General features: G+C 59.6%; 57 protein-coding genes, 1 tRNA gene, 2 rRNA genes and 1 pseudogene. 20 read left to right on the top strand and 41 right to left on the bottom strand.

Features of this window, described 5'->3' with window-relative positions:
* From GIW02_RS09670 to dibA, 4 genes are all read right to left on the bottom strand, one after another.
* Positions 1-80 (bottom strand): hypothetical protein (locus GIW02_RS09670; protein ID WP_236421839.1); only part of this gene is annotated, 80 nt, incomplete at its 3' end.
* Positions 81-172: 92 nt separating this feature from the next.
* Positions 173-1,183, bottom strand: a complete 1,011-nt coding sequence (locus GIW02_RS09665) for a sulfate ABC transporter substrate-binding protein (RefSeq protein ID WP_131697009.1) — start codon at positions 1,181-1,183, stop codon at positions 173-175.
* A 75-nt stretch (positions 1,184-1,258) separates the two neighbouring features.
* Entirely contained in the window at positions 1,259-1,441 is a 183-nt protein-coding gene (gene oscA / locus GIW02_RS09660) for a sulfur starvation response protein OscA (protein ID WP_003170956.1), read from the bottom strand.
* Between the two features lie 301 nt (positions 1,442-1,742).
* Complete coding sequence (gene dibA / locus GIW02_RS09655; protein WP_236410862.1) at positions 1,743-3,656, bottom strand: phosphodiesterase DibA; 1,914 nt, start codon at positions 3,654-3,656, stop codon at positions 1,743-1,745.
* A 166-nt stretch (positions 3,657-3,822) separates the two neighbouring features.
* On the opposite strand from dibA, the gene desA reads away from it, so the two are divergent.
* Positions 3,823-5,007 (top strand): delta-9 fatty acid desaturase DesA, encoded by a 1,185-nt coding sequence (desA, locus tag GIW02_RS09650; RefSeq protein ID WP_236410863.1) that lies wholly within the window; start codon positions 3,823-3,825, stop codon positions 5,005-5,007.
* A gap of 188 nt (positions 5,008-5,195) precedes the next feature.
* Positions 5,196-6,197, top strand: coding sequence for a sensor domain-containing diguanylate cyclase (locus GIW02_RS09645; protein ID WP_236410864.1), 1,002 nt, complete (start codon positions 5,196-5,198; stop codon positions 6,195-6,197).
* Between the two features lie 155 nt (positions 6,198-6,352).
* Here GIW02_RS09645 and GIW02_RS09640 read toward each other — a convergent pair whose 3' ends face one another.
* The 3 genes from GIW02_RS09640 to gabD form a co-directional block, all read right to left on the bottom strand.
* The gene (locus GIW02_RS09640; RefSeq protein WP_236410865.1) at positions 6,353-7,561 is read right to left on the bottom strand and encodes an HDOD domain-containing protein; all 1,209 of its coding nucleotides are present in this window, start codon (positions 7,559-7,561) and stop codon (positions 6,353-6,355) included.
* A gap of 140 nt (positions 7,562-7,701) precedes the next feature.
* A complete protein-coding gene (gene gabT, locus GIW02_RS09635; protein ID WP_236410866.1) occupies positions 7,702-8,979 on the bottom strand; it encodes a 4-aminobutyrate--2-oxoglutarate transaminase in 1,278 nt (425 codons plus the stop codon).
* A gap of 181 nt (positions 8,980-9,160) precedes the next feature.
* Positions 9,161-10,603 carry an NADP-dependent succinate-semialdehyde dehydrogenase gene (gene gabD / locus GIW02_RS09630; RefSeq protein ID WP_236410867.1) on the bottom strand — a complete coding sequence of 481 codons (1,443 nt, stop codon included), beginning with the start codon at positions 10,601-10,603 and terminating at the stop codon, positions 9,161-9,163.
* A gap of 371 nt (positions 10,604-10,974) precedes the next feature.
* Here gabD and GIW02_RS09625 point away from each other — a divergent pair.
* The 9 genes from GIW02_RS09625 to GIW02_RS09585 all read left to right on the top strand — a co-directional run bounded on the left by GIW02_RS09625 (position 10,975) and on the right by GIW02_RS09585 (position 19,176).
* Positions 10,975-11,051, top strand: a tRNA-Arg gene (locus GIW02_RS09625).
* A 167-nt stretch (positions 11,052-11,218) separates the two neighbouring features.
* Positions 11,219-12,454 (top strand): tyrosine-type recombinase/integrase, encoded by a 1,236-nt coding sequence (locus GIW02_RS09620; protein ID WP_236410868.1) that lies wholly within the window; start codon positions 11,219-11,221, stop codon positions 12,452-12,454.
* Positions 12,455-12,736: 282 nt separating this feature from the next.
* Positions 12,737-13,576, top strand: coding sequence for a hypothetical protein (locus GIW02_RS09615; RefSeq protein ID WP_236410869.1), 840 nt, complete (start codon positions 12,737-12,739; stop codon positions 13,574-13,576).
* A 100-nt stretch (positions 13,577-13,676) separates the two neighbouring features.
* Positions 13,677-13,958, top strand: coding sequence for a helix-turn-helix transcriptional regulator (locus GIW02_RS09610; RefSeq protein WP_200624230.1), 282 nt, complete (start codon positions 13,677-13,679; stop codon positions 13,956-13,958).
* On the top strand, positions 13,955-14,260 hold the full coding sequence (locus GIW02_RS09605; protein ID WP_236410870.1) for a hypothetical protein: 306 nt from the start codon (positions 13,955-13,957) through the stop codon (positions 14,258-14,260). The genes GIW02_RS09610 and GIW02_RS09605 overlap by 4 nt, the downstream gene beginning before the upstream one ends.
* Before the next feature lie 529 nt (positions 14,261-14,789).
* Entirely contained in the window at positions 14,790-15,074 is a 285-nt protein-coding gene (locus tag GIW02_RS09600) for a hypothetical protein (protein WP_236410871.1), read from the top strand.
* Positions 15,071-15,343: a DUF3077 domain-containing protein gene (locus GIW02_RS09595; RefSeq protein WP_236410872.1), complete on the top strand. Its 273-nt coding sequence runs from the start codon at positions 15,071-15,073 to the stop codon at positions 15,341-15,343. The genes GIW02_RS09600 and GIW02_RS09595 overlap by 4 nt, the downstream gene beginning before the upstream one ends.
* Positions 15,340-18,228 carry a DUF927 domain-containing protein gene (locus tag GIW02_RS09590; protein ID WP_236421838.1) on the top strand — a complete coding sequence of 963 codons (2,889 nt, stop codon included), beginning with the start codon at positions 15,340-15,342 and terminating at the stop codon, positions 18,226-18,228. Before GIW02_RS09595 ends, GIW02_RS09590 begins: the two co-directional genes overlap by 4 nt.
* A gap of 90 nt (positions 18,229-18,318) precedes the next feature.
* On the top strand, positions 18,319-19,176 hold the full coding sequence (locus GIW02_RS09585; protein WP_200624225.1) for a hypothetical protein: 858 nt from the start codon (positions 18,319-18,321) through the stop codon (positions 19,174-19,176).
* 194 nt (positions 19,177-19,370) lie between these two features.
* On the opposite strand, the gene GIW02_RS09580 is transcribed toward GIW02_RS09585, so the two are convergent.
* From GIW02_RS09580 to GIW02_RS09570, 3 genes are all read right to left on the bottom strand, one after another.
* Complete coding sequence (locus GIW02_RS09580; RefSeq protein ID WP_236410874.1) at positions 19,371-22,808, bottom strand: NACHT domain-containing protein; 3,438 nt, start codon at positions 22,806-22,808, stop codon at positions 19,371-19,373.
* Positions 22,809-23,033: 225 nt separating this feature from the next.
* Positions 23,034-25,679, bottom strand: a complete 2,646-nt coding sequence (locus GIW02_RS09575) for an AAA family ATPase (RefSeq protein ID WP_236410875.1) — start codon at positions 25,677-25,679, stop codon at positions 23,034-23,036.
* A gap of 1,018 nt (positions 25,680-26,697) precedes the next feature.
* Positions 26,698-27,564 carry a hypothetical protein gene (locus GIW02_RS09570; protein ID WP_236410876.1) on the bottom strand — a complete coding sequence of 289 codons (867 nt, stop codon included), beginning with the start codon at positions 27,562-27,564 and terminating at the stop codon, positions 26,698-26,700.
* A gap of 458 nt (positions 27,565-28,022) precedes the next feature.
* Here GIW02_RS09570 and GIW02_RS09565 point away from each other — a divergent pair, with 458 nt between their 5' ends.
* Positions 28,023-28,244 carry a hypothetical protein gene (locus GIW02_RS09565; protein WP_236410877.1) on the top strand — a complete coding sequence of 74 codons (222 nt, stop codon included), beginning with the start codon at positions 28,023-28,025 and terminating at the stop codon, positions 28,242-28,244.
* A 233-nt stretch (positions 28,245-28,477) separates the two neighbouring features.
* On the opposite strand, the gene GIW02_RS09560 is transcribed toward GIW02_RS09565, so the two are convergent.
* The 3 genes from GIW02_RS09560 to GIW02_RS09550 all read right to left on the bottom strand — a co-directional run bounded on the left by GIW02_RS09560 (position 28,478) and on the right by GIW02_RS09550 (position 31,422).
* Positions 28,478-29,071 carry a hypothetical protein gene (locus GIW02_RS09560; protein ID WP_236410878.1) on the bottom strand — a complete coding sequence of 198 codons (594 nt, stop codon included), beginning with the start codon at positions 29,069-29,071 and terminating at the stop codon, positions 28,478-28,480.
* On the bottom strand, positions 29,068-29,640 hold the full coding sequence (locus GIW02_RS09555) for an RNA polymerase sigma factor (protein WP_236410879.1): 573 nt from the start codon (positions 29,638-29,640) through the stop codon (positions 29,068-29,070). Before GIW02_RS09555 ends, GIW02_RS09560 begins: the two co-directional genes overlap by 4 nt.
* 147 nt (positions 29,641-29,787) lie before the next feature.
* Entirely contained in the window at positions 29,788-31,422 is a 1,635-nt protein-coding gene (locus GIW02_RS09550; RefSeq protein WP_236410880.1) for a VWA domain-containing protein, read from the bottom strand.
* Between the two features lie 421 nt (positions 31,423-31,843).
* Here GIW02_RS09550 and GIW02_RS27035 point away from each other — a divergent pair, with 421 nt between their 5' ends.
* Positions 31,844-33,250 carry a M10 family metallopeptidase C-terminal domain-containing protein gene (locus GIW02_RS27035; RefSeq protein ID WP_268935336.1) on the top strand — a complete coding sequence of 469 codons (1,407 nt, stop codon included), beginning with the start codon at positions 31,844-31,846 and terminating at the stop codon, positions 33,248-33,250.
* 363 nt (positions 33,251-33,613) lie between these two features.
* Here GIW02_RS27035 and GIW02_RS09535 read toward each other — a convergent pair whose 3' ends face one another.
* The 17 genes from GIW02_RS09535 to GIW02_RS09455 all read right to left on the bottom strand — a co-directional run bounded on the left by GIW02_RS09535 (position 33,614) and on the right by GIW02_RS09455 (position 61,345).
* A complete protein-coding gene (locus tag GIW02_RS09535) occupies positions 33,614-41,749 on the bottom strand; it encodes a two-partner secretion domain-containing protein (protein WP_236410881.1) in 8,136 nt (2,711 codons plus the stop codon).
* 30 nt (positions 41,750-41,779) lie between these two features.
* Positions 41,780-43,501 (bottom strand): ShlB/FhaC/HecB family hemolysin secretion/activation protein, encoded by a 1,722-nt coding sequence (locus GIW02_RS09530; RefSeq protein ID WP_236410882.1) that lies wholly within the window; start codon positions 43,499-43,501, stop codon positions 41,780-41,782.
* Positions 43,502-44,023: 522 nt separating this feature from the next.
* A complete protein-coding gene (gene pgaD / locus GIW02_RS09525) occupies positions 44,024-44,506 on the bottom strand; it encodes a poly-beta-1,6-N-acetyl-D-glucosamine biosynthesis protein PgaD (RefSeq protein WP_236411918.1) in 483 nt (160 codons plus the stop codon).
* A gap of 2 nt (positions 44,507-44,508) precedes the next feature.
* A complete protein-coding gene (gene pgaC, locus GIW02_RS09520) occupies positions 44,509-45,849 on the bottom strand; it encodes a poly-beta-1,6-N-acetyl-D-glucosamine synthase (protein WP_236411917.1) in 1,341 nt (446 codons plus the stop codon).
* A gap of 2 nt (positions 45,850-45,851) precedes the next feature.
* Positions 45,852-47,849 (bottom strand): poly-beta-1,6-N-acetyl-D-glucosamine N-deacetylase PgaB, encoded by a 1,998-nt coding sequence (gene pgaB, locus GIW02_RS09515; protein ID WP_236411916.1) that lies wholly within the window; start codon positions 47,847-47,849, stop codon positions 45,852-45,854.
* Positions 47,850-47,861: 12 nt separating this feature from the next.
* The gene (pgaA, locus tag GIW02_RS09510) at positions 47,862-50,342 is read right to left on the bottom strand and encodes a poly-beta-1,6 N-acetyl-D-glucosamine export porin PgaA (protein ID WP_236411914.1); all 2,481 of its coding nucleotides are present in this window, start codon (positions 50,340-50,342) and stop codon (positions 47,862-47,864) included.
* Positions 50,343-50,637: 295 nt separating this feature from the next.
* Complete coding sequence (locus GIW02_RS09505; protein ID WP_236411911.1) at positions 50,638-52,134, bottom strand: YdgA family protein; 1,497 nt, start codon at positions 52,132-52,134, stop codon at positions 50,638-50,640.
* 147 nt (positions 52,135-52,281) lie between these two features.
* Positions 52,282-52,914 carry an NADH:ubiquinone oxidoreductase subunit N gene (locus tag GIW02_RS09500; protein ID WP_236411909.1) on the bottom strand — a complete coding sequence of 211 codons (633 nt, stop codon included), beginning with the start codon at positions 52,912-52,914 and terminating at the stop codon, positions 52,282-52,284.
* 81 nt (positions 52,915-52,995) lie between these two features.
* The gene (locus GIW02_RS09495; protein WP_236411908.1) at positions 52,996-54,438 is read right to left on the bottom strand and encodes an efflux transporter outer membrane subunit; all 1,443 of its coding nucleotides are present in this window, start codon (positions 54,436-54,438) and stop codon (positions 52,996-52,998) included.
* Positions 54,435-55,325 carry an efflux RND transporter periplasmic adaptor subunit gene (locus GIW02_RS09490; protein ID WP_236411906.1) on the bottom strand — a complete coding sequence of 297 codons (891 nt, stop codon included), beginning with the start codon at positions 55,323-55,325 and terminating at the stop codon, positions 54,435-54,437. Before GIW02_RS09490 ends, GIW02_RS09495 begins: the two co-directional genes overlap by 4 nt.
* The gene (locus GIW02_RS09485) at positions 55,322-55,531 is read right to left on the bottom strand and encodes a DUF1656 domain-containing protein (protein WP_010214247.1); all 210 of its coding nucleotides are present in this window, start codon (positions 55,529-55,531) and stop codon (positions 55,322-55,324) included. Before GIW02_RS09485 ends, GIW02_RS09490 begins: the two co-directional genes overlap by 4 nt.
* On the bottom strand, positions 55,528-57,606 hold the full coding sequence (locus tag GIW02_RS09480) for an FUSC family protein (RefSeq protein ID WP_236411904.1): 2,079 nt from the start codon (positions 57,604-57,606) through the stop codon (positions 55,528-55,530). Before GIW02_RS09480 ends, GIW02_RS09485 begins: the two co-directional genes overlap by 4 nt.
* Positions 57,603-58,013, bottom strand: coding sequence for a MarR family transcriptional regulator (locus tag GIW02_RS09475; RefSeq protein WP_236411902.1), 411 nt, complete (start codon positions 58,011-58,013; stop codon positions 57,603-57,605). The genes GIW02_RS09480 and GIW02_RS09475 overlap by 4 nt, the downstream gene beginning before the upstream one ends.
* Positions 58,014-58,233: 220 nt before the next feature.
* Positions 58,234-58,671 carry a hypothetical protein gene (locus GIW02_RS09470; RefSeq protein ID WP_236411900.1) on the bottom strand — a complete coding sequence of 146 codons (438 nt, stop codon included), beginning with the start codon at positions 58,669-58,671 and terminating at the stop codon, positions 58,234-58,236.
* Positions 58,668-59,321: a hypothetical protein gene (locus tag GIW02_RS09465; protein WP_236411898.1), complete on the bottom strand. Its 654-nt coding sequence runs from the start codon at positions 59,319-59,321 to the stop codon at positions 58,668-58,670. Before GIW02_RS09465 ends, GIW02_RS09470 begins: the two co-directional genes overlap by 4 nt.
* A gap of 143 nt (positions 59,322-59,464) precedes the next feature.
* Complete coding sequence (locus tag GIW02_RS09460; protein WP_236411897.1) at positions 59,465-59,710, bottom strand: DUF2789 domain-containing protein; 246 nt, start codon at positions 59,708-59,710, stop codon at positions 59,465-59,467.
* A 33-nt stretch (positions 59,711-59,743) separates the two neighbouring features.
* A complete protein-coding gene (locus GIW02_RS09455) occupies positions 59,744-61,345 on the bottom strand; it encodes a glycosyltransferase family 39 protein (protein ID WP_236411896.1) in 1,602 nt (533 codons plus the stop codon).
* Between the two features lie 179 nt (positions 61,346-61,524).
* Between GIW02_RS09455 and GIW02_RS09450 the strand changes: the two genes are divergently transcribed.
* Entirely contained in the window at positions 61,525-63,684 is a 2,160-nt protein-coding gene (locus GIW02_RS09450) for a tol-pal system YbgF family protein (protein WP_236411894.1), read from the top strand.
* Entirely contained in the window at positions 63,681-64,385 is a 705-nt protein-coding gene (locus GIW02_RS09445; RefSeq protein ID WP_236411892.1) for a DUF3142 domain-containing protein, read from the top strand. The genes GIW02_RS09450 and GIW02_RS09445 overlap by 4 nt, the downstream gene beginning before the upstream one ends.
* A 114-nt stretch (positions 64,386-64,499) precedes the next feature.
* On the opposite strand, the gene GIW02_RS09440 is transcribed toward GIW02_RS09445, so the two are convergent.
* The 8 genes from GIW02_RS09440 to GIW02_RS09405 all read right to left on the bottom strand — a co-directional run bounded on the left by GIW02_RS09440 (position 64,500) and on the right by GIW02_RS09405 (position 73,420).
* The gene (locus GIW02_RS09440) at positions 64,500-65,951 is read right to left on the bottom strand and encodes an efflux transporter outer membrane subunit (protein WP_236411890.1); all 1,452 of its coding nucleotides are present in this window, start codon (positions 65,949-65,951) and stop codon (positions 64,500-64,502) included.
* On the bottom strand, positions 65,948-67,006 hold the full coding sequence (locus GIW02_RS09435) for an HlyD family secretion protein (protein ID WP_236411888.1): 1,059 nt from the start codon (positions 67,004-67,006) through the stop codon (positions 65,948-65,950). The genes GIW02_RS09440 and GIW02_RS09435 overlap by 4 nt, the downstream gene beginning before the upstream one ends.
* A gap of 15 nt (positions 67,007-67,021) precedes the next feature.
* Positions 67,022-68,557, bottom strand: coding sequence for an MFS transporter (locus GIW02_RS09430; protein WP_236411886.1), 1,536 nt, complete (start codon positions 68,555-68,557; stop codon positions 67,022-67,024).
* Positions 68,558-68,792: 235 nt separating this feature from the next.
* Positions 68,793-69,713, bottom strand: coding sequence for a LysR family transcriptional regulator (locus GIW02_RS09425; protein WP_236411884.1), 921 nt, complete (start codon positions 69,711-69,713; stop codon positions 68,793-68,795).
* A 60-nt stretch (positions 69,714-69,773) separates the two neighbouring features.
* A complete protein-coding gene (locus GIW02_RS09420) occupies positions 69,774-70,622 on the bottom strand; it encodes an ABC transporter permease (protein WP_101265258.1) in 849 nt (282 codons plus the stop codon).
* Between the two features lie 11 nt (positions 70,623-70,633).
* Positions 70,634-71,485 (bottom strand): ABC transporter ATP-binding protein, encoded by an 852-nt coding sequence (locus tag GIW02_RS09415; RefSeq protein WP_236411882.1) that lies wholly within the window; start codon positions 71,483-71,485, stop codon positions 70,634-70,636.
* A 1-nt stretch (position 71,486) separates the two neighbouring features.
* Complete coding sequence (locus GIW02_RS09410; protein WP_236411880.1) at positions 71,487-72,512, bottom strand: ABC transporter substrate-binding protein; 1,026 nt, start codon at positions 72,510-72,512, stop codon at positions 71,487-71,489.
* 14 nt (positions 72,513-72,526) lie between these two features.
* Positions 72,527-73,420 carry a TauD/TfdA dioxygenase family protein gene (locus GIW02_RS09405; protein ID WP_236411878.1) on the bottom strand — a complete coding sequence of 298 codons (894 nt, stop codon included), beginning with the start codon at positions 73,418-73,420 and terminating at the stop codon, positions 72,527-72,529.
* Between the two features lie 255 nt (positions 73,421-73,675).
* Here GIW02_RS09405 and GIW02_RS09400 point away from each other — a divergent pair, with 255 nt between their 5' ends.
* The 5 genes and pseudogenes from GIW02_RS09400 to GIW02_RS09380 all read left to right on the top strand — a co-directional run bounded on the left by GIW02_RS09400 (position 73,676) and on the right by GIW02_RS09380 (position 80,266).
* Positions 73,676-74,374, top strand: coding sequence for a GntR family transcriptional regulator (locus tag GIW02_RS09400; RefSeq protein WP_236411876.1), 699 nt, complete (start codon positions 73,676-73,678; stop codon positions 74,372-74,374).
* 340 nt (positions 74,375-74,714) lie between these two features.
* A complete protein-coding gene (locus tag GIW02_RS09395; protein ID WP_236411874.1) occupies positions 74,715-75,473 on the top strand; it encodes a DUF3050 domain-containing protein in 759 nt (252 codons plus the stop codon).
* Positions 75,470-76,417, top strand: a complete 948-nt coding sequence (locus GIW02_RS09390; RefSeq protein ID WP_236411873.1) for a diiron oxygenase — start codon at positions 75,470-75,472, stop codon at positions 76,415-76,417. Before GIW02_RS09395 ends, GIW02_RS09390 begins: the two co-directional genes overlap by 4 nt.
* Entirely contained in the window at positions 76,414-79,788 is a 3,375-nt protein-coding gene (locus tag GIW02_RS09385) for an amino acid adenylation domain-containing protein (RefSeq protein ID WP_236411872.1), read from the top strand. The genes GIW02_RS09390 and GIW02_RS09385 overlap by 4 nt, the downstream gene beginning before the upstream one ends.
* A 20-nt stretch (positions 79,789-79,808) precedes the next feature.
* Positions 79,809-80,266, top strand: a pseudogene (locus GIW02_RS09380) (SRPBCC family protein).
* Positions 80,267-80,311: 45 nt separating this feature from the next.
* Here the strand turns inward: GIW02_RS09380 and GIW02_RS09375 are convergent.
* The 3 genes from GIW02_RS09375 to rrf (GIW02_RS27225) form a co-directional block, all read right to left on the bottom strand.
* Positions 80,312-82,192 carry a methyl-accepting chemotaxis protein gene (locus GIW02_RS09375; RefSeq protein ID WP_236411871.1) on the bottom strand — a complete coding sequence of 627 codons (1,881 nt, stop codon included), beginning with the start codon at positions 82,190-82,192 and terminating at the stop codon, positions 80,312-80,314.
* A 504-nt stretch (positions 82,193-82,696) separates the two neighbouring features.
* A 5S ribosomal RNA gene (rrf, locus tag GIW02_RS09370) occupies positions 82,697-82,812 on the bottom strand.
* Between the two features lie 109 nt (positions 82,813-82,921).
* Positions 82,922-83,001, bottom strand: a 5S ribosomal RNA gene (gene rrf, locus GIW02_RS27225); the annotation flags it as partial.

The raw sequence follows: 83,001 nt of genomic DNA, 5'->3' as shown, positions 1-83,001 counted from the left end.
ACGATCAGGCTGAGGTACACCACGGTGTAGCCCAGCGTCAGCCCGAAGCCGGGTATGACGGGGGAAATACGACGCGACATAAGAGTCCTTGGTTAAAAGGTAGAAACCACTGCAGGAGCACGCCACAGTAGGAGCCTTTCCACAGAAAGCGGGCTCCTACAGGTACTTTGGCTTACTGCGCCGTGTAGATCTGGTCGAACACGCCACCGTCGTTAAAGAATTTCGGTTGGGCAGTTTTCCAGCCGCCGAAGTCTTTGTCGATAGTCACCAGGTCCAGTTTCGGGAACTGTTGGGCGTATTTGGCAGCGACTTTCTCATCGCGTGGGCGGTAGAAGTTCTTCGCCGCAATCTCCTGGCCAGCCGGGCTGTACAGGTGCTTCAGGTACTCAGTAGCGATTTCGGTGTTGCCCTTTTTCTCGGCGTTCTTGTCGACCACGGCCACCGGCGGCTCCGCGAGGATCGACAGCGACGGTACGACGATGTCGAACTTGTCGGCGCCGCCGTCTTCTTTGAGGGCCAGGAACGCTTCGTTTTCCCAGGCCAGCAACACGTCACCCTGACCGTTGTTGACGAAGGTGATGGTCGAACCGCGCGCGCCTGTGTCGAGGATCGGCACGTGCTTGAACAGCTCTTTCACGTATTCCTGGGCCTTGGCTTCGCTGCCACCGGATTTGAGGCCATAGGCCCAGGCGGCGAGGAAGTTCCAGCGGGCACCGCCGGAGGTTTTCGGGTTCGGCGTGATCACGGACACGTCTTTCTTGATCAGGTCGCCCCAGTCCTTGATGCCTTTAGGGTTGCCCTTGCGCACCAGGAACACGATGGTCGAGGTGTACGGGGTGCTGGCGTCCGGCAGGCGGGTCTGCCAGTTCTCCGGCAGGGTCTTGCCGAGCTTGGCGATTTCGTCGATGTCACCGGCCAGGGCCAGGGTGACGACGTCGGCGCGCAGCCCGTCGATCACCGCCCGGCCTTGCTTGCCCGAACCACCGTGGGATTGCTGGATTTTTACGTTATCGCCAGGGTGGGACTGTTTCCAGAAGTTGGTGAACTCAGCGTTGTAGTCCTGGTACAGCTCACGGGTAGGGTCGTACGAGACGTTGAGCAACTCGTAGTCCTTGGCAACGGCGGAACCGGCAAACACGGCACTGGCCAGGGCGGCCAGGGCATAACGGCGAATCGACGACATAGAAAGCTCCTGAAATTCTTGGGTGTTGGCTTTTTCTTATAGTTGCGGGTCTAGCGTGCGAATCACCGTGACGGCTTAGCTCGGTTTGTTACCCGGGTTCTGCAGACGGAATTTTTCCTTGCGTTCAATCTGTACCACTTGGGCGTTATGCACAGTGATTTCCACCGCGCCAAACCGCAGATCGCGCAATGCGCTCTGGATCTCACGCAAAATGGCTGCTTCGTCCTGGCCGTCGACGCTACGTAGAGATGCGCTCATGGTCTCGCTCCTGAAATGAATAGTGCCTCGCAGTGGCGGCACTGCTTGCGGCGTGAGGGCGATAGTAGATAAGCGCGGATATTCTTAAAAATACTATTTAAGAATGTTTATATAACCAGAAAGAATTTTCTGATGGGGCGTGGGGTTGCGGCGAGTTTTGCGGGCTCGCCCTCGGAAATAAGCCGAGCCAAGATCTGAATGTGGGAGCGGGCTTGCTCGCGAATGCGGTGGTTCAGTTGTAACACCTGTCACTGACAGACCGCTTTCGCGAGCAAGCCCGCTCCCACATTTTGACTGTATTTCAAGTTCTGATAGAGGGCGCGCGGTCCCAATCCAATTCATTTGCCGGCACCGGCCGCCCGAACCAATACCCCTGCCCCAAATCGCACTGCTGCTCCAGCAGGAACCGCGCCTGCTCCACTTGCTCGATGCCCTCGGCGTGCACCTGCATGCCCATGCTCTTGGCCAGAGCGATCACCACACGCACAATCGCCGCATCATCTTCGTCCCATGGCAAGCCGGCGACAAACCCCTGGTCGATCTTGAGCTTCTGCACCGGCAACCGCTTGAGGCGCAGCAACGAGGAATAGCCGGTACCGAAATCATCGATGGCCAGGCGCAAACCCAGCTCGCGCAGGCGGTGCAGTTGCTCCAGGGCGACTTCCGGGTCGTCCATCACCGCGCTTTCGGTGACTTCCAGCTCAAGGAAAGCGGGGTCCAGGCCAGTGTCGTGCAGCACCTGGGCCACTTGCTCGTACAGCTCGCGCCGGGCAAACAGGCGGCTGGACACGTTGATCGCGATAAAGCTCAGCGGCATGCCGTCGGCCAGCCATTGGCACATCTGGCGGCAAGCCTGGTCCATCACCCAGGCGTCGATATCGGCAATCAGCCCGGTGCGCTCGGCGATGGGGATGAACTCGCCCGGCGGCACCAACCCGCGTTCCGGATGTTGCCAGCGCACCAACGCTTCGACGCCGATCAAGCGGCTGCCCCGCAGGTCGTGCACCGGCTGGTAAAAGACGCGTAATTCCTGCTGATGGAGGGCGCGGCGCAGTTCGCTGGCGATTTCCACCCGGTTCTGCGCGTGGGCGGTGAGTTCTTCGGTGTACAGGGCATAACCTTCGCGGCCCGTGCTCTTGGCCTTGAACAGCGCGGAATCGGCATTGCGCAGCAGCTGCTCGGCGCTCAGGGCGTCGTTGGGGAACAGGCTGATGCCGATGCTGGCGCTGATAAACAGCTGATGGCCATCAAACACGAACGGCTGTTTCATCGCGTCGAGCATGCGCTGCGCCATCGCCGCCGCCTGCATCACCTGTGGACAACTTTCCGCCAGCACTGCGAATTCATCCCCGCCCAGGCGCGCCAGGGTCACGCCGGGGTCGAACAAGCCTTTGAGCCGTTCGCCCACCAGCTTGAGCAACTGGTCGCCGACGTTATGGCCGAGGCTGTCGTTGATGATCTTGAAGTGGTCCAGATCCAGCAGCAACAGGGCGCAGCCGCGCTTGTGGTACTGCGCCGAGGCCAGCGCCTGCTCGGCCCGGTCGGTGAACAGCAGGCGGTTGGGCAGGTCGGTCAAAGGGTCGTGATGGGTCAGGTGGGCCAGTTCGTGCTCAGAATCCTTGATCGCGGTGATATCGGAAAACACTGCGACGTAGTGGCTGATGTGGCCCTGGTCATCGTGGATCACCCGGATGGTCTGCCACTGCGGGTAGATCTCGCCGCTTTTGCGCCGGTTCCAGATCTCACCGCTCCATTCGCCGTTACGCTCCAGGCTCTGGAACATCTGCTGATAAAAATTCGACGAATGGCGACCGGACTTGAACAAGCTGGGCTGCTGGCCCATGACGTCTTCACGCTGATAACCGGTGATCGCCATAAAGGCCCGGTTCACATGCACGATCAGGCCCTGTGCGTCGGTGACCAGCACGCCTTCGCGGGTGCAATCGAACACTGCGGCGGCCTGGCGCAGGCGTTCGCGGTTTGCCTCGTGCGGTTGTTGCAACGCGTGGGCCCGGGCAAAACGGCTGCCCATCAGGTAGATAGCTAACGCGCTGACGGCCACCCACACGTAGCCGCGCACCTGCAACCAGTGCCCCAACTCTCGCGGGTCATCGAGAAAGTTGATCAATAAATGCTGGCTGAGCTGGAGCCACACAATCGAAATCAGCAGGTATACCAGCCCCGCACGCAGGGCACCTCGGTATGAAAACAGCATATGTTCAGTAATCCTTACCCGAAAAACAGAATCGCCCCACAAAGGCTGCGGATTATAGAATAAGAAACATCCCGTCACTCCTATCTGAAAGGGCGGCTGGTTTTCTGTGTAGGCTTAGTGATAATGCGTGAGCTGTTCTTTTCTTTATCTGAGGGCCATACAGCCTATGTGGTACAACGGTTTTCTTGACTTGTCAGCCTGGCAACTGGTTGCAGTCACTCTGTTGATGACCCACGTGACCATTGTCGGGGTCACGGTTTATCTGCATCGCTATTCAGCCCATCGCTCCCTGGAGCTCAATGCCGGCCTGAAACACTTCTTCCGCTTCTGGCTGTGGCTGACCACGGCGCAGAACACCCGCGAGTGGACGGCCATCCACCGCAAGCACCACGCCAAATGCGAAACCGTCGATGACCCGCACAGCCCGGTCATCAAGGGCCTGTCCACAGTGCTGCGCAAAGGCGCCGAGCTGTACCGCGCCGAGGCGGAAAACCCCGAGACGCTGCGCATCTACGGCAAGAACTGCCCGGACGACTGGATCGAACGCAAGCTCTACACCCCCTACCCGCTGCTGGGCGTGGCGATCATGGGCGTGATCGACCTGATGCTGTTCGGCACCATCGGCATTACCATCTGGGCGATCCAGATGATGTGGATTCCGTTCTGGGCCGCCGGCGTGATCAACGGCCTGGGGCACGCCGTGGGCTATCGCAACTTCGAATGCCGTGACGCCGCCACCAACCTGGTGCCGTGGGGCATCATCGTTGGCGGCGAAGAACTCCATAACAACCATCACACCTACCCCAACTCCGCCAAGCTGTCGGTGAAGAAGTGGGAGTTCGACCTGGGCTGGGCGTGGATCAAGGTGTTCAGCTTCCTGCGCCTGGCCAAGGTGCAACGCGTTGCGCCAATCGCCCACCGCGTGGAGGGCAAGGGCCACCTGGACATGGACACCGCCATGGCGATCCTCAACAACCGCTTCCAGATCATGGCCCAGTACCGCAAGTTGGTGATCGGCCCGCTGGTCAAGCAGGAGCTGGAAAAAGTCGATCACTCGGTGCGTCACCAGTTCCACCGCGCCAAGCGTTTGCTGTCACGTGAGACCAGCCTGCTGGATGACCGCCACCACGTGCGCATCCAGAGCCTGCTGGAACACAGCCAGGCACTGAAAGTGATCTACGAAAAGCGCCTGGCACTGCAGCAGATCTGGCTCAAGACCAGCTCGAACGGCCACGATATGCTGGCGGCCATCAAGGAATGGGTGCATGAGGCCGAGGCCAGCGGCATCCAGTCCCTGCGGGATTTTGCCCACCAATTGAAGACCTATTCGCTGCGTCCTGCGGCGGCCTGACCGTGCCGTGGGAGGGCTCGCCCTCCCACTCAGCGGCTTTTTGACGTCATTTACCGGGCACCGCTAATCGGTACCGTTGACGGAACTTCACTGCAATTCGCCTCTCTCAATCAACACTTCGCCATCATGGTGGCCCCTTGTTGTGACCGCTGCTCCACCCTGCGGCGCGCCCAGAGAGAGTTGTGCCGATGGTTCACGAAAAACCCTACTTGCCCGATCCTCCCGTCGCTGACAGCCCGCGTCCGGCTGCCGCTGCGACCCTGCTTGCGCTGATGCATGCCCAAGGAGAAGTCGAGCGGTTGAGCGAACGCGAGCAGCTCCTGAGTTCGTTGCTGGTCAGCGTGAACGCCGTGCTGTGGGCCATCGACTGGGAGACGCGTCGCGTGCTGTACGTGAGCCCGGCTTACGAGCGGGTATTCGGCCGCTCTGCCGGCTTGTTGCTTGCCGACCACCGGGAATGGCGCAACAGCATCCACCCCGAAGACCTCGACTACGCAGAACACAGCCTGGCCCGCGTGCTCGAACAGGGCGCCGTGGAAGACCGCGAGTACCGCATCATCACCGCTGACGGGCAGATACGCTGGCTTAGCGACAAGTGCTACATCAACCAGCAGGTGGAGCCGGGCGAGCCACTGATCGTGGTGGGCATGGCCGAGGACATCACCGAAAAGAAACAGCTGGAACTGGAACTGCACCGCCTCGCCACCACCGACGTGTTGACCCAGAGCAGCAACCGTCGGCACTTCTTCGAATGCGCCAACCAGGCGTTCGACACTGCCTGCGTCCAAGGCGCCCCGCTGGCCTTCCTGCTGCTGGACATCGATGACTTCAAGGACGTCAACGACACCTACGGCCACCTGGAGGGCGACCAAGTGCTGCGGCGTATCGCCGAGAGCGGTCGAGGCGTATTGCGCCGTGGCGACCTGTTCGGGCGCATTGGCGGCGAAGAGTTCGCCGCCGTACTGCCGGGGTGTGCACCCGAGATGGCGTTGCAAGTGGCCGAACGCCTGGGCAAGGAGATTCAAGAGCTGAGTTTCAGCTTCGAAGGCCAGGCGTTCAGCGTAACGATCAGCCAGGGCCTGGCCAACCTGCGCGAAGCCGACTCGACCCTCGACAGCCTGTTCGCCCGGGCCGATGCAGCCATGTATGAGGCCAAGCGCCTGGGCAAGAATCGGGTCGTCGCGGGCTGAAGGATATACACCGGACAAATGTGGGAGGGGCGGCGCGACGATTCGACTTGCCCCCGATAGCGGTGTGTCAGGCACTTATTGGTTGACTGACACTCCCTCATCGGGGGCAAGTCGAATCGTCGCACCGCCCCTCCCACTTTTGAACTCATTGAAGATTAGGCCTTGCGCACCCGCTCCAGCTCGGCCAACCCAACCTTGAGCAACCGCGCGGTCTTGCCCGCCGCCAACGCTTCCAGCCCTTGGTGCTCGGTCAACCGCGCCATTTGCGCCGCCAGGTTCACCACCAGCGCATCACGGGCGTACACCCCGCCCTCGAGTGAATAGGTCGCAGCGATCAACTGGCGCAGCTCCAACGGCAGGCGCCAGCGGGCGCGCAGCGCCGAACCATAGGCCGCGCCAAAGGTGTAGAGCGCCTCGCCAATCGCCTCATCATCCAGCGCGCCACCGCCCTGGCGCCAGTCTTCCAGGCAACGCAACAAGGCCAAATCGCCGAGCCGATGCAAGATGCCGGCGCAGTAGCAGCGCTCGTGGTCCAGCTCCAGCATGCGCGCCAGGCCGCGGGCGTAGTCGGCGGTATCGAGCGACAATTGCCAGTAACGCTCGGCATATGCCAGCAGCGCCGGGTCGCCCAGCACCACGTTGTGCTTGAGGGCCAGGCCAAGGATCAGGTTCATGCTTTGCCCGGCCGCCAGCTTGTGCAGTGCCGCGGGCAGGGTCTGCACCGGAGTGCCGTGATGACCGGCGCTGTTGGCGGCGGCGATCAGGACGGCGGTGATTTGCGGGTCCATGCGCACCTGGTCTGCCAGCAGCTTGAGGTCCAGGCCGTCAGGCCCGAGGCTGTGTTGCACGGCAGCTTTCACGTCGACCCGCAGCGGCGCACCGTCGGAGGCTTCGCGACGGCGCTCCAGAAACACCGGCAAGGTGATGCCCGGCGCCAGCGGCGCAATCTCGCAATACACACTCTCACCTTCGTTCAGCAGCAGATCTTGCAGGCGCTGCGTCAGGCCTTCCATATTCAGGGGTTTGGTCAGGTAGGCGGTGGGCGCCAGTGGCAGGGCTTCGCGCACGCTGGCGCTGTCATTGCGACTGCTCAGCAAAATGAACGGCAGCAACGGCGAGCGTCGCGCCTGACGCACGTTGCGCAGCAGACTCAAGCCATCGACGCCCGGCAACTCCCAATCCGCCAGGATCAAGTCGTAGGCCTTCTCACGCAGCAACGTTGCGGCCTGCTGCCCATCGGCACACACATCCAGCCGCGCGTCGCAGCGCACATTCAATAACACTTGCTTGAGCAGATCCCGCGACCAGGGGTCCGCTTCGGCAATCAACACTCGGGGTACAGCGGGCAAATCAACGGCACTCATCCTGCACGCTCCATCGGCAATGCTTGCACCTTAGTCAATGCAGCTGCCTACGTACAATGAACAACACCTGAATGTGCAGCAACGGGCATAAAAAAACCCGCCTGAGCGGGTTTTTTTAGGTCGATCAAATCAGCTTTCGATTACAACTCGGAGAAGCACTCTTCAATGATCGCCAGACCTTTGTCCAGTTGCTCGTCCGGCGAGGTCAGCGGCACCAGTACACGCAACACGTTGCCGTAGGTGCCGCAGGACAGCAGGATCAGGCCCTTGTCACGCGCCTTGGCCACCACGGAGGCCACGGCTGCAGCGTTGGGCTTGTGGCTGTCGCCATCTTCGAACAGCTCGACCGCGATCATCGCGCCCAAGGCACGCACTTCACCGATCACCGGGTACTTGGCTTGAATGGCCTTGAGGCCAGTCACCAGGCGCTCGCCGACAGCCTTGCAGCGGTCCAGCAGGTGCTCTTCTTCGAACACTTCCATTACCGCCAGGGCGGCGGCGCAGGCGATCGGGCTACCGGCGTAGGTGCCGCCCAGGCCGCCTGGAGCGATGGCGTCCATGTATTCAGCCTTGCCGCACACACCGGCCAGCGGGAAGCCGCCGGCGATGGATTTGGCGAAGGTGGTCAGGTCGGCGGCAACACCCATCTGCTCCATGGCGAAGAACGTACCGGTACGGCCGGCACCGGTTTGCACTTCGTCGGCGATCAGCAGGATGCCGTGCTTGTCGCACAGTTCGCGCAGGCGCTTCATGAAGGATTTAGGCGCGACGTAGAAACCGCCTTCACCCTGTACCGGCTCGATGATGATGGCAGCGATATCACGCGGCTCGGCATCGTTCTTGAAGATGCGTTCGATGCTGGCGATGGAGTCGTCATCGCTCACACCGTGCAGCTCGTTCGGGAACAGCGCGCGGAACACACCGCCCGGCATCAGGCCCATGCCCGCCGAGTACGGCACGACTTTGCCGGTGAGGCCCAGGGTCATCATGGTGCGGCCGTGGTAAGCACCGGTGAAGGCGATCACGCCGGCACGGCCAGTGGCGGCGCGAGCGATTTTCACAGCGTTCTCAACCGCTTCGGAACCGGTGGTGACCAGCAGGGTTTTCTTGGCGAAATCACCAGGGACCTTGGTGTTGATTTTTTCGCACAGTTCCACGTAAGGCTCGTAGGCCAGAACCTGGAAGCAGGTGTGGGTCAGCTTGTTCAGTTGTTCGGTCACGGCGGCGATGATTTTCGGGTGCACGTGGCCGGTGTTCAGCACGGCGATACCGCCGGCGAAGTCGATGAACTCGCGACCTTCAACGTCGGTCACGGTGGCGTTCTTCGCGGATTCGGCGAAGATCGGGTGAATCTGGCCAACACCGCGCGGTACAGCGGCTTCGCGGCGTTTCATCAGGGATGCGTTGGTCTTGCTCATAAAGTCCTCATTCGCCACTCATCGGGTGGCGCGGTCCAAGGAATACGTGGCGGGAGGCAACTGCGGCAGCATGCGATGATCGACTGCCACAGCGTTCCCGGCCACTCTTAATAACGTCTTGAAACACACAAAGGGTCAGCGCTCTCGTGCCCTTTGTGTTTGCTGCGATCTCTCGCCGAGCTTAGATGCCCAGGCAGAGGTATTTGATTTCCAGGTAATCCTCGATCCCGTACTTGGAGCCTTCACGGCCCAGGCCGGAGGCCTTGATGCCGCCGAACGGCGCCACTTCGTTGGAGATCAAGCCGGTGTTGACACCGACCATGCCGTATTCCAGGGCTTCAGCCACGCGGAACACACGGCCCAGGTCGCGGGCGTAGAAGTAGGACGCCAAGCCGAACTCAGTGTCGTTGGCCATCGCGATCACGTCGGCTTCGTCTTTGAAGCGGAACAGCGGCGCGAGTGGGCCGAAGGTTTCTTCCTTGGCGACAGCGGCGTTTTTCGGCACGTCGACCAGGATAGTCGGCTCAAAGAAATTGCCTTCCATCACCTTGCCGCCAGCCAGCAGCTTGGCGCCTTTGCTCAGGGCATCTGCAATGTGTTCCTGAACCTTGGCCACGGCCTTTTCATCGATCAGCGGGCCGGTGGTGGTGCCGTCTTCCAGACCGTTGCCGATCTTGAGCTTGGCCACGGCCACCTTGAGTTTCTCGGCGAACGCGTCGTACACCGAATCCTGGATGTACAGGCGGTTGGCGCAGACGCAGGTCTGGCCGTTGTTGCGGTACTTGGAGATGATCGCGCCTTCGACGGCCTTATCCAGGTCGGCGTCGTCGAACACGATAAACGGCGCGTTGCCGCCCAGCTCCAGGGAGACTTTCTTGATGTCCTTGGCGCACTCGGCCATCAGCTGGCGACCGATTTCGGTCGAGCCGGTGAAGGACAATTTACGCACGATCGGGTTGCTGGTCAGCTCACCGCCGATGTCGCCGGCGCTGCCGGTGACCACGCTCAGCACGCCTTTGGGGATACCGGCGCGGTGCGCCAGCTCGACCAGCGCCAGGGCCGAGAACGGGGTTTGCGAGGCGGGCTTGATCACCATGGTGCAACCGGCGGCCAGGGCCGGGCCGGCTTTACGGGTGATCATCGCCGCCGGGAAGTTCCACGGGGTGATCGCAGCGGTCACGCCGATCGGCTGCTTGATCACGATCAGGCGCTTGTCGGGCTGGTGGCCGGGGATCACATCACCGTAGATACGCTTGGCTTCTTCGGCGAACCACTCGATAAAGGACGCGGCGTAGACGATTTCGCCCTTGGCTTCGGCCAGCGGCTTGCCCTGCTCCAGGGTCATCAGGCGACCGAGGTCTTCCTGGTTTTCGATCAGCAGCTCGAACCAACGGCGCAGCTTATTGGCGCGCTCCTTGGCGGTCAGTGCACGCCAGGCCGGCAGGGCCTTGTCGGCCGCTTCGATGGCGCGACGGGTTTCGGCGGCGCCCATCTTGGGCACGGTGCCGAGAATCTCGCCCGTGGCAGGGTTGTTGACCTTGATGGTTTGACCGTTGTCCGCATCGACCCAAGCGCCATCGATAAAGGCCTGCTGGCGGAACAACTGGGTATCTTTGAGCTGCATGTCGGGTTTCCTTAACAGCACCGCGCGCACGCGGAGCGAATTAGAGTTGTTGAAAGGCGCCTTGTGGGCTGCCGTCAGGGAAATCAGCCCCAGCACGCAAGCTTGAATGAACGGCGCACGGGAGACAGAGCGTTTGAAATCTCAAACGAATCCTAGGATCAATGGGGGTACAGGGCAATAGTCTGTTCGAAAAAAAGAACGAAAACGGCGCATTTGCCGAAACTTTCTGATCAGCGTGTTTCAGCCAGGTTCCAGCACATCGATCATCGGCACCCGGACCAGGGCCTCTGCCGGGCTAATTCCTACGTATAAACGGCCAAAGACCAGCATGGACGCCCAAGGGCGACATGGGTATGATGTCGCCCGCACAAGCATCCGTAGCTCAGCTGGATAGAGTACTGCCCTCCGAAGGCAGGGGTCGTGGGTTCGAATCCCGCCGGGTGCACCATATAGCAGTCTCGGGCTGTCTCAAACAGTCTACGAAACACCCCAAGAAGCCCGCCCTGTGCGGGCTTTCTTGTTTCTGGCTATCCGTCCCTGTCTACCCCTATAACTTCCCGCCGTGTATGCCCACGTGTATGCTTTGAGATTCCTATAACTGGAGGCATACAGGAAGTGAAGCGCTCTGAAATCAAACGCCGCCCCTTAGCAGACACCACGCTTGCAGGCCTGGAGCCTGAGCACGCTACGTATAGGGAGCAGGACGGGAATGGTCTGTACTTCCGGGTAAAACCTAACGGGCAAAAATCGTGGGAGCTGCGCTATAAAAAGCCAGACGGTAAATGGTCTTGGTTAGGCCTCGGCGGATACCCGGAAATCAGTGGTTCTTTGGCGAGACAGAAAGCAGCCCAACTGCGGGAAGATGCATCGACCGGCAAAAATCCATTGGTGAGCAAACAAGCTCGGAAGGTTGCAGACCAGGTCGCTGCTAACAACACTTTTGAAGCGTTAGGCCGTGAGTGGTTTGAGGCCAGACGCAAAAGCTGGGAGTCAGGTACGTCTCGACGAGTGCTTGGCGCACTGGAGCTTCACGTGTTCCCCGTGTTCGGCAAACGCGTATACACAGAAATACTGCCCCTGGAGTGGATGGAGTTTCTACGCGGCATGGAGCAGAAGGGGATCATTGAGCAAATGGGCCGAGTTCGCGCCTTTTGCAAAGAGATCTATGACCTGGCCCGCGTAACAGGACGAGCCGTCCACAACCCCCTTGAAGGTCTCAGCAAATTCCTGCAATCACGTAGCGCTGAAAACTATGCACACGTTTCGATTGAAGAACTGCCTGCGCTACTTCGAGCGATCAACTCCTACCCTCACGCAAAGGACGTTCGTATAGGGCTTCGCTTGCTTTCCTTATTAGCATCGCGTCCGAGCGAGATTCGAGAAGCACGCTGGTCAGAAATCGATCTCTCCAAAAAGTTATGGACGATCCCTGCCGAACGAATGAAGCGTCGACGCGAACATGTAGTGCCTCTCTCTCGACAGGCAGTCGAAGCACTCACGGAGTTACGGACACTGACAGGTGGGTACCCTCTACTATTTCCCGGCAGGAAAGACAGGACAATCCCCCGTAGCAACACCGTCTTTCTGATGGCACTCCGCAGACTGGGGTATGCCGGTCGGCAAACAGGCCACGGCTTTCGTCACATCGCGAGCACAATACTCAATGAGCAAGGTTTCGATGAGAATCACATTGAGGCCCAGCTCTCTCATGCAAAGGAGGGGATTGCCGGGGTCTATAACAAAGCGGTGTACCTGCCTCAGCGCAGAGTGATGATGCAGTGGTACTCCGATCACCTTGATGCCCTAGTGAGTGGAAATGTCGTGCAGGGGCAATTTGGAAAGACAGTATGAGAGCACATACCCAACCCCGCTCTAAAACCGGTGTAACGGGTGTTACTCTTGTAACGCCCATCGCCAAGTGCCCGAATTCATTGGCTTTCACGCCCGTTACACAGTTCAGCAGCTTAACGTACATGCGATGTAACACTGCCCTTGCGTGTAACGCCAAAGTCTTTACACGCCTGCTGTGGGCAAGCGGTCTAAACCTGCGCCTACAAAACGGCTTTCGCTGGCTACTCGCTTTGAATGCAGGGCGCGGGACTCCCCGTTACACGGTGCCTGAGACAGTTGGCAATGAATGATCACCAACTCATTTTGCATTTGGCGTTAAGCCGAGGCTTGTTCAGTTATCTCTCTACGCAACCGCTCTATGACCTCTGCCGTGAGCAGGTCGCTGACGCCTGCCGTTTGATCGACCAATGCTTTCTGCGCATTCATGGTGACGATATCAACAAAGATCTTGCCAGCATGTGCATTCAGACGACGATCCATGAGGAGACAATTTTTCAGTATGCCTCCACCGACACTAGTGCACGCCTCGCGCATTGGGTCCGCCTGTACAGCAATTGCTACTCGGCATCAGAGCGTGATGCTCATTCTGCATACATCATGGCTTGTGCCGTAAAAGCGCTGGAAACGTTAGCCAACTGGATGCAGACAGCTGATCAAGAGGCTTGGTCTCATGCCTCTGAAGCTCCCACCGACTGGCCGAGGGCTCTCTACTGCGAGTTCGTCGAGATGCAGATCGATCCGGATGAGCGCATTCAAACACTTGATGATTACGCCCTCTATCTCAAACCGATCACATCCCTACACTGCCTGGCCGACGATGAACTAATACCCATCGCCGAACGAGCGATCAGAAATGCCATCCGCAAAAAAGGCGGCCTCATTAGCGGGATGGAGCGTAACGATGAGATTAGCGTTCGAGACGCCGCGCTAGTTAAACAGGGACATCACTACCGCGCAGCGGGGATGCCCAAACGTAACGTCGCAACGAAGGTACATGCCTGGCTACAGCGTGAGGTCGCAAACCCTCCAAAACAACGGCCTGAGTGGATTGCACTTGAGACCGAAAAATCCTTATCTCGCAAAAGAGTTGAGGCTATTCTCAAACGCTATTTCGTACTGTAAGCCAGAAATTTCAATCGGATTTCAATTGGAAGTGAACTGCTCACCTCCGACCTCGACCTAGATCATTGCTCTCAGTCCTAACCAGTCGAGAGCAAGACCTATGAAAGCCTCTACCACCGAACTCCCTGGCTTTAGCCCAACCATTCAAAACCCCATCTTTGACGCATCTTCGACATTGATCCGTATGCCCGAGGTCGAGCGGATCGTGGGCATGAAGCGTTCCACCATCTACAAACTCATGCAGCGCACAGATAGCGGCTTTCCCCTGCCTGTCAAACTGAGCAACAGCAACGCTCGCGGTGCACCCGTAGCTTGGGTTTTATCTGAAATCCAAACATGGGCACGAAGTCGCATAGAGGCTCGCGACCAGGTGGCAGCATGAAAAATCGAGTCGCCAATAAGGCCATTTTGCAGCCCTTTTCTGTACTCAGAACAGTCGGATTCACGCCTCGGTGGATGCAGCGCTTCGAACGCTACCGCACTGAGCAAAAACGCCTGAATCGGGACGTGATGGTGATGCGATGGGCAGACGGCATCTGGTGCACATTGTCAGTTCCCTGCCAAGCCCCCCGGGCAATCATCGTAGACGAAGGCCAACAAATAGACGCCTACGAAGATGCACGCGCTTGCCTCGATAGCGAGTTCTTGCCCTTTGTTTCCCTGAGCTGGGAAATCCATGCCTGAAATGAAAACGCCCCCGGCGGCAACCGGAGGCGTTGAGGTAAATCTACATGCCTAATCAATTTATGCCGCATCAAAAAATTCCGCAAGCTATCAGCACAGTTGCACTTTCAAAAAACGAACGTTACTCTTCGCTTGTCGCTGCAAATTCAGCGACCGGGCGTAGGAACCCGATAACTAGTAGGCGCATCAGCGCCCAGATCACAACTGCCGGCGTTTTTTTTCGTCCGCAGTTACGTGTTATGGCGGCTGTGTGCGGGCAGGCTTCGGCCTGGCCGGGTGCCTACTATCCCGGTATTCCTACCCCGTGCACAGCTGCCACCCAATCCCGTAGGAAGGACGGTGGCGGCTCCAGTCTGAAAGTAGGAGCTCACCACATGCACGCCCTCAATCCCTCCAAAATTCGCGCCGCCGCTCATCGAGCAATGGCTCTCGCCGCTTTACACGCAAACTCCAGCCTCGCTACACGCCTCTCCCGTTACAACGCCCATATGTCCAAGGCTCGCGCGCTGGAAGCCGCAGGGGGTGCCCAATGAACATGCTCCCAGGCTTTGCACTGCCCGAGGATCTCCTCTGCGTCAGCCAGGACGCCGAAGCAGGTCTGCCTATCGACGCCATCACCTGTGCGCTCGAACGTGCCGACTCCGTTCTAATGCTGCTGGAGGACCACTTAGACGGGGATAAACCCCTGCTCTCCAACCGCGTGCTCTCGTCTGTTATTTGGGACGTGCGCGGCACTTTGGGTTTGATCAAAACACTCACCATGTACGGTGATGCCTCTTCTGTGCCGATGAGCCAGAAAGGCGGTGCGCTATGACCCACTCCAGCACTCGTGGACGCCCCGAGTTTTCTCCTGCCAACGGTAACGGCCAAAACCTGTTTCGGGTGAATGCCGGTATCCCACTGGAGGACGCACTTGAAGCCGTCTCCCAAATTCTGCACCACGCCAATCAACTGATCCTTGACGCCGCCATCAGCGATGCGGGCGAGCGCTTTAGTTGGCCTGCGTTCTACCTCGGCGAGATGGCTAAGGCGCTAATCGACGACGTGAACGAGGCGTTGCTTGAGTCGAGGGCCGCCCTATGACTCAACGCACCGGCAACACCTCAAAACGCCCCAGCTTTGCCGACGTAAAAAGCGTTGCCCTGAAGCACATCGACCGTGTGCTTGCGCACTGGCTGCCGAACGGCAAACGCGTCGATGGTGGCAAGGAATACACCGCACCAAACCCGACGCGCACGGACAAACGTGCAGGCTCACTCAAGGTCAATTTGAGCAAAGGCACCTGGGCGGATTTTGCCACCGGCGATAAGGGCGGAGACCTGATCGATTTGGTGCGCTACATCGACGGCGGCACGGACGTTGAAGCCTGCAAAAAACTGGCGGATCTGCTCAACGTCTCCGCTGGTTCCGCGACCACCAAAAGCGCACCGGCCAAAAGCGCAACGCCGGAGTGGATCGCGATTCAACCGATCCCGGCCGAGGCCATGAACAAGTGTCCAACCAAACACCGACAACACGGTGTTCCGTCCAAAGTGTGGATCTATCGCGATGCTCAGGGCCAGCCGGTCATGGCGCTGTATCGCTTTGATCTGGGCCCCAATGAAGACGGCAAACCGAGGAAGGTCTTTGCACCGCTGACCTGGTGCAAGCGCTCCGATGGGCAAACCACACAATGGCGCTGGCAAGGATTGCCTGAGCCTCGGCCATTGCTGCGCCTGGATGAGCTGGCACAGCGTATCGATGCGCCTGTGGTGCTGTGTGAGGGTGAAAAAGCATCTGATGCCGCTGCCGAGCTGATGCCCGAACACGTGGCCACCTGCTGGCCGAACGGTTCCAACTCTTGGCACAAGGCCGATCTGACGCCACTCAAAGGGCGAAGCGTTGTGCTGTGGCCGGATAACGATGCCAGCGGCAAGACCTGCATGGACGCCATCGAGCTCAAGTTGATTGAGCTGGGCGCCGCTTCGGTGCAACGAATCTCCCTCGATCTGTTCAAGCTCAAGCCCAGCAGCAAAGGCGGCAAGCCGACACTCGTCAAAGGTGGAAAATGGGCAGACGGCGACGATGCAGCAGACGCATTAGCCAAAGGCTGGACCGCTGGCCACGTAGCCGAGTTGGTGCGCAGCGGTGAGTTTTTCGGCGGTGCCGCTGAGCCAACCGAATTTCAACAACTGAAGGCCACGGCGCCCACCAAACGCCCCGCGAAATCGAGAAATGATCTGTTGCCGGGCGGATTTCGCCTGACCGCTGAAGGGGTGTTTTATTCCGGCGACGATGGTGAGGCACGCCCCGTGTGTTCGCCTCTCGAAATCATCGCTCGCACTCGCGACGACAAGGGCCACAACTGGGGCTTGTTGGTTGAGTTCGATGACCCGGACGGCACTAAAAAACGTTGGAACATTCCAGCCCGGACCATGACCGGCGACTTCGGCAAGGACGTACTCGGGCCACTGGTAGATATGGGTTTGCGCCTTGCAGGAAGTCGATCTGGGCGTAACGCACGCAATGATCTGCAGAGCTATCTCGGCGGCTTCGATAGCGCCCAGCGCGCACGCTTGGTAACGCGCTTGGGTTGGCACGACAAGGCGTTTCTATTGCCCGAACAACAGATTGGCTCGCATGCCGAACACCTGCATTTTTATGAGGCAGGTGCCCAGCTGCCACCGATCAGCGAGGCGGGCTCTCTGGAGCAGTGGCAGCAGCAAATCGGCGTACTGTGCGTTGGCAACCATCGCTTGGCGTTTGTCGTCTCTGTGGCCTTTGCTGGTCCTCTGTTGAACCTGCTGGGGCATGAGTCGGGCGGCTTCCACCTCTACGGCGACAGCTCCGGGGGCAAGACCACTCACCTACAAGTTGCCGCCTCGGTTTATGGCGGGCCGCGCCTAGTGCGTTCATGGCGCTCGACAGATAACGCCCTGGAGTCCATCGCAGCCGCCCATTCAGACGGGCTCCTGGTACTGGATGAAATCGGCATGTGTGACCCGCGCATTATTGGCGAGACGGTGTACATGCTCGGCAATGGCACTGGTAAAGCCCGGGCGAATGATCGAGGACAAGCGGGCCGACAGGTGCAGGAGTGGCGCTTGCTGTTTCTCTCGACCGGCGAGAAGACGTTGGCGCAGCACATGGCGGATGCCAACAAGGAGCTGAAAGCCGGTATGGAGGTGCGCATGCTTGCCGTCCCTGCCGATGCGAGCAAAGGTCTCGGCATGTTCGATGTGCTGAACGGATTTGAAGACGCAGCCGCCCTCTCCGATGCGCTCAAGGCCCGTGTAGCCAAATACTACGGCACACCCCTCAGCGCCTTCCTGCACGCACTGTGCGCGCCAGGAGAAATGCTCAGGTGGTCGGTGATCATTCGCCGCACGGTGGAGCAGTTCATCACCCAAAACCTGCCGGCGTCGGCCAGTGGTCAGGCGCAACGTGCCGCCCTCCGCTTTGGGCTCGCAGCAGCGGCCGGAGAGTTGGCTACCGCCTTCGGCGTCACCGGCTGGCCGGATGGCACGGCCACGACCGCTGCACGGGTTTGCCTGCATGCGTGGCTAGCCGAGCGTGGCGGCGCCGGAAATTTCGAGGGTGATGCGATCTTGACTCGACTGCGCCAGGTCATCGAGCGCTTTGGAGAAAGCCGCTTTACCCGCTGGGAATCTGCCGCCGCCAAGATCGACGAACACGGCCCACGCACGATTGACCGGTTGGGCTTTCGCAAGACGATGGAATACGGCATGGGCGATGCCCTGCACACCACCAACACCTACTACGTGCTGCCGGAAGCATGGCGCTCCGAAATCTTCCGAGGCATGAACCTGAGTGCGGTTAACAAAGAGCTCCTGCGACGAGGCGTTTTAGAGCCGGGAAAGGATGGCAAAGCTTCGACCGCAGTGCGACTACCTGGGCTGGGCTTGCAGCGTTGCTATGTGGTTATCGCAGTGCCAGAACAAGGTGATCACGGCGCCCAGGCGGCCTAAAACGGCAGCGCCATGAGGAATGCAGGCTCACTTTGGCCTGGCCCGCCAACGAAAAAAAACCAATCAACCTCTCGCCTTTAGGAACGCAACATGAACCAGCTAAAACAGCAACAAGCCGCTTTGATTCAAGAACTGGAAACACTGGAAGAAAGCCTGCCGAAACTGGAGGCCGAATGGCGCAACGCACCCAGCGGATTCAGTGCGAATGGCAACGTAATTGGGAGCCCGGAGGGTCGCGAGGCTATGGAGAAAGTTTCAAGCGTCGAAGCCCGGATACATGTGATTCCAGGCGAGCTCGCATCAATTAATCGGAAAATTAAGCACCTGGAGCAGCTTGAAAAAATTGATCAGATCAAAACTGATGCGATTCAAGCGATGACCGATGCAACAGCTGAAGTCGAAGCGCTGGAACGGAAAAAAACGCACTTGAGTGAGCGGTTTCAGACAATTCAATCAGAAGCCAATCAATCCCTGGAAAAGGCGCAACAAGCCGAGCGCGACGCTGCAACGTACTACGCCAAAAGCCTGGCAAGCGGTGACGCCGAAGGGGAAAAATCAGCAAGCGGCGAAATGCAAAAGGCGGCTAAGCAATTGGCAACAACGGACGAGCAGGTCAGAAGGCAAGACCTTATCCTCAGTGCTCTCCAAGTCGAGCTTGATACTCTTGAGGCTCAAATCACGAATGCCCGCCAACGTGCAGATGAAGCCAAGACCGCAGTATTGAACGCGGTCGGGTTTGCCTTTAACGAGGAATGGAACGCTGCGACCGAGCAACTTCTCGCTGTAGGCGCCCGAATAATTGCCCTCAGCTACCTAAAAGGAGGAATGGGCGATGCCTTGTCTGGACTAGAGGTGCCTCGCTTCGGCCCTTTCCATTCAAGACTTAATCGTTCCGATTTGGCAGCTGCGGCCCGTAATATTTCCCTTGACGACCTAATCGCCGCGTAACCCCGAAATCAGCCCGCTCTCGCGGGCTGTTTACTCCACCCATCAGCACGACTGGACAGATGCGCAACTGCAGCGACCATGCCGTTATTCTGAATCTGTTCTGAACTGGTAGCCGTCTACACTCCAACCAGCTACACGTTAAGCCGCAGGATACAAAAAACCAAGCCAACATCACTTGTCAGCTTGGCTCAATACTAAATTTCGACGACATCGTCCTCGACATTGTTCGCATGTAAAGAATTACGCCTACTGGCCTTCACTTTTGTAATTAAAGCCGCACTCGGCCACCCAATCGTTTCTAAAACCTCCATGACTCTTTCGTCAGAAGCCAGCAAACTTGACAACCCCCCGACAGACTCTGTGCTATTAAAAAAAGAGCTGCGAAGGACAATTGATAACTTTATTTTCGGCTCATCTAATCCTGAAACAATGGAAATTAACTCTGCAATTGGAGACATACTCTCCTCATCATAGCCTTTACGAAGGTAGACCCAAACATCATACAATATTAACCACGCCGCAAAGTTCACATCATCAACGCTATATTTACCATCTTTAATCCTGACCGCCAAATCTAGCCATTCATCAGGATCAAAGTACTTATTAAAACTTAACGGCAACAACTTCAGCGAACCTCTAAAAGCTTCGCCCCAATAAAAATCAAAGCTCTCCTCAAAAGCGACCTCTAACGACGGAACTAAGTAATTCGAGAAAACATCCGTTTTCCTGATCCCCTCCCAGTAAGAGTCATCGTACGATCCATTGGTACCTACTAGACTTCTTCTCAACGAAGATATTGGAAAAGCCTGACTTCGACCGCGACGCATCAACCTCCTCTCATCTTCAAATTTTATCCCTGACTCTTCGAATTTCTGACGCTCATCCAGGGCATCATAAAACCTTTCCACACCCGTTGGTCGTGATAGGTTCTCACTAAGCCAAACTTTGATTGCAGGCGCCAAAAATGACCTAACTTGCTTCTTATTAGTATGGCTAGAACCGCGAAGTGCATTACCTAATGCTTTGATCATCGTAGGATGCATGGTAGTCGATGCGCAGGCGATTGCCGCGAGGTGCAAGCCATGATCATGATGTGGACCAAAATTTCTAGAGAACATTAGAAACAGTTCTCGATCGAATAATTTTTCCGCTTGATTAGATGGATCAAGAAGCATCAAAACACCAAGACCAACAGTTGATGCCGCATTTGCCTCAGAGTTCTTAGTAGCCCATTCATTATAGACATACCTCAACTTACCCAATGGACCGCCACCAACAACAAAGTCAGACCTTGATAAAACCAGCGCATTAAACACAGCACAAGTTTCTTCGGACATACTTATATCAAGACCGGAGCAACCTCCATCTAAACCCGGATAACCCAAAGAATAGCTTATTAATGCCAGCCTTAGCCTATTGGAAGCTGAGGCTCTTTGAAACTGCGAATTAAATGCTGACAATGCATGAGAGAGATTAATAGCATCTTTTGTCACAAGCCCTTCGACAGACTGTTTCAAGTCAACAAAGTCTTCTATCTCCTGACATAAAGCGAGTGCATTATGCGTGACGGAAAATATATCCTCAGCACGAAGCTCCGCAGCTTCAATAGAATCTCTGAGAAGCCCCAAAAGTAGCAGTGCCGTATCTCTCGTACTAGCGGAACTAGGTTCATCCAAAAGCTTATCAATAAAAAATGCCTTGCCGGAAGAAGACTTTAGGCTTGCAACTAACAGACGAACTACTTCTCTCCATCGTGGATTTTGTAACGCACCATGTAACTCATCCCAAATTGACTGGGCTCCTCTAGTCTCGCCGAAAGCCAGGAGGTAAGTCGCACAAAGGTATTCTTGAAAGGTAAGGTGAATAAAGCTATATAATCCGTCACCGGCTTCAACAAGTAACCCAGCAGAGTTTTTTATGAAAGAAAGGAAAGCCTCAGCCTGATCTTCGGCATGATCATCAGCCTCCTTAATAGACTCATACTTTTTTATATGGTCAGTTAAAAACTCCAATAGCTCTTTATGCTCCGCAACTGAACGCCCTTGCGCGCGAACGCTCCTGGTATGCATCCAATAAGCAATTGATTCGACTCTAACTCGATTACGCTGCTCAATTCGCCCCTTTACTACTTCTTCATCGTTACGCTTTGCCTTATACCATGTATTCAGCAGTGTCTCTGTGCACTTCTGATAGAGCACTACTCGTTGATCAGGCAATACCGCATCAATTCTATGCACTAGAGCAACGATAGTGAGCAACAATGGATTTCTAGCTAAAGCCCTGATTGAGTCACTTTCAGGAGACACAATCACCCTGATTAGATCATTCGCGTTTCTATCCCTCTCGTTGACGTCCTCAACTCTTAAAGAATACCAATCGATAATAAAATTCTTCACTTCCTCAATTTTTAGCTTGGCAACTCGAAAGTGGTTATAAGATTCGTCGAATCGCGCCTCGGCCTCATATCCAACTATTCTAGAGGACAAAATAATTGTATTACCCGGAAAATTAGATGTAAACGATTCAACTCGATGCCTTACAATGTTCTTGAATTGGTATCCCGGCAACTCATCCAGCCCATCAAAAAGCACAACTGCCTGCCCAGTTTCTAGATAATACTCATAGAAAGCGGGGCTTAAACCACTCAAGTTAAAGTCAGCTTCCGCAACTTTTCTAACGTATTCAAGAATGGATAAATTCTTGTCAATCTTAAGCTCATCTGCATAGCGCCGCAAAGTCACAACTATAGTTAACCTGCCATCTGCAAAGTAACCGCATCGAGACTGCAGTCGCTCGCTTATCCCTGCCAATGCTAAAAAGGCTAACAATGTAGACTTGCCAGACCCCGGATCACCCAATATCACAGATCGAGATCCTGGTTCTAAAAGGCTAAGCGCTTCTATTCTCGGAGTTTGATCAGTCTCTTCACTAGCTCGTTCAGAAACCAAAGACAATGGAATGTAGATATCCTCAAGAGGAATTCGTCTAGAAGTTTCCTCTTTGTATACAGACATACCAACAAATTCAATCCGTCCATATCTGCGACGCATATTTTCATCATACTGAGCTCTTAGCTCATGGATAGTTTTTCGCCTTTCAACCCCTAAATTTACGTGCCCCGGATAATAATATAAACACAAGTGATGCGTCTGAAGAAACAGATCTTGAAGTTTTGAATGGCCAATATGATCTAACTCAAGCTTGTCTTTATATTTCACCTTCAACTTTTCAAACCATCCAACGTCGCCTCCTCCCTTACGCTGCGCTGGATTTTTGAAATCATCCGGAGTAACTAGAACCCACCTTACCAAATTCAGAGTTTCATTGCGTTCTAAAGCATTATCCAATGACTTAATAATTTCCTGGCGATGATCATTACTTAAAGGGGAAGAAAAAAATTTATATTGATATCCTATAGCACTGCTAGATTGTTTTGTTCGTGAAAAACCGTCCAGACCTTCAAAGTCTCCAGAAGCATCATCAAACAGGTTGAATTCTTCCCCCCTTCGTTTTGCATCATTAAATAGTAATAAGCCAACTATCCTCCCAAACTCTTTGCCCCCCTCAGTACCAGAGGCAAGAATTTTGCTTAATGCTGGAACCGCATTCACCCGCTGTCCTACTGCTGTCATTTCTTTATCTTCCTGATATTAATACGCACAATTACAAGCTCAAACACCTACGACACCATTACTATTACTTTTTTGATTTCTGAAAAACGCCACTTCTAAATCGAAAGTGAGGTTTGGCCAGTTAAAGTTGGTGACATATTGGCTGGGCAGTGTATAGGATGTTACTGGCAGCATTCATGAAGGGCCTGTCCGCTACATCATGGAGGCTATTTTCAGAATGTACTTTTAACGGTTACGTAGCCTCAAAGCATTCATCCCTTCCATTAAACCAACCAGTTGCTCAACCACCCCCTCATCAAAGTCTTCCCGGTCCTGCTCCTCGTGAGTTCCTTTGTTCAAGTACTGCCATAACAACGTCTGCTCAGGTATTCCGAGAATCTGCCCCAATCCATCCAGCAAAGGCTGCTTGTCGATATGTTCGAATGTGCCCGCGGCATTCAGTCTTGCGCGGAGACCATCGCACAAATTTCGCAATGAGGGCTGATCTCCCACACCAGCCAACTTGACACTGATTAAGCCTAAGTCGCATTGCCCCAACCATCGCCATATCTTGTTAGCGAGCATTTCTAACGCCTGTCTGCACGGCTGAAGAGCCCCACGATGGTCTCCTCGGTCAACAGCAGCCCTAGCGTTTATAAGATAGGCTTGTGGCGGTAGATCTCGCAGAACGCGCGGATGATGATCGCCGGTGTGATGACGAAACGTGTAAGACAACCACTGAGCTCTATCAACATGGTTCTGGATGTCCTTGATGAATTCATTGCTGTGGCAGGTCACGATGATCTGCGTATTGGCAAAGCGTCTACTCTGGAACAGGGCCTCCCTAATTCCCTGACGATGCTCATGGTCGATAGCATTGATCGCGTCATCGAAGATCACCGTAGGCGCCTGGATGTTGGAAGCCTTTGCCAACAAGATGGCCAATCCCAAACAGCGGACGTGCCCCTCACTCAGTACCTGCAGAGCATCAACACGCGCTTGCGGGGAGCCTTGAAAACTCAATTCGATACGACCGTCCCCAGCAATGGGTAGGTGAAGTGCTGCCAGTTTGTCTTCCGGTGCATCACGGACGTTGAACTCGTTGTACAATTCCATGGCCAAATTGTTCAGACCTGCCAACAACGTTCCCGGTAGCTCCGATCGGTAATGCCTTAGCAGGCCCAAAAATTCATTGTAGGCGACTTGAATTCTTACCTCTGCTACAACTTGTGTCTCTTCCTCCGCAGCAGCAGCGATCAGTCCGGCGTTCTGCGCATCAAAGGCATCGATACGCTGACGGGCCCCCGCAATGGCTGCGATAGTTTGTTGGCGTCGGGTTGCCTGTTCAACTACTACGATGCGGGCAACGGAAAGTCGATCCCGCTCTGCAATCACTCGTGCACGCTGCTCCAAGTTTTGCTGAGTAACGGCATCCGCTTCCTCCAACAGCCGCGCGTAGTTAACTGCTTGTTGTGACAGCGAAACACCCCCGGCTACGGGGTTGTACCCTGGCCTCCACCATGCCGTATCGGGTCGAACACCTGGATTTGCCAAATAGCGAATAACTTCATGCTCACTGTCGACCGTAGCGCCGACGCGATGGGCAAAATTAGCGAAGTATGCGCTTAATGCATCTGAGGCAAGCCGCCGCTCATCAACAGCTGCTTGGAACCTCTGCTTGAGCTGAGTCAGCTCTCGCAGATGCTCAAGACCCTGTGCAGCCTTTAAAAAAGGATCAACGTGGACATGCTGCTCCCCAACAATTGCAGTCTCGCATGCTGGGCAACGATCAGGAGAAAGCGCTTGTAGCTCAAGAACTGCAGTGTAGAGGTCTTGATAGGTAGCGCCATCCTGCTGCAAGGCCAGTTGACCAGCAAGCTCCTCAACAAGTTCGTGAGACTCATCTGCTGCGCGAAATACTGTAAGAAGATCCTGCTGCCGAATACCCAGAAGGGCCGGCGCAGGTTGGTTCAGTATCTCTATCAACGCCTGCAGTCTACCGGGGACGTCGTTAGAACCCACCGCCTGTTGCAACTGGGCATACGTCAACCCGGCTTGAAAAGCCTCCGCGTACTCCCGCTCAGCCAGATCAAGTGCAGAAATACTCTCAGCCTCACCAGCAAGTAGTTCGATGTCATGAGCGATCGCTTGACGTCTCCGTGTCAGCTCCTGACCTTGCACAGGCAGAAGCGACAACTGCCCATCAATTGACTCATTAAACTGACCTACGAACTCGTTGAAGTGGTCCATACCAAACAGCGCGGCTATTAGCTCTGTCTTTTGACCGGCAGGTTTCGCAGCGATCCTCGAGAAGGAATCAATACGGTTTTTCTCAATGAAGCAGAACCGATAAGCATCGGTATCCGCCTGAACGGCAACTCGCTGGCCTTGTGGGTCCAACGCCGTCAACTGAGGGGGTACAAACCGACCTTCATGGACATTACGTAGATACTGAGCAGCATCAATTCGCTTTTGCGCCCCCTCATCTACAGCTCCGAGCAGGGCAAACTCGAGCGCCTCGCAAAGGCTGGTCTTGCCGCTACCATTGGGACCATAAAACAAAACGATGCGCCGTGTGAGGTCAAACGCCTCAGCATTCCGAAAACCTCGGAACGGCCCAAGGGAGAGATGACATAACTTCTCCCAATGCCATCCTGCACCTGCTGCTATTTGTTCCAGCATAGGTTGGCCCGGATCACTAGCAAGGAACCGCTCGCGCGCCAGATCGACTAGATGTACCGACCGCTGGCTCCGATGACGTGTAGTTGCACTGACACTTTCAAAGTTGTCCAGGACCAGCCGTCCAAAACGACGCACGTCTTCTGGTACCTCTCCGTCAGGTCGATGAAGCCATTGAATGAAGTGCTGATAGTCGTGTTCTGCAGACGCCATCCCTACCTCCGCTGTAGTCGCATGACTGTGATCAGGCACAGCCCTTCTTCGCCTAGCATTACGTGTTCGTTGCTAATCGCCCCATCTTCAAGCGCCTCATCCGTGACTGGAAGTATTCAGCTCGAGACACAGTCTCTAGATGTAACACCTATATAGCTTATAACACCACCTTTTGATCGTTGCGCACAGAGGTGTGACCATCTAAATATCTATAAAAAATATATAGATAAATAAATTTGCGATACCCGTAACACCTGTAACATCAGATTTTAGAACCCCTGGCCCCCGTGATGGATACACCTCCAGCGACATAGGGTCATGATCATGACTGAACCATCCATTGAAAGGGGCCCTTGGGCGTTTGACTAAATGCAGGGTTGGAAACCAGCGTGACCGTGTTGGTGTAAAGATGCACAGCTTGTTGAACAGTTGGACCAGGTGAACCTGGTTAACTCCAGTTCACCTGTGCATATGCCCTACTCTTTCAGCCATCTGCGAGTACCGTTACCAATACGGCAACGATGCCCTTTTTTCTTCAAACTCCTTTCAATTTCAACATTGAAATTTCAGTAAGCTGGTGTGGTTGCCGCTACCTCGATCCCGCGGGTTTCATGCCCCGTGTGAAGCTAAAGCTCTCAGGGTCCCCAGCCTGATTTCCTCTCATCAAAAGGTGGGGCCAGCGAAATTCCCTTGGTAGGCTCTGGCGCAAAGCGCCTGCCCACAACACCCGGATGCTGACTTTAGCGTTACACGCAGGGGCAGCGTTACATCGGGGGTACGCTCTGTCGCTCAACTGTGTAACAGGCATGAAAGCCAAAGAAACCGGGCGTTTGGTGAAGGTCGTTACACTCGTAACACCGGTTACACCAGTTTTGGAGGAGGGCCGGATATGTGCTCGGATGCTGCCTTTCCAAATTGTGTCATTCGCGAAAAATAGCAATCGACCAGAAGCGGGCTTACAGAACATGACCGATTGTTGATGGTTGCCATGGCCTGGGCCCGCCTGGAGATTCACTACCTATTCAATGTCAGCATCAATGCACGCGCTTGTGATATCGGCAACATCCAGAAGCGATAGGCCAAGCGCCTTGTTGTGTGGTTCGACCATTGCCCAGGCCTCTGCAACATTCATGTGCCGAATATGTTCGACTACACCTAGCTCGTGGCCTCTTTCATCGCACTTGGCGATTGCGTATGCAAAGCCGTCCTGTCGGCTGTTTACCAGGCAGAAGGCTTGGCGCAGTTCGGGTGTGCGGCCAGTTATGGATTCAATGAAGGTGTTGTATAGCGGCATCGATACCGCGCCGGTGAAGTTCGTCGCCTGTCGGGAGGCTGGGTGTAGGGTAATTGACCAGACAGTGACCGTGAATGCGTCTTGGCCGTGAGCGTTGGCGAAAGTCATCACGGTAGGAGTGTGATTGCCGTTGCCGTAGTCGGGCTCGTGAGGAGCAAATGCCACTCTCTGCTCCAGGAGACGGCCGGGGGACGGAGCGCACATGTAAGCCCAGTGTAGTGGTTTCACATCTCCTGCCGGATCAGGCCTTGAGTAGTGTGAGGCGGTGAGGCTTGTTGGATTGAAAGATTGGTTTATCAGGTAATCGCGAATCTTCTCGGGTAAGCGCCATAGCGCGTCGGTGCCAACGCTCAAGAACGGCTTTGGTGCTAGGGACGGTATCTCAAGTAAGGCAATAGCAACATGCGTAGTCTCGTGTAGGTGCGCAGGCAGCATTGCGCATGCCCCATTCCAATCATGGAAACCGAGAAGCTGGCTGAGCATTTCTCGCTGAGAGGCGAGCTTGCTGACGCAGCCAAGAGATTTGGATGTGGAGTGAAGAATCTGCGATAGCAGTTTTACATCGTGCGAGGAGAGCGCGGGTATCGACATACGAGGCACCAGATTAGCGATCTATGTGCATCTGGTTCCCCCGGTTACAGACACTAGATCGGGCTGATTTAGGGCCATGCATGAGTTTGTCGCGCCTCCGCAAGCGGAGGAGGAGAAAGCATTTACCGTGCACGTATGTGCGATAGGGGAGGCAGGAGCTTTCAAAACCGTCGTTAGGATATGGCCTATTCGAACTCGCTGCAATGACTTCAAAAAAAGGGAGCGCGTTTATGTTCTCAGGCCTGAAGGTCAGCTACTGGCCGTTTCTTGCCGATCACGGGACACCCAGTGTGCTGGTCAAATCCGATGCAAACGACTGGTCAAGTCCATGCAACTACGCATCTAGGGAATCAAGATGACCAGCGCGATTTCCGATCACCAGGTGGTGAGGACAGCTGATATGCAATGCGACTGGCTCGAGGTAGATTGACTACCTGACAACACGGCGGGAGAACATCATGGAAGACACCCCTTTGCTTGCGTCATTGCTCAAGCGCATGAATGAAAACCAACTGGCCCTGGGGGCAGCTATCGAGGAGCTGTCAAACTGGGTTGAGCGAAGAGGATCTACAGAAGTGGCACAGAACATTCGAGGGGCACTGGATACCCTGGATGGAAATGCAGGATTTATCACCCTTGCGCTTGCCTCACTTGCGGCAGAAGGTCGAACGAGGAAGTAACTACTCAGTTGGATGGCAACGCATCAGCAACCATTTAGTGTTTCTTTACCTACCTCGAAAAAGTGGCCAGAAAGAAGCGCCGTGTATGCCCACGTGTATGCCTAACCGAAAAACCACCAAACGCACCCAATGAATACGGGCATTTTACCTTCCAGTTCAAACGACGCCGGGGCACCAGATACAAATGAAAAAGCCCCAGGTCGAAAGACCTGGGGCTTTTTTTGGGTGTCGAGTTAACGCTGCTGCAAGCCCTCCAACCGCGCTGGCAAGTCTGCTTCGGGAAAGCGTTTATGCAGCGCCAGCAGCTTTTCATCCGCTGCTCGGGTTTCTCCCGCACGGCGCAGGTTCACAATCTCTTGCAGCCCCTCCTCCAGGGAAGGCAAGGCCACCGGCGCGCGCTGACTGAGTTTGGCGGTCGATTCCTGCGCCATCGAGTCCATGACCTGCGCACGTTCAGCCTTGGGCGCCACAGCCATTCGGGCCACCGGTGCAGGAGCGGACATCGGCGGTGGCGCAGTAGGCGCAGCGTCCTCATGAAGCGCGGAGAAGGTTGCGGTGGAGATGTCGGATTGCGGCACAGGCTCGCGCATCACCACGCCGATCATCAGCGCCAAACCCGCCACGGTGGCAAACGCCATTTGCCAGCGTGGGCGTTGGCATGCGAGTAGCCAGCGCTGCCACAGGCTCGGCTGGGGCGTTGGGGCTTCACGGCGGGCGACGTTGAGGATGAAGGCGTCGAGGGACGCGGGCGGCTCGCCGCTGCTGTGTTGACGAAAGTGCTGGAGCAACGCGTCGTCGGGGTCCGGGGTCTGTCGGGAATCGGTCATACGGCTATCTCCTCGGCCAGCAGGCGGCGCAGTTTCTGCTGGGCGTAACGCAGGCGGCTTTTTACGGTTTCCAGCGGGGCGCCGGTGAGTGCGGCGATTTGCGGCACGTCGAGGTCGCCGTGCAGGCGCAGCAGAAAGACTTCGCGCTGGTCCTCGGGCAAGGCTTGCAACGCGGCGTCAAGGCGCGCCTGGTCGCGGCTCAGGCTCAGTTGCTGCTCGGGCCCGGCACTGTCGTCGGCCTGGGCGTGCAGTTGCTCGTCGTAGCTGTCATGCAACGGGTTGTGGATGCCGTGTTTGCGCCAGTAATCGATCAGGCGGTTGCGGGCAATCTGGAACAACCACGTACGAAAACTCGCCCGGCCCTGTGGCTGGGTGTTGCTGCGGATCAGGCTGAGCCAGGCTTCCTGATAAATCTCCTCGGCCAGCTCGGCCTTGTTGCTCAGGGACACCAGGAACCGGTACAGGCCTTGGCGATGCCGCGCATACAAGGCCTCGAACGCAGCGGCGTCACCGGTTCGGTAGCGGGCCAGCAGCGATTCGTCGCTGGGTGAGTCATCTGGAACGGCCATGTAGTGGGAGAACTCCTTCGGTCAGCCCAAGCAGGATGTGGGATGGGATAGCTCCCGATGGCAGGGTATCAGGCAGCTTATCTGTAGCTGATCCAATGTCATCGGGAGCAAGCCCCTTCCCACAGTTGTTCAATGTCGTGTTCGGAATCAGTGTTTGAGGCTTTGGGTCAGCTCAACCAGTTGCACGAATTCGTTGCGCAAGCCGAAGGGATCGTCGCCCCGCGCCGAACGGGCCAGTGCGGCGGTGTCCTGCAAGCTCATACTGCCAGTGTAGCGGCCATCCCCCTTGAGCTGTTGGGCGAAGGCTGCCACCGCCGCCGAAAAACGCAGGTCATCGCTGGCCTTGACGGGCTGATCGCCAATAGGCCGTTCGATCAGTTGGCTGTCAGCGCCCGCCAGCGGTTTGTAGCGCACGCGCAGCATCGCCAGTTCCTCGGATGCGCTTTCAGCCGAGCTTGATGCCGCGTAACGCAGAGGCTCCAGCCAGCCTTTCTGGCCCTTAGGCACAATTTCATACAGCGCTGTTACGGTATGCCCTGCGCCAATTTCACCGGCATCGACGTTGTCGTTGTTGAAATCCTCACGCTTCAAGGCGCGGTTTTCATAGCCGAGCAGTCGGTATTCGCTGACGCGGGCCGGGTTGAATTCCACCTGCAGTTTCACATCGCGGGCCACCACCGCCAGGGTCGAGCTGAGTTGCTCCACCAACACTTTGCGCGCTTCGCGCAGGTTGTCGATGTAGGCGTAGTTGCCATCGCCCGCGTCGGCCAGTTGTTCCATCAAGTGCTCATTGTAGTTATCCACGCCAAAGCCGAGGGTGGTCAGCGACACACCACTTTTACGTTGCTCTACGGCCATCTGCTTGAGGCTGTCGAAGTCGCTGATGCCTACGTTGAAGTCACCGTCTGTGGCCAGCAGGATGCGGTTGATGCCCTTGTCGATAAAACCTTCGCGGGCCATCTGGTAGGCCAGTTCGATGCCGGAGGCGCCGGCCGTTGAGCCGCCGGCGGTGAGTTGATCGATGGCATTGCGGATCGTGGCTTTTTCGCGCCCGGACGTGGGTTTGAGTACCACACGGGATTCGCCGGCGTAGACCACCAACGCCACACGGTCCTGGTCACGCAGTTGGTCAACGAGCAATTTCAGGGTGCTCTTTACCAGAGGCAAACCTTCACGGCGGTCCATGGAGCCGGACACATCGACCAAGAACACCAGGTTGGCGGGCGCCAGGTCTGCCACGGCGCGATCCGCCGCCTTGATGCCGATGCGCAGTAACCGGGTGTTCGGGTTCCACGGCGTGGCGGCAAGCTCGGTAGTGACACCAAAGGGTGAGCCGTCGGTGGGCAGTGCGTAATCGTAGGGGAAGTAATTGAGCATTTCCTCCAGTCTCACAGCACCTTGGGGCGGCAGGCGGCCTTGGTTGAGGAAACGCCTTACGTTGGCGTAACTGCCGGTATCGACATCAACGCTGAAGGTGGAGACCGGCGTTTCGGCCACCCGATGCACCGGGTTTTCCGGCAGGCTTTCGTATTGCTCGCGTGGCGCGCTGCGGTACTCCTGCGCCGCCGAATCCCGCATGAGGTGCCGTGCAGGCATGGGCGCCGCAAGGGACATGCGTTTGGCCAACGCGCTCTGGACAGGTTCGCTGTTCAGTTCAGCAACGGGCGCAGCCTGCTCTGGCTGAGCGACATCATGGGAGGAAGACAACCCACAACCCGCCAGCGCGACAAGCAAAGTGACGGCAAAACCCTGGGCAGCAGGGCGAAGGTGAGGACGGGACATTGGCTTAACCTCATGAATGAATAATGCGCTCACAAGGTCAGACGTGAAGCTCCTGCGGTTCGGGTTAATACCCGGCAGCCGACGCGGGTAAAGTCGCCCAGCAGTTGGCCGCCAGCAATGCCGGGGGCAAACCCTTTAAATCAAACATTTTGTTAATGAAAACAACAGTTTGGCTACATCAAAAACATCGCTTCAAAGACGTGACCAGATACATATCAGCCTTTGGGATTTTGTTCTGAGACTGGCAGGTTTGCACCTCGCACCATGGAGTCTGCGAGCCCAGTCAAGGAAGAACAAACGCAACTACCCAGTAGGACTTATTACATTGAGAATAGATTCTATAACGCCGTTTTATCTCCAACTGCCGCACGTCAGCCAACCCCCACAGGCTTCATCTCGCCCGCATCCTGTGGGGCTGGTCTTGCGCGCGTTGACTCAACCTCTGATGCCACACCGCTTTGTGCGCATGGCGCCACAGCAAAAGAAGCCGGCCTACCGTCACTCCCATCCATCTATCCCACAAAAGCTGACGAGTAATCCCCTCTGGGGCACCGTGGCTACCCGCACACCTCCCGCCCTTGGGAACAACTATGACGTTACCCAGCGCCCAGACGATCCGCATATAACCAGAAACAACAAGCCGTCCTATACCAAACAGGGCGCCATTGGGCAGCTCACACAAGGAACGGGCATCTGGGGGGACTCGAACCGCAATAGCCAGACCGAGATTGGCTACCACTTCAAGAACAACTGGGGCTACGCATTCAGCGAACAACAGAAGCAGGAAGCCCGGCGCTCGATCCAGTCCTGGGGCGATGTGGCCAACCTGGCGTTCATTGAAAACGGCCGCAACACAGAAGGCCAATTGTCCTTCCAGATATCCAACTACGAAACAACCGCCCAAGGGTTCTATCCAAGCAATTTTCCTGGCGGCGGCGACACCCTTTACAACCCGGGTTTCGTATCACGCCCGGTGATGACCCACGAAATCGGGCATAGCCTTGGCCTGACTCACCCGGGCAATTACAACGGCACCTCGAATGAGTCACAGCGTGTTTACGCACAGGACTCCAAAGCCCATACCGTCATGAGCTACTTCGATGCACGAGACAGTGGCAAAAATATAGGCAACAGTCCCATGGCGCCGATGATGGATGACATCAGTGCCATTCAGCAAAAGTACGGCGTCAACCATCGCACCCGCCGGGAAAACAACACCTACGGCTTCAACTCGAATGCCGGCAGGGATTATTACTCTTTGAGAAGCGATTGGGATGCCGCGAATTTTTGCATATGGGACGGCGCGGGCAACGATACGCTGGACGTGTCGGGCTACCGCCAGAACCAGGTGATCAACCTGAGGGCCGGTTCGTTTTCCGATGTAGGAGGCTATCTGGGCAACGTCTCGATTGCCCGGGACTGCGTCATCGAAAATGCCGTGGGGGGCGCAGGCCACGATGCGCTGATCGGAAACGATGCCAATAACCGGCTAACCGGCGGGGCTGGCGCCGACCATTTGCGCGGTGGCCGCGGCGCGGACAGTTACGTCTATAACCACGCCAGCGACTCCACCCCTGAAAACCCGGACTTGATCCTGGATTTCACCACGGGCACCGACCAGATCGATCTTCGTGCAGTGGAAAAAAAAGCCAATACGCGCCTGACCCTCGTCAGCGCCTTTACCGGGCGCATCGGCGAAACGATGGTGAGCTACAACCCGCAGAGCCAACGCTACTTCATCGCCATCGACTTGACCGGCAACCGCGCAGCGGACTTCCTGCTGAAAAGTACGCAATTGATCAAGCCGACAGACATTCTGGTGAACTGACAGCCAGATGCTAAAAAGCCTTTGCCGACCTCATGGGCCAGCAAAGGCTTTTACACGGTTGAAGCCACCGGGCTGATGCCAGCCGGAGATCCCCGTCGGCACACCGGTCCGCTCCCTGGAGAACCCCAGGGTGGCTACATCCCCTCGTCGCCGGATATAAACGACTTCACGTACGTCCATCGTGTGCAGATCCAATACGCGGCGAATACAAACGTCAGGGGAAAGCCGATCCAGTTGTACACCCACGGTGAGTCCGTGCGCAGGGCAAGCGAAATCACCGCCGCGATGATCATCGCGAATAGCAGGCTAACCGCCAGGATCATGGAAAACAGAGAGATCGATAAGAAGAACCCTCCTATCCATTTATTTCTTCTCACGCGAAGCCTCCTCGTAGAACACGTACCCTTTACCCGCAACACCATTCAGATACGACCCCAGTGCCGCCCCGTAAGGCAGTTTTTTGCCAAGCGTGAACTTGTTGTTATCGAAGCCGTGCACGGTAACTCCGAACATCGAATCCTTCCTGTTGAGGCCGTCTTTCAAGCCCAATCTAAGCGGGACCTTAACGAAGCCCGCGCCCAGTGACAATGCGAAATCCGCACCGCTATAGATAAGCGGTCCGTAACCACCGGGAATCTCGTTGAATACTTCCTTGACGGGGTTGTAACCGCCCTTTTCATTGTTGAAGTGGTTATAAACGCTCGTTCCGCCTTCCGTAATGTTGCCGAGCCCGAACGCCCCCATCGGAATGCCGAAGCCACAGCCGATGACAGACGCACATAAGGTATAACCCGCCGCCACGCTGACCGCCCCGCTCCCGATGGCACCGACGTCCCTGCCCACAGGTACGGCATCGCGTGTGCCGAAGTCCAATACGGAATCGACTACCGAGTATGTGAACAACCCGCGGTCCCTTTGCGCATCCGCCCACTCAAGCTCATTGCTCAACCCGACCATATCGGCCTCGGTCAGATACGCCTCCTGGTACTCCTTCGAGCCTCTGTCCAGATGCGCCCAGCACTTGATGGAGAAGCACACAGCTTTTTTCAGGTTCTCTTCGGTGAAGTCACCCTTCTGCGCCTCAGCTTTGATGGCCGCCAGCTCGTCCTCGTGCGCAGCACGGTTGTAGACATCCACCGAGATCGCGTTGCCGCCCGCAACAGCTGCGCCGGCGGTGCCGCTGCCGGAACCGACCACGGCGCCGACGCCTGCAGCGATCAACGCGGCCATCGCGTCTTGATCCACACCCTTGATGTCATTTTTAGACAACGCTTCGGCAATAGTCGGCATCAGCGCCGCTGACGCACCTGCGCCCAACGCGCCGCTTTGCACATTGCCACTGGACAAGCCGATTGCCGCGCCAGCCAGGGCGTGCAGCATCACACGTGCCGCGCCACCTTCGGCCCAGGCAGCCCGGGTGGCGGCGTCCGCTTCAGGGTCGATCGCGCGCGATTGAGCGTAGTCACCAATCTTGCTGAAGATATCGGCGGAGGCGGTGTTGGCCACAATGCCAACGGTGGTTCCCGCCGGGGCGCCGCCCAGGCCGGCAGCAATCAGCCCGGTGGCGATATCCGCCATCAAGCGCTTGTCGCCACCCACCTGCCAGCGTTGTGCTTCAGCGTACGCGGCATTGGCAGCGAGCACCGTCGCGCCGGCATCGGGCGAGCCGGCTTGGCTCTGGGTTTTAGCCTGGTCGGCGAGGGCCTTGGCCTCATCCGCCTTCGCCTTGCCAATCGTGCTGATGATGCCGCTGGCCAATTGCGCAGAGCCTTGGATCAGGTCAATGCGCTCCTGCATGGCCTTTTGATCGGGCCGGTCGAGTTTGTCATTGGCATGCGCGGTGTCCCGGTTGAGCCCCACCAGGTCATTGGCACCCTCGGGGTTGCGCACCTCAATCGAGCCTTCGCTGACTGCGCTACGGGTGTAGCTGCGGTCATTATCCTTGAGGGCAACCGGGATGCTGCCGCCCGGCGTGGTACCGCCGCTGCTGCTGAAAGACACGGAAAGACCGGCCGATTGGCTCTCGATCTCGCTGACGTTCTTGATATCGCTGACCACCAGGCGATCCGTGCTGAGGCGGTTCTTGTCGGCAGCCGCTTCGCTGGCAATCACTGCGCCCTTGAGTGTGGTGGTCTTGCCGACATTGATGTCGTACCCACCGGCACCTGCGAACAGCCCGCTCTGATCGGTCACGCCCTTGTAGTCGCTGTTCATCTTGGCCGCCGCCAGGCTCGCCGAGCCCGCGACGGTCGAGCCGTAGCAGAACGGCGGAATACAGATGCTCGCACCGAAACCGGCGCTGCTCTGTTTGCTGCGCGACGACTCGGAGTCTTGCAGCGAGATGATATTCAGGTCGCCGCCAATGTCGGCCTTGATGCTGTCAGCGCGAACCTGGGCGCCTTTGAGCGTGGTGTTGCCACCGGTTTGCAACAGCAGGGAGCCGGTGTCCAGCGTCGTATTCACCTGGGTCACGGAATGGCCGTTGCCGTTGTTTTTGGCGCCCTGTGCACCCAGGTCCAGGGTGAAGCCATTTTGCTCGCCGATATTGAAGCTGGCGCCGATTGCGGTCTTGTTGCTCGACCCTTGGTTCTTGCGGTCGACGGTGTTTTGCGCGCTTTGCATCAGCAGGTTGTTTTCAGCCAGCAGCGCGGTGTTGGCCGCCTTCAGGCTGCTGCCGGTGATCTGGATATCACCCTGCGTGCCCTGCGCCGCGCCGGTGGCAATCACCGACAGCTCTTGCCCGGCATTGAGCGTGCTCTGGCGCACGGTGAGGCTGTTGAATTCGCTGCTGTTCTTGCTGCGCGTGTTGGCCAGCTCAGTGCCGATCTTGATCAGCGAACCGTTGCCCGGCGTACCACCCTGTTTGTCCTTGAAGCCGGTGCTCTGGCCATTGGCATCAGCGGCCTGGCCGCCCAAGTTGTAGGCAGCCAGCGCGGCCTGGGCGATTTTCACCGCCTTGAGGCGCGGGTCATCCGCGTTCTTCGCCGCCTCAGTTGCATCACGAATGCTGCGTGCCGTGTCGACCACCGCGCCGCCGATCACCCGACCCACCGCCAAGCTCTTGGAGCTGTCTTGAGTGGTTTGCCGAGCGGTTTCGGCGCCCGCGAGAATGTTCACGTTGGACCCGACGAGCTGCATGTCCTTGGTGCTGACCAAGTCACTGGCAATCACTGCCAACTCACGCCCCGCCGTCAGCGACACATTGCCTGCGCTGGAGCCAATGGTGCTGCCGCTGAGGGTCGTTTCATTGGCCGTGCCGTTGTGTTTCGAGCTGTTGATGTAGAGTTTCTGGTTGCCGGTGATGTCATCCAGGCCGAGCGAGTTGCCGGTGAGCACACCGGTGAGGTCGCGATTTTTTTCCTTGTGCATGTCGGTGCGGGCGAACGTGTTTTGCGCCGCGTCGATGGTCAGGTCACGGCCGGCCTGCATGACGAGGTCGCCACTGCTGACCAGGGAAGAACCGGTGACGGTGGCATCGCGATCGGCCAAGACGGTGACGGTTTCGCCGGAGACCATGCTGCCCATGGCGGTGGTGCGTTTTTCGTCGACCTTGTCCTGGACCTTGCTCGACTTGAGCCCGCCCCAGCTGCTTTTGCTCTCTTTGCGTTCGTGACGGGCGCTGTCGGCGTTATTGACCGAGAGGATGCTCACATCTTGCCCGGCGACCAATTGCGCGGCGCCTTTTTCGGCCGTGACCACACTGCCAGCCAGCAGCAGGTCTTCACCGGCCATGAGTGTGCTGTTGGTTCCGGCGCTGACGAGGCTGCCGACGTTGTTCACCGCGCCGGTTTCATCGAGGCGGAATTTCTTGCCCTGGGAGGTTTTCTTGGTCTTGCTGTAGAAGCTGTAGTCCTGGTTTTCGGCCGCTTTAAGGTTAAGGTTGCGACCAGACACCAGATAGGCCTCGGTACCGGCATTCACCTGGCTGGCCACCAGTTGCAGGTCTTGACCGGCGCTCAGGTTGGCCTTGCCTCCAGCCTTGATCACGCTGGACACCTGCTGGACGTGGTCCTCGATGCTCTTGACCTTTTTCGAGTTGGACGTCGAATGCTGCTCGTTGGCCGCCGCGACAGCGTTGAAGTCGCGGGTGGCAATCAGGTTGATGTCGCGCTTGGCCTCCACCTCACTGGCCACGGCGTTGATATCACGCGCGGCGAGCATAGACAGGTCGCGACCGACCTCCACCACGGAGCCTTGCTGGGCAATGGTGTTGAAGCTTGAACGGCTGCCGACGGCGCCGCTGTTGATGCTTTTCGAGGCCGTGATGTTGATGTCACCGCCCGCTGTTGCCGCGGTATCGGCGCCGCTCTTGAGCACACTGCCGACGTTGTTGATGTTGCCCGCTGCGCGCAGGGCCAAGGTGTTGGCCGACTCGATACGCGCGGCGCTGTCGACAAAGTCGCTGCGCTCGGTGCGGTAGGCGCTGGCGCTTTCGTGGGTGGTGACGGTGCGCTCGTTGAGCAGGTCGGCACCGGCGGTGAGGTTGACGTCGCCGCCGGCAATCACACCGCCTGCGCGGTTAGTGAGGTTGCTGCCGCTGAGCAGATCGAGACGGCCGCCAGCTTGCATCAGGCCGCTGTTGGTGAGGTTGCCGCCGACGTTCGCCAACAGGCTGCCGGTGGCGCGCAACGTACCGGCGTTATTGAGGTTACTGCCAGTGATCAGGTTGACGTCGCTGCCGGTGATCAGTGCGCCGTTGGGCGCCAGACGGTTATTCGCCTGAGCCAGGTACAGCACCGGCACCAGCACTTTTTGCCCGGCGACGGTGGCGTCTTCCAGCCACACGATATCGTGGGTCAGGGCCGCGACCTGCTCGGCAGTGAGGCTCACACCCACCGACAGGCTGAGGGCATCCTTGCTGCTGATGGCGTTGTCCATCAGGTGCTTGAACAGGTCGGCGTCGCTGGTCTGGCCATCGATAAACCGTTGGCCGGTACGCGTGAGTACGGCTTGCTGGATCAGGCGCTGTTCGTAGAAACCGTCACCGAGGCGGCGTTGGGCGGTGTCAGGGTCGTAGCCGAGCTTGCTCAGCATGTAATCCGAGCTCATGAACTGACGCATGTTGGTGAGCAGCGGGTTGGTTTCAATCAGGTATTTGTGCGGGTTGGCCGCGAACTGGCTGTTGGGCAGGTCGCTCACGCCTTTGCCATCGTTGAGATGGAACAGGCCGTTCTGCCCGGTGGGCAGGTCGAAGCCGGGCAGGCCCAACGGGTTGACCTGTTGCTGGGCGACGTCCGGCGGCAATTGCGGGTTGAGGCTGACCTCGGTCGAGTAGCCCGGTGCGTGCGTGTTGGCACCGCTGCCAACGTAGCTATAGCCACGCTGCACCACACGGTTATCGATACCGTCCTGCGCCTTCACGCCAACGGCGCCACCGGCCTGGATCACGCCGGCATAGCTCTGATCGGACGGCGCCAGCTCGGTGGTGGTGCGCAGTTCAATGCGCTCCGATTCCATGGTGCCGATGAATTCGGCCAGGCCGGCTTCGAGGCCAACGAGGTTGTTGGCGTCGTATTGGGTGCCGCCCACGGAATACCGATCGGTGAAGTTCGCCGCGTAGCGGTTCCAGCCTCCCGGCTTGCGTTCGCGAGCGGAGGTGAAAATGCGCGTGTACAAGGTGTCGTGGGTGGCCACACCAACGTTGGTCAGTTGGTTGACGAGAATGGTCATGGCGCCACCGGAGGCGATGCTACTGCTGCTGTTGAGCAGCTCGCCACCGGTCAGCAGCATATCGCCGCCCGAAGTGATGCTGGAGGCTGGCGTCGCATCACTGACGATAAAGTGATCGCGCTCGGTGATCTGGAACGGCCGGTTCTGCTTGCCGCCACTGCAGTCGCCGCCGGTCACGCCTTCGATACAAGCGGTGGGCGTGATGGAAGCGCTGTAGAGGCCGGATTGGGTGGTCAGCACGGTGCGGATATTGTCGAGGGTGCTGGCGGCCAGGATCAGGTTGCGCTCGCTTTCGATGGTCCCCGAGCTGTTGATGATGCTGGTGGCCAGCCCGCCCTGGCCGTCACGGTCGATGCGCAGGTTGCCCATGGCGTAGATGCTGGCGCCGAGGTTCTTCAGGCGGTCGACCCGCAGGTTCATGTCGCCACCGCTGAAGATCAAGCCGTGGTCATTGAGCACGTTACCCACCGACAGGTCGAGGCTGCCCTGGCTGGCGAGGGTGCCGCCGACGGTCCAGTCCTGGCCTTTGCCGACCAGGCTGCGGGTGCCAAGCAATTTGCCGGTGGCGGTCTGTTGCAGGTTGTCGACGTTGACCGTCAGGCGCCCGGCCTCAATGGCGGTGCTGTTGGTCCAGTGGGTTTTGTCCAGGGTCAGGTCGCCGAGGGTCACGAGGCTGCCGCCGACGTCATCGAGGCTGATGCCCGTGAGGTCGAGCACACCGGTGCCCACGTGCAACACCTTGCCACCGGTGTTCTGGAAGGCGGTGGCGGCGAGGCTCAGTTGGTCGTTGGCGGTTTCCAGACTGCCGCTGTTATTGAGCAGGCCGCCGATGGCGTAGCGGGTTTTGCCGGCCGTGCCGAGGGCGCGCATCTGCCCACTGTTGTTGAGGCTGGCGGTGTCGACATCCAGGGTCGTGGCGCTTTCGATCAAGCCACGGTTGGTCAGCGCGCCGGTGAGGCGCAGATCAACCTGGTCGGCGGCGATCTCGCCGCCGTTATCCACATTCACACCCGAGAGGCCCACGCGATTACGGGCGAATACCGCACCGCTGCCGTTGTTGAAGTCGGTGGCGTCGATCACCGTATTCCCGGCTTTGGCCGCAATGCGTCCGCCGTCGTTATTGAGGGTGCCGGCAGTGATCGTGACGCCGGCTTTTTCGCTGTGGATCAGGCCATTCGCACCGTTTTGCACCAGGCCGCCGGCGGTGATGCTCAGGCCTTCATTGGCGGCCATCGTGCCGTTGTTCTGGTTGTCGATGCTGTTGGCGAACAGGGTCAGCAGGCCCTGGCTGGCAAGTTTGCCGCCCTGGTTGTCGATGTGTGCAGCGCGCTGGACCAGCAACGGCCCGGCACTCGCCAGCTTGCCGTTACGGTTGATCAAGTCACCGAGCAGGTCGAGGGTAACCGTGCTGGCACCGGTGACGTTACCGTCACTGTTGTTCAGGCTATTGCCGTGCAGGGTGAACGCGCCGGTGCTGTCGATGATGCCGCCCTGGCTGTTATCGAGCAGGCCGGCAACATTGAGGGTTTGTACGCCATCGCTGAGCAATTTGCCTAGGTTGCGGTTGTCGAGGCTACCGGCAGTGATGTTCAGCGTCTGCTTGGCGCTCAGGCTGGCACCCTGGTTGTCCAGGTGTTGTGTGACGGTGGCGGTGAGGTCGCGATTGGCGATCACCGTGCCGGTGTTGGTGAGGTTCTGCGCGTCGAGGGTGACGTCGCCACCGGCATTGCGGGTGTTGTCGACGTTGACCCCGGCTTCGATGATGCCGTTGTTGGTCAGTTGGCCGTTGCTGGCCAGGGTGATGCTGTCACGGGCAGCCAGGCTTTTGCGGTTTTTCAGCTCGCCCTTGGTTTGCGCCTTGAGGCGGGTACCGGCGTAGACCGGACCATTGGCGTCCAGGCTCGCGGCCTTGATGTCCACCGCGCCACTGGCCGACGCCTGCGCCATGCTCAGATGGCCGTTGGCGTCGAGCTGGATATCGCCGCCACTGGCCGCCAGCGTGCCGTCGAGTTTCACGCCCACACCGGCCTCGGTGCCCACCAGTTTGATCGCGCCAGCGTACATGCCGCCCAGGGCCGAAGAGTCGATGGCCAGTTCCGGCTTGGCGCTGCCGTCATCGGCGCGCGCGGTGGTTTTCAGGCTTTGTGCATCGACGTCATTGCGCCCCGCAATCACGGTGAGTTGGCGCGCATTGATCTGTGCGTTGATCTTGGCCGAGCGGGTGATGATCTCGAAGCGGTCGACGTTACTCGCGTTCAAGCCCTGGCCGTCGATGGTCACCGCACCGCCGTCCACTTCGTAGCGGTCCAGACGGCCTGTCTTGTCGATGATCGGCTTACCGGTGGTCAAGGTGACATTGGGCGTGTTGATAAAGCCGCACCCACTGCAGGTGATGCCGTAGGGGTTGGCCACGATCACTTTGGCCGATTTGCCCGCCACTTCGGTGTAACCACGCAACTGGCTGGGGCTGCCGCCGTTTACTTCGTTGAGGATGATTTTCGCAGCGCGGCCCTTGAGGTTCTGGTTGCCGACGATGATCCCGCCCAACTGGGTGTTTTGCACCACGCCGGTGGCGTTGTTGAGGATCACGCCGTTGGGGCCGACGTTGTAGTCCTTGAACTGGTTGTGGGACAGGCCGCTGCCGTTGGGGCGGGCGATGTTCACCACGGGCACGCCGTTGCCTGCCTGGCCAAGCGTGGTGCCCGGGCCGCTGACCACGATACCGTCGGCTTGGGCCAGCAGCGGCTGCCAGAACAGCGCGTTGGCCAGGATCAACGCCAAGCCACGCTGGCTCAGGGTTTTCAGGGCAGAAACAGGGCGAACATCCATATTCAAAATCTCAAGGCAGCGGGCGTTGAATTACAGGAAGAAATCCAGGTGGAAATACACCGGCGCTTCGCGCTCGGTCACCACACCGGGTCTCTCCAGGGAATGAGCAAAGGTCACGCTGGTGCTGACGTGCCTGCCACGGGCGAACAGTTCGATGGAGTTACTCGACACACGGCCGTGCTGGGTATCGTTGTAGCGATCGTTGCGAATCACGCCCTGGTCATAGCCGACGCTGGCACCGTATTCGGCAAAGGCGGGGCGCATCCAGTCGAGGGTCACAGGCCGTGCCCAGCGCACTTCGTTACGCCAGTAGCCGCCGCTGTCGCCGTTCAATTGCTGGTCCTTGAAGCCTCGCACCGAGTACGAGCCACCAAGGCTCATGCGCTGTGCTGCGAACAGCACGTCTTCACTGCGCTGCCCGGTGGCCAGGCTGGAAAAACTCAACGACTCGCCCCACAGCGTGAAGGGCTGCAGGTAGCTCAGGGTGGCGGTGTATTTGCGATAGCGCGGTGTGGGGGTGAGGTCGCCGCGCAGGCGCGTCTGGTCATCGCTCTGCGCGTCGAAGGCGCCGATGCCGTTCTGCATTCCTACATCCATGTTGACGAAGGCACTGCCGATGCGCCGCCCATGGTTGACGCCGACCTGGAACTCGCTGAGGCGGTTGCTGCTGCCACCGATGCGGGTGTCGAGCACGTAATTGTTGGTACGCACATGCGCCAGGCCAACGTTGACCGAGGTCTTGCTCACATCGTCGCGATGGATCACGCGCTCGGCGCGCAGTTGGTGATTCTGGCTGTCGCCGTTTTGCTTGACCTTCAAGCCCTGGGTCAAGCTGTACGTGCGGTAATCGCTCTCGCTGTAGGTGTAACTGAAATTCCACCAGCCCCACGGCACGTTGTAATAGAACATGCTGTTTTTCGAGGTTTTCTGGTGGTCGCTCATGGCGTCATGGCCGCCGCGCACGACCAGTTGATCGGCCAGGCCAAGGGGGCTGTCCCACTCCAGGCCAGCGCCCCACTGCTGTTCGCCGGTGCTTTTCTGGCCATCGTTGTGGCGTGACAGGCTGGCGCGCCAAGGCTTTTGCGGCTCGTTGCGGACCAGCACTTCGCTGCCGCCCACCTCACTGCCTGGGGTCAATTCCATCTGTGCCTGCCTGGAGGGCAAGCGGCTCAACTGGTCCACCAGTTGCTCGACTTCACGCAGGTTGAGCGCCTCGCCGACCTTGCCGGGAAAGGCCATGGCCAGTTCGCGGTCGGTCACGCTGCTGCCTTGTGCGCCCTTCAACCCTTCGAGTTTGCCCTCGACCACCAGCACTTGCAGGTGGCCGCTGGAGAGGTCCTGTTGCGGCAGGTAGGCGCGGCTGGTAACCCAGCCTTTGGCAATGTAGTAGTCGGTGATGACCTTGAGCAATTCATTGAGCTGCGCAACGCCCAGGCACTCGCCGGCATAGGGCTTGAGCAGGCGTGTGCGGTCGGCGGCGGTAAGGCTGTCGGCGCCCTTGAGCTCGATGTCTTTGATGGGGAAGCAACGGGTATCGGCAGGCAGCGCCGGGGCCTGGGGAGCGGCTTCTTTGCCGGGCAGGTCCTGAAGCTCTTCCAGGCGCCGGCGCTGCTCTTCGAGCAGGCGATTCTGGCGATCGCGAATCAGGTCCTGATCCCCTGGCGTCGGGGCGGCCGTGGCGCTGTTGAGGCTCAAATAAGCGAGCAACAAAGTGCACAGGAAATACCGAGTCCGTGGCAATAACAACGACATGTTCGATCCATCGAAAATCAACTGGCGGCAAACTAACATCGAACTTCCACTAACCCAAGAAATCGGATTAGTTACCCATTCGCGCTTGCTAATCGGCCAACTACTTGATTAATAACAATAAAAAATTATCAAAAAGACAGACAGCCTGTGACTGGAAGTATTATTCCGACAAGCGGTTACTGTTTTGATAGCGGTTCGTCGGATAACTTGAAAGTTGCCACTAGTTGGCCATCAAGTTTATTGCCGAGATAAGTTAGTACCGAAAAATGCAAAAAAGTTCTCGGCCATTTTGTGAATTGGATCGCACTTATGGGCATTCACACCCATGTAACAAACGGCCTAGGGTGGTGGCCTGGCCTATGTGGTGCCTGGCCTATGTGGCGAGCGGGCTTGCCCGCGTTGGGGCGCGAAGCGGCCCCATTCGGCGCCGCACATTTTCAGCTAGAAATCGACTGACTGATTTTGGGGCCGCTTCGCAGCCCAACGCGGGCAAGCCCGCTCGCCACTTAAGTCCAGGTTGATTCAGCTGACGTCCTTGTCGCGGTCCTGGCCGGGCACCAGGGTCAAACCGGGCTTTTCCACGTCACGCGAGACGTGGGATGTCACTTGCGCAACCCCGCCCTCCTCGTCGTTATGGATCACCAATACGCCCGGACGGCGCAGCTGCTCCAGATCGCCGTCGCCCAGGCTGAAGCTTTCGCTCAGGCTTTTGTCGGTCAGGGCCTTGGCGTCGGCGCGGCGCTGGGCGAACTGGCGGCCGCGGTGTTGTTGGTAGCGTGCCCAGCTGATCAGGATCACCGCGTTGAAAACGGCGATCCACAAGTAGATCTGCAGGGTGTTGAGCGCCGCAAAAATCGGCGCCTCGATGCGCGGGCCACCGTGGGTTTCCAGCATCGAGCCAATCCCGCGGGCCAGCAGCCAGATCAACCCGGCCCAGGCCATCAGGGTCAGCAGGACATCGATGATCCACATCACGGAACGTTGGCGGGTTCTGACCAGTTTCATGATCACGCCTCCTCTTCAGCAGGTTTGATACCGCGATCCGGGCTGACCCAGCGCGCACGCTTCTGGTGCTGGTTGAAGAGCACCTTGGGAAAACTCACCAGGGTGGTGAACAGGCTGACCAGCCAGAACACCATCGGGTACCACACGGTCCAGAACAGGGTTTTCCACAGGTCCTTCTCGTAACGACGGTCGATCAGGATGCTCACCGCAAACTGCAGCAGGCACACCATCGCCAGCACCAGGCCGGTAAATGCCGGGGGTACCAGGGAGGCCACCGTGAGTGCCGGCGGCAGCACCATGAATTTGCCCAGGCCCCAGAAGATCACCGACAGCAGGAAGGTAAAGGCCCAACCGGTGGACAGGCAGTATTCAAACAGCAGCGGCCACAGGTAGCGATGGCGCCATTGCCAGATCCCACGGATGTTCTTGAACAGCACCTCGGCGCCGCCTTGAGCCCAGCGCAGACGCTGCTTCCACAGGCCGCCGACGGTTTCCGGCATCAGAATCCAGCACAGGGCGCGGGGCTCGTAGAAAATGCTCCAATGATCGAGTTGCAGCTTCCAACTGACATCGATGTCCTCGGTGATCATGTCGGTGCTCCAGTAATCGATGCGGTCCAGCGCCTTCTTGCGAAACGCCACGACCACGCCGGACACCGTGAAGATCCGACCGAACACCCGCTGTGTACGCTTGATCAAGCCGATGATCGAAGAGAACTCGCCTACCTGCACCCGCCCGATCAAGGTCGAACGTGTGCGGATGCGCGGGTTGCCGGTGACGGCGCCCAGGCGCGGGTTGTCGAGCATCGGCGCGACCATATAGGCCGCCGCATTTTTGTCGAGCAACGCATCGCCGTCGATGCACACCAGGTACTCGCTGCGCGCGGCCACAGCGCCCATGCGCAGGGCCACCGCCTTGCCCTGGTTCTGCGCCAGGTGCAGCACGCGCAGGCGTGGGTGCTCCAGTGCCAGGGCGTCGAGCACCGCAGCGGTGTTGTCCGTGGAGCCGTCATTGACGGCGATCACTTCGATGTTCGGGTACAGCTGCTCGAGCGCCGCATGGATGGTATCGGCGGCGTTCTCCCCTTCGTTGTAGCAAGGGATGATGATCGAGATCAGCGGGTTGCCGGCCAGGGTCGGCGCCGGCGTGTCTTCTTCCCAGGGCCAATGGCGCTCCCAGTGCAGCCAGAAGTACAAGCCGCCGGCGATCCACAGCGCCGACATGAACAACGGGTAGAAAAACACGAAGTCCATCAGGAACTGCCCGGTGGCCAGGAAGATCAGGCCCAGGGGCACACCTAACACCAGAGCCAACACGAATAAAGCCAGGATTCTGTCGAACATGGTCAAGGGTTCCATTGGTTGGAAAGGGCCGGACGCACAGTCTTGAGGTCCGGGGAATTTTCCAGGAAGTTGTCCGGGTAGTAGCCAAAACTCGTGACCCCCTGGCGCTTGAGCACACCTATCCATTCAGCCATCTGCGCGCCGTCGATATCGGGCGCAGCCTTGGTGCGCCAGTCTTTGGCTTGCAGTTCGAAGACCGTTCGCTGCAGCGCACCGGGGCGGGCCTTGACCGTGGCCACCAGCTTTTCCAGCCAGGCATTAGAGGTGCTGAGCGCTTCACCTTCCATCAGCGGCATGGCCATGGGCGCGGTCCAGTCGTAAGCCTGGAGGAAATCATCGAGGTTCTGCGCAAACCAGGCCTCACTGGTCGGGTTGAGCATGGGTTCGGCAAAGATATTGCGTGCGGTCTGCACCTGCGGCCCACCGATGGCGCGGACCTTGGCGGTCAGCTCATGGGTGAAGTCGATCAGGTAGCGGCTTTTGAAACGCGTCCAGCGTTGCATCACGGCAGGGTCGGCACGCAGGGCCGCGATGCTGTCGGGCAGGCCGTTGGCGGCGTAGGCCTTGAGCGCAGCGGGGCTGGCGTCTTCGAAGTCCGACAGCACGGCATCGTCGTGGTAGAGCACGCCGTCGATGGCATTGTTGCGCGCCAGGTCCTCATAGATCTCGCCGATGATCTTGCGCACCTGCGGGTCGAACGGCGACAGGCGTTTGTACTGGTCAGGGTCGGTGCCGACCTTGCCGGTTTTCGGGTCCCAGCGGGTCACGCGCGGCAGCTTGGAATCGAGGGCGAAACTCAGCACCGGCATCCAGGCGTACACCGCAGCATGGGCGCGGGTGTGCAGCTGCCAGGAAACGCGGTTGAACAGGTCGGCACGCACCGGCAAGTGGCGGTTGGGGAAGTACAGTTCATGCACCAGGCCGTCCCCCTTGGGGTCGGCAAAGGCTTGCAGGAACACGGTGCCTGCGCCCATGTCCACCACGCGCTGTACCAACTGATCGAGGTTGCGTGCCTGCTGGGCAGGGTCCGGGTCGTAGACGTTGTCCAGGTCCACATGCAGCACCCTAAGCGGTGCCGGGGTTTGCACTGCGACAATGCTGTTGGCGAAATGCTCGCCGTCCGGGTCGGACGCCACCAGGAAGCGCGGGCTGTTCATCAGGTTGCGCGTGTCGTCGAGGCCGTCATCCAGGGTCAGGGCCATCTGGTAGCCCTGCTCGCCGACAACCGCCAGCGAGGTGCCCTTGGCCGCGCCATAGGGCCATACCCATACCCGCGGCGCCTTGCCGGTCACCGCACGGAGCTTGTTGGTGATTGCCACCACATCCGCCCGCATCCGCGCCTGGAACTGGGCCGGGGTTTCATAGCGCCCCGTGGCCGGGTCGTAGCGCAGGGATGTCGCCGCCGGCTCCAGGTTGCCCTGGGGGTTGGCGAGGATCCCGGTGTGACTGGCATCAGTGTGCGCGGCGATTTCCACCAGGCCCGACTGCGACACTTCGCGGATCTGCTGCCAGGTCAGAAACTCACCGCGCGGGCGCGGCGAGCCGGCGAAGTCCACGGGTTTGTTCAGCGGCGTGTCGATCCAGCTGCCCACTGGCGCCAGCAACGCAGGCCAATGGTAGGCCCGCAGGATCGGCATCACCCGGGTGTAGAAACTGGTATAGCCGTCATCGAAGCTGAGCATGATGGCTTTGGGCGGCAAGGGCGGGCCGCCACGGCGCGCAGCCAGGATCTGGTCGACGCTGACCGCCTGGTAACCGTTTTCCCGCAGCCAGGCCAATTGCTCGATCAAACGCTCGGTGCGCACGGCCACCACGGCCTGGTCGGGGTCGCGGTCCTCGACGTCGTGATAGGCGATGCCCAGGAAATGGTTTTTCGGCCACGGCGCTTCGTTGGGCGGTATTGGCCGCTGCGCGGGTGGAGTGAATGGCGCGGGTTGCTGGGCGCAGGCACTGGCCAGCAATACACCCAGGACCAGCAGAAAACGGCTGAGGACGGTCATGGTCAGGCTCTTCTAGAAACGGTAAGTGAGGTCGACGAGCAGGCGCAGATCGCGTTCGCGATCACCGTCATAAGGTCGGCTGATCAGGCTCAGGTTGGCGCCGACTTCCAGTACGTCGTTCCAGCGATAGCGCTGGCCGTAACCCACCAGGCCGACGCCGCCAGTGGAGTAATCTTTCTGGCTATAGGTCCCTGCACCGAGCTGGAATTGCTGGCTCCACTGGGTTTCATAGCGGTGATAGAGCACGTGATTGACGGTCACGGTGGGCAACACGCTGAGGTCGGACTTGGGGTTGAAATACACCGTGTCGTCCTTGCTGTTGCGGCTGGCGCCGACTTCCAGGCCCAGGTCAACCTGCACGTTCGGCGAGCTGTAGATGCCCTCGCGACCGGTGAGCAAGGCTTCGAAACGGTCGTTGCCATCGCTGAAGTGGGACGGGCTGAGGGACAGTTTCCACTCGCGGCTTTCGTTCGCGCGCCAGCGGATAAAGCCGCTGCCGCCGTTGGCCGTGACGCCCTCATTGAGCGCCCGCAGCGGCGTGGTGCTGAGCAGGTAGCCGAGGCTGGCGCCGTATTGCCAGTGATCGTTGATGTCGCGGGCAATCGACACGGCGGCACCTTGCTTGGTGCCATCGCCGTAGGAATGGTTGGACACCTCGGCTTCGATGGTCATGTCGCGGGTACGCCGCTCCACACCGACAACCTGCCAACGGTGCTGGCCAGTACCCTCGTCGAAATCGGCACGGGCATAACCGGCACCGGCAAACAGGCGCCAGTCTTCGTCGATGGGCGGCGTGTACAAACGACTTTCGATGCCCCAGTCACGGCTCCCCGAAACCGCACCCGCATCGCCGTTGTTACCGCCGCCGAAGCTTTTGCCGGTGTAGGCCTCGACGCGCAACTCGGCCATGTCATGCACGTCGCGCAGGCGGCTGAGGCGCTGCACTTGGCGGCTATCCGGGTTGCGCGCGAGCACGTCATCGGTGAGCGTGTCCATTTGGCGCCACTCCTGCAGGTCCATGGCGGTGTAGGCCTGGCTCACTTCCAGGCCGATATCGCGCGGCGCCTGGGCTTCGGTTTCCTTGAGGATGCCTTCGGCGCGCCGTGGCAGATCACGGGCGCGGTACATATCGGCCTGGGCCAGGCGCAGGCCGACGTTGCCTGGGGCTTTTGCCACCAAGGCTTCCAGGCCCGCTTCGCTGCCCGGCAGGTCGCCGCCGTAAACGCCGGCTTGCGCGGACAGTTGTTGCGCGTCCATCCAGCTGTCATTGGGGTTGCCGACCGGCAGGCCCTTGAGTTCTACCCGTGGGTTTTGGGTCTTGGCCAGGTTGCTCGCCACTTCGCGGGCCTGCGCCACCTTGTCGCTTTCCATCAAGGCATAGAACAACGCCGTGCTGTCTTCCACATGGTCAGCGGGGTCGGCGTCCGGTGCGGTCAGGACCTCGCGATACAGCGGCTCGGCGTTCTCCGGCTGGCGCTGGTCGAGGTAGGCGGCGGCCACCCAGCGCACGGCGTAGGTCGGCAATTGCACGCCTTCAGCCTTGAGCGTCTGGTACTCGCGGATCACCTCGGCGGTGCGCGCCCGCGCCTTGAGTGCGCCCAGGCGGTCGATGCGCCAGCGCACCACGTCGTCATGGGCGGTGGCGTCGGGGGTCCAGCGGGCGAGCAGTTTGTCGTAATCCTGCAGCGCCCGGTCGGCGATCACATAACGCTCTTGCTCGGAGCGCGTGGCGAACTCGGCCATGCGCACCCGCTCGGCGGCGAGGTCACCCTCCAGACGGCGCTGGGTCACCGGGTCGAGCAGGCCCGGGCGCTTGGCCGACAGGCGCAACGCAGCTTCCGGCAAGCGCGCTTTTTGCAGGGCGACGATGTATTCGCGGGCGACTTCCGGCTTGTCTCCGGCACGCATAAACGCCTGGTCAAACTCGAACAGTGCGTCGTAGTTCAAGTCAGCGCGGCTCAGGGCATACCCCAGGGCCATGCGCCGGTTGGGGTCATCGGGCTTGGCCGCCACCAGCGCACGCGTGCGTTGCACGGCTTCGCTGGCCTTGCCGCCATCGGCCTGGGTAAGGGCCAGGCCCAGTTGCAGGTCGATATTATTGGGCTCACGCAGCAGCGCCCGGCGATACACGGTTTCGGCCTGCGCCCACTGCTGCCGGTTGCGATAGGTCCGTGCGACGGTAGCCAGTGCCTGCGAGGTCAAGTCACGGTGGGTGCCCTGGGTCTCGTAGACCTTGAGCACTTCGGCGTCCTGCCCGGCCCAACCGGCGATCACCAGGTGATCGCTGATCTGGCCTGGTGTCTGGCGCTCGGCAGGCGTCTGGCGCAACTGAGTCAGGGCGGGTGTGAAATTGCCGTTGCGCGCCTGAATGATCAAGGCGTCATAGGCCGGATCGGCCATGGCAAAGGTGGGCATCAACAACTGGCTGCACAAGGCGACCCCGACGAGCAGTCGCAACCGGCCTGATGCACTGAGTGGTGGGTTTCGCAACATATCGTGAGCTTCCTTACACACGGAAAGCTTTAACGATAGGTGGTCCTGCGCACAGTGGCGGCAGGGTGCCGGCGTCTGATGACCCGACCTAGCTTTCCTGTAGGGACTATCCCCGACACACGTAGGAAAAAGGACAAATCAGAACAATTGTTCAGAATTGCCCACCTATCTGAAAAACAAACGGGGGAGCGGACTTGCCTGCGATAACGGAGCCCTGGCCGACGTCTGCGTCGAACATTTGACCCTTATCGCGGGCAACCCCGCTCCCCCGGATTTTTCTGTGCTGCTGAATGCGTTACTGCGCGCCGCTGACCGCACCGACTTTGGCCATCACGAAGCCAATGAACTGCTCGACGGTCATCTTCTGGCCGTTGAACGTCACTTCATTGTTGGCGTAGTGCAGTTTGGACACCACATCGCTGCCCACCAGCGTCGCCAATTGGGTGCCAACGGCCATGCCGCTGATCATCTCGCTGGCCATCTGGGATTGCTGCTCAATGGCCTTGGGATCGGTCACGCCGCCCGCCTGCGCTTGCAGGGCCGCCACGTCGGCGATCATCGGTTTGGACAAGGTCAGGTTGGCATCCAACAGCGACACCATCTGCTTGCCCAGCTCAACCGGTGGCAGCTCCATGGTCGACGGCTTGGTCAGGTCTACCAGCAGGTTGAATTTGCTTTCGCCGTGGGCGGTTTTCAGCGACAGGTTTTCCAGCGCCAGATGCGGCTTGGCGGCCAGCAACTGGTTGACGTTGGCTTCGGCCAGGGCTTGTTCGGCTTCGGTCAGTTGCAGCTCCGGCACCGGTTGGCCGGCGGCGGCAGCGGCTTGGACCGGGACCATCTTGTCCTGGTACAGCTTGGTCAGCAGCAAGCCCGATGGCACGTCGATGTTCTTCACACTCATGGCCATGGCGGCGGAGCCGACAGGTTTGCCCTGGAAGCCGATCTCATCGATCTTGTAATCGACGCGACCGTTCATGTTGTTGTCTTTGATTTCGCTGGTGTCTTTCTGCTCGAAGCCCTTGAGGGTCAGCACAGTCTTTTGTGGGCCAACGGTGAACTTGCCGTCGGTCAGTTCCACGGTGTTCTGCCCGGTGTAGAAGCCGAAGGTGGATTTTTCCAGGTTGCTGGCGACGGTAAGGCCGGCGAACTCAGCGTCGAACGGCGCGCCATTGGCGTCGATCGCGGCAATCTTGAGGCTGTTCATGTAACCATCAACCTTGACCTTCTTGCCCTCGGCGGTGCTGTCGAAGTCCAGGTTGGCGCCGGAGAAGCTCGCCGACGAGGTGTCGTCCTTGAACTCCACGGGCAGCAGTTCGATATTGCCGTTGACCGAGCGGTTGTAGCCGATATTGGCCACGCCTTTGAGCGGCGACACGTCTTTTGCGGCCGCGAACCATTTTTCGGTGGTGGCGTTTTTTTCCACTGCAAAGTGACTGGTGGCCATGACCGGCAGCCACTTGAGCGTCACCAGGCGCGAGAACGGCAGCGGGCCGTGTTCGATATGGTCGACGAACAGCAACTCGGGGTTGGGGTTCTGTTCGCCCAGGAACGAACCTTGGGCCTTGAGGCGGTAGTGCGCGGTGCTGCTGAACAAGCCACGATCAAGGGACACCAGTTCCAGGGCGACGCTGCCGTCGACGCCGGCCATGGAGCGTTGCAGTTCTTTATTGGCGTCCTGGACCGCCGTTTGCAGCACCGGCTCCAGTTGCTTACCGGTGTACCAGGCGCCGCCTGCACTGACGACGCCAACGGCGACAACAAAACCCAAAAGAACAACTGCTGGCTTATTCATGAAGTGACCTGATCAAATCCTGTGAGAAGTGGGCTGTCTTCCTTGAACCCCAAGGGGTTGGCTCAAGCCCGCCGAAAGCGGGGGAAGATTAGCACTGGCGGCCAGGAACGGCCCAGCTTTCTCAGAGGGGTCAGGTCTGCAGTTGGTTCACGAGTATTCCATTTCTATCTCGTCGAGCTGGTGGTCAAAACTCTTCAACCGCGCGGTCCAGGTGTACACCAGCACCTCGAACTCACGGTGTATCACGGCATTGCCCGGGGTATCGGCCTTGGGGTCGCAGAAGTCCAGCTGGTAGCGCTCGCGGGCCATCTGTGTGGCCACGTCGGACAATTCCCGTGCGTTATTCAGCCAATGCCTACCGTCGGCGACCTGCTGGTCGAGCATCACGCACTGTTTTTTCAGGACTTCGAGGCTTTTTTCGAGCGGTGTGCCGGTGAGGTCGCCCATCACTTCCTGGAAGGTACGCCCGGGCTGCCAGTAGCTGCCCCAGAAATAGCGGTCGAACACGGTTTCGACACGACGCAAGGCAACCTTGGTATCCCAGATGGCCACGCGGGTCTTGCCTTGCTCGAGCAGTTTTCTCTTCACCCGTTGATTTTGGTAAGAGGCCCACGCCACCACGCCGATGGACAACGTGCCGATGACCAGGCAGGCGCTGTCGAGAAACACCATGGCCTTGTCGAGTTGATGGGCGAGCATGACGCCGTAGAAATACGCGGCCGATAACAGCACCAGTGCGAAGAGCACGCACCAGAAAGCGGGAGCATAAGGGTTTTTCATTATTGGAATCCCCATGAGCAAACGCGAGCAGTGTCAGGTGGACCATCACGGCGATCCACCTGACAAAGCATAGCTAGTCGCTCAGGGTTTGCCGGGCGGTGACGCTTGCGTTCGTCCGCTTTCCCAGCCGCCGCCCAGCGCCAGAAACAGGTCGATCTGGCTCATGGCAACCTGGGTGTTCGCCGCCGCCAGTTGCGCCCGCACATCGGTGTAGGTGCGGGTGGCTTGCAGGTCCGCCAGGAAGGACGCGCGGCCAGCCTGGAAGAAGCGGTGGGTCTGGTCTGCGGCTTCCTTGGCCGAGTCGCCGGCTTCGGCCAGCGCGTCGCGGCGCTGCAACTGCGCGGTGTATTGCGCCAGGCCGGTCTGGGTTTCGCGAATGGCGTTGAGCACCACGCCGTCGAAGTGCGCCAGAGCGCCCTGGGTCGCGGCCTCCGCTTCGTGGATACGTGCGCGCGCACCGTTGGTCGGCACTGTCCAGCTGATCAACGGACCGAAGCCCCAGCGGTTGGTGGCCGGTGTGCCCAGGTTCTCGAGCAGGCCGACGGTGCCGACGGTGGCGCCAATGCTGATATCCGGATACAGCGCACCGGTGGCCACGCCGATACGCGCGGTGGCGGCAGCCAATTGACGTTCGGCCTGACGCACGTCGGGGCGACGCTTGAGTAGCGCCGCGCCGTCGCCTACCGGCAGCAGTTGGGCAATGTGCGGCAGCTCGGCGCAGTTGCCGGTGCCGGCGGGCAGTTGGTCCAGCGGCTTGGCGAGCAGCATCGACAGGCGGAACAAACCGGCCTGGCGCGCCGCTTCATAACGCGGCATGTCGGCGCGCAGGGATTTGTATTGGGTTTGCGAGCGCGTCACCTGGGTTTCATCACCGCGCCCGGCGTCACGCAGGCGCTGAGTCAGTGTGGTGCTCTGGGCTTGCAGGTCGAGGGACTCATTGGCGATCGCCAGCTCTTCGTTGGCCGCGCACACCTGGGTATAGGAGCGCACCACATCCGCCACCAGAGTGATGCGTGCGATGTCGGCGGCGGCTTGCGCTGCGTCGGCGCTGGCCTGGGCGCTTTCGATGCCGCGCTGCAAAGTGCCGAACAAATCGAATTGATACGACGTGGTGATACTGGCGGCGCCGATGTTGCCCACCGGGACTTTTTCGGTCAGCAAAAAGGCTTCACCGGACTCCTGCAGGCGCTGGGCCTCGGCCTTGGCACCGAGGCTCCAGCCGCCGGCTGATTCAGCCTGCTCGGTCTGGAAACGCGCACGCTGCAGGTTGGCGGCCGCCACGCGCAGGTCGCTGTTGGAGGCCATGGCCTGACGCACCAGCTCATCCAGGCGCGGGTCTTTGTACAGCTTCCACCAGTCGGCCGGGACCGGCGCCGAGACCACATTACTGCCCTCGCCCGCCAGCTGGCCTTGCAGGTCATCCCGCTTGACCGCGGACTTTTCCGGCAACGTGTAATCGGGCCCCACGACTTGGCAGGCCGACAGCAACAACCCCAGCGCAGCGGTTGCCAGGAGCTGCTTCATGGCTTGTCTCCGTCTTTAACCTTATCGCCGATGATCGACACCGTCGCCGTGCGCCCGGCGATCATGCGAAAGTCCGCCGGCACATCATCAAAGGCAATGCGCACCGGAATCCGCTGGGCCAGGCGTACCCAGCTGAACGCCGGGTTGACGTTGGGCAACAGGTTGGAGCCGCTGCTGCGGTCACGGTCTTCGATACCGGCGACGATGCTCTGCACATGCCCGCGCAGGCGGGCGTTGTCACCGATCACGCGGATATCCACCGCCATGCCGACGTGAATGCCGTCGAGCTTGGTTTCTTCGAAGTAGCCGTCGATATGGAATGAGTTGCTGTCTACCACCGACAGCACCGGGCGCCCGGCGGTGACGAACTCCTGCGCACGCGGCGCGCGGTCGTTGACGTAGCCGTCCACCGGGCTGCGGATCACCGAACGGTCGAGGTTGAGCTGGGCGGCATCCACCGTCACTTGCGCTTCGGCCAGGGCCGACTGGGCACGAGCCACGCGGGACTGGCTTTCTTCCAGCTGCTCGCTGGGCACCAGGTTGCCGAGGCCACGGTTGCGCTTGTACTCACGGCTGGCCTGGGCCAGGGTTTCCTGGCGGTCGGCCACGGCGGCCTGGGCCTGGCGCAGCGCCAGCTTGAAGCGGTCCTGGTCGACGGCAAACAGCACCTGGCCTTTGCTCACCAACTGGTTATCGCGCACGTCCACCTGCTGGATCAGCCCGGACACGTCCGGGGCGATCTGCACGATGTCGGCACGAATGTGCCCGTCGCGGGTCCAGGGGGCAAACATGTAGTACATGACCATGCGCCACACAACGACAACCGCAAACGTCACGATCAACAACGTGAGGACTACACGGCCGATGGTCAAAAAAGGTTTTTTCATGTCATCAGGTATCGACTGAGTGAGTCCACCGCGCCCAGCAACAGCGCATAGAGTCCCACATTGAACAATGCCCGGTGCCAGACCAGGCGATAGAAGTGGAGGCGGGTCAACAACCCGTGCACCACCAGGAACAACACATACGTAATGCCCATCAGCACCAGCAGCGTGGGCAGGAACACCCCGCTGATATCCAGATCACCGATCATAAAGGCGCTCCATCAGGCAGCGGCGCTTCCATCTCGCTGCCGCCGATAAATTCCACGCCGGGCAACAGCGCCAGGCGCAAACCAGCCAGTGCGTGCAGCAGGTGCACGCGGGTATCGTCTTCGTCTTGCAGGCCCTGACCGTTGAGGGCGCGGCGCGTGCGGTCGAGGGTCATCAGCAGACCGCTCGGCGCCGGCAAGCGTTCACCCGCCTTGAGACACGCCTTGAAGTAAGCGCCCACGCCTTCCACCACCTGGTTGAGCAGCACCCGTGGCACGCCGAGGATGCGTGGCGAGTAGGCCAGCAGGTCGAGCAGGTTGAGCGCCACGCGCAAGTCGCGCAGGGCAATGCCGGTGTCCTGCCCGGTGAGGGCCAGGCGCGGCAGGTGCTGCATCAGGCGGTCGAGCATCTGCGCGGCCATATGCCGGTGTTCGGCCAGGGTCGCGGGCTCGGTGAGGCTGACGATATCGCGCCAGCTGAAACGGGTCAGGCGCTTGGCCGCCAGTTCGGCGCCGAAGGGCCGCGCGATCAACGTCCACACAAAGGCGAACAGCAGGCCCACTGGCCCGGCCAGGTTGACGTTGGCGAAGTTTAAAAAGTCCGCGTCATAGGCGCCCTGGATGCTGATGAACGACGAGGTGTTCACCAGCGTCAGCAGCATGCCCAGGTAGAAACGCGGCTGCACCGTGAGCGTGCCAATGCAGATGAACGGCACCGCAAACGCCAGCACCAGCATCGGGAAATCGTGCAGGTTGGGCAGCACCAGGAACAGATAGAGGCTGGCGAACAGCACCGACATGGCGGTCCAGAAAAAGAACCGATAGATCTGCGGCGCCGGGTCGTCCATGGTCGCAAAAAAACTGCAGGCCACGGCCGCGAGGATCACCGCGCTGCCGCCGTCGGTCCAGCCCAGCAGAATCCACAGCACCGAGGCGACGATGATCGCGGAGACGGTGGAAAACGCCGAGTAGAACATCAGGCCACGGTCGAGAAATGGCGTCAGCCGGCCCAGGCGCCAGTGGCGGTAGACGGCGCGCCAGGTGTCCTGGCTTTCGCACTGGATGGCGGCTTGCAGGCTGCGGCAGTCTTGCCACAGGTCAACCCATTCGCCCAGGCGGTACAGGGCGTTGGAAAACAACAGCGTGTGGCGATCGTCCAGCGCTTCGCCCTGGGGCTGGGCGGCATCGATTGCGTCGCGTAGCACGCGCCAGCGCTCGAGGGGCGCTGCCTGAGTGGTGCTCTGCAGCCAGGCATTGGCGGCTTCCAGCAACGGCGTGAGCTGATCGAGAAATTCCGGTGCGCGGTGCTCGATCGCGTAAATCGCATCGTCCAGGGCGTCGATCACCGGCAGCAGGTGGATCATGCGCCCGCGCAGTTCCTTGGTGTTGCGCACCGTCTGTGGTCGCGCGCCTTCGTGGGGCAACTGGCCAATCATCAATTCAAGGGTGTTGAAGGTGGCGACCATGCCGCCGCGTAATGTGCTGACCTCTTCAGGCTCGACATTGCGGGTCAAAAAGCGTTGGCTGTAGACCTGCGCATCGGCAAACCACTTGGCTACCGAGCCGTCGAACACCGGCATCAGTCGGCGTGGCCAGAACATCGCGCCCACCACGGCGGCTACCGCGATACCGAGGAAAATTTCCTCGGTACGCGCCTCGGCCACATCCCACACCGCCAAGGGGTTGTCGACCACTGGCAAGGCGATCAGCGGCAGGGTGTAGCCCGCCAGCATCAGCGCATAGTTGTTGGCGGTGCGCAGGTGCATGGAGAGAAACAGCAAGGTGCCCGTCCACAGCGCAATCACCACCACCAGAATGTACGGCGATTGCACGAACATCGGCACAAAAAACACTGCCGCCGCCGCCCCCATCAGAGTGCCGATGGCACGGTACAGGGCCTTGGAGCTGGTAGGGCCGACAAACGGGCTGGAGACGATATACACCGTGGCCATCGCCCAATACGGACGCGGCATCTGCATCAGCATGGCGATATACAGCGCGATCATCGACGCGGCGAAGGTACGCACCCCATAGAACCAGTCGCGGGCGGGCGGGAAGCCGGTAAAAAATCCGTTCAAGGGGTCGCTGCCTCGAAGGCGCGCAACACCCGCAGCGCGGCTTCCAGATCATTGGGGGCGATATCCGCCAGTACATCCTTGCGCAGGCGCACCAACTGCGCCTCCACTGCTTGCACCAGCTCACGGCCGCGCTCGGTCAGGCTCAGGGCCTTGGCGCGACGGTCGTGGGCATCTTCGGTGCGGCACACGTAACCGTCGTGGCACAAGCGGTCGAGCAAGCGCACCAGCGACGGGCTTTCCATCCCCGACGCCTGGGCCACTTTGACCTGATGCACGCCATCGCCCAAGCGGCCGATCATCAACAACGGCACGGCGCAGGCTTCGGAAATACCATAGCTCACCAGCGTGGTCTGGCAGATTTTGCGCCAGTTACGGGCGCCCACCACCATGCTGCTGCTGAGGTTCATGTGGAGTTGTTCAAGGGTCTGGGACACTGGATAGTTCGCATACAGTTAGTTTGCTAACTATCAATATGATGGATGACACCAAATGCGTCAAGTTTTGAAACAATTTTGCTGATGGGTGGTGGGAAGAGGTAGGGAGGAGTAAAGCCGGTTCTGGCGTGGGTGGTGGGTTTTCAGCAGTAGCTGCAACACCGACCCTCCCACATTTAGATCCGAGGTGGCCTTAGGCCGGCTGTTCGGCATGGGCATTCCGTCTGCTCCACCGCCAAACGCTCCAGACCTTCGCTGTTTCGGATAGAACGAGCAACGCAGCCATTAACACCAGGTTATAGCTTGGAACTGCCTTAGCGCCCAAAAACAGGAGCGAGACGGAAGGAACTACTAAGGCTAGCCGCAACGGTGTTTGAAGATAGACAACCCATTTTACTGCTGCGCTTTTGAGGAAAAAGAGCACACAAGAGATGATGACGGAGACTTGCAACAACATGGCAAACCCAAACATATAAAGCGGTACAACACTGTGCTCGCGTAGAAGCCATAGCGCACTCTGTGCATCACTAAAATAGGGAACTCTTCCGCCCATTGCGCTGGTGATGACATACCGAGCCAAATAGATGGCATCCATCCCACCCCAAAACCAGAAAACCTGCTTACGCGTCATGTCTCATCATCCTTGTATTCGTAGGCTATATCCGGTGTTACAGGTTGCCAGTGCCATGATTGGCCACCCACTTGCCAGCTATCATCCCCCTCAAGATAGCGTTGCTTGACGTGCCGCAGCTCACCGTACCGACGCTCAACCGATTGGTGGGTGAGTTGCTCATCGCGACTATCAAGCCTTACCCATCGTTGGGTCATAACCCTTGTGGTGTTCGCGAGATCCTTGCCGCTCGATGCAAATACTCGCCCCTCATCCCCTAAGGAAACCAGCCGATTAGCGGCCAGGATCGCGGTGTTTTTAACACCGTCATAATCAATACCGACCTTCTCCCATTTACCCGGGCCGATATAACGCCGACGCCCCATCAAATGCCCATATCTAACGCGACATTCTCTACTCAGAGGAAGAAAGGGATGATCCATCAAGAACAACCAATCTCCGGCTGCCAGTTTGTCCAGCACCCGATGCTGATCTTTTCCCGTGGGACAACAAACAGGGGATAAACCGCACTCATTAAGAAGCTCACTCAGCCCCGGCAGTGCAAAAGGTGCACGGAAGAACTCTCTGACCTTGATTACAGAAAAATAAGGGCTCTCGATTTTTGCGAGGTCATACTTTTCAATATCCGCGCGAGGAATTAGTCGTTTCATGCTTATTCCAGAGGAGGAAATCAGCGCCTGTTAATACAGGGCTCCTCACGCTGGTCGCTATCGTCCACTTCCGTTTAGTCGATAGGAAACTTCCTAACCTGCTACCTCAGGGCAATTTGACTGCTCGTTTAAAGCCCGTTGCGTCACACCCCTCGCCCACCCCGCAACATCAGATTCAACTCATCCACCACCTCAGCCCAATCCGCATCCTCCAGAATTTCCTCGCGCAAAAATGCGCGCTGGCTGGCCGTCCAGAAAAACGCATCGGCCAATTTCAAATCCGGCTTGAGCGGCGAATGAGCGGCCACGAACTGTTCAATGCTGACCGGGTCGTCCGGCAGGCCAAGCTGCTTGAACAGTGAGGGTAGGCTGTGCACTGGCGATTCCATGGTGGGCTCCTGATGGCAAAGGTTTAAACGAGTCTAGCGGCAGCCTTGGGGTTGCGGCGGCGCCGCGTTGCACAACACGAACAAGCGGGCACGCGCGCCGCCGCCGTCCTGGCGACTGAGTTCGCGCCAGCCGTCTGGCAGCGGTGCGAAGTCGTCCGTGTCGTCGCTGCTGATCAACCACACGCGACGGGTGCCGGCAGGCAACGCCGACAGATGGTCGAGGTAGATGCGCCCGCCATCCTGGTCCACCAGCGTGCCGAAGCCATAGGCATTCGGCCGGGTTGGCGTGCCATCGGGCTTGGGCGGTGTGTACAGCTGCAACTGGGCGTCGGTCTGGTCGTAATAGACGTAGCTGAGGTACCACAGCATGTCGCTGAGGACGATGCGGTCGTCTTCCTGGTAGTTGCGATTGACGAACTCCACCGGCACGTTGAATTGGTCGTGTTCATCCACGGTTAAAGTATTTTTGAGACCCGCCAGTTCTACGCCCACAAACAGCACAAACACCCCCACCCCCAGCAGTGACAGGCGCGGCGGCAGACGGTCGATGGCTATAGCCACCACGATTGGCAGGCCCAGGGCGTACACGGTCAGGTAGCGCTCGATAAACACCGGTGAAATAAACGACACCGCGTACACCAGCAACAACGGCAGCAAGAACAACAGCGCCGGCAGGCTGGCGGGCCGGTAGCGCTCGCGGTCGCGCGCGGCGGTCACTACGACAAGCGCGATCAGCAAGCACGGTAACAGCCAGAACATCGGCAGCCAGACACCATCGCCTTCATCCTGGAGCAAGAACTGCCAGAGCATCGACGGCAGGGAGAACAGGGTGACCGGTTCTTCCCAGCCGATATCCCCGCCCACATTGAGCTCTTCGACATGCAGGACCAGGTCCACCAGGTTCGGCAGCCAGGGCAGGTACAACAGCACAATCGCGACGTTGGTCAACCACCACGCCGGGCGCACGATCAGGCGCTGCCCGCGCGGTTGAGGCCAACACAGCACACCCAGGTAGGCCCAATGCACCAGCACGCACAGCGCGGTGAAGTAGTGGGTATAGAAACCGGCACTCATCAACACGACATACGCGATGAGATAACGCGTGCGCTCGGGTTGCCGCACCCAGTACACCAGCGCCAGCGTGGCGGCCAACAGCCACACGGCCAGCAGCGAGTACATGCGCACTTCCTGGCTGTAGCGCACCGCCGTCGGCAGCAGTGCCAGCAGGACACCAGCCAGCACGGCCGCACACCGGGTGGACAACTGCCGCGTGAGCCAGATGCCCAGGCCCACGGCCACCACGCCAGGCAGGGCGCTCATGCCGCGTATCGACCAGATGCCGTCGCCGAACAGTTCGATCCAGCCGCGCAGCATGAAGAAATACAGCGGCGGGTGCACATCATGGGCCGCGTGAAACCACAGGTCGGCCGCAGCGTATTCACTGAGCAGCAGGCTGGAGCCTTCGTCGCCCCAGATCGCCGCCGACGTCAGGTGGTAAAACCGTAGGGCCATAGCCAGTGCCAGGATCGGCACCCACCACAGTCGGCCGAGCCAACCGACGCCCTCCCACGCGAGGCGGTTGAACGCGGTTGCCGCCCCGGCCTTACCGTTTTGCTCTACCACAGACCGTCGCACTTCGATTCCCCTGCCACTGCCCTGACTGCCTCAGTGCAACCACCGCCACTCTAGGACAAAAGCCTCTGACTCGCTTCTGGAATCGGACAAATCAGCATTTTGTGTAGGGCTTCACCTAAGCGCCAGCAGGAACAAGCTATTATTGCGCCCCTCCAAGGACTCAGGATCAAGGACACGTCATGCGCATCGGTTTTCTGTCACCCCTGGCACTGCTCGCCGCCATTTCCCTACCGGCCCAGGCCAGCTCAGACGATTCGTGCTACCCCGACTGGCGTGTCTCGCGTGACAGCCTCGACGCCTGCAGCAACCAGCCCTTCCTCAGCCCCGGCAACGACAGTCGTGTGAACCTGCGCCTGCTGCTGGCCGACAAGAAAGCCGCCGCCCTGACGCCCAATGCCTTGAGCGCAGACGACCTGGCCCAGGGCTTTGGCCCGGTGCCGTTTGCCGTGTATCGCCTGACGCCTGTGCCCGCGACAAACGAAGAACCCGACAACCAGCCGGACAACTCGCGTACCGCCGAACTCGACGCCCTGCTCAAACCCCTGGGTATCCAGCGTGACAACGCCGAGGCCGCCGGTGACGCGTTCCTCAGCGGCGAAGGCAGCCGCTGCCGCAGCAACAACGACGACAGCGCCACCGCGTTTATCAGCCAGGTCATCAAGGCCGACGTGCCCGCCGCCGAGCGCGATGAACTGGTCAAGGCGCGGCTGCAGTTGCTCACCACCTGCAGTTCGGATGGCCAGATTGTCGCCAAGCCGATCGACTCCTCCAACGGCCGCCTGCTGCGCACCTACCTGCAAGCGGCCGCGGACTTCTACAGTGGTCGCTTCGGTGAAGCCGAACGCGGCTTTGCCGCCGCCAGCAGCAGCGAGTTGCCCTGGCTGAAGGAAACTGCGCTGTACATGGCCGCGCGCACGTCACTCAACCAGGCCCAGGCTCAAGCGTTCGACCAATACGACATGCCGCAACTCGAGCATGTGGATAAGGCCGCCCTGGCCGCTGCCGAACAGGGCTTTCTCAACTACCTGAAAACTTATCCACAGGGCGACTACGCCGCCTCCGCACGCGGGCTGCTGCGCCGGGTGTATTGGTTGGCCGACGACGCCGACAAGCTCGCCGAGGCTTACGCCTGGCAACTGGCGCAAGCCACCGACGCCGAGCGCAACGTGAGCCTGGATGAACTGGTGGAAGAGGCTGACCTCAAGCTGTTGATGAGCTATCGCGGCACCCTCACAACCCCGATGATCCAGCTCGTCACCGACTTGATGTCGATGCGCGCCCACACCCCACCCAGCCTGACCCGAGCCGACCTCGACGCACAGAAAAGCGTGTTTGCCAACGATCCGGCCCTGTTCGACTACCTGCAAGCGGCGTTCGCCCTGTACGTCGAGCATCAACCCGACGCCGCCTTGAAGCACCTGCCCGAGGCTGTACCGTCGAGCCTGGATTACTTCGCCTTCAGCCAGCAGACCCTGCGCGCCCTGGCTCTGGAAGCCAAGCAAGACTGGAAGGCCGCCGAAGCGCTGTGGCTGCAATTGCTGCCACTCGCCAAGCAACCCCTGCAACGCGACCAGCTTGAGCTGGCCCTGGCAATGAACTACGAACGCAGCGGCCAGTTGGCCAAAGTGTTCGCGGCCGACTCGCCGATCAGCGCCAAGCAGGTGCGCTACATACTGCTGCGCAACGTCGCAGGGCCTGAGCTGCTGCGCCAGCAGATCACCCAGGCCAACGACCCGCTGGAGCGCCAGACCGCGCAATTCGTGCTGCTCTATAAAGACTTGCTGCGCAGCCAGTTCGCAACCTTTGCCGACGACCTCAAGCAACTGCCAGCCACAGCCCCTGAGGACAAACTGGGCACCAGCCTGGGCTACGTCTACAGCGGCGGCCAGAGCTTGAAACTGTTCCAGTGGAACGGCGACAAAGCCGAATCCGGCTATGCCTGCCCGAGCATCGCGCAAACTGCTGCGACCTTGCAGAACGACGCAAAAAACCCGCAAGGCCTGAACTGCCTAGGCGAATTCATCCTGCGCAACAACCTGGACGGCATGCCCCTGGAGCAGGCCCGCGCCGCCGGCAGCCTGGGCAGCAGTGCGTCAGGCTTCAAGGGTGAAACCTTCTCGCGCCTGGACGGTTACAAACAGGTGATCGGCAACGCCAAGGCGCCCAAGACCGACAGAGCCTACGCCCTGTTCCGCGCGATCAACTGCTACGCACCGGCCGGTTACAACAGCTGCGGCGGCCAGGACGTTGAGCCCGCTGTGCGTAAAGCGTGGTTCCGTCAGCTCAAAAGCGGTTTCGCCGATACCCAGTGGGGCAAATCGCTGCAGTACTACTGGTGAAACACCTGTGGTTCGCCTGGCTGTTGCTGGCAAGCCCGGCCTTCGCTGCCGTCGACGCCCGTGACTATGACGCCTTCTGGCTGTGGAGCGGCGTCGCGCCGCAGCCAGTGCTCAAGCAGGCCAAAACCCTGTACATCCTCCAGGGCCAGATCAACTCGACACGCCGCGCGCCGCAACGCGGCGTGCAGATCATTGCCCAGGGCATCAGCGTGCCGCGCCTCACGCGCGGCGAAGTCTGGCTGGTCTACCGCGCGCACACGCTGCACTGGCCGGAACGGGTCTACACCCAAGTGCTCGGCCAGGTGCAACGCTGGCGCGACGCGGGCAACCCGGTGGTCGGTATCCAGATCGACTTCGACGCCCGCACCCAGTACCTGCACGAATACGCCGACTTCCTGCGCGACCTGCGCCAACGCCTGCCCTTGGAGCTGCGCCTGAGCATCACCGGCCTGATGGACTGGAGCAGCAACGCCGACCCGGCCGCTATCGCCCAGCTCAAGGGGGTGGTGGATGAAGTGGTGGTGCAGACGTACCAGGGCCGCCACAGCATCCCGGATTACGCGGCGTATTTGCCCCGGATGAATCGGCTCGGGTTGCCGTTCAAAATCGGCTTGATTCAGGGTGGCGAGTGGGAGGAGCCGGGGTATCTGAAGGGTGGAGAGTGGTTTCGAGGGTATGTGGTGTTCTTGCAGAACCCGTGATTACGCAATAACCGTGTGGGAGCGGGCTTGCTCGCGAAGGCGGTGTGTCAGCCAACACATTCACAGCTGATCTACCGCTTTCGCGAGCAAGCCCGCTCCCACATGAGGAGGGTGTCAGCCTGCGGGAATGGCGGCGGTTTCAGGGTAGACGGATTGCCACCCGCCGCCGAGGGCTTTGTATAGCCCCACCATGGCCAACGACACACCGGTCGAGCTTTCCACCCACTGCTCTTGCGTGGCCAGCAGCGCGCTTTGCACGGTGAGCACATTGACGAAATCCACCACGCCTTCAACGTACTGGTGCTGCGCGGTGGTCAGGGCGATCTGGTTCTGGCGCACGGCTTCGGCGAGGCTGTCGCGGCGCAGTTGGCTGGCGTTGTAGCGGGTCAACTGGTCATCGATTTCATGCCAGGCGCGCAGCACGGTTTGCTGGTAGGCCAGCGCCGCCTCCTGTTGCTGGGCTTCGCGCAGGTTCAACATGCCTTGCAAGCGCCCACCGTTGAACAGCGGCAAACTGAACTGCGGGCCAAAAGCAAAGGCGCGGGAGCCCCAGGAGCCGAAATCCGACAGCTGCATGGCCTGGGAACCGAGGCTGCCCGACAAGGTGATGCGCGGGTAGAAATCAGCCTTGGCCACGCCGATGCTGGCGGTAGCGGCGTGCAAACGGGCTTCGGCCTGGCGGATATCCGGGCGGCGCTCAGCCAGCTCCGACGGCAAGCCGATGGCGACCTGGCGTTGGGTCTGCGGTACGGCGGCGTCATTGGACAGTTGCGCGTGCAAGGCTTGCGGCGGCTCGCCCATCAGCAAGCTCAGGGCGTTGATCAACTGGTCCTGGCGCTGTTGCAGATCCGGCAGGCGCGCTTCGATGGCGGCGACCTGGGCGGCGGCTTCGGCCACGTCCAGGTCGGTGGCTACGCCGTCGCCCAGGCGCAGCTGCGAGAGCTTGAGGCTGTGGCGCGCGACGTCGAGGTTTTGCTCGGTGACGGCACGGGTGTTTTGCACGCCGCGCAGTTGGATGTAGTCCTGGGCGGTTTCAGCGAGCACCGACAGCAGCACGGCGCGGCGGTCGTTTTCGGCTACTTGCAGGGTGGCGTCGGCGGCTTCGGTTTCGCGTTTGACGCGGCCCCAGAAGTCCAGCTCCCAGGACGCTGAGAACCCCGCGTCCCACTGGTTGAACGCCGCACGGCCGTTGTTGCCGGACGGGTCGCTCAAGCCTTTGGCGCTGTTGCGTTGGCGCGCGTAATCGCCGGTTGCGTTGACGGTCGGGTAGCGCTCGGCGGTGGTCACCTGGCGCACGGCGCGGCTTTGCTCCAGGCGGCTGCTGGCCAGTTTCAGGTCAAGGTTATCGGTGAGGGCACGTCGTGTGAGCGCCGAGAGTTGCTCATCGTGAAACACATCCCACCAGCGCTCCTGCAAAGGGTCGGTGACGGCGCGGCTGGCGGCCTGACGACCCTGGGGCTCGCTCCATTGATTAACTTGCGGGCCTTGGGGCCGCTGGAAATCCGGGCCGACGGTGCAGGCGCTCAGGCTGATCAGGCTCAAGGTGAGCCAGGCAAAATGTCTCATTGCTGGGCCACCTCACGCGGCTGCGCGACCGGCTGGGTATCGACGCTGGCTTCCACCGACATGCCCACCCGCAGGCGTTCGGTCAGTGGCTGGTTAGGCTCCAGCACAATCTTCACCGGAATGCGCTGCACCACCTTGGTGAAGTTGCCGGTGGCGTTATCGGGCTTGACCGAAGCGAAGGTCACCCCGGTGGCAGGCGCGAGGCTTTCCAGGTGGCCGTTGAGCAGTTCGCCGTCGAGGCTGTCGACCCGCACCTGCACGGCCTGACCGGCGTGCATATGGGAGAGTTGGGTTTCCTGGAAGTTGGCCACCACATAGGCCTGCGCCAGCGGCACTACGGCGAGGATCTTGCTGCCCGGCGTCACATAAGCGCCGACCCGCACCGCACGCTCACCGACCATGCCATCCACCGGTGCGACAATGCGCGTGTAAGACAGCTGATAGCTGGCCAATTCCAACGCAGCCTGGGCGCGCTTGAGCCCGCCCTGCGCCGCATCACGCTGGGCACTGAGGATTTCCACCTGCTTGCGCTCGGCAGCCAGCACAGCCGTGGCATTGGCCAGGCGCGCGGTGGCCTGGTCGATGCGGGTCTTGGCTTGCTGGGCGTTCTGCACAGTGCCCGCACCAACGCCGGCGAGGTGGTTGTAGCGGTTCAGTTCGTGTTCGGCAAAGGCCACTTCGGCACGGTCTGCCGCCACAGTGGCCTGGGCTTGGGCGATCACCGAGCTTTGGCGCTCGAGGGTCGCGGTGGCGTTTTTCAGCTGGGCCTGGGCCACCAACGTGTCGGCATCGGCGGCCTCGGCGGCGGCGCGAAAATCCCGATCGTCGATCAGCGCCAGCAGTTGGCCGGCCTTGACCCGCTGGTTGTCTTCCACCAGCACTTCCTTGATAAACCCTGCCACTCGCGGCGCGACCAGAGTGAAGTCGGCGGCGACGAAGGCATCGTTGGTGCTCTGGCGCTTGCTGCCCAACAGGCCCGGCGCGACCAGGTACACCAGCACGCCAACGGCAAACACGGTGATGACGGAGACGGCGATTTTGTCTTTGCGTTTCATGAGAAGTCCTTGGGGCTAGGTCGGTGCGCGAGGCGGAAAGATCCGCGTGGGCATCCAGAAAATCAGCAGGATCAACGCCACCGCGACACCGGCCATGACGTAATAAAGATCCGAAGAAGTCAGCACCACGGCTTGCTCGTGCAGGCGGTGGGCGAGGCCCGGCGCGTCGCCGTCGGCGAGGGGCGAATTGCCCAGACGGTCCACCAGCATGGTCGAGTGAAAGTGCAGGCGCTGGGTGGTCAGCGCATCCAGCACGCCGGTGGCGACCACGGCGGCCAGGCCTTTGACCGTGTTGAACCAGGCCGAGGCAAACGGCCCTTCGATGGGTTGAATGCTGCCGGTGGACAGCATCAGCAGCGGCAACACCGCCATCGGCTGGCCGAAAATCTGCAGCAGGTACCAGCCATAAAAATCATCGCGAATCCACGCCGAGGTCAGGTGCGAACTGCCGATGCAGCAGAGCACCAAAAGGCTCAGGCCGATGCCCAGCACCCAGCGGCAATCGACCCAGCGCAGGTTGCACAACGCCGCCACCAAGGGCAGCGCGATCAACTGCGGCAACGCCATCAGCAGCATCACCGGCGCCGTTTGCAGCGGCCGGTAGCCCTGGACCTGGGCGAGGAAACTCGACGGAATGATGATCACCGAGGTCAGCACCATCAACACCCCCGCCAGCACGATCAGGGCAAAGGCCAGGTTGCGCAGGCCGAGCATCTGCAACTTGAAAAACGGCAGCGGGTGCGACCATTCATTGACCATGAACAGCACCAGCAACACGCTGCCGCCACTCAGCAGGAAGGTGATCAGGCCGGACTCGAACCAGTCCAGGCGATTGCCTTGCAGAATGCCGATCACCAGCATGCAGATCGCCGGGAAACCCAGCAGCAGGCCACGCCAGTTGAACTGCTTGAAGCGCTCCAGGCGCAGCGGGTCTTGTGGCAAGCCGTAGGCCACGGCGGCCATGGCCAGCAAACACGGCCCCACGATCTGCCAGAACGCCCACTGCCAGCCGACGTATTCGGTCCACAGCGCCGCCAGCGGCGTGCCGAGGCTCGGGCCGAAGGTGGCGGTGAGCGCGTAGCCAGCCAGGCCATACAGCTTGACGTTGGCCGGCAGGAAGCGCAGCGCCACGGTCATCAGCATCGGCGGCAGCGCCCCGCCTGCCAAGCCCTGCACGGTGCGCAGCAACAGCAGGCTTTCGTAGTTCGGGGCAAACGGGCACAGAATGCCGAGCACCGTGAACAGGCCGATGGCGCACAGGGTGAAGCGGCGCAAGGAGAAGGTCACCGAACACCAGGGCGCGAAGGCCATGGCCGCCACGGACGTGGCGGTATAGGCAGCCACCAGCCAGGTGCCTTCGTCAAAGCCGATGTACAGCGCGCCACGGATGTCGGCGAGCGCCACCTTGGTGACCATCTCGTTGAGACCGGACACCAGCACCGCCAGCAACACACCGACCAGGCCGATAATGATGCGCGGGCCGAACACGGGAGGGGTCATCGCGACGGGTTTGGCTGCGGCCGCAAGCGTGGGGGCAGCGAGGGAAGTCATGAACGGGTAGCTCGGGATGGGAAATACCCGAGCAGTTTAATCAGGCACACACATGACAAAAAGTTACTTATCGGTAGTTTATAAGTGCGCCAGACGCAAACCCCAGTCCACCAGAAGTCAAATGTGGGAGGGGGCTTGCCCCCGATGGCGGTGGGTCAGTGACACATTTATCAACTGACACACCCTCATCGGGGGCAAGCCCCCTCCCACATTTTGGTCCTGTATGACCTGGGAATCAGGTCGGCTGGGCTTCCAGCCAGGTGGCATGGCAACTCTCGCGCATGGTTTCGCGCAGCCACTTGTGCGCCGGGTCTTTGTCGAAGCGCGGGTGCCAGGATTGGGCCAACACCAGGGTTGGCAGCGAGATCGGCAGGGCAAACGCGCGCAATGGCAGCTTGAGGCGTTTGGCGCTGTAGAGCGCCTCTTTGGGCACCGGCAGAATCAAGTCGGAATCGGGCAGCATAAACATCGCGCCGTGAAAGCCCGGCGCGATCATCGCCACGCGGCGCTCGAGGCCCTGGGCATTCAGCGCGGTGTCGATCGGCCCCCGGGCAATGCCGCGCCGCGAGATGCTGATATGGGAATAGCTGGCAAACCGCGCGGCGGTGATCTCTTCGTCGAACAACGGGTGGTCGTCCCGAGCAAGGCCCACGAAGTTGGTAGAGAACAGGTTCTGCACCTTCACCTCAGGGCTGGACGGCAGGGTGTTGCTCACGCGCAGATCCAGCCGCCCTTCGCGCAGCGCGTCGTCATCGGTGTCGGGTTCGGGTACGAAGCACAGCTCGCACAACGGCGCCACGCGTTCCAGGGTGTCGAACAAACGCCCACCATATACGCCGATAAAAAAGTCATTGGCACGCACGCTGAAGCGGCGGCGCAGGGTGCTCAAATCCACCTGGTCGGCCGAACGAAACAGCAGCGCGGCCTGTTCCACCACGTTGCGCACCTGGCCCTGCAACTGCAAAGCCTTGGGCGTCGGCACCAGGCCGCGACCGGCACGCACCAGGATCGGGTCGCCCACGGCCTCGCGAATACGCGTGAGAGTGCGGCTCATGGCCGCCGGGCTGAGGTTCATGCGCCGCGCGGCACCGACCACACTGCCCTCGTCGAGCAGAGCGTCGAGGGCGACCAGCAGGTTCATGTCCGGTAGTTGCATGCCAAGCACTCGTGATAAATGAAGAGTGAACTGGGCGCAATCCTAGCAGGGATAAGGCAATTAGCGCTGCATGCCCCAACGCTTCACGGTCAACCGTTCGAAGGTGTCAAACACCAGGTTCTCCACCAGCAAGCCGATCAGGATCACGACGGCCAACCCGGCAAACACCTTGTCGGTGTACAGCTCGTTGCGGTTCTGGAAGATGTACCAACCCAACCCGCCTTTGCCGCTGGTGGCGCCGAAGACCAATTCGGCGGCGATCAGGGTGCGCCAGGCGAAGGCCCAACCGATTTTCAGGCCAGCGAGGATCGACGGCAACGCGGCCGGAATCAGGATGAACAACACAAACCGCATGCCCTTGAGGCCATAGTTGCGGCCGGCCATGCGCAGGGTCTCGGACACCCCGAGAAAGCCGGAATAGGTGTTCAGCGCCAAGGCCCACAACACCGAATGCACCAGCACGAAGATCAGGCTGTTCTGGCCCAGGCCGAACCACAACAGCGCCAGCGGCAGCAACGCAATCGCCGGCAATGGGTTGAACATCGACGTCAGGGTGCTCAGCAAGTCGCGGCCCAACTGGGTCGACACCGCCAGGGTGGTCAGGGCAAACGCCAGCACAATGCCGATCAGGTACCCCTTGATGAGCACCGCCAGCGAGATGCTGACTTTGCTGAGCAACTCGCCACTGAGCAGGCCGTCGTACAGCGCGACAGACGTCTGCAAAAAGCTCGGCAGCAGCAGGTCATTGTTCTGATAACGCGCGACCGCTTCCCAGAGGATGGCGAGCACGATCAGGATCAAGCCCTTGCGCAGCCAGCCTTGTTGCCACAGGCGTTGGCGCAGCGGCAGCTCGCGTTCCACGGGGACGCTGAGCAGTGGTTCGAGGGTGATTTCGTATTCCTGGCGCATGGGTTGTCCCTTCAGTAAGCGATGCGGATATCGGCGAAACCCAACTCACGTTCGGCTTCTTGCGCCTCGTCGAACAGCAGGCGATGAATCCGCCGCGCCGACGCCTGGAACTCCACACCGCCCAGGCTGTGCAGATCGTATTGATGGCTGTGGATCTCCGCGCGTACACGCCCCGGGTGCGGCGACAGCAACAGAATGCGATTGCCCACCACCAGCGCCTCTTCGATGGAGTGGGTGACGAACAGCAGCGTGAAGCGCACCTCTTCCCAGAGCAGCAGCAACTCCTCCTGCATCTTGCGCCGGGTGAGGGCATCGAGGGCTGCGAAGGGCTCGTCCATCAACAGGATTTTCGGCTGCATGGCCAGGGCGCGAGCAATGGCAACGCGGGCTTTCATGCCGCCGGAAAGGGTATGGGGGTAAGCATCGGCAAAGGCACTCAGGCCGACTTTTTCCAGGTAGTGCAGCGCACGTTCTTCGGCTTCCGCGCGCTTGAGGGTTTTTGACGCCAGCAGCGGGAACATCACGTTCTGTTTGACGGTTTTCCACGGCGGCAGTTGGTCGAATTCCTGGAACACCACGATACGGTCCGGGCCCGGTTGTTCGACCTTCTGGCCTAACAGGCGAATCTCGCCCTCGCAGGGTTTGATAAACCCGGCGATGGACTTGAGCAGTGTGGATTTGCCGCAACCCGAAGGGCCGAGCAGCACGTAACGATCGGCCGGGTCGATCTCGAAACTGACCTGGTGGGTGGCCCGCACCACGCGCTCGGGGGTGCGGTATTCCAGGCTGACCTTATCCACCGCCAGCAACGGCAAGGGGGTGTGCAGGTTGCTGGCCGTGTGGCCTTGCAAAGGCGCGTTCATCTCAACTTCCTTGCAGGGGCTTGGCGTCCTGGAAGAAGTAGTCCTTCCACGATTCAGGCTTGTTCTTGATGGCACCGACGCGGTAGAGGAATTCCGCCAGCGGGTAGGTATTTTTCGGCGTAACGCTGAATTCAAACTGCGGGTTATCGATGATTTTCAGCAGCTCGGCGCGGTCAATCTTGGCCTTGGTGACGCGGATGTACGTGTCGGCCGCAGCGCCTTTGTCGTTCTGGGCGAACTGCGCGGCTTCGGTCAACGCTTCCACGAAGGCCTTGTAGGTTTTAGGGTTGTCGTTGCGGAATTTCTCGGTGGCGAACAGTACGGTCGGCGAGTTCGGGCCAAGCAGGTCGTAGGTGTTGAGCACCACATGCACGTTAGGGTTGGCGAGGGCCTGGTCCTGGAACGGCGGGTTGGAAAAGTGCCCGGTCAGCTCGGTGCCGCCAGCGATCAGCGCAGCCGTGGCGTCAGGGTGCGGGACGGCGACGGTGTATTTGTCGAGGCGATTGAATTCCTTGTCGCCCCACTGTTTGGCGGCGGCGTATTGCAGGAAGCGCGACTGTACCGACACGCCTACCGCCGGCACGGCGATACGGTCTTTTTCAGTGAAGTCGGCAATGGTCTTGACCTTGGGGTTGTTGCTCACCAGGTAGTACGGGAAGTTACCCAGTGACGCCACGGCCTTGACGTTCTGCTTGCCGTGGGTGCGGTCCCAAATGGTCAGCAGCGGGCCGACACCGGCACCGGCAATGTCGATGGAGCCGGAGAGCAGCGCGTCGTTGACCGCCGCACCGCCGGACAGTTGGGTCCAATCGACTTTGATATCGATGCCTTCCTGCTTGCCGTATTTCTCGATCAGGTTCTGGTCGCGCACCACGTTAAGCAACAGGTAGACAATGCCGAACTGTTCAGCGATGCGGATCTCGCCTTCGGCCTGCGCTGCCGCCGGGGCCACGAGGCTGCCCGCCAGCAAGCTGACACCCAGCCCGAGGGTCGCGGCGAGCCGCGCAAATGGAAGTTTCCTGGACATGGTCATGCTCCGAATCAGAAAGGCGCGTCGCCCTGGATGGTGGTGCGAAACAGCTTGCGGCGCAGGTGGCTGGGGCAACCGGCGGCCAGGTGGATCAGCGAGCGGTTGTCCCAGAACACCAGGTCGTGGGGCTGCCATTGGTGGCGATAAATGTTGTGCGGCAACACGCTGTGGGCGTAGAGCTGGGCCAGCAGGTCACGGCTTTCGTCTTCCGGCAGGCCAACGATGCGCGTGGTGAAACCTTCACTGACGAACAGCGCCTTGCGGCCGTTCTCAGGGTGGGTACGCACAATGGGGTGCACCACTTCGGCCACTTGGGCCAGTTGCTCCGGCGTCAGGGTTGGGCGCCAGTTGCCTTCGAATTTGGTTTCGCTGTAGCGCGCGGTATAGGAGTGCGCGGCACTGCGGCCCTCTACCGCTTTGCGCAGGTGCTCGGGCAACTGGTCCCAGGCTTTGTGCATGTCGGCGAACAAGGTGTCGCCGCCTTCGGAGGGCAGTTCCTGGGCGTGAAGCATGGAACCCAGGCTGGGTAGCTCTTTATAGGACAGGTCCGAATGCCAGAACTTGCCGGCGTCCCCCAGGCCGATGGATTGGCCATCTTCTATGATGTTGGAGACGATCAGGATTTCCGGGTGGTTGGCCAGCAGGAACTGCTTGAGTACATGGATCTGCAGCACGCCGAAGCGGCGGCTGAAGGCGATCTGTTGTTGGGGGGTGATGCGTTGATCACGGAACACCACGACGTGATGGTCCAGGTGCGCGCGGTGGATGCGCGCGAAATCCTCGTCGTTGACCGGCAGGGACAAGTCCAGGCCAATGATCTCGGCGCCAACACTGCCGGGCAGTGGACGAATCTCGAACGCTTGAGCGGTAGGGGTCGCTGTTGGAACAGTAGAGGTGGCGGACATGAGGTCACTCCCGGTCAGACAGGAGAGTGACTTTATAGGTATAAGAACGGCATTTTAAATACCGTTAGTGAATATCGATAGAAAGGAATGTACCGATCGCGTAAGACGCGATAATAGCCAGCTGTCGGCGCGCGGAGCGCCTTGTTGAAACGCTTACAAGCCGAAACCGTGCCCGTTTGACAAGCTTATGAGCAGTCTCTAGTGTTCATTGGATCCAATTAGCCACCTATCCTAATCAAGGAGGATAGCGTAACCGTGACGCAGAAGCCGAACCCTTTGAACAGCATCAAGATCAGCGGTCCCATCCCGGCTCATCTCGCTCGCTCCGTAATTGAAGAAACCTTGCGCAACGCCATCCTGGATGGGCGATTACCTTGCGGTACCGCCATGCGCCAGCAGGAGCTGGCCAGCCTGTTCGGGGTCAGTCGCATGCCGGTGCGCGAAGCCTTGCGCCAACTGGAAGCCCAGTCACTGCTGCATGTAGTGACGCACAAGGGGGCGGTGGTGGCGCCGTTGATCGAGGATAACTCGGCCGAAACCTATGCCCTGCGCATGCTGCTGGAGTCGGAAGCCTTGCGCTTGTCGATTCCTTTGCTCACCCCTGCGGATATCGCTGAGGCCGACGCCGTCATCTGTGCCCTGGAGAAGGAAAAAGACTACACCGAGATTGGCCGCCTCAACCGTCTTTTCCACATGGCCCTCTATGGCAAGGCTCCCAACCAGCGGCTGCTCAAGTTGGTTGAACACGGCTTAAATGAGGAGGAGCGCTTTCTACGCTTCAATCTTGAAGCAATGGGGCTGGGTGAGACGTCTCAGGAAGACCACCGTGAATTGCTGAACCTCGTGGCGCAGAAGAAAACCGAGGAAAGCATCCTGACGCTGCGTAACCACTTGATGCGCGGGATGGAAGTGATCACCACCTACCTCAATGGTCTGGAGGCCGCCGGCAAGTAAGTCACACCAATAGCTCTTTCTACTGTATTTCCACATTCCGCAGGCCCTTGCTCTTCGTGCAGGGGCTCGCACACAAGAAACTTCCCACCTCTAACTAAGCAACTTTCTGACATCCAATATTATTTGGAAAAACATCTAACACTTTTATATGCCCGTCTGATTGTTTAACCAGCTTATTATCTTTTATTACTAAACCAGACACTTTATTCGTCGGCGCCCTCACCTATGTGAGCGGCACTGCGCGCCGGGTTTGGTTTACACACACGTACTTCTTCTGCCGAATTCAAAAAAAGCCCATCGCTGTTTGTACAGCAGACGCAACAACTTATAGGCATCAACCATGCACCAACCGTTACTTGAAAAAACAAAACTGCACTTATGCAGCCATCCGTTATTTGATGAAATAACTTCTCTTCGCAAGTTACAACTTTTTATGGAGAGCCATGTCTTCGCTGTTTGGGATTTCATGACACTCGCCAAGCGCCTTCAACAGGACCTTACGTGCACCCGTCTGCCCTGGCTGCCGCCCGTCGACCCTCAGGCCGCGCGGCTGATCAATGAGATCGTGCTGGGCGAAGAATCAGACAGGCATCCACGCCAAGGCCATTGCAGCCATTTCGAGTTGTACCTGGAAGCCATGGCCGAAGTTGGCGCCCGTACCTCGGCAATCAACCACTTTGTGGCGCTGCTGCGCGAGGGCCAGGAGGCAAACGCGGCCTTGCGCGAGGTTGACCCTCCACCCGGCGTGGCCCGCTTCGTCAGCGCCACGCTGCACAGTGCGTTGAACGCGCCCACCCACTGTGTGGCGGCGGCGTTTGTGCACGGTCGCGAATGCGTGCTTCCGGCGATGTTCCAACGCATCCTGCAGGTCGACAAGGTCATCCATGAGCAGGCGCCTACCTTGTTCGGCTATCTCAAGCGCCACATCGAACTGGACACCCAGGATCACGGCCCCGCAGCGCAGCAATTGCTCGAACGCCTGGTCAACGTAAATCCAGCGTTCGCGCAGCAGGCAAACGCCGCCGCCGTTGCCGCCGTTGAAAGCCGCATAACGTTCTGGGATGAGGTGCGGGCCTCGCTGCAAGAGGTGCACCCATGAACATCGCCGACTACCTCCCGATTGCTGACGACTGGGAGCAGCGCGCAACCGTTCGCACGCGCCCTCGCCGCTTGTTGGAAAACGACGACAAGGTGATCTACCCGCTGTGCCGCCAACCCCTGGTACTCAGTGCGACCTTTGTTGAGCACTGCCCGCAGTGGCGCGACTTCGTGCTGACGCAAAGCTTCTATAAATTCATCAACGACGTGGTGATTTTCGAAACCGAAATCGTCGACAGGACTGCACGCAGCATTGCCAAGAATCGCTTCTCGGTGCCCTTCCCGCTGATCTGCCGCGTGGATGCGATGACGGTGGTGGTGGACGAGGACTACCACGCATTGGTCGCGCTCGACTTCCTGCAACAAACCGTGGCAATGACCGGCATACAACCGCTGAACCTGCCCGAACAGATCGAGTTGAGCCGCGCGGTGCCGGCAGCCCAGGCCTTGGCCCCCGCGCACTTGCGCGACGCAGTCGAACTGATTGGCGTGGCCATCGCTGAAAATACCGTGACCCACGAGGTGGCGGCGTTTGCCAAGGACAACAGCGTCAAAGCCTCGGTGCGTGGCCTGATGGCCGACCACCTGTTTGACGAAGGCCGCCATGCGCAATTCTGGACGCGCCTGGTGCGCCTGTATTGGCACGCCGCAAGCCCGGATGATCGCGACAGCATCGCCCAGGTGCTGCCGACGTTTCTGGCGCACTACCTGACCAACGACCTGCAGAAGCGCTTCGATCTGCAGCTGATCGAGCACCTCGACATCGACCACGCCGTGCGCAGCGCATTGCGCGATGAAGTCATGGCGCTGGCGTTCCCCATCACCCGCCAGCATCCGTTGATGGGCAACATCGCAGGCTTCCTGCAACACAGCGGCCTGCTGCAAACGCCCAGTGTGGTGCAGGCACTCCACGGTTATCTGCCCGTGTCGGGGAGGCCGGCATGAGGCGCCTCAAAATCGGCTGGAGCGGTGCCGGCAGTGCCCTGGGCGCCATCAGGCAGGCAGTGGAAGAGTACGGGCACCTCTCGTGTGAGGAAGCCATCGATCTGCTGATTGAAGACGGCAGTCAGCCGCTGGCCGCCAACGTGGACCACCCTGCACGGTTAAGCCTGCGTGTGGGTATCGGCCCGGTCACCGACTGCGGCCTGCCCGCGCTGCAACTGCGCGCCTACGAAGGTCGCGGACGGTTATTGGCGGTACTGGACATCGCCGATGAGCCCAGTGGCAACGGCCAGCGCCTGCGACGGCAGGTCACGCGGGCGCTGGTCGAATGGGCCGCCCTGCACGTCAGTGGCTTCTCGCGGGACGCTGGGTATTTCGCTATGCGCGCCTGCGCCAACGAATGGCCCGAACAAGGCTTGCAAGCGCTTGAAGCGCTGGCGTTCGAACATCGATTCAATCGCACCGCACACCCCGCACTGTTGCAGGAAGCTCGGGTGCCGGTGATCGAACGGCTGCAAGTCAGCCTTCACACCTTCGCCGAACGGCCAGCACTGAACATCGCCGGCCGCCAGGTGAGCTACGGTCAACTGCAGGCCTACGCCGTGGCAATCCAACAACGGTTGCACCCTCTGCTGAAGGCGTTTGAAACGCCAGCGGTGATCGGTGTACAGCTGGATAAATCCGTCGAGCTCTACGCCAGCATTCTAGCGGTGCTGGGCTGCGGGGCGGTGTACCTGCCGTTGGGGTCGGAGCATCCTCCTCAACGCCATCAGGTGATGCTCGAAGGCGCCGGGGCTCGCGTATTGCTGGATGCGGGCCAGTGCCCATGGCGCGATCACTACATCTCACTGGATGTCAGCACGGTCGACCCTGTGGGTGCCAACATCACGTCCCCGCTCATGCGACAACGCCCCGAGCCGGATGCGCCCTGTATGACGCTCTATACCTCCGGCACCACCGGCCAGCCCAAGGGCGTGATGCTGAGCCAAGGCAACCTCGCGCACTTCACGGCGTGGTATCGGGCGTGTATGGGCGTGGATGAGCAGAGCCGTGTGCTGCAGTTTTCGCCATTGAGTTTCGACTCGTCGCTGATCGATATTTTCCCTGCATTGATAGCGGGCGCCGAGCTGATCGTACCCAGTGAAGAGCAACGCCGCGACCCTCGGCAACTGCTGGAACTGCTGCACCGCCAACGCGTCACCCACGCCTTCGTGCCACCCGCCCTGCTCAGCATCCTGCCGCTCGATCAGCCGCTGGGCCTGAAACACCTGATGACGGGGGGCGATGCCTGCGAGCCGCATGTGATCGAACGACTGGCAGGGCAGTGTCAATTCCATAAGCTCTACGGCCCCACGGAGGCTACGGTGTTGGTCACCCACCGGACGTTGCACCCCACTGACAGCAATCGCAACCTTGGCCGGCCCATCGCCAACAGCCAGGTGCTGATCCTTGATGATGCTCTGCAACCGGTGGATGAACAGGTGATGGGCGAGCTCTACATCCTCGGCCCCGGGGTAAGCCTGGGGTATGTGAACGCGCCGCAACAGGCCGCCAGCGCGTTCGTCGAACTGATCGTACCAGGCAGCCAGAACCTGCGCGCTTACCGCAGTGGAGACCTGGCCAAGTGGACGGCTGAAGGCATCGTGCTGGGCGGGCGGCGCGATGAACAGGTGAAGATCCGCGGCTTTCGCGTCGAGCCTCAGGAAATCGAGCAATGCTTGCGCAGCAGCCGGCTATACCGCCAAGTGGTGGTCATCGGCCGTGCCGGCGGTATCCTCTGCTTTGTCGCCCAGCCAGAGCCGCACGCCACACTGAGCGCTTTGCAGCAGCATGCCCGGCAGTGGCTGCCGGACTACATGCAACCCGGCTGCTGGAGCGTGTTACCCGGCATACCGCACTCCAGCAATGGCAAGGTGGACCGCGAAGCCCTGCTGGCATTACCGTCGCGGCCTGCCTTGCAGGCTTGCGTTAACGCGGCGCGCACACCGCTTCAAGTACGTCTGGCCCAGCTGTGGCGTGAACTGCTGGCGCTGCCCGTGGATGCGCTGTCTATCGATGAAGGCTTCTTCGACCTCGGCGGCCATTCGATTCTGCTGTCGACTCTGTTGCTGCGAGTGCGTGAGCAGTTCGGTCGCGGTTTCGCGTTGAGCCACTTTATCGAAGTACCCACGATCCGCACGCTTGCAACGCTGCTGGAGGACGGAGAACGACCGGATGCTGCCTACGCTCACGCCCTTAGGGATGCTCGACGGGAGTCGGCGATCAACACCCTGCCCAAGGACTGCGCGGGCGACCCCCGTAAGGTGATCGTGACGGGGGCCAACAGCTTTGTCGGCGTCCATATCGTCGAAGCGTTATTGGCCGCGGGTGCAACCGACGTGGCGTGCCTGGTGCGCGAACAACCGGGGCACACGGCGATGGCGCGCTTCAACCAGGCGTTGCGCGAATACCGTCTGGAACACCTCGACCTGAGCCGGGTACGGGTATTCGCCAGCGACATCAGCTTGCCAAAATTGGGTTTGACCAACGACGTGTACGACACGCTGGCCAAGGACTACGGGGTGCTGGTGCACAACGCGGCGCGGGTCAACCACGTGATGGAGTACGCCACACTGGCCAGGGACAATGTCGACCCGATACTCGAATGCCTGCGTCTGTGTGAAACCCACCGCAAGAAGGTCTTCAATTTTATCTCGACGCTGTCGGCCGCCAGCAGCATCGATCCGTCGGGGTATGTGCTTGAGACTCCTGCTGCTGCGACGTTGCCGCTGTACATCAAGAACGGTTACAACCTGTCCAAATGGGTTGCCGAGCAGCAGTTGGGGCGAGCGGTCGAGCGAGGCGCCTGGGTCAATATTCATCGCCCCGGGAACATCAGTTTCAACCGCCTCAACGGTGTTTGCCAGCCCAGGAAAAATCGCTTGATGCTGATGCTCAAGGGCTCGCTGCAGTTGGGTCTGCTGCCTCGTCTGGCGCTGAACTTCGACTTGATGCCGGTGGATTTCCTGGCGCGCTTCATCGCATTCCACTGCACCAGCTTTCACCCCGAGCGCAGCGTGTTCAACCTGCATAACCCGCAGCCTCTGAGTTGGGAGCACTACCTGGATGCATTCAGCCGGGCGGGCCACCCATTCGAGCGGGTGAGCGTTGCGCAATGGCAACAGGCCTTGCGCACGGTGAACCAGGACAACGCCTTGTTTGGCGTGCTCGGGTTTTACCTCGATCACCTGGATGAGGATATCGGCGATACCTCGAAGATTCGCCATGACAATGCTCGACGAGGCATTCAGCAAATGGGCGAGCACTACCCCGAAAAAGACGCAGCGTTGTTGAGCAAAGGCTGCAATTACCTCAAGACCATTGGCTTTCTGTGAAACGCCTCAGGACACCTCCCATGACCCCCCTGCAACCCGATACGTTAATCCGCAACCCGACCGGCCTGCCAATAGTGGCGTCCGTGGTGGTCGACTGCCCTGCCACTCGCCTGTGGAACATGGTCGGCCAATTCGCAGGCTTCGATGCGTTCATCCCGGCCCTGATGCGTATCGAAATGATTGGCAGCGGCGTGGGTGCTTTGCGCACGAAGTTTTTCCACGACGGCAACTGTGTAGGGAGCAGCTCAATAGCCGCGACGAGCACGCCATGCACATGACCTGGACCACGCTCTACAACACGCTCGGCGTGGCCAGGTTATGGGCAGCCATGCATGTGCAAGCGCTGGGCGCGCAGCGCTCCAAGGTGACCTGGACCATCATTGCCGAGCCCGTAGACACGGCGCAGGCAGGGTTTGAACAGTTTGTGCAGGACTTTGCCAACAGCGCACTGGAGAATGTACGCCGTCTGCTTGGCTAAACGGCAGGAGCGAGGCGGCTCGCTCCTGCCTGATCAGCCTGCGGGTCAGATCTTGAAGCTATCGACCAGTTGCTTCAACCGATTGGCCTGCTGCGACAGGGCATCGCAGTCTTTGAGGGTTTCATTCAGATTGGTCACGCCCTGCTGGTTCAGCAGGTTGATCTGGTTGATGTCCACGTTGAGGGTTTCGACCACAGCGGTCTGCTCCTCGGTGGCGGCGGCAACCGACTGGTTCATGCCGTCGATCTCGACGATCCGCTGCGTCACGCTGATCAGGCGCTCACCGGCCTGGTTGGCGACCTCTACGCTTTCTTCGCTGGAGGCCTGACTGGCATTCATGGTGGTCACCGCTTCACGCGAGCCCACTTGCAGCGAAGTGATCATTTTGTGGATTTCTTCAGCCGACTCCTGAGTACGGTGAGCCAGGTTGCGCACCTCATCAGCGACCACCGCAAAACCACGCCCGGCCTCACCCGCTCGGGCCGCTTCAATGGCTGCGTTAAGCGCCAACAAGTTGGTTTGCTGAGAGATGCCCTTGATCACATCAAGGATGTGGCCGATGTTGTCGGTGCTGGCATTCAGGGTTTCGATCTGGGTGCAGGAAAGGCTGATCTTCTGCGACAGTTCCGACATTGCCAGAATGGTTTGCTCCACCACCTTGCGCCCATCGTCAGCCTGCTCACTGGCACCGCTGGCGTGCTGCGAAGCGTCAGCGGCGTTACGTGCGATCTCCTGGGTGGCGGCCCCCAACTCATTGATCGCAGCCGCCACGCTGTTGGTGCGCGCGCTCTGCTCGTCAGAGCCGATAATCGAGGCGTTCGAAGAGGCCATCACGCGCTGGGACAGGTCATGTACCTGGCGGGTTGCCGACGACACTTCGGAAATAGAGGCGTGGATACGCTCCACGAACTGATTGAACGCGCTGCCGACTTCGCCGAATTCGTCTTTGCTGGTGACGGCCAAGCGACGGGTCAAGTCGCCTTCACCCTGGGCGATATCCTGCATCGCAACGCCCATGGTGGTCAGGGGGCGCAACAGTACTTGAATCAGCAAGCTCAACAGCACGGCAATCACGACCACCGCGATCAGCATGGCAATCAAGGCCGAAGTACGGAATTTCCCCAGCGGCGCGTAGGCTTTGTCTTTATCGATCGACAGACCGATATACCAGTCCGCACCTGGCAAGCCGCTGATAGGGGTGAACGACAAAATCCGATCCTGGCCATTGAGAACAACGTCCTGGCTCAGCTTCTCGATTCGCAGGTTGGTCCCTGGGTAGATGTCCTTGAGGTTTTTCATCACCTGGTCCTGATCCGGACTGACGATGACTTGGCCGTCGCCACTGACCAGGAACGCATGGCCGATACCACCGAAGTCCACCGAATTGATGATCTTCACCAAGGTCTGCAGGCTTAGGTCACCACCGACCACACCCAGCAGTTCACCGTTCTTTTTCACCGGCATCGCAATGGTTACGATCTGCCCGCCCACTGCAGCCATATAAGGCGGTGTGAGCATGGGTTTGTCAGCGGCCACTGCTTGCTTGTACCAGGGACGCTGGCGTGGGTCGTAGCCGTCGGGCATTTTCGCGTCCGGGCGCTGGGTGAATACGCCATTGGTTTGCCCAACATAAGTGAACTGGAAATTCGAGGTGAACGCTGCTTGGTCGACCAACCCCGGAAGGTCCGCACCGCTGCCCTGGTGGGCCATGTTTTGAGTGAGGCTTTCGAGCACCAGTATTCGACCACTGAGCCAGTTCTGCACACTGCTGGCGGTGAGCTCACCGGATTGCTGGATAGACGACTCCAGATTCTGCTTGATGGTGCTGCGCTGCAGGTAGTCGTTGTAGAGGGTGAATAACGCGAAGGCCAGGACAACAACGCCAGACGCGGCCAGCAGAATTTTATGACTGAACTTGAGATTCATTTCATCGACTTCTTTTTGCCAAAGGGGGGGTGAGCGTGCCGAAGGGAACATTCCATGTACGGGTATAGGCAGCGTCTCTGGCCGCTCTATTTCGGTGCACGCATGGCTCATCAGGCTTTCGGCCAATCCGAGGCAAAACTTAGGAAATTGTGAGATCTATCCTCGTTTTACGTAGGAAACCGACAAGTGGTTGTCGTACAAGGCCTGGAGTAGCACCCGCTGGCAACCCCTCATAAAGCAAGCGCCCTGGAGAACAATGCACAGGGCTGGAACGGCGGCAGGCACTGAAACGCCTTCTCAGCGAAGGCCGTCACTTCACGGCTACGATCTGCTATCAGTCAGGTTTGGATAGCGCTGAACAACGCAGCGGTGATTCAGGCATTGGGGTGTTTGGGCGTTCTCTTGCCCTACTTTCCTCTACTGGGCAGTAGAGGTTTGGCAAACCGACCCCTCGAAACGACAAAACCCCTGTCTGCGTTAGCAGACAGGGGTTTCGGAATTCAATCTTGACGATGACCTACTCTCACATGGGGAAACCCCACACTACCATCGGCGATGCATCGTTTCACTGCTGAGTTCGGGATGGGCTCAGGTGGTTCCAATGCTCTATGGTCGTCAAGAAATTCTGTGTACCGGACCGTTGCGCTAGCAACGTGCCGATGAAATTCATGGACTTCTACATAAACAAAACCCCTGTTTGCGTTAGCAAACAGGGGTTCTGGAATTTAATCTTGACGATGACCTACTCTCACATGGGGAAACCCCACACTACCATCGGCGATGCATCGTTTCACTGCTGAGTTCGGGAT

The organism is Pseudomonas syringae (assembly GCF_021606685.1).
In the GTDB taxonomy this organism is placed as follows: Bacteria; Pseudomonadota; Gammaproteobacteria; order Pseudomonadales; family Pseudomonadaceae; genus Aquipseudomonas; species Aquipseudomonas syringae_R.
Note: the sequence above shows the minus strand (reverse complement) of the source record. Positions and strands in the feature narration are given on the sequence as shown.

Bases quoted from the DNA above. Each gene is read 5' to 3' on its own strand.
- GIW02_RS09665 (WP_131697009.1), bottom strand. From the start codon at position 1,183: ATGTCGTCGATTCGCCGTTATGCCCTGGCCGCCCTGGCCAGTGCCGTG.
- oscA (WP_003170956.1), bottom strand. From the start codon at position 1,441: ATGAGCGCATCTCTACGTAGCGTCGACGGCCAGGACGAAGCAGCCATT.
- dibA (WP_236410862.1), bottom strand. From the start codon at position 3,656: ATGCTGTTTTCATACCGAGGTGCCCTGCGTGCGGGGCTGGTATACCTG.
- desA (WP_236410863.1), top strand. From the start codon at position 3,823: ATGTGGTACAACGGTTTTCTTGACTTGTCAGCCTGGCAACTGGTTGCA.
- GIW02_RS09645 (WP_236410864.1), top strand. From the start codon at position 5,196: ATGGTTCACGAAAAACCCTACTTGCCCGATCCTCCCGTCGCTGACAGC.
- GIW02_RS09640 (WP_236410865.1), bottom strand. From the start codon at position 7,561: ATGAGTGCCGTTGATTTGCCCGCTGTACCCCGAGTGTTGATTGCCGAA.
- gabT (WP_236410866.1), bottom strand. From the start codon at position 8,979: ATGAGCAAGACCAACGCATCCCTGATGAAACGCCGCGAAGCCGCTGTA.
- gabD (WP_236410867.1), bottom strand. From the start codon at position 10,603: ATGCAGCTCAAAGATACCCAGTTGTTCCGCCAGCAGGCCTTTATCGAT.
- GIW02_RS09615 (WP_236410869.1), top strand. From the start codon at position 12,737: ATGAATGATCACCAACTCATTTTGCATTTGGCGTTAAGCCGAGGCTTG.
- GIW02_RS09610 (WP_200624230.1), top strand. From the start codon at position 13,677: ATGAAAGCCTCTACCACCGAACTCCCTGGCTTTAGCCCAACCATTCAA.
- GIW02_RS09605 (WP_236410870.1), top strand. From the start codon at position 13,955: ATGAAAAATCGAGTCGCCAATAAGGCCATTTTGCAGCCCTTTTCTGTA.
- GIW02_RS09600 (WP_236410871.1), top strand. From the start codon at position 14,790: ATGAACATGCTCCCAGGCTTTGCACTGCCCGAGGATCTCCTCTGCGTC.
- GIW02_RS09595 (WP_236410872.1), top strand. From the start codon at position 15,071: ATGACCCACTCCAGCACTCGTGGACGCCCCGAGTTTTCTCCTGCCAAC.
- GIW02_RS09590 (WP_236421838.1), top strand. From the start codon at position 15,340: ATGACTCAACGCACCGGCAACACCTCAAAACGCCCCAGCTTTGCCGAC.
- GIW02_RS09585 (WP_200624225.1), top strand. From the start codon at position 18,319: ATGAACCAGCTAAAACAGCAACAAGCCGCTTTGATTCAAGAACTGGAA.
- GIW02_RS09580 (WP_236410874.1), bottom strand. From the start codon at position 22,808: ATGACAGCAGTAGGACAGCGGGTGAATGCGGTTCCAGCATTAAGCAAA.
- GIW02_RS09575 (WP_236410875.1), bottom strand. From the start codon at position 25,679: ATGGCGTCTGCAGAACACGACTATCAGCACTTCATTCAATGGCTTCAT.
- GIW02_RS09570 (WP_236410876.1), bottom strand. From the start codon at position 27,564: ATGTCGATACCCGCGCTCTCCTCGCACGATGTAAAACTGCTATCGCAG.
- GIW02_RS09565 (WP_236410877.1), top strand. From the start codon at position 28,023: ATGGAAGACACCCCTTTGCTTGCGTCATTGCTCAAGCGCATGAATGAA.
- GIW02_RS09560 (WP_236410878.1), bottom strand. From the start codon at position 29,071: ATGACCGATTCCCGACAGACCCCGGACCCCGACGACGCGTTGCTCCAG.
- GIW02_RS09555 (WP_236410879.1), bottom strand. From the start codon at position 29,640: ATGGCCGTTCCAGATGACTCACCCAGCGACGAATCGCTGCTGGCCCGC.
- GIW02_RS09550 (WP_236410880.1), bottom strand. From the start codon at position 31,422: ATGTCCCGTCCTCACCTTCGCCCTGCTGCCCAGGGTTTTGCCGTCACT.
- GIW02_RS09535 (WP_236410881.1), bottom strand. From the start codon at position 41,749: ATGGATGTTCGCCCTGTTTCTGCCCTGAAAACCCTGAGCCAGCGTGGC.
- GIW02_RS09530 (WP_236410882.1), bottom strand. From the start codon at position 43,501: ATGTCGTTGTTATTGCCACGGACTCGGTATTTCCTGTGCACTTTGTTG.
- pgaD (WP_236411918.1), bottom strand. From the start codon at position 44,506: ATGAAACTGGTCAGAACCCGCCAACGTTCCGTGATGTGGATCATCGAT.
- pgaC (WP_236411917.1), bottom strand. From the start codon at position 45,849: ATGTTCGACAGAATCCTGGCTTTATTCGTGTTGGCTCTGGTGTTAGGT.
- pgaB (WP_236411916.1), bottom strand. From the start codon at position 47,849: ATGACCGTCCTCAGCCGTTTTCTGCTGGTCCTGGGTGTATTGCTGGCC.
- pgaA (WP_236411914.1), bottom strand. From the start codon at position 50,342: ATGTTGCGAAACCCACCACTCAGTGCATCAGGCCGGTTGCGACTGCTC.
- GIW02_RS09505 (WP_236411911.1), bottom strand. From the start codon at position 52,134: ATGAATAAGCCAGCAGTTGTTCTTTTGGGTTTTGTTGTCGCCGTTGGC.
- GIW02_RS09500 (WP_236411909.1), bottom strand. From the start codon at position 52,914: ATGAAAAACCCTTATGCTCCCGCTTTCTGGTGCGTGCTCTTCGCACTG.
- GIW02_RS09495 (WP_236411908.1), bottom strand. From the start codon at position 54,438: ATGAAGCAGCTCCTGGCAACCGCTGCGCTGGGGTTGTTGCTGTCGGCC.
- GIW02_RS09490 (WP_236411906.1), bottom strand. From the start codon at position 55,325: ATGAAAAAACCTTTTTTGACCATCGGCCGTGTAGTCCTCACGTTGTTG.
- GIW02_RS09485 (WP_010214247.1), bottom strand. From the start codon at position 55,531: ATGATCGGTGATCTGGATATCAGCGGGGTGTTCCTGCCCACGCTGCTG.
- GIW02_RS09475 (WP_236411902.1), bottom strand. From the start codon at position 58,013: ATGAACCTCAGCAGCAGCATGGTGGTGGGCGCCCGTAACTGGCGCAAA.
- GIW02_RS09470 (WP_236411900.1), bottom strand. From the start codon at position 58,671: ATGACGCGTAAGCAGGTTTTCTGGTTTTGGGGTGGGATGGATGCCATC.
- GIW02_RS09465 (WP_236411898.1), bottom strand. From the start codon at position 59,321: ATGAAACGACTAATTCCTCGCGCGGATATTGAAAAGTATGACCTCGCA.
- GIW02_RS09460 (WP_236411897.1), bottom strand. From the start codon at position 59,710: ATGGAATCGCCAGTGCACAGCCTACCCTCACTGTTCAAGCAGCTTGGC.
- GIW02_RS09450 (WP_236411894.1), top strand. From the start codon at position 61,525: ATGCGCATCGGTTTTCTGTCACCCCTGGCACTGCTCGCCGCCATTTCC.
- GIW02_RS09440 (WP_236411890.1), bottom strand. From the start codon at position 65,951: ATGAGACATTTTGCCTGGCTCACCTTGAGCCTGATCAGCCTGAGCGCC.
- GIW02_RS09435 (WP_236411888.1), bottom strand. From the start codon at position 67,006: ATGAAACGCAAAGACAAAATCGCCGTCTCCGTCATCACCGTGTTTGCC.
- GIW02_RS09430 (WP_236411886.1), bottom strand. From the start codon at position 68,557: ATGACTTCCCTCGCTGCCCCCACGCTTGCGGCCGCAGCCAAACCCGTC.
- GIW02_RS09425 (WP_236411884.1), bottom strand. From the start codon at position 69,713: ATGCAACTACCGGACATGAACCTGCTGGTCGCCCTCGACGCTCTGCTC.
- GIW02_RS09420 (WP_101265258.1), bottom strand. From the start codon at position 70,622: ATGCGCCAGGAATACGAAATCACCCTCGAACCACTGCTCAGCGTCCCC.
- GIW02_RS09415 (WP_236411882.1), bottom strand. From the start codon at position 71,485: ATGAACGCGCCTTTGCAAGGCCACACGGCCAGCAACCTGCACACCCCC.
- GIW02_RS09410 (WP_236411880.1), bottom strand. From the start codon at position 72,512: ATGTCCAGGAAACTTCCATTTGCGCGGCTCGCCGCGACCCTCGGGCTG.
- GIW02_RS09405 (WP_236411878.1), bottom strand. From the start codon at position 73,420: ATGTCCGCCACCTCTACTGTTCCAACAGCGACCCCTACCGCTCAAGCG.
- GIW02_RS09395 (WP_236411874.1), top strand. From the start codon at position 74,715: ATGCACCAACCGTTACTTGAAAAAACAAAACTGCACTTATGCAGCCAT.
- GIW02_RS09390 (WP_236411873.1), top strand. From the start codon at position 75,470: ATGAACATCGCCGACTACCTCCCGATTGCTGACGACTGGGAGCAGCGC.
- GIW02_RS09385 (WP_236411872.1), top strand. From the start codon at position 76,414: ATGAGGCGCCTCAAAATCGGCTGGAGCGGTGCCGGCAGTGCCCTGGGC.
- GIW02_RS09375 (WP_236411871.1), bottom strand. From the start codon at position 82,192: ATGAATCTCAAGTTCAGTCATAAAATTCTGCTGGCCGCGTCTGGCGTT.